At 55.6% G+C, this 114,375-nt stretch carries 109 protein-coding genes, 2 tRNA genes and 1 riboswitch (2 of these 112 running past the window's edge); of the genes, 67 read left to right on the forward strand and 44 right to left on the reverse strand.

The window, feature by feature from the left end; all coding sequences use genetic code 11:
• The 9 genes from dppF to QMZ65_RS13425 form a co-directional block, all read right to left on the reverse strand.
• Positions 1-816 carry the 5' portion of a dipeptide ABC transporter ATP-binding subunit DppF gene (gene dppF, locus QMZ65_RS13385; RefSeq protein WP_160833351.1) on the reverse strand. The gene continues 192 nt to the left of window position 1, outside the view, so 816 of the gene's 1,008 nt are visible here — the first part of the coding sequence; it begins with the start codon at positions 814-816; its stop codon lies beyond the left edge, outside the window.
• Positions 806-1,792 (reverse strand): dipeptide ABC transporter ATP-binding protein, encoded by a 987-nt coding sequence (gene dppD / locus QMZ65_RS13390; RefSeq protein ID WP_038643846.1) that lies wholly within the window; start codon positions 1,790-1,792, stop codon positions 806-808. The genes dppF and dppD overlap by 11 nt, the downstream gene beginning before the upstream one ends.
• Positions 1,793-1,804: 12 nt before the next feature.
• Entirely contained in the window at positions 1,805-2,707 is a 903-nt protein-coding gene (gene dppC / locus QMZ65_RS13395) for a dipeptide ABC transporter permease DppC (protein ID WP_034827779.1), read from the reverse strand.
• 10 nt (positions 2,708-2,717) lie between these two features.
• The gene (dppB, locus tag QMZ65_RS13400) at positions 2,718-3,737 is read right to left on the reverse strand and encodes a dipeptide ABC transporter permease DppB (protein WP_034827777.1); all 1,020 of its coding nucleotides are present in this window, start codon (positions 3,735-3,737) and stop codon (positions 2,718-2,720) included.
• Positions 3,738-3,935: 198 nt separating this feature from the next.
• Positions 3,936-5,546 carry a dipeptide ABC transporter periplasmic-binding protein DppA gene (gene dppA / locus QMZ65_RS13405; protein ID WP_034827775.1) on the reverse strand — a complete coding sequence of 537 codons (1,611 nt, stop codon included), beginning with the start codon at positions 5,544-5,546 and terminating at the stop codon, positions 3,936-3,938.
• Positions 5,547-6,889: 1,343 nt separating this feature from the next.
• A tRNA-Pro gene (locus QMZ65_RS13410) sits at positions 6,890-6,966 on the reverse strand.
• Positions 6,967-7,091: 125 nt separating this feature from the next.
• Positions 7,092-8,783 (reverse strand): kdo(2)-lipid A phosphoethanolamine 7''-transferase, encoded by a 1,692-nt coding sequence (eptB, locus tag QMZ65_RS13415; protein ID WP_097118486.1) that lies wholly within the window; start codon positions 8,781-8,783, stop codon positions 7,092-7,094.
• A gap of 258 nt (positions 8,784-9,041) precedes the next feature.
• Positions 9,042-9,470 (reverse strand): organic hydroperoxide resistance protein, encoded by a 429-nt coding sequence (locus tag QMZ65_RS13420; RefSeq protein WP_034827959.1) that lies wholly within the window; start codon positions 9,468-9,470, stop codon positions 9,042-9,044.
• A gap of 98 nt (positions 9,471-9,568) precedes the next feature.
• Complete coding sequence (locus QMZ65_RS13425; RefSeq protein ID WP_211728857.1) at positions 9,569-10,033, reverse strand: MarR family winged helix-turn-helix transcriptional regulator; 465 nt, start codon at positions 10,031-10,033, stop codon at positions 9,569-9,571.
• A 61-nt stretch (positions 10,034-10,094) separates the two neighbouring features.
• Here QMZ65_RS13425 and QMZ65_RS13430 point away from each other — a divergent pair, with 61 nt between their 5' ends.
• Positions 10,095-10,688 (forward strand): HD domain-containing protein, encoded by a 594-nt coding sequence (locus tag QMZ65_RS13430; RefSeq protein WP_045815024.1) that lies wholly within the window; start codon positions 10,095-10,097, stop codon positions 10,686-10,688.
• Positions 10,689-10,731: 43 nt separating this feature from the next.
• On the opposite strand, the gene QMZ65_RS13435 is transcribed toward QMZ65_RS13430, so the two are convergent.
• From QMZ65_RS13435 to QMZ65_RS13465, 7 genes are all read right to left on the reverse strand, one after another.
• Positions 10,732-11,028 (reverse strand): HTH-type transcriptional regulator, encoded by a 297-nt coding sequence (locus QMZ65_RS13435; protein WP_034827767.1) that lies wholly within the window; start codon positions 11,026-11,028, stop codon positions 10,732-10,734.
• A gap of 250 nt (positions 11,029-11,278) precedes the next feature.
• Positions 11,279-14,878, reverse strand: coding sequence for an urea carboxylase (uca, locus tag QMZ65_RS13440; RefSeq protein ID WP_283216168.1), 3,600 nt, complete (start codon positions 14,876-14,878; stop codon positions 11,279-11,281).
• Positions 14,879-14,959: 81 nt separating this feature from the next.
• Positions 14,960-15,595 carry an urea amidolyase associated protein UAAP2 gene (locus QMZ65_RS13445; RefSeq protein WP_160833348.1) on the reverse strand — a complete coding sequence of 212 codons (636 nt, stop codon included), beginning with the start codon at positions 15,593-15,595 and terminating at the stop codon, positions 14,960-14,962.
• On the reverse strand, positions 15,595-16,302 hold the full coding sequence (locus QMZ65_RS13450) for an urea amidolyase associated protein UAAP1 (RefSeq protein ID WP_283216169.1): 708 nt from the start codon (positions 16,300-16,302) through the stop codon (positions 15,595-15,597). The genes QMZ65_RS13445 and QMZ65_RS13450 overlap by 1 nt, the downstream gene beginning before the upstream one ends.
• 11 nt (positions 16,303-16,313) lie before the next feature.
• Entirely contained in the window at positions 16,314-17,075 is a 762-nt protein-coding gene (locus QMZ65_RS13455; RefSeq protein ID WP_097118480.1) for an ABC transporter ATP-binding protein, read from the reverse strand.
• 14 nt (positions 17,076-17,089) lie between these two features.
• On the reverse strand, positions 17,090-17,902 hold the full coding sequence (locus tag QMZ65_RS13460) for an ABC transporter permease (protein WP_058961099.1): 813 nt from the start codon (positions 17,900-17,902) through the stop codon (positions 17,090-17,092).
• A 14-nt stretch (positions 17,903-17,916) separates the two neighbouring features.
• Positions 17,917-18,975 (reverse strand): putative urea ABC transporter substrate-binding protein, encoded by a 1,059-nt coding sequence (locus QMZ65_RS13465; protein WP_058961101.1) that lies wholly within the window; start codon positions 18,973-18,975, stop codon positions 17,917-17,919.
• A gap of 63 nt (positions 18,976-19,038) precedes the next feature.
• A riboswitch (guanidine-I (ykkC/yxkD leader) is annotated at positions 19,039-19,133 on the reverse strand.
• Between the two features lie 408 nt (positions 19,134-19,541).
• Between QMZ65_RS13465 and QMZ65_RS13470 the strand changes: the two genes are divergently transcribed.
• The 12 genes from QMZ65_RS13470 to QMZ65_RS13525 all read left to right on the forward strand — a co-directional run bounded on the left by QMZ65_RS13470 (position 19,542) and on the right by QMZ65_RS13525 (position 33,006).
• Entirely contained in the window at positions 19,542-20,264 is a 723-nt protein-coding gene (locus tag QMZ65_RS13470) for a FadR/GntR family transcriptional regulator (RefSeq protein ID WP_160833346.1), read from the forward strand.
• Complete coding sequence (locus QMZ65_RS13475) at positions 20,261-21,256, forward strand: ABC transporter ATP-binding protein (protein WP_160833345.1); 996 nt, start codon at positions 20,261-20,263, stop codon at positions 21,254-21,256. Before QMZ65_RS13470 ends, QMZ65_RS13475 begins: the two co-directional genes overlap by 4 nt.
• Positions 21,253-22,314: an ABC transporter ATP-binding protein gene (locus QMZ65_RS13480; protein WP_058961107.1), complete on the forward strand. Its 1,062-nt coding sequence runs from the start codon at positions 21,253-21,255 to the stop codon at positions 22,312-22,314. The genes QMZ65_RS13475 and QMZ65_RS13480 overlap by 4 nt, the downstream gene beginning before the upstream one ends.
• 18 nt (positions 22,315-22,332) lie before the next feature.
• Positions 22,333-23,850 (forward strand): ABC transporter substrate-binding protein, encoded by a 1,518-nt coding sequence (locus QMZ65_RS13485; RefSeq protein WP_283216170.1) that lies wholly within the window; start codon positions 22,333-22,335, stop codon positions 23,848-23,850.
• A gap of 17 nt (positions 23,851-23,867) precedes the next feature.
• On the forward strand, positions 23,868-24,809 hold the full coding sequence (locus QMZ65_RS13490) for an ABC transporter permease (RefSeq protein WP_034827746.1): 942 nt from the start codon (positions 23,868-23,870) through the stop codon (positions 24,807-24,809).
• A 2-nt stretch (positions 24,810-24,811) separates the two neighbouring features.
• Complete coding sequence (locus tag QMZ65_RS13495; RefSeq protein WP_097118476.1) at positions 24,812-25,693, forward strand: ABC transporter permease; 882 nt, start codon at positions 24,812-24,814, stop codon at positions 25,691-25,693.
• 9 nt (positions 25,694-25,702) lie between these two features.
• The gene (locus QMZ65_RS13500) at positions 25,703-27,301 is read left to right on the forward strand and encodes a gamma-glutamyltransferase family protein (RefSeq protein ID WP_097118475.1); all 1,599 of its coding nucleotides are present in this window, start codon (positions 25,703-25,705) and stop codon (positions 27,299-27,301) included.
• A gap of 273 nt (positions 27,302-27,574) precedes the next feature.
• Entirely contained in the window at positions 27,575-28,288 is a 714-nt protein-coding gene (locus QMZ65_RS13505; protein WP_097118474.1) for a DUF3053 domain-containing protein, read from the forward strand.
• A gap of 479 nt (positions 28,289-28,767) precedes the next feature.
• A complete protein-coding gene (locus QMZ65_RS13510) occupies positions 28,768-30,702 on the forward strand; it encodes a PTS mannitol transporter subunit IICBA (RefSeq protein ID WP_034827738.1) in 1,935 nt (644 codons plus the stop codon).
• A gap of 94 nt (positions 30,703-30,796) precedes the next feature.
• Positions 30,797-31,945 carry a mannitol-1-phosphate 5-dehydrogenase gene (mtlD, locus tag QMZ65_RS13515; RefSeq protein ID WP_034827736.1) on the forward strand — a complete coding sequence of 383 codons (1,149 nt, stop codon included), beginning with the start codon at positions 30,797-30,799 and terminating at the stop codon, positions 31,943-31,945.
• Between the two features lie 76 nt (positions 31,946-32,021).
• Positions 32,022-32,555 carry an MltR family transcriptional regulator gene (locus QMZ65_RS13520; protein WP_034827734.1) on the forward strand — a complete coding sequence of 178 codons (534 nt, stop codon included), beginning with the start codon at positions 32,022-32,024 and terminating at the stop codon, positions 32,553-32,555.
• Positions 32,556-32,643: 88 nt separating this feature from the next.
• On the forward strand, positions 32,644-33,006 hold the full coding sequence (locus QMZ65_RS13525) for a YibL family ribosome-associated protein (RefSeq protein ID WP_058961117.1): 363 nt from the start codon (positions 32,644-32,646) through the stop codon (positions 33,004-33,006).
• A 7-nt stretch (positions 33,007-33,013) separates the two neighbouring features.
• Here QMZ65_RS13525 and QMZ65_RS13530 read toward each other — a convergent pair whose 3' ends face one another.
• The 3 genes from QMZ65_RS13530 to QMZ65_RS13540 form a co-directional block, all read right to left on the reverse strand.
• Positions 33,014-34,018, reverse strand: coding sequence for a VirK/YbjX family protein (locus QMZ65_RS13530; protein ID WP_097118471.1), 1,005 nt, complete (start codon positions 34,016-34,018; stop codon positions 33,014-33,016).
• 191 nt (positions 34,019-34,209) lie between these two features.
• On the reverse strand, positions 34,210-34,827 hold the full coding sequence (gene sodA, locus QMZ65_RS13535; RefSeq protein WP_034827730.1) for a superoxide dismutase [Mn]: 618 nt from the start codon (positions 34,825-34,827) through the stop codon (positions 34,210-34,212).
• A gap of 187 nt (positions 34,828-35,014) precedes the next feature.
• On the reverse strand, positions 35,015-36,040 hold the full coding sequence (locus QMZ65_RS13540) for a LacI family DNA-binding transcriptional regulator (RefSeq protein WP_211728865.1): 1,026 nt from the start codon (positions 36,038-36,040) through the stop codon (positions 35,015-35,017).
• 294 nt (positions 36,041-36,334) lie between these two features.
• Here QMZ65_RS13540 and QMZ65_RS13545 point away from each other — a divergent pair, with 294 nt between their 5' ends.
• From QMZ65_RS13545 to alsE, 4 genes are read left to right on the forward strand one after another with little or no spacing between them, the layout of a single operon-like run.
• On the forward strand, positions 36,335-36,775 hold the full coding sequence (locus tag QMZ65_RS13545) for a PTS sugar transporter subunit IIA (RefSeq protein WP_034827726.1): 441 nt from the start codon (positions 36,335-36,337) through the stop codon (positions 36,773-36,775).
• Between the two features lie 18 nt (positions 36,776-36,793).
• On the forward strand, positions 36,794-37,060 hold the full coding sequence (locus tag QMZ65_RS13550; RefSeq protein ID WP_097118469.1) for a PTS sugar transporter subunit IIB: 267 nt from the start codon (positions 36,794-36,796) through the stop codon (positions 37,058-37,060).
• Between the two features lie 29 nt (positions 37,061-37,089).
• On the forward strand, positions 37,090-38,352 hold the full coding sequence (gene ulaA, locus QMZ65_RS13555; protein WP_034827723.1) for a PTS ascorbate transporter subunit IIC: 1,263 nt from the start codon (positions 37,090-37,092) through the stop codon (positions 38,350-38,352).
• Between the two features lie 50 nt (positions 38,353-38,402).
• Complete coding sequence (alsE, locus tag QMZ65_RS13560) at positions 38,403-39,083, forward strand: D-allulose 6-phosphate 3-epimerase (RefSeq protein WP_097118468.1); 681 nt, start codon at positions 38,403-38,405, stop codon at positions 39,081-39,083.
• Positions 39,084-39,202: 119 nt separating this feature from the next.
• Here alsE and QMZ65_RS13565 read toward each other — a convergent pair whose 3' ends face one another.
• Positions 39,203-40,543 carry an aspartate aminotransferase family protein gene (locus QMZ65_RS13565; RefSeq protein ID WP_034827718.1) on the reverse strand — a complete coding sequence of 447 codons (1,341 nt, stop codon included), beginning with the start codon at positions 40,541-40,543 and terminating at the stop codon, positions 39,203-39,205.
• A 172-nt stretch (positions 40,544-40,715) separates the two neighbouring features.
• Here QMZ65_RS13565 and QMZ65_RS13570 point away from each other — a divergent pair, with 172 nt between their 5' ends.
• The gene (locus tag QMZ65_RS13570) at positions 40,716-41,492 is read left to right on the forward strand and encodes a DeoR/GlpR family DNA-binding transcription regulator (RefSeq protein WP_058961122.1); all 777 of its coding nucleotides are present in this window, start codon (positions 40,716-40,718) and stop codon (positions 41,490-41,492) included.
• On the opposite strand, the gene fdhD is transcribed toward QMZ65_RS13570, so the two are convergent.
• Positions 41,489-42,271 carry a formate dehydrogenase accessory sulfurtransferase FdhD gene (gene fdhD / locus QMZ65_RS13575; RefSeq protein ID WP_255253273.1) on the reverse strand — a complete coding sequence of 261 codons (783 nt, stop codon included), beginning with the start codon at positions 42,269-42,271 and terminating at the stop codon, positions 41,489-41,491. The genes QMZ65_RS13570 and fdhD overlap by 4 nt on opposite strands.
• A 303-nt stretch (positions 42,272-42,574) precedes the next feature.
• On the opposite strand from fdhD, the gene fdnG reads away from it, so the two are divergent.
• The 9 genes from fdnG to QMZ65_RS13620 all read left to right on the forward strand — a co-directional run bounded on the left by fdnG (position 42,575) and on the right by QMZ65_RS13620 (position 52,730).
• Positions 42,575-45,622, forward strand: coding sequence for a formate dehydrogenase-N subunit alpha (fdnG, locus tag QMZ65_RS13580; protein ID WP_283216171.1), 3,048 nt, complete (start codon positions 42,575-42,577; stop codon positions 45,620-45,622).
• Positions 45,623-45,632: 10 nt separating this feature from the next.
• Positions 45,633-46,532: a formate dehydrogenase subunit beta gene (fdxH, locus tag QMZ65_RS13585; protein WP_097118464.1), complete on the forward strand. Its 900-nt coding sequence runs from the start codon at positions 45,633-45,635 to the stop codon at positions 46,530-46,532.
• Positions 46,532-47,173 (forward strand): formate dehydrogenase cytochrome b556 subunit, encoded by a 642-nt coding sequence (fdoI, locus tag QMZ65_RS13590; protein WP_097118543.1) that lies wholly within the window; start codon positions 46,532-46,534, stop codon positions 47,171-47,173. Before fdxH ends, fdoI begins: the two co-directional genes overlap by 1 nt.
• Entirely contained in the window at positions 47,173-48,099 is a 927-nt protein-coding gene (fdhE, locus tag QMZ65_RS13595; RefSeq protein WP_034827709.1) for a formate dehydrogenase accessory protein FdhE, read from the forward strand. Before fdoI ends, fdhE begins: the two co-directional genes overlap by 1 nt.
• Positions 48,100-48,228: 129 nt before the next feature.
• The gene (locus tag QMZ65_RS13600; RefSeq protein ID WP_034827706.1) at positions 48,229-48,840 is read left to right on the forward strand and encodes a glutathione S-transferase; all 612 of its coding nucleotides are present in this window, start codon (positions 48,229-48,231) and stop codon (positions 48,838-48,840) included.
• 13 nt (positions 48,841-48,853) lie between these two features.
• Positions 48,854-50,233: an L-seryl-tRNA(Sec) selenium transferase gene (gene selA, locus QMZ65_RS13605; RefSeq protein WP_283216172.1), complete on the forward strand. Its 1,380-nt coding sequence runs from the start codon at positions 48,854-48,856 to the stop codon at positions 50,231-50,233.
• Positions 50,230-52,080, forward strand: coding sequence for a selenocysteine-specific translation elongation factor (gene selB, locus QMZ65_RS13610; RefSeq protein ID WP_283216173.1), 1,851 nt, complete (start codon positions 50,230-50,232; stop codon positions 52,078-52,080). Before selA ends, selB begins: the two co-directional genes overlap by 4 nt.
• 109 nt (positions 52,081-52,189) lie before the next feature.
• The gene (locus QMZ65_RS13615; RefSeq protein ID WP_058961180.1) at positions 52,190-52,474 is read left to right on the forward strand and encodes a type II toxin-antitoxin system ParD family antitoxin; all 285 of its coding nucleotides are present in this window, start codon (positions 52,190-52,192) and stop codon (positions 52,472-52,474) included.
• Positions 52,440-52,730, forward strand: coding sequence for a type II toxin-antitoxin system RelE/ParE family toxin (locus tag QMZ65_RS13620; RefSeq protein WP_160833336.1), 291 nt, complete (start codon positions 52,440-52,442; stop codon positions 52,728-52,730). Before QMZ65_RS13615 ends, QMZ65_RS13620 begins: the two co-directional genes overlap by 35 nt.
• A gap of 50 nt (positions 52,731-52,780) precedes the next feature.
• Here the strand turns inward: QMZ65_RS13620 and glyS are convergent, their stop codons facing one another.
• Both glyS and glyQ read right to left on the reverse strand, forming a co-directional pair.
• Positions 52,781-54,850 (reverse strand): glycine--tRNA ligase subunit beta, encoded by a 2,070-nt coding sequence (glyS, locus tag QMZ65_RS13625; RefSeq protein ID WP_097118460.1) that lies wholly within the window; start codon positions 54,848-54,850, stop codon positions 52,781-52,783.
• Positions 54,851-54,859: 9 nt separating this feature from the next.
• Positions 54,860-55,771, reverse strand: a complete 912-nt coding sequence (gene glyQ, locus QMZ65_RS13630) for a glycine--tRNA ligase subunit alpha (protein WP_034827699.1) — start codon at positions 55,769-55,771, stop codon at positions 54,860-54,862.
• Positions 55,772-56,113: 342 nt separating this feature from the next.
• Between glyQ and QMZ65_RS13635 the strand changes: the two genes are divergently transcribed.
• From QMZ65_RS13635 to QMZ65_RS13675, 9 genes are all read left to right on the forward strand, one after another.
• Entirely contained in the window at positions 56,114-56,506 is a 393-nt protein-coding gene (locus QMZ65_RS13635; protein WP_283216174.1) for a RidA family protein, read from the forward strand.
• On the forward strand, positions 56,506-57,477 hold the full coding sequence (locus QMZ65_RS13640; RefSeq protein ID WP_283216175.1) for a D-2-hydroxyacid dehydrogenase: 972 nt from the start codon (positions 56,506-56,508) through the stop codon (positions 57,475-57,477). Before QMZ65_RS13635 ends, QMZ65_RS13640 begins: the two co-directional genes overlap by 1 nt.
• Before the next feature lie 86 nt (positions 57,478-57,563).
• Positions 57,564-58,460 carry a transporter substrate-binding domain-containing protein gene (locus QMZ65_RS13645; protein ID WP_034827693.1) on the forward strand — a complete coding sequence of 299 codons (897 nt, stop codon included), beginning with the start codon at positions 57,564-57,566 and terminating at the stop codon, positions 58,458-58,460.
• 76 nt (positions 58,461-58,536) lie between these two features.
• Positions 58,537-60,063 carry an amino acid ABC transporter permease/ATP-binding protein gene (locus QMZ65_RS13650; RefSeq protein ID WP_058961135.1) on the forward strand — a complete coding sequence of 509 codons (1,527 nt, stop codon included), beginning with the start codon at positions 58,537-58,539 and terminating at the stop codon, positions 60,061-60,063.
• A complete protein-coding gene (locus tag QMZ65_RS13655) occupies positions 60,050-61,090 on the forward strand; it encodes an alpha-hydroxy acid oxidase (protein ID WP_283216176.1) in 1,041 nt (346 codons plus the stop codon). Before QMZ65_RS13650 ends, QMZ65_RS13655 begins: the two co-directional genes overlap by 14 nt.
• Positions 61,090-62,013 carry an ABC transporter substrate-binding protein gene (locus QMZ65_RS13660; RefSeq protein ID WP_283216177.1) on the forward strand — a complete coding sequence of 308 codons (924 nt, stop codon included), beginning with the start codon at positions 61,090-61,092 and terminating at the stop codon, positions 62,011-62,013. Before QMZ65_RS13655 ends, QMZ65_RS13660 begins: the two co-directional genes overlap by 1 nt.
• Positions 62,013-63,389 (forward strand): dihydroorotase, encoded by a 1,377-nt coding sequence (locus QMZ65_RS13665; protein ID WP_283216178.1) that lies wholly within the window; start codon positions 62,013-62,015, stop codon positions 63,387-63,389. The genes QMZ65_RS13660 and QMZ65_RS13665 overlap by 1 nt, the downstream gene beginning before the upstream one ends.
• Positions 63,390-63,403: 14 nt before the next feature.
• Positions 63,404-64,165, forward strand: a complete 762-nt coding sequence (locus tag QMZ65_RS13670) for a GntR family transcriptional regulator (protein ID WP_283216179.1) — start codon at positions 63,404-63,406, stop codon at positions 64,163-64,165.
• A gap of 36 nt (positions 64,166-64,201) precedes the next feature.
• Positions 64,202-65,317, forward strand: a complete 1,116-nt coding sequence (locus QMZ65_RS13675) for a mandelate racemase/muconate lactonizing enzyme family protein (RefSeq protein ID WP_283216180.1) — start codon at positions 64,202-64,204, stop codon at positions 65,315-65,317.
• 1 nt (position 65,318) lies between these two features.
• Here QMZ65_RS13675 and QMZ65_RS13680 read toward each other — a convergent pair whose 3' ends face one another.
• Positions 65,319-65,453: a hypothetical protein gene (locus QMZ65_RS13680; protein WP_283216181.1), complete on the reverse strand. Its 135-nt coding sequence runs from the start codon at positions 65,451-65,453 to the stop codon at positions 65,319-65,321.
• A gap of 178 nt (positions 65,454-65,631) precedes the next feature.
• On the opposite strand from QMZ65_RS13680, the gene QMZ65_RS13685 reads away from it, so the two are divergent.
• Complete coding sequence (locus QMZ65_RS13685; protein WP_200574062.1) at positions 65,632-66,627, forward strand: acyltransferase; 996 nt, start codon at positions 65,632-65,634, stop codon at positions 66,625-66,627.
• Here QMZ65_RS13685 and QMZ65_RS13690 read toward each other — a convergent pair.
• Together QMZ65_RS13690 and xylB are read right to left on the reverse strand one after the other, a co-directional pair.
• Complete coding sequence (locus tag QMZ65_RS13690) at positions 66,612-67,544, reverse strand: GlxA family transcriptional regulator (protein WP_211728877.1); 933 nt, start codon at positions 67,542-67,544, stop codon at positions 66,612-66,614. The two genes, QMZ65_RS13685 and QMZ65_RS13690, sit on opposite strands and share 16 nt — an antisense overlap.
• A gap of 226 nt (positions 67,545-67,770) precedes the next feature.
• Positions 67,771-69,213 carry a xylulokinase gene (gene xylB, locus QMZ65_RS13695; protein WP_283216182.1) on the reverse strand — a complete coding sequence of 481 codons (1,443 nt, stop codon included), beginning with the start codon at positions 69,211-69,213 and terminating at the stop codon, positions 67,771-67,773.
• Positions 69,214-69,380: 167 nt separating this feature from the next.
• Here xylB and QMZ65_RS13700 point away from each other — a divergent pair.
• The 4 genes from QMZ65_RS13700 (at position 69,381) to QMZ65_RS13715 (ending at position 73,119) form a co-directional block, all read left to right on the forward strand.
• A tRNA-Sec gene (locus tag QMZ65_RS13700) sits at positions 69,381-69,475 on the forward strand.
• Between the two features lie 162 nt (positions 69,476-69,637).
• Positions 69,638-70,810: a tyrosine-type recombinase/integrase gene (locus QMZ65_RS13705; protein WP_283216183.1), complete on the forward strand. Its 1,173-nt coding sequence runs from the start codon at positions 69,638-69,640 to the stop codon at positions 70,808-70,810.
• A gap of 30 nt (positions 70,811-70,840) precedes the next feature.
• Positions 70,841-72,700, forward strand: coding sequence for a DEAD/DEAH box helicase (locus tag QMZ65_RS13710; RefSeq protein ID WP_283216184.1), 1,860 nt, complete (start codon positions 70,841-70,843; stop codon positions 72,698-72,700).
• Positions 72,697-73,119: a hypothetical protein gene (locus tag QMZ65_RS13715; RefSeq protein WP_283216185.1), complete on the forward strand. Its 423-nt coding sequence runs from the start codon at positions 72,697-72,699 to the stop codon at positions 73,117-73,119. The genes QMZ65_RS13710 and QMZ65_RS13715 overlap by 4 nt, the downstream gene beginning before the upstream one ends.
• A 426-nt stretch (positions 73,120-73,545) precedes the next feature.
• On the opposite strand, the gene QMZ65_RS13720 is transcribed toward QMZ65_RS13715, so the two are convergent.
• The gene (locus QMZ65_RS13720; protein ID WP_283216186.1) at positions 73,546-73,797 is read right to left on the reverse strand and encodes an ogr/Delta-like zinc finger family protein; all 252 of its coding nucleotides are present in this window, start codon (positions 73,795-73,797) and stop codon (positions 73,546-73,548) included.
• On the reverse strand, positions 73,794-74,510 hold the full coding sequence (sid, locus tag QMZ65_RS13725) for a capsid size-determining scaffold Sid (RefSeq protein ID WP_283216187.1): 717 nt from the start codon (positions 74,508-74,510) through the stop codon (positions 73,794-73,796). The genes QMZ65_RS13720 and sid overlap by 4 nt, the downstream gene beginning before the upstream one ends.
• 510 nt (positions 74,511-75,020) lie before the next feature.
• Between sid and QMZ65_RS13730 the strand changes: the two genes are divergently transcribed.
• From QMZ65_RS13730 to QMZ65_RS13765, 8 genes are all read left to right on the forward strand, one after another.
• A complete protein-coding gene (locus QMZ65_RS13730) occupies positions 75,021-75,278 on the forward strand; it encodes a helix-turn-helix transcriptional regulator (protein ID WP_085286551.1) in 258 nt (85 codons plus the stop codon).
• Positions 75,275-75,523, forward strand: a complete 249-nt coding sequence (locus tag QMZ65_RS13735; protein ID WP_283216188.1) for a hypothetical protein — start codon at positions 75,275-75,277, stop codon at positions 75,521-75,523. Before QMZ65_RS13730 ends, QMZ65_RS13735 begins: the two co-directional genes overlap by 4 nt.
• A 13-nt stretch (positions 75,524-75,536) precedes the next feature.
• Complete coding sequence (locus QMZ65_RS13740; protein WP_283216189.1) at positions 75,537-76,064, forward strand: host cell division inhibitor Icd-like protein; 528 nt, start codon at positions 75,537-75,539, stop codon at positions 76,062-76,064.
• On the forward strand, positions 76,061-76,327 hold the full coding sequence (locus QMZ65_RS13745) for a hypothetical protein (protein ID WP_283216190.1): 267 nt from the start codon (positions 76,061-76,063) through the stop codon (positions 76,325-76,327). The genes QMZ65_RS13740 and QMZ65_RS13745 overlap by 4 nt, the downstream gene beginning before the upstream one ends.
• On the forward strand, positions 76,314-76,655 hold the full coding sequence (locus QMZ65_RS13750; protein ID WP_283216191.1) for a DUF5375 family protein: 342 nt from the start codon (positions 76,314-76,316) through the stop codon (positions 76,653-76,655). Before QMZ65_RS13745 ends, QMZ65_RS13750 begins: the two co-directional genes overlap by 14 nt.
• 14 nt (positions 76,656-76,669) lie before the next feature.
• On the forward strand, positions 76,670-78,985 hold the full coding sequence (locus QMZ65_RS13755) for a primase-helicase zinc-binding domain-containing protein (protein WP_283216192.1): 2,316 nt from the start codon (positions 76,670-76,672) through the stop codon (positions 78,983-78,985).
• Positions 78,986-79,389: 404 nt separating this feature from the next.
• The gene (locus QMZ65_RS13760) at positions 79,390-80,997 is read left to right on the forward strand and encodes a TIR domain-containing anti-phage reverse transcriptase (RefSeq protein WP_283216193.1); all 1,608 of its coding nucleotides are present in this window, start codon (positions 79,390-79,392) and stop codon (positions 80,995-80,997) included.
• Positions 80,998-81,377: 380 nt separating this feature from the next.
• On the forward strand, positions 81,378-82,229 hold the full coding sequence (locus QMZ65_RS13765; RefSeq protein ID WP_283216194.1) for an AraC family transcriptional regulator: 852 nt from the start codon (positions 81,378-81,380) through the stop codon (positions 82,227-82,229).
• On the opposite strand, the gene QMZ65_RS13770 is transcribed toward QMZ65_RS13765, so the two are convergent.
• Positions 82,183-82,581, reverse strand: coding sequence for a helix-turn-helix domain-containing protein (locus QMZ65_RS13770; protein ID WP_097118450.1), 399 nt, complete (start codon positions 82,579-82,581; stop codon positions 82,183-82,185). The two genes, QMZ65_RS13765 and QMZ65_RS13770, sit on opposite strands and share 47 nt — an antisense overlap.
• 192 nt (positions 82,582-82,773) lie before the next feature.
• On the opposite strand from QMZ65_RS13770, the gene QMZ65_RS13775 reads away from it, so the two are divergent.
• On the forward strand, positions 82,774-83,151 hold the full coding sequence (locus QMZ65_RS13775) for a DUF1360 domain-containing protein (protein WP_176505772.1): 378 nt from the start codon (positions 82,774-82,776) through the stop codon (positions 83,149-83,151).
• A gap of 2 nt (positions 83,152-83,153) precedes the next feature.
• On the opposite strand, the gene QMZ65_RS13780 is transcribed toward QMZ65_RS13775, so the two are convergent.
• On the reverse strand, positions 83,154-83,618 hold the full coding sequence (locus tag QMZ65_RS13780) for an Rrf2 family transcriptional regulator (RefSeq protein WP_034829963.1): 465 nt from the start codon (positions 83,616-83,618) through the stop codon (positions 83,154-83,156).
• A gap of 67 nt (positions 83,619-83,685) precedes the next feature.
• Positions 83,686-84,678 (reverse strand): LacI family DNA-binding transcriptional regulator, encoded by a 993-nt coding sequence (locus QMZ65_RS13785; protein WP_034829964.1) that lies wholly within the window; start codon positions 84,676-84,678, stop codon positions 83,686-83,688.
• Positions 84,679-85,081: 403 nt separating this feature from the next.
• Between QMZ65_RS13785 and QMZ65_RS13790 the strand changes: the two genes are divergently transcribed.
• Positions 85,082-86,545: a sugar porter family MFS transporter gene (locus tag QMZ65_RS13790; protein ID WP_097118449.1), complete on the forward strand. Its 1,464-nt coding sequence runs from the start codon at positions 85,082-85,084 to the stop codon at positions 86,543-86,545.
• 15 nt (positions 86,546-86,560) lie between these two features.
• Here the strand turns inward: QMZ65_RS13790 and QMZ65_RS13795 are convergent, their stop codons facing one another.
• The 4 genes from QMZ65_RS13795 to QMZ65_RS13810 form a co-directional block, all read right to left on the reverse strand.
• Entirely contained in the window at positions 86,561-87,694 is a 1,134-nt protein-coding gene (locus tag QMZ65_RS13795) for an ROK family protein (protein WP_166933326.1), read from the reverse strand.
• Positions 87,695-87,710: 16 nt separating this feature from the next.
• Positions 87,711-88,451, reverse strand: a complete 741-nt coding sequence (dnaC, locus tag QMZ65_RS13800; RefSeq protein WP_034829969.1) for a replicative helicase loader DnaC — start codon at positions 88,449-88,451, stop codon at positions 87,711-87,713.
• On the reverse strand, positions 88,451-88,987 hold the full coding sequence (gene dnaT, locus QMZ65_RS13805; protein WP_283216195.1) for a primosomal protein DnaT: 537 nt from the start codon (positions 88,985-88,987) through the stop codon (positions 88,451-88,453). The genes dnaC and dnaT overlap by 1 nt, the downstream gene beginning before the upstream one ends.
• A gap of 92 nt (positions 88,988-89,079) precedes the next feature.
• A complete protein-coding gene (locus QMZ65_RS13810) occupies positions 89,080-89,772 on the reverse strand; it encodes an autotransporter domain-containing protein (RefSeq protein ID WP_097118446.1) in 693 nt (230 codons plus the stop codon).
• A 142-nt stretch (positions 89,773-89,914) separates the two neighbouring features.
• Between QMZ65_RS13810 and QMZ65_RS13815 the strand changes: the two genes are divergently transcribed.
• The 9 genes from QMZ65_RS13815 to QMZ65_RS13855 all read left to right on the forward strand — a co-directional run bounded on the left by QMZ65_RS13815 (position 89,915) and on the right by QMZ65_RS13855 (position 99,138).
• Complete coding sequence (locus tag QMZ65_RS13815) at positions 89,915-90,475, forward strand: DNA-3-methyladenine glycosylase I (protein WP_211728885.1); 561 nt, start codon at positions 89,915-89,917, stop codon at positions 90,473-90,475.
• Positions 90,476-90,585: 110 nt separating this feature from the next.
• Entirely contained in the window at positions 90,586-91,248 is a 663-nt protein-coding gene (locus tag QMZ65_RS13820) for an OmpA family lipoprotein (RefSeq protein ID WP_045815063.1), read from the forward strand.
• A gap of 161 nt (positions 91,249-91,409) precedes the next feature.
• On the forward strand, positions 91,410-92,414 hold the full coding sequence (locus tag QMZ65_RS13825; protein WP_097118444.1) for a LacI family DNA-binding transcriptional regulator: 1,005 nt from the start codon (positions 91,410-91,412) through the stop codon (positions 92,412-92,414).
• 58 nt (positions 92,415-92,472) lie between these two features.
• Positions 92,473-93,498 (forward strand): LacI family DNA-binding transcriptional regulator, encoded by a 1,026-nt coding sequence (locus tag QMZ65_RS13830; protein WP_097118443.1) that lies wholly within the window; start codon positions 92,473-92,475, stop codon positions 93,496-93,498.
• A gap of 155 nt (positions 93,499-93,653) precedes the next feature.
• Entirely contained in the window at positions 93,654-94,403 is a 750-nt protein-coding gene (locus QMZ65_RS13835; RefSeq protein ID WP_097118442.1) for a sugar phosphate isomerase/epimerase family protein, read from the forward strand.
• Positions 94,404-94,410: 7 nt separating this feature from the next.
• Positions 94,411-95,352: a sugar kinase gene (locus QMZ65_RS13840; protein ID WP_160869098.1), complete on the forward strand. Its 942-nt coding sequence runs from the start codon at positions 94,411-94,413 to the stop codon at positions 95,350-95,352.
• Positions 95,353-95,492: 140 nt separating this feature from the next.
• Positions 95,493-96,773 (forward strand): MFS transporter, encoded by a 1,281-nt coding sequence (locus QMZ65_RS13845; RefSeq protein ID WP_160833316.1) that lies wholly within the window; start codon positions 95,493-95,495, stop codon positions 96,771-96,773.
• A gap of 66 nt (positions 96,774-96,839) precedes the next feature.
• Positions 96,840-97,814 carry a glyoxylate/hydroxypyruvate reductase GhrB gene (gene ghrB / locus QMZ65_RS13850; protein ID WP_160833315.1) on the forward strand — a complete coding sequence of 325 codons (975 nt, stop codon included), beginning with the start codon at positions 96,840-96,842 and terminating at the stop codon, positions 97,812-97,814.
• Positions 97,815-97,896: 82 nt separating this feature from the next.
• Positions 97,897-99,138 (forward strand): valine--pyruvate transaminase, encoded by a 1,242-nt coding sequence (locus QMZ65_RS13855; RefSeq protein ID WP_283216196.1) that lies wholly within the window; start codon positions 97,897-97,899, stop codon positions 99,136-99,138.
• A 49-nt stretch (positions 99,139-99,187) separates the two neighbouring features.
• Here the strand turns inward: QMZ65_RS13855 and QMZ65_RS13860 are convergent, their stop codons facing one another.
• Together QMZ65_RS13860 and QMZ65_RS13865 are read right to left on the reverse strand one after the other, a co-directional pair.
• Positions 99,188-99,403 (reverse strand): hypothetical protein, encoded by a 216-nt coding sequence (locus tag QMZ65_RS13860; protein WP_058961171.1) that lies wholly within the window; start codon positions 99,401-99,403, stop codon positions 99,188-99,190.
• A 143-nt stretch (positions 99,404-99,546) separates the two neighbouring features.
• Positions 99,547-100,998 carry an aminotransferase-like domain-containing protein gene (locus QMZ65_RS13865; RefSeq protein ID WP_058961173.1) on the reverse strand — a complete coding sequence of 484 codons (1,452 nt, stop codon included), beginning with the start codon at positions 100,996-100,998 and terminating at the stop codon, positions 99,547-99,549.
• Positions 100,999-101,180: 182 nt separating this feature from the next.
• Between QMZ65_RS13865 and QMZ65_RS13870 the strand changes: the two genes are divergently transcribed.
• From QMZ65_RS13870 to QMZ65_RS13895, 6 genes are read left to right on the forward strand one after another with little or no spacing between them, the layout of a single operon-like run.
• Positions 101,181-102,647 carry a hypothetical protein gene (locus tag QMZ65_RS13870; protein ID WP_160833313.1) on the forward strand — a complete coding sequence of 489 codons (1,467 nt, stop codon included), beginning with the start codon at positions 101,181-101,183 and terminating at the stop codon, positions 102,645-102,647.
• Between the two features lie 17 nt (positions 102,648-102,664).
• On the forward strand, positions 102,665-103,942 hold the full coding sequence (locus QMZ65_RS13875; protein WP_097118437.1) for an ATP-grasp domain-containing protein: 1,278 nt from the start codon (positions 102,665-102,667) through the stop codon (positions 103,940-103,942).
• Positions 103,930-104,640: a class II glutamine amidotransferase gene (locus QMZ65_RS13880; protein ID WP_097118436.1), complete on the forward strand. Its 711-nt coding sequence runs from the start codon at positions 103,930-103,932 to the stop codon at positions 104,638-104,640. The genes QMZ65_RS13875 and QMZ65_RS13880 overlap by 13 nt, the downstream gene beginning before the upstream one ends.
• Positions 104,641-104,645: 5 nt before the next feature.
• Positions 104,646-105,446 carry a 2OG-Fe(II)-dependent halogenase WelO5 family protein gene (locus QMZ65_RS13885; protein ID WP_283216197.1) on the forward strand — a complete coding sequence of 267 codons (801 nt, stop codon included), beginning with the start codon at positions 104,646-104,648 and terminating at the stop codon, positions 105,444-105,446.
• Positions 105,447-105,473: 27 nt separating this feature from the next.
• A complete protein-coding gene (locus tag QMZ65_RS13890) occupies positions 105,474-105,974 on the forward strand; it encodes a YbaK/EbsC family protein (protein WP_160833310.1) in 501 nt (166 codons plus the stop codon).
• A gap of 23 nt (positions 105,975-105,997) precedes the next feature.
• A complete protein-coding gene (locus QMZ65_RS13895) occupies positions 105,998-106,903 on the forward strand; it encodes an EamA family transporter (RefSeq protein ID WP_097118433.1) in 906 nt (301 codons plus the stop codon).
• 56 nt (positions 106,904-106,959) lie between these two features.
• Here QMZ65_RS13895 and ibpA read toward each other — a convergent pair whose 3' ends face one another.
• Positions 106,960-107,376, reverse strand: coding sequence for a small heat shock chaperone IbpA (ibpA, locus tag QMZ65_RS13900; protein ID WP_034830093.1), 417 nt, complete (start codon positions 107,374-107,376; stop codon positions 106,960-106,962).
• A gap of 277 nt (positions 107,377-107,653) precedes the next feature.
• Between ibpA and QMZ65_RS13905 the strand changes: the two genes are divergently transcribed.
• Positions 107,654-108,001, forward strand: a complete 348-nt coding sequence (locus QMZ65_RS13905; RefSeq protein WP_034829992.1) for a YceK/YidQ family lipoprotein — start codon at positions 107,654-107,656, stop codon at positions 107,999-108,001.
• Here the strand turns inward: QMZ65_RS13905 and QMZ65_RS13910 are convergent.
• From QMZ65_RS13910 to QMZ65_RS13935, 6 genes are all read right to left on the reverse strand, one after another.
• Positions 107,979-109,241, reverse strand: a complete 1,263-nt coding sequence (locus QMZ65_RS13910; RefSeq protein ID WP_283216198.1) for a YidR family protein — start codon at positions 109,239-109,241, stop codon at positions 107,979-107,981. The two genes, QMZ65_RS13905 and QMZ65_RS13910, sit on opposite strands and share 23 nt — an antisense overlap.
• Before the next feature lie 272 nt (positions 109,242-109,513).
• Positions 109,514-110,806, reverse strand: a complete 1,293-nt coding sequence (locus QMZ65_RS13915; RefSeq protein WP_160833308.1) for an MFS transporter — start codon at positions 110,804-110,806, stop codon at positions 109,514-109,516.
• Positions 110,807-111,103: 297 nt separating this feature from the next.
• On the reverse strand, positions 111,104-112,252 hold the full coding sequence (dgoD, locus tag QMZ65_RS13920) for a galactonate dehydratase (protein WP_034829995.1): 1,149 nt from the start codon (positions 112,250-112,252) through the stop codon (positions 111,104-111,106).
• On the reverse strand, positions 112,249-112,866 hold the full coding sequence (locus QMZ65_RS13925) for a 2-dehydro-3-deoxy-6-phosphogalactonate aldolase (RefSeq protein ID WP_160833307.1): 618 nt from the start codon (positions 112,864-112,866) through the stop codon (positions 112,249-112,251). The genes dgoD and QMZ65_RS13925 overlap by 4 nt, the downstream gene beginning before the upstream one ends.
• Positions 112,850-113,725, reverse strand: a complete 876-nt coding sequence (locus QMZ65_RS13930; protein WP_097118429.1) for a 2-dehydro-3-deoxygalactonokinase — start codon at positions 113,723-113,725, stop codon at positions 112,850-112,852. The genes QMZ65_RS13925 and QMZ65_RS13930 overlap by 17 nt, the downstream gene beginning before the upstream one ends.
• Positions 113,722-114,375: the 3' portion of a FadR/GntR family transcriptional regulator gene (locus QMZ65_RS13935; protein ID WP_283216199.1), read on the reverse strand. 45 nt of this gene lie beyond the right edge of the window; the window shows 654 of its 699 coding nt (coding positions 46-699); its start codon lies off the right edge, out of view; it ends in the stop codon at positions 113,722-113,724. Before QMZ65_RS13935 ends, QMZ65_RS13930 begins: the two co-directional genes overlap by 4 nt.

Raw genomic sequence — 114,375 nt, forward strand, 5'->3', positions numbered from 1 at the left:
ACGCTCATCTGGATTCAAACGTGGCGTGGCTGACAACAAGGCCTGCGTATAAGGATGACGCGGATTGCTGAAAATGGCCTCTTTACCGCCGCGCTCAACGCAACGACCTAAATACATCACCATCACTTCGTCAGCGATATGCTCCACCACCGACAAATCATGAGAAATGAACACATACGACAAACCCAAATCCTGCTGCAAATCCATCATCAGGTTCAGCACCTGCGCACGTACGGAAACGTCGAGCGCAGAAACCGGTTCATCGGCAATCAGCACATCGGGATCGAGCATCAAACCACGCGCAATGGCGATACGCTGACGCTGACCACCGGAGAACATATGCGGATAGCGATCGTAGTGCTCGGTTTTCAGGCCCACCTTCGCCATCATCTCCAGCGTCTTCTCACGGCGTTCCGCTTTACTCAGCGAAGTGTTAATCAATAACGGCTCTTCGAGAATCTGGCTGATTTTCTTACGCGGATTGAGTGAGCCATACGGGTTCTGGAACACGATCTGGATTTTCTGACGACGCAGCTTTTGCGCCTGCGGATCGTGCTTCAGCAAATCCTGACCATGCCAGTAGAGCTGGCCCTCGGTTGGCGTTTCAATCATGGTCAGCAAGCGACCAAGTGTGGATTTACCACAGCCCGACTCACCGACCACCGCCAGCGTTTTGCCGCGTTCAAGGTTGAACGAGACGCCATCCAGCGCTTTCACCAGACGCTCCTGGCCAAACAGCCCTTTCTTCACCGGGTAGTGTTTTTTCAGGTCGATCGCCTGCAGCAGGTAATCCTGCTTAGTGTTATCAAGACTCATAAGTCGGTCTCCCGGCATCATCCAGTGGGAAATGGCATTTAGACTGGCGACCCGGAATGTCACGCAGTTCAGGTTCTTCACGACGGCAGCGTTCGGTCACATACGGACAGCGCGGATTGAGCAGACAGCCGGTAGGACGATCATATTTGCCCGGCACCACACCCGGCAGCGAAGCCAGACGCGCTTTATCTGCGGCAAACTCCGGCAACGCGCGCAGCAGCGCTTGGGTGTAGGGATGACGCGGGGCTTTGAAGATATCCACCGCTTTCCCGCTTTCCACCACCTGTCCGGCGTACATCACGATGATGTGCTGCGCGGCTTCTGCCACCAGCGCCAAATCGTGGGTAATCAGGATCAGCGCCATGTTCTCCTGCTTCTGCAACTCCAGCAGCAGTTCGATGATTTGCGCCTGAATGGTCACATCCAGTGCAGTTGTCGGTTCATCAGCAATCAGCAGCTTGGGTTTGCAGGCGATCGCCATCGCGATCATCACGCGCTGGCTCATACCGCCCGACAACTGATGCGGATAAACATCAAGACGAGAGGCCGGATCGGGAATACCGACCTGATCCAGCAGGTCGATAGCACGCTGACGGCGCGTGCTTTTGCTGCCGCCCTGATGCACCTTCAGCGCTTCCATGATCTGGAAGCCCACGGTGTAGCACGGGTTGAGGCTGGTCATCGGGTCCTGGAAGATCATCGCCACTTCTGCGCCCACCAACTGGCGGCGCTCTTTTTCAGAGATCTTCTGCAAGTCGCGCTGGTTGAACTCCAGCTTTTCCGCCATCACACGACCGGGATAATCAATCAGGCCCATAATCGCCAGCGAGCTGACCGACTTACCCGAGCCGGATTCACCCACAATCCCCACCACCTGGCCTTGTTCAACCTGGTAGCTGATACGGTCTACTGCACGGAACGGTGTTTTTTCGTCGCCGAAGTGCACCGACAGTTTTTCTACATTTAATAGTGCCATCTCGGTGCCTCTTTACTGCTTGAGTTTCGGGTCGAGTGCATCACGCAAACCATCGCCCATGAGGTTGAATGCCAGCACGGTGAGCAGGATGACGACACCAGGGAACGTCACCACCCACCAGGCACTTTGCGCATACTGCAACACGTCGGAGAGCATGGTGCCCCACTCCGGCGTTGGCGGTTGCGCCCCCATTCCGAGAAAGCCCAACGCCGCCATATCGAGGATGGCGTTGGAGAAACCTAATGACGCCTGCACGATCAGCGGTGCCAGGCAGTTAGGCAGAATATTGACGAACATCTGGCGCAGCGTACCGGCACCCGCCACGCTGGAGGCGGTGACGTAATCGCGATTCACTTCCACCAGCACCGCAGCACGCGTAAGACGGATATAGTGCGGCAGCGCGACGAAGGTGATCGCCAGCGAGGCGTTGACAATCGACGGACCAAAAATCGCCACCAGCACCAATGCCAGCAGCAGGCTTGGCAGCGCCAGCATGATATCCACCAGACGCATGATCACCGCGTCGACGACGCCGCCGAGGTAACCTGCCATCAGACCAAACACCACGCCAAGGATCAGCGACAGCACTACCACCAGACAGCCAACCAGCAGCGATAAACGTGCGCCGAACATCAGGCGTGACAGCACATCACGGCCCACGTCATCGGTGCCAAAGATAAATTTCCAGCTGCCGCCTTCCTGCCACACCGGCGGATGCAGCAGCGCATCACGGAACTGCTCTGACGGCGCATGCGGCGCCAGCACATCGGCGAAGATGGCGATCAGCAGCATCAGAATGATGTAAACCAGGCCAATCACCGCGCCTTTATTGCGTTTGAAGTAGTGCCAGAATTCCTGAATCGGGGTCATCGGCTTGGGTGCAGCGCTTACGCTTGCGGGATCAACAGTTGTCATGATGCCCCCCTTATTTCTTATGTCGAATGCGCGGATTGACCACGCCGTACAACAGATCAACCAGCAGGTTGACCACGATGATCAGAATTGCCACCAGCAACACGCCGCCCTGCACCACCGGATAGTCACGGCGCTGCAATGCTTCGATTAGCCAGCGACCCAGTCCCGGCCACGAGAAGATGGTTTCTGTCAGAATCGCACCGGCCAGCAGGGTGCCGACCTGTAAACCGATAACCGTTACCACCGGCAGCATCGCGTTGCGCAGTGCATGCACTACGATGACGCGCATACGCGTCAGGCCTTTAGCGCGCGCAGTGCGGATATAATCTTCACCCAGCACTTCCAGCATTGAAGAACGCGTCATACGCACGATCACCGCCAGCGGGATAGTGCCCAGCACAATGGCCGGCAAAATCATGTGCATCACCGCATCTTTGAAATCGCCCTCTTCACCCCACAGCAGCGTATCAATCAGCATAAAACCGGTGAGTGGGTGGCTGTCATCAAGGAAAATCGTGTCACTGACACGCCCGGATACCGGTGTCAGGTTGAGCTGCACCGATACCAGCATGATCAGCATGATGCCCCACCAGAAAATCGGCATGGAGTAACCGGTCAGGGAGATGCCCACTGCAGTGTGGTCAAACACCGAACCGCGTTTTACCGCCGCCAGCACGCCAACCGGAATGCCCACCGCAATCGCGAAGAGCATCGCGCAGATGCCGAGTTCCAGCGTGGCTTTGAAACGAGGGACGAACTCATCCCATACCGGGATGCGGCTTTTCAGCGAGATGCCGAGATCGCCGTGCAGCACACCATTAATGTAGGTGATGTACTGTTTCCACATCGGCTGGTCGAGGCCAAATTGGGCCATCAGCTGGGCGTGACGCTCGGGAGAGATACCGCGTTCGCCAGCCATGATCAGCACCGGGTCACCGGGGATCAGATGGACAAACGCAAAGGTCAGTAAGGTAATACCGATGAACGTTGGGATGACAAGGCCCAGACGTCGGAGTATGAATTGCAGCATAAGCCGGATTCTCAGTCATTTCCCGTGGCGTTGCCGCCAGGGACTACATTGCTCACAACACGCAGCCGACAATGCCGGACGCGACGCAAGAAGCGCTTCAATATAAGAAATTAGCCGGAAAAAAAGTGCGGAGACCGGGCGGCAAAGGTGCCGCCCGAGGGCCAGCAGCGCTGGCCCAGACCGCGATAATCCGAAAGGTTATTCCTGGATATCGACGTTTTCGAAGTGATGTTTACCTAATGGATCAACCACATAGCCAGTCACTTTCTTGCTCACCGGCTCATACACGGTGGAGTGAGCAATAATCAGCGCCGGAGCCTGGTCATGCATCACTACCTGAGCCTGTTTGTAGAGCTCAATACGTTTGTTGTGATCGGCTTCAGCACGTGCAGGCTGAATCAGATCTTCAAACGGCTTGTAGCACCAGCGTGAGTAGTTAGAGCCGTCTTTGGCGGCGGCACAGCTAAACAGGGTGGCGAAGAAGTTGTCCGGATCCCCATTGTCACCGGTCCAGCCCATCATGACAGTCTGGTGTTCACCGGCTTTGGCGCGTTTCAGGTACTCGCCCCACTCGAAGGTGACGATCTTGGCTTTCACGCCAATTTTCGCCCAGTCAGCCTGAACCATTTCCGCCATACGACGGGCGTTCGGGTTGTAAGGACGCTGTACCGGCATCGCCCACAGGTCGATAGAGAAACCATCCGGCATGCCGGCTTCTTTCAGCAGCTCTTTCGCTTTGGCAGGATCGTAAGCGTAATCTTTCACATCGTCGTTGTAGCCCCACATTGTTGGTGGGATCAGGTTTTTCGCGGCCTGGCCAGCGCCCTGATACACAGCGTCGATGATGGCTTGTTTGTTCACCGCCATGGTCAGTGCCTGACGCACTTTCACGTTATCCAGCGGTTTTTTCTCGGTGTTGAATGACAGGTAACCGACGTTCAGACCAGGCTGCTCCATCAGGTTAATTTTGTCATCTTTCTTCATGCTGGCGATGTCAGCCGGGTTCGGGTACGGCATCACCTGGCACTCACCCTTCTGCAGTTTGGCGTAACGCACAGACGCATCAGGCGTGATAGAGAACACCAGACGATCAATCTTCGGCTTGGTGCCCCAGAAGTCCGGGTTGGCTTTATACAGAATGCGTGAATCTTTCTGATACTGCTGCAGCACGAATGGACCGGTGCCCACTGGATTGAGGTCCAGCTTCTCTGGCGTGCCGGCTTTCAGCATGTTGTCCGCATACTCTTTTGACAGGATCGAGGCGAAGTCCATGCCGAGGTCAGCAATGAACGGTGCTTCAGGACGGCTCAGGGTGAAGCGTACGGTGTAGTCGTCAACTTTCTCGATTTTCTCGATCAGCTTCGGCATATCCATACCTTCAAAGTATTCGTAGCTGCCGCCCGATACACCGTGGTACTTGTTGTTTTTGTCGAGCTGGCGCTCGAAGGAGAACACGACGTCGTCAGCGTTGAAGGTACGCGTTGGCTTAAAGTCTTTGGTGGTTTGCCACTTCACGCCTTTACGCAGATGGAAGGTATAGGTTTTACCATCTTCGCTAACGTCCCATTTTTCAGCCAGGCCAGGCTGCAGCTCGGTAGTACCGGTTTTGAACTCAACCAGACGGTTGTAGATCGGCACGGAGCTGGCATCGTAAGTGGTACCCGATGTGAAGAGCTGTGGGTTGAAGCCTTCCGGCGAACCTTCTGAACAATATACGAGGGTTTTCGCCTGGACACCCGCGGCAACAGTCATAGCAATCAGGCTAAGACCGACCTTCAGCATCCTGGATTTAGCCAGGGAGTTGATCATGTTTTGCTCCATTGTGATGTGATGTTGTGTGCGTCGCCCGACCTCTGAATTTTTTTATGCGGTTCGGGCAGCATGCGAGTGGTTTTTTTTGTCATCCGATAGCCAATGGCTCCTCAGAATCGCCCTACTCTGCATGTTATTGACGCATCAATTTGTCAACAGTTGCAAAGAACGTCAATACAAGGTGGGGTTATTTACACAGAGTGTGAGTAAGTGCAAGCAACGATAAAAAACAGGGTTATTGCGCTGAGCCAAAATTTAAAAAGGTGATAAAGCGCGCAATGCCGCGTGATTGTCTGGCTATACAGTCAAATGACAGTGATTATCACCGCTAAAAAACACACAAAAGTTATTGGTAAATGTCGAATAACTGAACGATTCGCCGTGCGTTATGACGTTCAGGCAGCGAAATATGCTGGTGTAATGGCATAAGAAATCAGCAAAAAGCATTAATCGGTCATAAGAAGAATGTGTCGCGAATTAAGCGTGCAGGGTTGATTGCGTGAGGGGTCGAGTCGGTAAAGTGGGAATAATGGCGGGTAAATGTGATTTGTCGGATGGGATGGGTGAATTCTAAGGTTAGGTGCAAACAGCATCGCTTTTAAATGGTGCGCTGCTCAGGGAAGGCGGCTCGATCGCAAAGACGGCGTAAATACATCCCTGTAGCCTCGGTCGCCGCATCCCTGCGGCGAACGCTTTGCTCCCCGAGCCGCCTTCCCATCGCTCATCAGCAATGATGCCGCTGTTTTGAAAAACAGCACGCATCTAAGCAACAGCATGTTTTCTTTATGACAGCACGCACAAAGCCAAATGTTCACTTCCAAAAGCGCGCACAGAATCAGATGAAGGAGGGAATGCGGGGCCGCGGAGTAAAGCGTTACACGCCAGGGATGGCGTGTGTCGAGCGATCAGGGACGAGACAGCGACTTTACGCAGCGGCCCCGTATTTGCTCCTGACTGCACCGGTTCCGCTTTTAAAACCCCGCACAAACTTAACAACTCCGCCCCTGGCAACAAACACAAAGCCGAATGTTCGCTTCCTAAAGCAAGCACAGAATCAAACGAAGGAGGGAATGCGGGGCCGCGGAGTAAAGCGTTACACGCCAGGGATGGCGTGTGTCGAGCGATCAGGGACGAGACAGCGACTTTACGCAGCGGCCCCGTATTCACTCCTGGCTGCACCGGTTTCGCTTTTGAAACCCCGCACAAGAGCGTATTCACTCCTGACTGCACCGGTTCCGCTTTTGAAGCCCCGCACAAGAGCGTGTTCCACCGTGACTGCACAGATTCCACGATCGACAGACGAAAAAAAACCTGCTTTTTCAAGCAGGTTTCTTCAAATATGGTCGGCGAGAGAGGATTCGAACCTCCGACCCACTGGTCCCAAACCAGTTGCGCTACCAAGCTGCGCTACTCGCCGATGGGGGCGAATATTACTGCTCCCCCTTGGGAGCGTCAATCCCTTTTCCGTAAAATCCGCCCGATCGCCTGGAAAGCAAACAGCGCCGCAAAAAGCCCAGCCGCTCAACACCTTCCAGAAAACCCTTACAACGCTTTAGCAGGCGTCGCCGCTGGTGCCTGACACCAGTTATTCGCCGCTTTAATCCCGCCATCCGGCGAACTGTAGCCCAGGCAGCCTAAAATGGTATCGAACAACTCAACATGACGATGGGTTTTCCCTACGCGCTGCTGCGCCTGCAAACGCTCGAAGTTACTGCGGTTGGTGGGATCTTCGAGATATTTATCAGAGGCCCAAACCATCATCGGCACGCGGAACTGCTCCGGCGGCGCCATCTCACGCGGCGTGCCGTGTAAGTGCATATTATCGCTGATCGACTCACCATGATCGGCGGCATAAAACACAATCGCCTTCTTATCACGCAACTGATCGAGCACGCTATCCAGCATGGTATCGACGTAAAGAATCGAGTTGTCATAAGCATTGATCAACTGCGCTTTACTACAGGTCTCATCCACGCCCATACATTCCGGCTGATAACGGGCGAAGCTGCGCGGATAGCGCTGTGAATACAGATAATGCGAACCCTTAGTGTGCAACACCACCAGATGCTTACCTTTCGGGAAACGTTGCAGCGAGGCCTGCAGTTCTGGCACCAGCAGCATGTCATCCACCGCTTTACCCTGATTACGCTTCTCAGAACCAATCTGCTCACGGAACGAGAAATTATTCACATCGGCGTTATCGTAGAACCACACTTCACTCTGCATGGCGAACAGCTCAGAGGTAAAGCCCAGCTCCTTCATCACCGCAAAAACGTTCTGCTCTTTCAGCGTGCGGCCAGGATTATCCATGGTGCCGCCCTCGCGCACGAACATGCAGCGCAGCGACAGCTTAGTGGCGGTATCGCAAGACTCACCGCGGAACGCCACCAGGTTTTTCTCTTTAGAAAGCTTCGGCGTGGTATCGCGGTCATAGCCCAGCAAACCCATGTGGTCCCAGCGCGTGGTCTCGCCAATCACAAACACCACATAGGTATCATCAATGCCCGGCGGTGCCACGTAAGTAAACTTCTTCGCTGGATCGAGCAGTTCCGCCCCATCCATCTCTTCATCGACTTTGGTCCAGGCAAACAGACCTAGCGCCGCAATCCAGTTAGAAGGCAAATACGAGTGCGCCACCACCCCGCCGTAACTTGGCAGGTCGATATTGGTGATCTCTTCATTCACTTTTTGCAGTTTGTCGAAGTAGCGAATCGGCAACCACACCAGCGCTACGCTCAACAGCATGATCAGCGCAGGCTTCAGACGCTGGCCCGGCGTTTTCAATTGCTCAATCAAGGTCTGGCTAAGGTTATTACGCCAAATCAGCAGCAGCGGCAGCGCGCTGACCAGCACCATCCACAGCACAAAGCGCATGCCGACCACTTCTTTAGAGAGATCGACATCAGTGGTCATCACTGAGGCCACGATGCCGTAGCCGATCACCACATTAAAGAAAGCCATGTAATAGGCGGCAGCCACGGAAATTACCACGGTTAACGTGGCAAGGATGCGATAAACCCACTTACCGCCCAGCGATAGCAGACGCATCAGGAAAAACGTCAGCAGCACCGCAGCGGTCACTTCTGCGACCGCAGAAAGCCAGTTAGAGAGGGTGGATTTCGTTAGGAAGCCGTCAAATCGGCGATAAAAAATTGGCAAATTCAACAAGATGCCGAGATAGAGCGCAAGCAACAGCGACAGCTTTTGCTGCGTTAACGTTTTGATATAATTCATTTACTTATTCATTCCTGACCCGGTGTCAATAAACCAACCTTAAATGGGACTATTTAAAGTCAATAGAGTTCGTCCGTGAGCGAGAAAAGCGCAAGCAACGAGCAGGAACGGGACGAATCTGAACCGGAACGGCAATGAAGGCGCATGCAGCGCAGCAGTAGAACATTTAACCAATGGTAAGACCAGACAATAATTGATCTGACCCCATAAAATGATAAAAGGCCCCTGATGGAGCCTCTCTTTGGACTGGCAGCGACCTTAGTTGATGATATTCAGAGTCACATCAATGTTGCCGCGCGTGGCGTTAGAGTACGGGCAAACAATGTGTGCCGCATCCACCAGTTTCTGCGCTTCGGCTGCATCCATCTCTGGCAGGTGGATGTTCAGTTTAGCTTCGATACCAAAACCGGTTGGAATTGGGCCGATACCGACTTCGCCTTCAATCCACGCATCTTTTGGCATGGTGATTTTGTCACGGCCAGCCACAAACTTCATCGCACCGAGGAAGCACGCTGAGTAACCCGCGGCGAACAGCTGCTCTGGGTTAGTGACTTCGCCGCCTGCGCCGCCCATCTCTTTTGGCACGCCCAGTTTCACATCCAGCACGTTGTCAGACGAAGTCGCACGACCATCACGGCCGCCGGTGGCTTTGGCTTTTGCGGTATAAACAACTTTATCTAAAGACATATTAACCTCACTATTCGCTATATAATCGCGCACTATATATCTATGCGCAGTTTTGACGTTGATATCCAGGATGCCGCGTTGGCGACATCCAAAATGCTTTATTTGGCGCGGTTAAGATTGGTGCGCAAATCGTCCAGCTGATTTTTCAAAGCAATCAAGGTGTCATCGTCACAGGCGGTGGCACAGCGTACCGCCTCGGGAATGTTTTGTGCTCGTTCACGCAGCGCACGACCTTCATCTGTCAGGGTCACCACCACCTGGCGCTCATCGCGACGCGAACGCTGACGGCGTAACAAACCAGCGGCTTCTAAGCGTTTCAGCAGCGGCGTCAGCGTGGCTGAATCAAGGAAAAGCTGCTCGCCAATCTCCGTTACGGTCACATCATCCTGATTCCACAGCACCAGCATCACCAGGTATTGCGGATAGGTAATCTCCAGCTCAGCCAGCAGCTGGCGATAGACTTTGTGCATCGCCAGATTCGCCGAATAGAGCGCGAAGCAGAGGTGTTGATCAACCTGGAGTGGCGTCTGCTGCACTTTTTTGTCATCTTGATTACTGTTCATGCGATTCAATATAGATAGCGCGCTAGATAATTGCAAGCAACTTTATTCCGGAGTGTTAAAGATGCGTGATTCACTGGAAGAGCAAGCGCGCCGTTATGCCACGCAGGCACATGCTGCTGCGGGTCAGCGTCGCAAATACACCGATGAGCCTTACATAGTGCACCCAGCTGCGGTGGCCGAACTGGTGCGCAGCGTCACCGATGATGAACAGATGATTGCCGCCGCCTGGCTGCATGACACCGTGGAAGATACCCCGAGCACGTTACAGGACATTGAAAGCCATTTTGGACAGCGCGTCGCGCAGTTGGTCGACATGCTGACTGACAGCGCGCAGCCCGAGGCGAAAAACCGCGCCGCCCGCAAACTGGCGCACTTCCGCCATACCGCCGAAGCCTGTCCCGATGCGCAAACCATCAAGCTGGCCGATATCATCGACAACACCCGCGCCATTGTGCATTTCGATCCCGACTTTGCACGTATCTACCTGATTGAAAAACAGATCCAGATTCAGTTGTTGAATCAAGGCGATCCGCAATTGTGGCAGCAGGCAGAGCAGATCATTCAGCAAGGCATTGATCAGTTGGCGCAGCCACCACACAGCGTGCCAGAGAGTTGGTTTGTGAAACAGGCGGCGAAATACGGCGGATTGAGCTAAAAAAAACCCGCCGTGCAGGCGGGTCAGAGAACCGATAGTCTTTTTACTCGAGCAACTGCCGCCCCAGGTAGGGATTCGCTTGCAGCAGTTTCATCAGTTTACGTGCCGTAGCGGATGGGCGCGTGCGTTGCGCCTCCCAACTTTTTACAGATGAAACGCTCACCCCCATCACGCGGGCGAACTCATCCACCTGCATGCCGGTCATTTCGCGTAAACGCTGTGGCTCGGGAACGGATACTGCGTTGAGTGTAATTTCTGATACGGAAGGCTGTGCATCACGTGTCAAAACAATCTGCTCAAGGCTACTCAATAACTCGACCATTGGATCTTTTATTTCCATAGAGAACTCCTTAAAAACTCACTATGAAGCACGTGAAAGTAGAGAGGTAAGCGCCACCAGGCGCTGAAACCCGGCCAAGTCAGGCTGTATCCCGCAGCGGTCTTTTCGATTTTTTATTAAACCGTTACGGGACACAGCCTGTTGCACACTGCGAAAAGATGTCATGGCAATGCAACAATCAGCCGGGTTACTAATTATGGGTCAAATCCCCGGCTTTGCTGCCTGATTACTGATTATTTTTTATTCTTACTTATGCCGCAGAAGGATCGATCACCATAAGTAACTGACCCGCCTGCACTTGCTGCCCAGCCTGCCGATAGAAACTATGGATTTTTCCACTGACTGGCGCCACGATCGGGATTTCCATCTTCATAGATTCGAGAATGCCTACCGTGGCACCCGCTTCAATCTCACTGCCTTCGTCAACCAACCATTGCCACACGCTGCCCGCCACCAGGCTCTCTACCGGGCTACACCCTGCAGGCACCGTAATCTCTTCAATACTCTGTTCCTGCAGCTGACTGTCGAAGGTGAATTGCCCTTCTGCTCGCCAGCACGCCAGTTCACAGTCAAAAGCCTGCTGACGTTGCTGCTGGAAGGCGTCGATTTCCTCCGCCTGCTCCACCAGCATCGCCTGATAATCTGCAAGGCGGAATTCGCCCTCTTCGCTCCGCAGCGGATAGTCACCCCACGGGAAACGCTCGCGAATGCTGAGCAATTCCTCGGCGCTGACCGGATAAAAACGGATTTGATCAAAGAAGCGCAGCAGCCACGGCTGTGTGAAGGCCGAGGTTTGTCGATCGCGGTTCCACATCTGCATGGTGCGCCCGACAAACTGATAACCGCCCGGCCCTTCCATGCCATAGACGCACATGTAAGCGCCGCCAATACCTACCGAGTTTTCTGCTGTCCAGGTGCGCGCCGGATTGTACTTCGTGGTCACCAGGCGATGACGCGGGTCGAGCGGCGTCGCCACGGGCGCACCGAGATAGACATCGCCCAGCCCCATCACCAGATAGGCGGCGCTGAACACGATCTCCTTCACCTCATCAATGCTGGCCAGACCATTGATGCGGCGGATAAATTCTATATTGCTAGGGCACCACGGCGCATTGGGGCGTACCGACTGACTGTAGCGGGTTATCGCCTCACGGCAGGCCGCATCGTCCCAGCTGAGCGGTAACCACACAGTACGCGAGGGCACAGCGGCCTCGCTGAGGTCGCCCAGCGCATGATCAATGTGCAAAATTTGCGCCAACAGCTCACTTCTCACACAGTGTTGTGCGTCGTAATGCACCTGTAGCGAACGGATGCCCGGCGTTAATTCCAGCTGACCCGGCAGAGAATGGGCTTCCAGCTGTTGCATCAGCGCGTGCACGCGGAAACGCAGGGCGATATCCAGCATCAAATCGCCATACTCTACCAGCAGAAAACGGTCACCTGCTGCACGCACACTGAGCGATGGGCGGCCATTTTCTGCCGCCTGATGGTGCAATAGTGGATCAATAAGGGGCAGCGCAGCGTTCACTGTAAGCGGTACGGATTGCAGTTTGATGATCGCTTCACGCTCTGCCTGCGCCAGTTGATCCGCACTGCTGAGATCGATCGGCAGGAAGCGCACGCGATCCCCTGCTTTGAGCTGTCCCAGCTTCCACAGATCGGCTTCGATCACCGTGGCCGGGCAGACAAAGCCACCGAGCGAAGGACCGTCCGGGCCGAGGATCACCGGCATATCGCCGGTAAAATCCACCGTGCCAAAGGCATAGGCGTTGTCGTGAATATTGGAAGGATGCATGCCCGCTTCACCGCCGTCGCTGCGCGCCCAGGTCGGTTTCGGTCCGATCAGGCGAATGCCGGTACGGCTGGAGTTATAATGCACCTGCCACTCGGCGGCAAAGAACGCCTCGATGTCATCATCGGTAAAGAAGGTCGGTGCGCCGTGCGGGCCGTAAATCACCCGCAGCTGCCATTCGCCGTTGAGTTCCGGCACCAACTCGCGAGGCAAGTCTGCCGTTGCCAGCACCTGCGGTTCGGCAAGATGCAATACATCGCCCGCCCGCAAAGCCCGCCCGGCGTGACCGCCAAACTTGCCGAGCGTAAAGGTGCTGCGGCTGCCAAGATAGCGCGGCGTATTCAAGCCGCCCGCCAGCAGCAGATAGCTGCGGCACCCTTCTCTCACATCGCCCAGCGTCAGGGTTTGCCCGGCCTGCGCGGTGACAATCTGATGCATCGTTAACGGCTGCAGATCCAGCTGCGCGGCAATCGGTGCGCCGGTCAGAACAAAACTGCACGCCTGATTAAAACGCAGCGTGGGACCGCGTAAGGTAATCTCCAGCCCCGCCGCCTGCGCGTCGTTATTCAATAAGCGATTACCCAATTGGAACGCGCGGCTGTCAAACGGGCCAGACGGCGGCACACCGACATGCCAGTAACCGACACGGCCAGGCGCATCCTGCACCGTGGTCAAGGTGCCGCCGCTGAGGATATCCAGCGTGGGCGGTTGCCACTGCACGCCGCCCAACGTGGCGGTGATGATGCGGCCCTGCTGCACTTCCGGCAGGGAACAGAGATGGCGCAACCACAGCAGATTGGTTTCGATACCGTACAGCTCGGTGGCGTCCAGCACCTGTGCCAGACTGCGCAATGCCACCTCACGGCTGGCCGCATGCACAATCACTTTCGCCAGCATCGGATCGTAGAACGGCGATACTTCCATGCCGGTTTCCACGCTGCTGTCAATGCGCAGCGTGGCGTCCTCACTTTCCGTCGGGAACTGGACGTGACTGAGCAAACCGGCACTGGGCTGGAACTGTTTGGCCGGATCTTCAGCGTACAGGCGCACCTGAATCGCATGGCCTTGCGCTTCGGTCGATAAGGTGTGCAGCGGCGGCAACGTTTGTTGCGCCAGCTCCACCATCCAGCGTACCAAATCCACGCCATACACCATTTCAGTGACGCCGTGCTCCACCTGCAAACGGGTGTTCACTTCAAGAAACCAGAACTGCTGGCTGGCATCATCGTAGACATACTCCACGGTGCCCGCGCTGCGGTAGTTGACCGCACGCACCAGTCGCACCGCAGTTGCTTGTAGCTCGGCGCGCACTGCCTCGCTCAACCCCGGCGCGGGCGTCTCTTCCAGCACTTTTTGGTTGCGGCGCTGAGCAGAGCAGTCACGCTCGCCAAGGGCAATCACGTTGCCAGCCCCATCGCCAAAAATCTGCACTTCGATGTGGCGCGCACGGGCGATAAACTTCTCTAAAAATACGCCATCGTCGGCGAAATTATTGCCTGCCAGTCGTTTAACACGCGTAAACGCCGCATTGAGCTGTTCGGCATCATCACAGCGCTGCATGCCAATACCGCCGCCACCGGCGGTGCTTTTCAGCATCACCGGATAGCCAATCTCCTCTGCCATCATTCGCGCTTCGTCCAGCGAAGTCAGCAAACCACTGCCCGGCAGCAGCGGCACCTGATTCTCCTGTGCCAGCGCACGCGCACGATGTTTTAAACCGAACGCGCCCATCTGCCCGGCACTCGGCCCGAGGAACTGCACGCCGGCCGCTTCACAGCGCGTCACAAACTCGGGATTTTCGCTGAGGAAACCGTAACCGGGATGCACTGCCTGCGCCCCGCTCTGTGCGGCAATTTCCAGTATTTTTTGCTGATTGAGATAAGTGTCTCGCACCTGCCCCTCGCCCAGCGACCAGGCTTCATCGGCCAGTCGCACATGGCGCGCGTGGCGATCGGCTTCGGCATACACCGCAATCGCGCGGATGTTCATCGCTTGCAGGGTACGGATGATGCGCACAGCAATCGCGCCACGGTTGGCAATCAATACGCGATCAATCATGAGTGAAATCTCTTATTACGGCAGGTCGTCCTGCAGGGACAATGACGGCTTAAAAACGGGTCGTCCCGTTGCGTCAAAGATTCACCACACGCTGACTAAGATCGGCGTCGGGTTGTAACCGTTACAGGGGTTGTTGAGCTGCGGGCAGTTGGAGATCAGCACCAGGATATTCATCTCCGCCACCATCTCGACGTATTTACCCGGTGCAGAAATGCCATCGGCGAAGGTCAAACCACCGTCGTGCGTCACCGGCACGTTCATAAAGAAGTTGATGTTGTGGGTGATATCGCGACGCGTCAGGCCAAATTCTGGCTTCTCGGCCACCGCCAGCATCCAGCTGTCACGGCAGGAATGCATATGGCGCTTCTCCAGATCGTAACGCACGGTGTTGCTCTCACAGGAACAGGCCCCGCCCAGCGTATCGTGGCGACCACAGGTATCAGCGGTAATCGTCAGCATCGGGCGATCGGCGTTGGAGCGCAGCACGCTGCCCGCACTGAGGAACACATTCTTTTGCCCGCGCAGCGTATCGCTCATGCTGTAGCGCTCGGCAGTGTCGTCGCCGTTGAAGAACAGGGTATCGGCAGCCTGATTCCCTTCCAGATCGGTGATACGCAAGGTCTGGCCCGCTTCGATGCGCTGCAGCCAGTAATCACCGGCGTTCACCTGCTGCTGGAATGGCGCTTCGGCGGAATTGAGTAAGCTTTCAGTGATCATCAGATTTCTCCTTGCAGCTGATAGAGTGTGTTGTTGCGCAGTCCGCGCTGGTTTTCGGCACGCGCCAGGCAAATGTCCGGCAGCGGCGCGCGCTGGGCGTCCAGTGCGATCTGCACCGGCTGGCGCGGATATTCGCTGCTTACATTCAGCGGATGCGGGCAGGTGTGTAGGATCACCAGCGTGTCCATGGCGAAGCGCAGCCGCACCTGTGCGCCAGGTGCACCCTGCTGCTCCAGTTGCAGCGTGCCGTTATCATCGGCGCGCACCCTGGCAAACAGGTTGAGGCAGGAGGCAACATCTCGCTGGCCGAGGCCGTATTTCGCCAGCTCGACGAGGAAACTGTCGTAGCCGTTTTGATGGCGCAGATTGCGCGCCTGCTGATAGTCGCTGGCGCCGAAGCGTGCGGCAGTGTGCTCAGCATTCAAGGTGCCGCAAACGCTCTCATGCCAGCCGAAGCTGTCTTCTTCGATGCCGCAAAAAATGCGCCCCATATCGGAATAAAGGCAGTGCCCGGCCGTCAGGCGGAAAGTGTGCTGGCACTTCAGCGTATCGGGCGCGTTGTAGCGCTCCAGCAGATTTTCCGGGTTGTAGAACAGCATGCCGACGTTGGCACCGCCTTCAATATCGGTCAGTGTCAGCGCCGTACCGCTGCGCATCACCAGCGACCAGTGCGATCCCGCCGGTAACAGGGTTTGATAAGCATTCATGTGGTGCTCCTTTAAGCCACCTGCGGCTCAGATGGCAGCGCAACATCAGGCTGTGTGCGATCCAGCGGCAGGTCGTAAGTGATAGTCGCGCCCCAGGCTTGCGGCGCGTGCGGGTCATGACGCAGTTTGTCGAACACCAGCAGGCGCGAAGCCAGGCTGAAGCCCTCTTTCAGGTCATGCGTGATCATAAAAATGGTCAGGTTGTGCTGCTGCCACAGGCGGGTAATCAGCTGGTGCATTTCACTGCGGATACCGGGATCGAGCGCACCAAACGGCTCATCAAGCAGCAGGATACGCGGCTGTTTCATCAGCGCCTGTGCCAGCGCCAGGCGTTGCTGCATGCCGCCCGAGAGCTGGTGCGGGTATTTGTTTTGCGCATGCTCCAGGCCAACCTGCGCCAGCATTGCCTGCGCACGCTGACGAATCGCCTGCCGCTTTTTTCCCCACACACGTCCCAGCCAGCGGGCGCTGCTGAACTCTTCCGCCAGCATCACGTTGCCGAGCACCGTCAGATGGGGAAACACCGAATAGCGCTGGAATACCACGCCGCGATGGGCATCCGGTTCGTCGGGGATGGGTTCGCCATCCAGCAGCAATTGGCCTTTGGTCGGCGATTCGGTGCCGAGCAGCATGTTGAGGAAGGTGGTTTTGCCACAGCCGGATGCCCCGACAATCGCCACAAACTCGCCCTGCTCGACGTTGATGTTGAGACGTTCCAGCACCACCTGATCGCCGTAATGTTTTTCGAGGTTTTTCAGTTGCAGTAATGGCATGGTTCGCTCCTGAATCATTTCGCGTGATACCACGGCCAGCAGCGACGGCTGATCAGCCGCAGCAGCAGGTCGAGCACAAAGGCCAGCAGCGCGATCCACGCCACGTAAGGCAAAATCACATCCATCGCCAGATAACGGCGCATCAGGAAGATGCGATACCCCAGCCCTTCGGTGGCGGCGATCGCTTCAGCAGCAATCAGGAACAACCACGCTGACGCCAGCGACAGACGCACCGCATCCAGCAGACGCGGCATCATCTGCGGCAGGATCACGCGCCACAAAATCTGCGCGCTGTGCCCACCGAGCGTCTGCGCTTTCACCAGCTGCTCGCGCGGGATTTTCTCCACCTGCAACTGCAAATCGCGCGCAATCAGCGGGGTAATACCAATCACGATCAGCACCACTTTCGACACTTCGCCGAGGCCAAAGCAGATAAACAGAATCGGCAGAATCGCCAGCGGCGGCACCAGCGCGACTACCGTCACCAGCGGTGCCAGCACTGCCCGCACCACCGGCAGCGCGCCGGTGAACAGGCCAATCGCCAGCGCCAGCAGTGCGCTGATCGCCACCCCGCTCAGCAGGCGCATCAGGCTGGCGGCGGTGTCGGTCCACAGCAGGTATTCCCCGGTGCGCGGGCTGGGCTGAAACGCCATGCGACTGATGGCGTCCCCCATCGCGTTAAACCCTGGCAACAGTTTGTCTGCGGCGTTCAGGCTGAGACGCGCATCCGACGCGAACAGATAGACCAGCAGCAGCGCCAGCAGCGGCAGGATGCCTAGCAGCAGGCGACCGAGCGGCAGCGGTTGGTAGTTGATCAATTTACGCATCGGCATCGTCTCGCTTAAAGCTGACCCGCAGCGGCCAGTTTGGTGAACTCATCGGTGAAGCGCAGTTTCAGGTTGTTGGTATCGCCCCAATTGCCTGCTGGCGTTTCCACGCCCACCACATCAGCACTCGGTGCGCCTTCACCCAGTAAACCGTGCTTGAAGGAGAACTCTGCGACCAGCTGCATGGTGGCTTTCAACTGCGGGCTGTCGACAAAATCGAGGGTGGTTTTGGCATCGCTGAACAAGTGAGTGGCGGCCAGCTGCTGATCGAAGCCCGCCAGATCGGTGCCGGAAGCCTGCGCCATTTGCGTGCGCGCAGCTTTGGCGCTGTCACTCGCGCCGGACATGGTTTTCAGCGTTTCATACCAGGCACCGGTCAGCGCCTTGCCCAACTGCGGATACTTTTTCAGCGTGGCGGTATTCACCACCAGCAGATCAAGGATTTCGCCGGGGATTTGTGCTGAAGAGAAGATTAAATGACTGTCTGGCTGCTTTTCCGCTTCGGCCAGCAGCGGGTTCCACGTGACGATGGAATGCACGTCAGACGTGCCAAACGCCGCCACCAGATCGGCATCGGCGGTGTTGACCACTTTGACATCTTTCTCGCTCATGCCCGATTTCTCCAGCGCACGCGCCAGCAGATAGTGAGAGACCGAGAGTTCGACCAGATTGATCGGCTTGCCTTTGAGCGAGGCAATGTTGCCTTTGCCCTTCAGCAAAATACCGTCATTGCCGTTGGAGTAGTCGCCGACGATCAGCGCCGTGCTGTCCACGCCGCCGGTGGCAGGAATGGTCAGGGCATCCATGTTGGTCATGGTGCAGCCGTCAAAGCCGCCGGCGGTGTACTGATTCACCGATTCGATGTAGTCGTTGACCTGCACAAACTGAATGTCGATGCCGTATTTATCGGCCCATTTTTTCACGATGCCGCTCTGCTGGGCGAAATCCCATGGCATCCAGCCCGCGTAAATGGACCAACAGATCTTGAAGGAGGGTTTGTCGGCGGCCAGCGTATTGACGCTGAACAGTGCGACGGTGCAAAGCAACAGCAAGCGAAGGCAGGCTTTGATCATGATGGTTCCTCTGGCGTTAACGGGCGAAATAAAAGCAGGAGGCGGCGAGCAACGATCTCGCTTTCCTCCCGGGCTTTTGTCCCGCCGTGTAACCGTCAGAGGACGGTCGGTCACTCTCGGACCAGCATCTTTCGACCGGAACCCTAGTGACCCATTGCAAATTGTCTGGCGACATCGGTTGCCCGCTATCGCTCCTGCATCTGCATAAACACATTCAAAAAAAGTGCCAATATTTCAATTCATTGAAAAACAACATCATTCACGTTATTTCCAGTTCGAACGGTTCGCCTCGTGCACAGCAATGCAGCGTGAGCGCACCAACATGAAGCGCAACTTCCACCATGAATATTGATGCACCTCGCAGTTTTAAACGAAGCCCGAAAAAACTTTTACTTACTGTTCAAAGGGTTATTCCTGTCACGTACCTGTCATTTTTGAACCAATCCAATATTGGTTCGCTTCTTGCCTAAGCTGATAAATCCGATTGCTCAGCCTTTCATCAGTAAAAGTGCTGGTTAATCCGGGATTACCGATCTTTTTCTGATGCTTAAACAGGCGAACCAATCATGAGTCACACGTCAGATAGCGCCCGCAACTCCAGTTCTGCTCTGGAGCAACTGCGTCAACTGATCCAGCAACAGGAGCAGCAGCCCGACCGCGCGCTGCCCACGGAACGTGAACTGGCAGAGCGTTTTGGCGTCGGACGCCGTGAGATCCGCCGTGCTCTAGATGTGCTGGAAGAGGAGGGACGCATCTGGCGCAAACAGGGTAAAGGCACCTTTGTTGGTCCTGCTGCACCGGTGCAGCCGCTGGCACTGCACGACCTACCGCAGCAGTCGAATCTGCTGGAAGTGATGGAAGCGCGCTTGCAACTGGAGCCAGGGTTAGCGCGACTGGCCGCCCTGCGCGCCAGTAAAGAGCAGATTGCACTGATGAAGCGCCTGCTGGAACGCATGAATGGCATCACGGCACCGGAGGATGGCGACCAGCACGAACTGTGGGACAGCGCCTTTCATCGCGCTATCGCGGAAGCCGCCGGTAATCGCTTGATGCTGGGCCTGTTCGACGCCGTGGATGCCGTGCGCCGCGATCCAGGTTGGCAGCATCTGCGCGTACAGGCACGCACCCCCGCCCGCCTCAACAACTATGACGACCATCATCAGCGCCTGGTGAATCACATCGCGCAACGCCAGCCGCATGAAGCCGCTGCCGCGATGCGCGAACACTTACTGGCACTGCAACAGGCGCTGCTTGAAGCGCTTTACAACCATCAGGAGGAGACGCCATGAACGATCACCCGGTGCTTAGCGTTCGCAACCTGCGCGTGCAGTTTCGCGGTTCGCCCGTTACGGTATTGGACGATATCTCTCTGACGCTGCACGCGGGTGAAACGCTGGCACTGGTTGGGGAATCGGGCTGCGGCAAAAGCATCACCTCACTCACATTGATGGGCCTGCAACCCGCCAGTGCTGAGATTTTACAAGGCGAGATGCAGTTCGACGGGCGCAGCCTGCGCGATCTTAGTGCCAGCGATTACGCCAGCCTGCGCGGCAATCAGCTGGCGATGATTTTCCAGGAGCCGATGACCTCGCTCAATCCGGCCTTCACCCTCGGCGATCAGCTCAGTGAAGCGGTGATGCGTCATCGCCGCGTCAATCGCCGCACGGCGATGGAAGCCGCGCTGACCATCCTGCAAAAAGTGCAGATTCCCGCCCCGGAAATGCGGCTCAAAGCCTATCCCCATCAGCTCTCTGGCGGCATGCGTCAGCGTGTGATGATCGCCATGGCATTGATTAACAATCCAAAGCTGCTGATTGCCGATGAGCCAACCACCGCACTCGATGTCACCATTCAGGCACAGATTCTGGCGCTGCTGAATACCCTGAAGCAGGAAACCGGCACCGCCGTATTGATGATTACTCATGACCTGGGCGTGGTGGCGGAAGTCGCGCAGCGTGTGGCGGTGATGTACGCCGGTCAGGTGGTAGAAACCGGCAGCGTGGAAGCGATTTTTAACGATCCCCAGCATCCGTACACCATTGGCCTGATGGGATCGATTCCCAGCCTGAGCGCACGCAGCGGCACACTGGCCACCATTCCTGGCCAGGTTCCATTACCGGAAAACATGCCCGCAGGGTGTCGTTTTGCCAACCGTTGCCCCTTTGCCGAACTCCGCTGCCAGCATAACCGCCCGACGCTGCGTGCGCTGGCTACCGATCATCAGGTCGCCTGTTTCCGCGCGCCGCTGGAACAGTACGTCTCGTTGGGAGAGATCGCATGAAGCCGATTTTAGAGTGCCGCGATTTAAGCAAAACCTTTGCCGGACCCAACCGCCTGTTCAAACGCAATCGCGGCGTCACCGCGGTTGATCGCGTGTCGTTACAGGTGATGCCGGGTGAGACGCTGGCGATTGTCGGCGAATCGGGGTCGGGTAAATCGACCCTCGGTCGTTTGCTGCTACGTCTGCTGGCGGCCAGTACCGGAGACGTGTTTTATCAGGGCGAAAGCATTACCGATGCCAGCGGCGCACGCCTGAATCAACTGCGCCGCGAACTGCAAATCATCTTTCAGGACCCCTTTGCCTCACTAAATCCGCGTATGACGGTGCAACAGATTGTCGGCGAGCCGCTGTGGCTGCATGAAAAACTGAGCCGAGAGGCGCGCCATGCGCGCGTCGCTGAGTTACTGCGCACCGTGGGTTTACCGGCTGCCTGGGCAGAGCGTTATCCGCACGAATTTTCCGGCGGTCAGCGTCAGCGTATCGGCATCGCCCGTGCCCTCGCCTCCCAACCCAAATTGCTGCTGGGCGATGAGCCGGTTTCCGCCTTAGACGTTTCCGTGCAGGCGCAGGTGGTGAATCTGCTGGAAAGCCTGAAACAGCAGTTTGGCCTGACGATGATCATCGTGGCGCACGGTCTGGCGGTGATTCGCCACATGAGCGATCGCGTGGCGGTGATGTATCTCGGCCAGATTGTTGAAGTCGCCACCGTGGACGAGATTTTTGACGCGCCGCTGCACCCCTATACCCAGGCGCTGATCGCCTCCGCGCCGCAGATGCAACCGGGTGTCAGCCGCCAGATTCCGATGTTGCAGGGCGATCTGCCCAATCCAGCCAATCCGCCCAGTGGCTGTCGTTTTCACACACGCTGCCCATGGGCGACATCGGATTGCCGTCAGTTTGAACCGATTAACCAGGTGCTGAGCGGTGGCCGCCAGATTGCCTGTCATCGCTGGCAGGAGATTAACCGCGATCGCAGCGTCATCGTGATTGCCCCCCCTTCTGCCGCCTTTTTACGTCGCCGCGCGCTGTTTGAGCAGGCGGCCAAGCAACAAGCCTAACCCTCTGGAGATTCGCCTGTGAAGAAAGCTCGTATAACGTTACTCACGGCCTTAAGCGGCCTGCTCTTGCTCGGTGCCAGTGCACACAGCCAGGCGGAAAGTGTGATTCGCATTGGTCTGGGTGCCGACCCAGACATGCTCGATCCGCATCTGGCGCGCACCTATTACGGACGTTTCGTGTTTGCGGCTATGTGCGACCGCTTGGTGGATGTGGATGAGAACCTGAAAGTGGTGCCCGGCCTGGCAACCGATTGGGCGTGGAGTGATGACGGCAAAACCCTGACTATGAACCTGCGCGAGGGCGTGACCTTCCAGGATGGCGAGAAGTTTGATGCTAATGCGGTGAAGTTCAATATTGAGCGTGCGCTGACGCTGCCGGGTTCGCTGCGTAAAAGCGAAATCTCTTCCATCGACAGCGTGGAAGTGAGCGGGCCGATGCAGGTGAAATTCCACCTGAAAACACCGGATGCGGCGCTGCTCAGCCAGCTCACCGACCGCGCTGGCGCGATGCTGGCACCGGAAGCCGCTAAAAAACCGGACTTCGCGACCCATCCAGTCTGCTCCGGCCCGTATCAGTTTGCCAGCCGCGTGCAGCAGGACCGTATCGTGTTGACGCGCTTTGAAAACTACTGGAACAAAAGCGCATACCACTTCGATAAAGTGATTTTCCTGCCGATCCCGGATGCCTCAGTGCGTCTCGCCAACCTGCGCGCAGGCGATCTCGACCTGACAGAAGGCGTGGCGGCCAGCGATGTGAAAACGGTTGAAGGCGACAGCAAGCTGGCGCTGGCCAAAGTCACCGGCCTCGGTTATCAGGGCATTACCTTCAACATCAATAACGGCAAGGTTGACGCCAACAGCCCTCTAAAAGATCCGCGCGTACGTGAGGCCTTCTCGCTGGCGATCGATCGCGATGCGCTGAATCAGGTGGCGTTTGAAGGCTTATATACCCCATCCAACCAAGCCTTCTCGCCGGTCAGTGCCTATCACGTCAACACCCCAATCAGTACACGCGATGTGGAGAAAGCCAAAGCGTTGCTGAAGGCGGCGGGTGTCACCACGCCGCTCAATCTGACGCTGCTGGTCACCAACAATCCAACCGCACAGCAGGTCGGCCAGGTGATTCAGGCGATGGTCGGTGAAGCGGGCATTAACCTCAACTTGCAGATGAGTGAGTTCGCCAGCTTGTTGGATCGTCAGCAGCGCGGCGATTACCAGCTCAGCTTATCTGGCTGGTCAGGCCGTCCCGATCCCGATGGCAGCATCTACTCGTTTATCAACAGCAAAGGCACGCTCAACGACGGCCGCTACAGCAATCCCCAGGTTGATGAGTGGCTGAACGCCGCACGTCTTACCAACGATCAGGCGCAGCGCCAGGCGTTGTACACCAAGGTGGTGAATAAGCTGCAAACCGATATGCCAATCGCCTATCTCTATTTCGAGCCGCGCATCTTCGGCATGACAAAAAAACTGCAGGGCTTTAAAGCCTGGCCTGATGGCTTAGTACGCCTCGCGGGTGTGAGCATGGCGCAGTAAACCGCTGAGGAGCGATGATGCTGGAACTGATAGTTAAACGCTTACTGCTGGCGATCCCCACGCTGCTGCTGGTGAGCATCATGGTGTTTGCGCTGCAAAAGCTGCTGCCGGGCGATCCGGTGCTGGCGATGGCGGGTGAGGAGCGCGATCCTGCGGTCATCGCACAGCTGCGGGCGGAATATCACCTGGATGATCCGATTCCCACGCAGTATTTCTCGTGGATCGGCAATGCGCTGAAGGGTGACTTAGGCATGTCACTGCGCACCAAAGAGCCAGTGACCTCGCTGATCGCCAGTAAGTTGCCGGTAACGCTGGAGCTGTCGCTGCTGGCGATGGTGATTGCGCTAGGTATTGGCATCAGCATGGGCATTATCGCGGCGGTGCGCAAAGACACCTGGGTCGATCACACCACCAATTTTGTCGCGCTCTCCGGCATATCGGTGCCGCATTTCTGGCTGGGGATTCTGCTGATCCTGCTGTTTTCCGTGCATCTGCAATGGCTGCCAGCCTCAGGCTTTGTCCCCATCAGTGAAGATGTGGCGCAGAACCTGAAAACGCTGCTGCTGCCGGCGTTGGTGCTGGGTACCGGCCTCGCCGCCACGCTGATGCGCCATACGCGGGCGTCAATGATCAGCGTGCTAAAGGCCGATTACATCCGTACCGCGCGCGCCAAAGGTCTGCTGGCCCCGAAAGTGGTACTGAAGCACGCCTTTCGTAACGCACTGATGCCGATCGTCACGCTCACCACCTTGCTGTTTGGTGAGCTGCTGGGCGGTGCGGTGTTAACCGAGCAGGTTTTCACCCTACCCGGTTTCGGCAAGATGATTGTCGATGCGGTGTTTAACCGTGATTACGCGGTGGTACAAGGTGTGGTGCTGGTGGTGGCGATCGGCTTTCTGCTGCTGAATCTGCTGGCCGATGTGCTCTATCTGTTAATCAACCCGAAAATGCGAGGCTAACCATGAGCGAGGTGTTAACAGCAGGCGCAGTGCCTGCGGTTGCAAAGCCCAACCGCCGGGTGCTGAAGAAATTTCTGCGTAATAAGAGTGCGCTGATCGGCGCGGTGATCGTGCTGCTGTTTGTAGCCGTGGCGCTGCTGGCGCCCTGGCTGGCTCCAGCCGATCCGATTAAAGCGAACTTCCTTGCCGTTCGCAAAGCCCCTTCCGCGCTGTTCTGGTTGGGCACGGATGAACTGGGCCGCGATATTCTGTCACGTTTGATTTGGGGCGCGCGCACCTCACTGCTGGCGGGCTGCATCTCCGTGATGATCGCCATTTTGATTGGCGTGCCGCTGGGCTTAATTGCCGGTTACTGGCGGGGGTGGTGCGATGGCATTATCTCGCGCTTTATCGAAGCGCTGCTTGCCTGCCCGTTTCTGATTCTGGCGATTGCGTTGGGTGCTTTTCTTGGGCCGAGTTTATCCAATGCGATGATCGCCATTGGGCTTTCCGCCATGCCGATCTTTGCCCGTTTGACGCGCGGCCAGGTGATTGCCATCCGCCATGAAGAGTATATCGACGGGGCGCGCGCCATCGGTTTACCGGACCGCTGGATCATCCTGCGTTATGTGCTGCCCAACGTGCTGTCGCCGATTCTGGTACAGGCCACGCTGGCGATTGCCTCGGCGATCATCACGGAAGCCAGCTTGTCATTTCTCGGCCTTGGCCAGCAGCCGCCGTCACCTTCCTGGGGCGCGATGCTGAACACCGCAAAAGGCTATCTTGAGCAGGCACCCTGGATGTCGATTTTCCCTGGATTGGCCATTTTTCTCACTGTGCAGGGCTTCAATCTGCTGGGTGACGGACTGCGCGACGCACTTGATCCGCGCAATGACTCACATTAAGGAACCGTTATGAGCGATTTGGATTTCAACGTTAGTTATGTCTCGCACCGCGCCCCAATGATGGGCCGCAATGCAGTCGCCACCTCACAGCCGCTGGCGGCACAGGCGGGGATGCGCATGTTGCAACAGGGCGGTAATGCGGTAGATGCGGCGATTGCCAGCGCGATGGCGCTCACCGTACTGGAACCCACCGGCAACGGCATTGGCAGCGATGCGTTTGCCATTATCTGGGATGGGAAAGCGCTGCATGGCTTAAATGCCTCCGGTCGCTCCCCCGCCAGCTGGAATGCAGAACGCTTTGCCGGACAGAGCACCATGCCGGAAACCGGTTGGGAAGCCGTGACCGTACCGGGCGCGGTTTCTGCCTGGGTCACGCTGGCCGAGCGCTTTGCCACGCTGCCGCTGACCACACTGGCACAACCGGCGATCGAGTACGCCCGCGACGGCTTCCCGGTTTCGCCGCTGATCGCCCATCTGTGGCAGCGTGGCTACAACAAACTGAAGTCTCAGCCGGGTTTTGTTGAGTGTTTTGCGCCAGATGGCCGACCGCCGCGTGCTGGTGAGCTTTTCCGTAACCCGGCGCAGGCCGCCACACTGCAGAAAATCGCCGAAACCAGGGGGGAAGCCTTCTATCGGGGCGATCTGGCGGAAAAAATGGTGGCATTTGCCGGGCAGCACGGCGCGGCACTGAGCATGGCCGATCTCAACAACCATCGCGCCGATTGGGTGGATCTGTTGTCACGCCCGTTTGCCGATGGCTCGGTGCAGGAATTACCGCCCAACGGTCAGGGCATCGCCACTCTAATTGCGCTCGGCATTCTGGAGCAGTGGGACATCGGCAGCTACACGCCTGATTCCGTGCCGTGGCTGCACTTGTCGATTGAAGCGATGAAGCTGGCGCTGGTCGATCTGGATCGTTACGTCACCGATTACGACCATCTGGAATTCCCGGCAGAGTTGCTGCTGAGTGACAGCTACCTCAAGCAGCGCGCTCAGCTCATCAATCCTGACCAGGCCGGGGATTTTACCTTCGGCTCCCCGCAGCAGAGCGGCACCGTGTATCTCTCGACTGCCGATGCTAGCGGCATGATGGTGTCCTTTATTCAGTCCAACTATATGGGCTTTGGTTCAGGCGTGGTGGTGCCGGGCACCGGCATCAGCTTGCAGAATCGCGGTTGCGGCTTCTCGCTCGATCCGCAGCATCCGAACGTAGTGGCCGGTAGCAAACGTCCTTTCCACACTATTATTCCGGCGTTTGCGCTGGATGCGGCGGGACAGCCATTGATGTCGTTTGGCGTGATGGGCGGCCCGATGCAGGCGCAGGGGCACTTACAGCTGGCGTTGCGCATCATGCAGCACAAGCAAAACCCGCAGGCAGCGATTGATGCGCCGCGCTGGCGTGTTGAGCAAGGCCGTGCGGTGGTGGTGGAACCGGGTATCGACCGTAATGTGCTGGCGAAACTGCGCGAAATGGGTCACCAGATTACGGTGGAGGATCCATTACAGAGCTACAACTTTGGCGGTGCGCAGGCGATTGTGCGTGACCCGCAGGGCTTCTACATTGCCGCCACTGAAAGCCGGAAGGATGGGCAGGCGCTGGTGTTTTAAATCACAATCTGGCGGCATCAGTGCGGACTGCCAGATGCCGCCAGGTGATTTCAGCCTTTGGGTTCGGTTTTTGCCTGCTTTCGTTGGTGTCGATGGAGTACAACCTCCAGGGTCGACCACCCGCACATTTCTTTCATGACCTTAATCCGGCGCGCCAGAGTGCGCCTTTTCCCACAGTTTGCCGCGCCTCAACCCGTTGTACACGCCAGGCCATTGCACTATCCTTTAGGACCATTCCCACCGAATCGAAATTAGCCATAACAGGAGTTCAACATGGCGTCAGGATTATCCCGCATCTGGATGCGTACCGGCATGCTTATGATCAGCGCACTGGTTGTGCTGCAACTTACCGCCTGTGGCGATAAAGAAGGCGATCAACGTAAAGCCTTCACAGACTTCCTGCAGAACACCGCAATGCGCAGCGGCGAGCATCTGCCCAGCCTGAGCGAAAACCAGAAGCAGACTTTTGGCAACTACGCGGGCGACTACGCCATTTTGTATGGCTTCTCACAGCAGGCCAATCAGGCGGTTGAGCAAGGCATGCGCCCTGTGGTTGATGAACTGGCTGCGATTCGTGTGCCACAAGATTATCTGACCCGTCGCGATAGTCTGCGTCAGGCGAGCGGCAACCTCAGTGTGCTGTCACAGCAGATTCAGAGTGCCAAAATGCAGGCCGACAGCAGCAAAGCCACGCTGAAGCAGCCTGACGATCTGAAGAAAGTGTATGACAGCGTCTACGCCAAAGTGGTGACGCAGCCAGCGGGTACACTGATTCCGCTACTGCCTCAGCTTCAGGCGTTGAGCCAGGCGGCGGTGCAAACCGGTGATTATCTGCAGTCGCAGGGCACGCGTGTGACCTTCAATGACGGTGGCGTTCAGTTCCCAACGCAGGATCAGGCCACGCAGTACAATACCCTGATGAGCAACCTTTCCAGCAATGCTCAAGCCCTGACTCAGGCACAGAATGCTGTGCAGGGTGGTTTGTAACCTCGCTTTGAATGCGTTCAGGGGCGACTAACAGGTCGCCCTTTTCCTGACATACTTTTCATTGCATCTTTCAGATTTTTCGTCACTTCCTTACACCTTACTTATCAGCATCGCTATTGTGTGATCTGACGCATTTTCAACCAAAAATAGTTTGTGATCTCAATCACACTTATGAAACAAACCTGAGAGCTGCAAAGGTGACTTAAGTCACATTTATCCCGTTGTTTTGCTTAAAATTTCGCCTTCGTACTTTTCTTACACTCTATTTATGTGATCTTCATCACCTTATAGCACCCTGACCACCCCAATTTTGAGTGATCTGCATCACACTTATCCCGGATGCTACGCAGCGTAATAAACTAGTGCTAGAGTCCGCGTGCATACAGTGATGCCACGGCCCGCGCCGGAACGGCTCAATAAAAGTCTTAACAAAAACAACCGCGCTCTTATTGCAGCGCGTCTCAATAAGGGGTGGGTTTATGTCCTCATCAGCGAAGGTCAAGGTCCAGAGCTTTGGTCGCTTTCTGAGTAACATGGTGATGCCAAACATCGGTGCGTTTATCGCCTGGGGTATCATCACAGCACTGTTCATCCCAACCGGATGGATTCCAAACGCAACGCTGGCGAAACTCGTCGGCCCAATGATCACTTACCTGCTGCCATTGTTGATCGGTTTCACCGGTGGACGTCTGGTGGGCGGCGATCGCGGTGGCGTGGTCGGTGCCATTACCACCATGGGTGTGATTGTCGGTGCAGATATGCCGATGTTCCTCGGCGCGATGATTGCCGGTCCACTGGGCGGCTGGGCGATCAAAACCTTTGACCGTATGGTTGATGGTAAAATCAAAAGCGGCTTTGAGATGCTGGTTAACAACTTCTCAGCCGGTATCATCGGTATGCTGTTGGCGCTGCTGGCGTTCATCGGCATCGGTCCATTGGTCGAAGGTCTGTCACACATCCTTGCGGCGGGCGTAAACCTGATGGTGCAGAACAACCTGCTGCCACTGACTTCTATCTTTGTTGAACCGGCGAAAATCCTGTTCCTCAACAACGCCATCAACCACGGTATCTTCTCGCCACTGGGTATCCAGCAGGCTAGCGAAGCCGGTAAATCCATCTTCTTCCTGATTGAAGCGAACCCAGGCCCAGGTATGGGTGTACTGGTTGCCTACATGATTTTTGGTCGCGGTAGCGCTAAGCAGTCTGCAGGCGGTGCGGCAATCATCCACTTCCTCGGTGGTATCCACGAAATTTACTTCCCGTACGTGCTGATGGCGCCACGTCTGCTGCTGGCAGTGATCCTCGGTGGTATGACAGGCGTGTTTACCCTGACCGTACTGAATGGCGGTCTGGTCTCTCCAGCGTCTCCGGGTTCTATTCTCGCAGTACTGGCGATGACGCCAAAAGGCGCATACTTCGCCAACATCGCGGCCATCATCGCGGCGTTTGCCGTCTCCTTCGTGGTCTCTTCTATCCTGCTGAAAACCAGCAAAGTAAAAGAAGATGACGATATCGAAGCTGCGACTCAGCGTATGCGTGATATGAAAGCGCAGTCTAAAGGTCAGGCCGTTGCCGGTTCTCCGGTTATCGCCGATGCCAACAGCGTTGATGTGAGCCACGTGCGTAAAATCATCGTCGCCTGTGACGCCGGTATGGGTTCCAGCGCCATGGGTGCAGGTGTGCTGCGTAAGAAAGTGCAGGATGCCGGCCTGAGCAATATCTCGGTGACCAACAGCGCGATTAACTCACTGCCGGGCGATGTGGATCTGGTGATTACTCACCGCGATCTGACCGAGCGTGCGATGCGCCAGGCACCGCAGGCGCAGCATATTTCGCTGAACAACTTCCTCGATAGCGCGCTGTACAGCAATCTGACTGAACGTCTGATCGCCGCTAACCGCAGTGAAGCACATCGTGAAACCGTGCAGACCACGCTGGCAGACAGCTACGACGATGGCAGTGCTAACTTGTTTAAATTGGGCGCGGACAACGTGTTCCTGGGCTTGAGCGCCAGCAACAAAGAGCAGGCGATTCGCTTTGCTGGTGAGCAGTTGGTGAAAGGCGGTTATGTCCAGCCAGAGTACGTTGAAGCGATGCTGGAACGTGAAAAGCTGACCCCGACCTATCTCGGTGAGTCTATCGCCGTGCCACACGGCACCGTGGAAGCCAAAGATCGCGTGCTGAAAACTGGCGTGGTGTTCTGCCAGTACCCTGCGGGCGTATTGTTTGGCGAAGAAGCCGATGACGTGGCGCGCCTGGTGATTGGTATTGCGGCTCGCAATAACGAACACATTCAGGTGATTACCAGCCTGACCAACGCGCTGGATGATGACAGCGTGATTGAGAAGCTGGCGAACACCACCAGCGTTCAGGATGTGCTGGATCTGCTGTCAGGTAACACCGCGAAAGCGTAATACCACGTTTTAACTTCCCTGGGGCGGGCAAGCCCGTCCCACATTTCCGGGGCGGATTTGCCCGCCCTTTCGTCATTTGATATGGGTCAAATTTATGAAAGCGTTACATTTTGGAGCAGGTAACATCGGTCGCGGTTTTATCGGTAAGTTGCTGGCTGATGCCGGTATCGAACTGGTCTTCGCGGATGTGAATCAGGTAGTTCTGGATGCCCTTAACGCCCGTCATGAATATCCGGTTCATGTGGTTGGCGAGCAGGCAAAAGTCGAAATCGTTACCGGCGTTAGCGCAGTGAACAGCACCAGCGACGACATCGTCACGCTGATTGCTGAGGTTGATATCGTTACCACGGCGGTTGGTCCGCAGATTCTGGAGCGCATCGCGGGCGGTGTGGCGAAGGGGCTGGCCAAACGCAGCGACAACGGTAATGTCCGTCCGCTGAATATCATCGCCTGTGAAAACATGGTGCGCGGCACCAGTCAGTTGAAGCAGCACGTTCTGAAAGCGCTGCCAGAACAGTATCACGCGTGGGTTGAAGAGCACGTTGGCTTCGTCGACTCCGCCGTTGACCGCATCGTGCCGCCATCTGAGGCCGGCAGCAACGATCCGCTGGAAGTGACAGTAGAAACCTTCAGCGAATGGATTGTCGATAAAACGCAGTTCAAAGGTGAATTGCCAAACATTCCTGGCATGGAGCTGACTGATAACCTGATGGCATTTGTCGAGCGCAAACTCTTCACGCTGAATACCGGCCATGCCATCACCGCGTATCTTGGCCAGTTAGCTGGCCACGCCACCATCCGCGATGCGATTCTGGATGAAAAAGTGCGTGCCGTGGTGCAGGGTGCGATGCAGGAGAGCGGCGAGGTGCTGATCAAGCGCTATGGCTTTGATGCCGACAAGCACGCCGCTTACATCCAGAAAATCCTCACTCGTTTCGAAAATCCGTACCTGAAAGATGATGTTGAACGTGTTGGCCGCCAGCCGCTGCGTAAACTCAGCGCGGGCGATCGTCTGATCAAACCCACGCTCGGCACCCTTGAGTACCACCTGCCACACGCCAACCTGGTGCAGGGTATTGCTGCCGCGATGCACTACCGCAGCGAAGCCGATCCGCAGGCGCAGGAACTGGCTGCCCTGCTGGCTGAAAAAGGCCCGCAGGCAACGCTGGCCGAGATCTCTGGACTGGAAGCCAATAGCGAAGTGGTCACCTCAGTGGTGAGTGCTTACAACGCTATGGCATAATGCGCGCCTTTTAATAGCTCACTCGGGCGCGGTGCCAACCGTGCCCGTCGGCGGTAGCGGAACGATGCAGGCAATAATGGAAGAGAAGCAAGCTTTTGAAAACCGGGTGCTTGAGCGCCTGAACGCCGGTCGATCGGTGAGAAGCTTCCTGATCGCCGCCGTTGAGCTATTGGCTGAAGCGGTCAACCTGCTTGTGTTGCAGGTTTTCCGTAAAGACGATTATGCCGTAAAGTACGCGGTTGAACCGCTGCTGCTCGGTGACGGTCCGCTGGGCGAGCTATCGGTGCGTTTGAAACTGATTTACGGTTTGGGCGTGATTAATCGCCATGAATATGAAGATTGTGAGCTGCTGCTGGCGCTGCGTGAAGAACTCAATCACGACACCAGCGACTACCGCTTTACTGACGATGAGATTCTGGGGCCATTTGGTGAACTGCACTGCGTTGTAGCGTGGCCGCCACAACCTGACTTCACCCGGGATGACGAAGCATTACGCAGTATGCAGCAGCAGCGCTATCTGCAAATGGTGCGATCCACCATGGTGCTGTCGCTCACCGAGCTGATATCGCGCATCTCCCACAAGCAAGCCTTCAAGAAGCCGGCCGTTTAGGGGCACTGTCGCGGTCGAATCCGCCCCGCTGCAAAATCGCCCCGTTTTGATGTATCCTTTGCCTGTTTTCCTTAACGAGTTTCCCCTGATGAAAGAACAAGAAAAAGCCGAGATCAAACTGCTCAGTGATCAACTGGACGCATTGAATCGCAAAGAACCCCAGCTGCTGGAATCTGGCGATGCCGAAAAACTCGGCGAGCTGCTGCGTGAAAAAGAGAAGCTGGTGCAGGAAATTGAACGTCTGCGCAGTGTTCGCGATGAGAAACTGAGTAAAGAAGCGCAACAGCTGCAGAAGCTGGGTTTCAGCCGTGAGATCACCAGGAAAGAACAAGCCAACATGGGCGCATTTAAGAAGAGCGTGCGCGGCCTGGTGGTGGTGCATCCAATGACCGCGCTGGGACGTGAGATGGGGCTGAAGGTGATGACCGGCTACGCGAAGCAGCCGTTCTGATACCCGATTACGCGGCGTGTGATACGTCGCGTTCCACGCTCTGTTCCTGCACTGCTTCAACCCCTGCCACGGGTTCAACCCCTGCTGCCAGCAATACCTGGGTGTTTAACGCATCCAACAGTGCATAGCGACGACGATACTCCGCACGTTTCTTACTGGCGATCTCTTCCAGTGCTTTCCTTTCCATCTGCAGCGGCAACGTAAACAGGTCGTCGGCACGGGCTTCACCGCCCAGTGACAGCCAGAACTCGCTGTAGCTGGCAAAGAACTTATCACCTTTACTGTGGCGATAACGCATGCTGCGGAACACATGCGTGGTATCTCCTACTGCGCAAATCGCTTGCACGCCACATTGTTGCGCCAGAATAAATACCGCTTCCATTAACAGACGTTTCGGGAATACGCCATGTGCGGCTTTGGTTGCATCGCGGATAACATCATTTGAGATGTGTTTGCGCGGCCCCTGCAATCCACCAATCAATAATGTGCGCTTGCCCTTTTCCTGAATAATGGAAAAAGAGAGCGAGGCAATATTCATGGTTTGATAATGCAGTGTCAGAGTTATTTCACCTTCACGGTCAAAATGTCCTGGGCAGCAATTAATAGCAAACACCTCATCATTTTTTCCGTTAAAAGTGGCAATCACATTTAACACCGGACTCAGCAGTAACTGGCGCAGTTTGGCATTATCCAGTTGATCCATCAGCGTGTAATGGTCAAGCAGTGCCTGCGCACGTTGTGCCACGCTAAAGCCTGCGCGCAGGTAAGGGCGATGCGGTTTAGCCGGCAGCAAACCCTGCATTTTCAGCAGTTGCGGCAGAAACGGCAGTTTCGCTAATGCGTTAAGGTAATTAAATGTCGTAACCGGAAAGATGAAAGACCTTAAAGCAAATTTAAAGCGGAACATACTACTATTCCATAACTTATCAGGTCTGACGTTGCCGCTAATTAACGGCAAAAACAGAGATGCCGACGAATCTTTATTCGCCACAGGGGTAGTGATAGTAGACATAGTTATTTTACTTTCGTGTGATCAACTGCGGCTACTGTATGCCCCAAATTATCAACGGCAGGTTAATAACGAACGTAACGGTATTGTCAGCAGAGGTAATCTCGAAGTGGTTTAAGAAGTGTTTAGCTTTCGTAAAGAAAAAAACCGGTGAAGCAGCTTCACCGGTTCTGTGCGTTGGCTATCGCCTGAACTTACTTAGCAGCAGCGAAACGCGCAGCCGCTTCATCCCAGTTCACCACGTTCCAGAACGCTTTGATGTAGTCAGGACGTTTGTTCTGATACTTCAGGTAGTAAGCGTGTTCCCACACATCCAGACCAATGATTGGCTCACCGGATGCGCCAGAGATGGCTTCACCCATCAGCGGGCTATCCTGGTTAGCGGTTGAAACCACAGCCAGCTTGTCGCCTTTTTTCACCAGCCACGCCCAGCCTGAACCGAAACGGGTGGTAGCGGCTTTCTCGAACTCAGCCTGGAAAGCTTCAACGCTGCCGAAATCTTTTTCGATAGCGGCTTTCAGTTCGCCTTGCAGGCTGGTGCCCAGTTTCAGGCCTTTCCAGAAGAAGCTGTGGTTAGCGTGGCCGCCTGCGTTGTTACGCAGTGGACCTTTTTTATCTGCTGGCAGCTGATCCAGTTTAGCGATCAATTCTTCAACCGGCAGGTTAGCGAATTCGGTACCTTCCAGCGCTGCATTCGCGTTGTTAACGTAAGCCTGGTGGTGTTTAGAGTGATGGATTTCCATCGTCTGCTTGTCGAAGTGTGGTTCCAGTGCGTCGTACGCGTAAGGCAGGGATGGCAGTGAATAACTCATGTTCTTCCTCTCCATTTAGTGTTTTGCAGCATCACCTTAGCAGGGTGCCGCGTAAGCAGTCGGATCATTATAGTTAAAATCATGATCGGTAAAAGGGTTATCAATGCCTTAGTAATGATAAGGATTTGATGAATCTGGGAAAAGCACCGCACGCAGAGTCACATCTCATGCACGCGATGCCGCAGGATTACATCTTGTGGGTGCTGGCACGCAGCTTGAGCTGTACCGGCAGTTCGTTGATGGCAGGTGGTTCATCGCCCTTCAATGCGGAGAGTAAGCGCTTGCCCGCCGTGCGCCCCATCTCTTCATAAGGCAGGACCACGCTGGTGAGCGGCGGTGAGCAGACTGCTGCCAATGGGCCGCCACCGATGCTGGCAATCGCCAGCTGGCTGGGAATTGAGATGCCTGCGGCGTGGCAAGCCATGATGGCACCACAGGCCACTTCATCGCTGGTACAAATCAGCACATCCAGTTCCGGCCAGGTCAGCCGGATCTCCGCCAGCAGGCTATGTCCCGCGGCAAAGGTCGGCATTTTCGGCGAGGTCACCACGCGGTGCGGCGCCTGATTTGATGCCAGCATGCCACTGTGCCAGCCATTCAGCAGTTGGCGGAAAATCGTGGTATTGGTTTGCGTACACAACAAGCCGAGATGGCGATAGCCACGTTCCACCAAACTCTGCACCAGCTGGCGAATCGCTTTAGCGTAATCGACACCAATGCTAATACCCGCAGATTCCTGATGCACCCCGCCGATATCCATCACCGGCAGGCCGGAATTACTCAGCAAACGATGAGCTTCAGCGACATTGTCGAAGTTGAAATGCACCATCGCCGCCGGATTGTACGAGAGCAACATCTCAATTAATTCGCTCTCTTCCGCCGCCGAGTGGTTGGCTTCCGCCAGCATCATGTTGTAACCCTGCGGACGCAGAATCTCTTGCAGCGCTTCCGACACAATCGCGCTGCCCGGCGTGGCGAAAGAAGGCACCACCATGGTGACTAGCTTCGACGATGCCGACGCCAGATTACGCGCCTGGATGTTCGGCACATAGGCCAACTCGGTGACGGCCGCATCAATTTTGGTGCGAATTTCAGGTGAGACTTTCTCCGGCATGCGCAACGCACGTGATGCCGTCATGGTGCTCACGCCGACCAAACGGGCAACATCGGCCAGTGTGCTTTTGCCGGTACCGCGCCGTTTTTTTTCTGCCATGCCTTCTCCTAACTGACTCGCTACAAATGCCCGCACGCAGCTTAAAACCAAATGCGTCAACGTGCCACGTTAATCACCACAGATTCGGGCACACCTCACCTGCTGAAGATTTTCAGATTCTCGGAGCATGTCAGGTGCTTGCAACGATGACAAACGGACTGCACAAAAATGTTAGCGATAACACAGTTTTTAACAACACCCGTGTTAGCGCTAACTTTTGCGACAATCATCACAGAAAAGCGTTGAGAAAATCACCTAAAGTGCACTCCATCGACGAATAACCAGGAATTACTGATGCTCACTCAATGGCTGACACCGCAACATATCCGCATCGTAGAACAGGTCAGCGACTGGCAGGACGCGGTACGTTTATCCGCTGAGCCGCTGCTGGCCGAAGGGGCGATCACCCCGGCTTACCTCGATGCCATCTTTACTTCGCATGCCGAACTGGGACCTTACTACGTACTGGCACCCGGCCTGGCGATGCCGCATGCCCGTCCGGAACAGGGTGCGCGTAAGAATGGCTTGTCGTTGCTGCATGTGAAGAACGGTGTGAGCTTTGCAGCGGATGAAAACGATCCGGTGCATGTGGTGATTATGCTGTGCGCCGTTTCCGGCGACGATCATATCCAGATGATCACAGCATTAGCCGAAGTATTCAGTGACGAATCTCGCCTGCAGCAATTGCTGACGGCGGCAACCCTACCAGCGATTGAAGCTGTTATTACAAATTAACCACCAGAGAATCCTATTATGAAAAAAGTCCTGATTGTGTGCGGTAATGGTTTAGGCAGCAGCTTTATTGTGGAAATGAACGTGAAGAAAATTGTGGTGGAATTAGGGAAAGAGGCCGAAGTGGGCCATACCGATTTAACCACGGCGAAATCTGAACAGGCCGACCTTATTATCAGCGCCAAAGATATTGCCGATCAGTTATCCGGGCATAGCGCGCAGGTATTTGGTCTGACGAATTTATTAGATAACGCCAAAATTAAAGAAATCCTGGCGGAAAATCTGTAATAGCCCGATTTTACTCACATGGAGTAATTATGCTGCAATTTATCATCAAGGATGTTCTCGGAACACCCGCAATACTTGTCGGCCTTTTTTCCCTGATTGGTTTATTACTGCAAAAGAAACCGGTGTCGGATGTGATTTCTGGCACGCTGAAAACCATCATGGGCTTTGTGATTCTCATCGCAGGGGCCAACCTGATTGCGGCAACACTGACCATTTTCAGCCAGCTGTTTGAGCACTCGTTTAATATTCAGGGTGTCGTGCCAAATACTGATGCGATGGCCGCGCTGGCGCAGAAGAGTTACGGTACTGAAACCGCGATGATCATGGTGTTCGGTATGCTGGTGAACATCCTGCTGGCGCGTATCACCCCGCTGAAGTACATCTTCCTGACCGGTCATCACACGCTGTATATGTCGGCGATGCTGGCGGTGATTCTTTCCGTCGGCGGCGTACATGGCTTCTGGCTGGTGCTAATCGGTTCACTGATTCTCGGCACCATGATGGTGGTGTGCCCGGCGATTCTGCAGCCGTTCACACGTAAAATCACCAATTCGGACGATCTGGCGCTCGGCCACTTTGGCTCAACCGGTTATCTGCTGTCTGCGCTGGTCGGTAAAGCAGTGGGCAAAGGCAGTCCATCCACCGAAGAGTTGAAGGTGCCGAAAACCCTCAACTTCCTGCGTGATTCCTCGGTCGCGATTTCGCTGACCATGATGATTCTGTTTATCGCGCTGGTGTTGGTGGCGGGTAAAGAGTTCACCGAAAGCCAGGTGAGCGGCGGTCAGAACTTCATCGTGTTCGCGATTATTCAGTCCATCACCTTTGCGGCGGGCGTTTATATCATCCTCGCCGGTGTGCGTATGGTGATTGCCGAGATCGTGCCGGCCTTTAAAGGCATCGCAGATAAGTTAGTACCGAACGCCAAACCGGCGCTGGACTGCCCAACCGTGTTCCCGTTCGCGCCGAATGCCGTGATCATCGGCTTCCTGTGCAGTTTCTCCGCCGGTCTGATCAGCATGTTCCTGTGCCCATTGTTTGGTCTGAGCGTGATTGTTCCTGGTCTGGTGCCCCACTTCTTCTGCGGTGCCACCGCGGGTGTATACGGCAACATCACGGGTGGACGTCGTGGCGCGGTAGTCGGCTCCTTTGTACAAGGGCTGCTGATCTCCTTCCTGCCGGCGATTCTGCTGCCGCTGATGGGCGACCTGGGCTTTGCCTCGACCACCTTCGGCGACGCGGACTTCGGTATTGTCGGCATCGTACTCGGCCACATTATTTCGTTCTTCCATTGATGTCATAACACAGCGCCTGCGGGCGCTGTTTATGTAATGAGGAAAAAACAATGAACGCTCAATTTTCACCGTCATTAATGTGTATGGATCTCACCCGCTTTCGTGAACAGATCGAAGCGATGAATAGTACTGCGGCTTTTTATCATGTCGATATTATGGATGGCAGCTACGTTAAAAATATTACGTTATCGCCGTTCTTTATTGAGAACCTGCGTAAAATCACCGATGTGCCAATTGATGTGCATTTAATGGTCAATCACCCGGAAGATATTATTCCAATGTGCATTGAGGCGGGGGCGGATATTATTAGCTTCCATCCCGAAACCGCAAATAACAAAATATTCCGCCTGCTGACTCAAATCAAAGAAGCGGGCCGTCGCTGCGGCGTGGTATTAAACCCGGCGACACCTGCCGAGAGCATTCGTGAGTATGCACATCTGCTGGATAAGGTTACGGTGATGTCGGTGGATCCTGGCTTTGCGGGGCAGAAATTTATTCCGGAGACGCTGAACAAGATTCGCCAGCTGATTGCCATGCGCGAAGAGCACGGTTATCACTATCTGACCGAGATTGATGGTTCCTGCAATGCGCGCACCTTTAAGCAGATTGCGGCTTCTGGTGTGGATGTGTTTATCGTTGGCACGTCAGGTTTGTTCAATCTGGATGACGATGTGGCGCAGGCGTGGCAGAAGATGGAAAGTATTTTTGCCGAGGAAACGGCAGCCGCGTAATCCTTTCCAGGTGCGCATCCACGTGCACATTGAGTGAAACGTGCAGATTCTCAGCCGGGTCGCCAGGAATGGCGACCCGCTTCATCTTCCTGATACTGCTTTGGGGCAACCTTAGCCTTTTACCGACCCAGCTCGGTCAGTGACTTATCCAGCGCACCCACCAGCCAATCAATATCCGATTCCTGGAACGCCAATGGTGGACGCAGCTTCAGCACGTTGCCGTACGGACCGGCCACCGACGTCAGCACATGGTGATCGCGCAGCTTCTCGGTGAGATCCAGCGCCAGCGCTTTATCCGGCGTTTTGCTGGTGCGGTCCTGCACCAGTTCGAAGCCGATAAACAGCCCCGCTCCGCGCACATCGCCAATGCTTTCATGGCGATCCATTAACTTCTGCAACTCGGCGAGCAGTTTGGCACCCACCACGCGGCTGTGCTCTTGCAAGCCCTCTTCTTTAATCACCGTCAGGACCGCCTGCGCCGCCGCCATAGCAACCGGGTTACCGCCAAAGGTGTTGAAGTAAGGGATATCGTCACTAAACGCCGCCAGCACATCACTCTTCGCCAGCAGGCCGGAAACCGGAATGCCGTTACCCATCGGCTTACCCGTGGTCACCACATCCGGCACCACGCCGTGACGGGCGAAGCCCCAGAATGCATCGCCGGTACGACCGAAGCCAGGCTGTACTTCATCAGCAATGAAGATACCGCCATTAGCGTGCACCACATCCACCGCTTTCTGCAGGAAGCCGCGTGGATTCGGTAACACACCATCGGAAGAGAAGATCGAATCCGCGAGGAAGCCAGCAAATTTAATGCCGTGTGCTTTCATGTCATCGATCTGTTTCTGAATTTCGTTGGCAAACCATTCGCCGAGATCCGGTGCGTTGACGCGGTAAGCATCGGGTGGCGAAACCAAACGCGTGGTGGCCGCCAGTGGCTGACCGCTGCCCAGTGCCGGGGAGACGCCAGACGTGAGATCGCTGGTGCCGTGATAGGCCTCCTGCGACACGATAATGCCCGTGCCGCCGCTGAAAGCACGCGCCACACGGATCGCCAAATCGTTAGCTTCCGACCCGGTGCACATATACATGGCACGGTCGATGGCGTCTGGCGTGGTTGCCAGCAGCTCTTCGGTGTAATCGAGAATGCGTTCGTGCAGATAACGGGTGTGGGTGTTCAGCATCTTCATCTGCTGATTCACCGCTTCGATCACCGCCGGATGGCAGTGGCCAATACTGGCCACATTGTTGTACACATCGAGATATTTGTTACCTGCAGCATCCCACAGATACTGCCCTTCACCGCGTACCAGATGCACCGGCTTACGATAAAACAGGCGATACGACTCGCCCAACACTTTGCTGCGCTTGTCCGTCAGCTGGCGGGTTGCTGCATCCAGACCGTCGGCGTGCTCAGCACGAAAACTGTTGGTGTCCATGATGGTGGAACGTGTAGCCATGGTAACTCCCGTTGCGAAGGTGAAAGGGGTGCATGATGTGTGACCGTTGTCACCATCATGCCTGCTTTAACGAGAAATGCAACCAAATACACAAATACAACCAAATACACATGACGCCATAATGACACTCAGGTAAGCTTAGGCCCAGATTATTACGCTACAGGGAAAAGTCATGCTGCAGGAAACCCGCTTACACCGCATTCGAGCCCTGCTGACCACGCAGCATCAGGTCAGCACCGAGCGCATTATCAATGAGCTGGGTATTTCACGGGAAACGGCACGGCGAGACATTATTGAGCTGGAAGCGCAGGGTTTAGCACGACGGGTGCACGGCGGTTTAGTCGCGGTAGATAGCCAGCCGGAAGCACCGCTGCAAGTGCGCCGTAGTGCTCAAGCCAAAGAGAAACGTGCGATTGCCGTGGCGGCCGCACAGCACTTGCAGCCGGGCCAGACGCTGTTTCTGGATGCCGGCACCACCACCACCATGCTGGCGGAGCAGCTGCGCAGCATGGCCGGCTTAACCATTATCACTAACAGTTTGCAGGCTGCACTGGCGCTAAGCGCCGCCGAAGAACATGAAACGCTGAATAATCAGGTGATTTTGCTCGGTGGGATGATGATGGCAGGTGCACAGCAGACGCGCGGCGAAATCACGGTCAGCGAGATTTACCGCTATCGCGCCGACGTTGCCCTGCTGTCGCCGGTTGGCATTGATGCTAAAAACGGTGCCAGCAGTTTCCATCCTCATGAAGCGGCGATTGCTCGCGCCATGGTGCAGCAGGCTGCGCGCACCTTTTTACTGGCGGATCACAGCAAGCTGGGGGTGATCAGCCGCACGGTGTACGCGCCGATTGGAGAAGTGGATTTGCTTATTTGCGACAGCGGCCCCGCCAAAGCAGGCGCATTAGCTGCGCTCCAGCAGGCGCTGCCACAGGTACAGGTGGTTTAAACCAGGCGCTGCGGATGGCTGTACACCGTGGCGCGTCCCGGCTTACTAAACCCTATCAGCGTTAAATGACAACGCTCGGCGACCTCAACGGCGAGCTGGGTCGCAGCGGATACCGCAAATAAAATCTCCACGCCGCACATCGCGGACTTTTGCACCATCTCATAGCTGGCGCGACTGGAGACCAGCACCGCGCCCTGCTGCCACGGCTGCTGGCTACGATGCCCCAGCAGTTTATCCAGCGCCACATGGCGACCCACGTCTTCGCAGCCACCGAGCAATTCCCCCTGCGGCGACATCCATGCCGCCGCGTGCGTGCATCCGGTGAGATTGCCGATGGGTTGGTAATTGCGCAGTTGCGCCAGCCCGCTATCGAGGTTTGCCAGATCGAAGGTTTGGGTAAACGGCAACGGCTGCAGCGGTTTACCAATCTGGTCGAGTTGTTCCACGCCGCACACGCCACAGCCGGTTCTGCCCGCCATGGCACGGCGCTGCTCTTTTAGCGCCATAAAGCGTCGGCTGGAGAGTTCGATCTGCACTTCAATACCGTTGCAGCCGGGCACCACATCCATGCCGAAAATCTCATCAGGCTTCTCAATAATGCCTTCTGAGAGTGAGAAACCGAGCGCAAACGCCTCAAGATCGTTGGGCGTCGCCATCATCACCACATGGGAAATGCCGTTATACACCAGCGCGATCGGCACCTCTTGTGCCAGCCAGTCGGTTTCAGACGTGCTGATATCACGCCGCTGACGTACCGGCGCCTGCACTGCGCCTGAGATCTCAATCACACTCTGATGACTTTCCTGTGCTTTAACTTTCACTTTGCTCGCCTCGGACAACAACCACATTAAAGCAGTGGTAATATTTCGCTGCTATTCTCACACTATTAGTTGGGTCATTGTGAGCCTCGGCCCAACGCATCACAAAAAATTTTGCCCGTCATGCGGATTGTGGCAAGGCAGTAAACCCATTCAAGCCGGGAGCTTACACCAGTAAGCGACGGGAACGAATGGGCGCAGGCCACGCAGCGACAATACGCACGACGCAGGCAAATTGTAGCAATGTCGACTCAAGGATTAACCATGAACGTCAGCCGAAGAAAATTCTTCAAAATCTGTGCTGGCGGTATGGCAGGGACATCGGCAGCACTCCTCGGCTTCACGCCAGAGGTAGCGCTGGCGGAAACGCGACAGTATAAGCTGCTGCGTGCCCGCGAAACCCGTAACACCTGCACCTACTGCTCAGTGGGCTGTGGCTTGTTAATGTACAGCCTCGGTGACGGCGCGAAAAACGCCAAAGAGACCATTTTTCACATTGAAGGCGATCCGGATCATCCGGTGAGTCGTGGTGCATTGTGCCCCAAAGGCGCTGGCCTGCTGGATTTTGTCCACAGTGAAAGCCGCCTGCACTACCCCGAATACCGCGCGCCAGGCTCCGATAAATGGCAGCGCATCAGCTGGGACGATGCCTTTGACCGTATCGCGAAACTGCTGAAAGCCGACCGCGACGCCAACTTTATCGCGCAAAACGCCGCAGGTGTTACCGTCAACCGCTGGCTCTCATCAGGCATGCTGTGTGCATCCGCATCCAGCAATGAAACTGGCTATTTAACCCAAAAATTTACCCGATCGCTCGGCATGTTAGCGGTCGACAACCAGGCACGCGTTTGACACGGACCAACGGTAGCAAGTCTTGCTCCAACATTTGGTCGCGGTGCGATGACCAACCACTGGGTCGACATCCGTAATGCCAATCTGATCGTTGTGATGGGTGGCAACGCCGCTGAAGCGCATCCTGTGGGATTCCGCTGGGCGATGGAAGCCAAGATTCACAACAAAGCCAAATTGATTGTTATCGATCCTCGCTTCACGCGTACGGCATCGGTGGCAGACTTTTACACGCCGATTCGTTCCGGCACCGACATTGCTTTCCTGTCGGGCGTGCTGCTGTGGCTGCTGCAAAATGACAAAATCCAGCATGAATATGTGCAGGCGTACACCAACGCCAGCCTGATAGTGCGCGAAGACTATCATTTTGATGACGGCCTGTTCAGCGGCTACGACGAAGCCAATCGCAAGTATGACAAAACCAGCTGGAACTATGAGCTGGGCGATGACGGCTTTGCCAAACGTGATGACAGCCTGCAACATCCACGCTGTGTGTGGAATCTGCTGAAACAGCACGTCAGCCGCTACACACCAGAAATGGTGTCACGCATCTGCGGCACGCCGAAAGAGGACTTCCTGCACGTCTGCGAGCTGATCGGTGAGACCAGCGCGCGCGATCGCACCACCTCATTCCTGTATGCGCTGGGCTGGACGCAACACTCGGTCGGTGCGCAAAACATCCGCACCATGGCGATTATCCAGCTGCTGCTCGGCAACATGGGCATGGCCGGCGGCGGCGTCAACGCCCTGCGCGGTCACTCCAACATTCAGGGGCTCACCGATCTCGGCCTGCTGTCGCAAAGTTTGCCAGGTTATATGACATTGCCGTCGGAGAAACAGACCGATCTGCAAAGCTATCTCGCGGCCAACACGCCGAAACCGACGCTACCCGGCCAGGTGAACTACTGGGGTAACTACCCGAAATTCTTTGTCAGCATGATGAAGGCCTTTTTTGGAGACAAAGCGCAAGCAGAGAACAGCTGGGGATTCGACTGGTTGCCGAAGTGGGACAAAGGCTACGACGTTTTGCAGTACTTCGAGATGATGTCGCAGGGCAAAGTGAATGGCTATCTTTGCCAGGGCTTTAACCCGGTGGCCTCATTCCCAAACAAACGCAAAGTGATCGATTCACTGTCGAAGCTGAAGTTCCTGGTGACCATCGACCCGCTCAACACCGAAACCTCGACCTTCTGGCAAAACCACGGGGAGTTTAACGATGTCGATCCGGCGAAGATTCAGACCGAAGTGTTCCGCCTGCCCTCCACCTGCTTCGCGGAAGAGAATGGCTCCATCGTCAACTCCGGACGCTGGCTGCAGTGGCACTTCAAAGGTCAGGATGCGCCGGGCGAAGCGCTGAACGATGGCGAAATTCTCTCCGGCATTTACAGCCGTCTGCGCAAAATGTACGCCAGTGAGGGCGGTGCCTTGCCCGAACAGGTGCTGAACATGACGTGGAACTACCAGACGCCTGATAACCCGGCTTCGGAAGAAGTGGCGATGGAGAGCAACGGCAAAGCGCTGGCGGATGTGTTCGATGACAAAGGCACGTTGCTGGTGAAAAAAGGCCAGCAGCTCAGTAGCTTTGCGCAGTTGAAAGATGACGGCAGCACCAGCAGCGGCTGCTGGATTTTTGCGGGCAGCTGGACGCCAGATGGCAACCAGATGGCGCGGCGTGATAACACCGATCCGAGTGGATTGGGCAATACGCTGAACTGGAGTTGGGCATGGCCGCTCAACCGACGCATCCTCTACAACCGCGCATCGGCCGACCCGCAAGGGAATCCGTGGGATCCGAAACGGCAGATCCTCAAGTGGGATGGCAGTAAATGGGGCGGCATGGATATTCCGGATTACAGCACCGCCGCACCGGGGAGCAATGTGGGGCCGTTTATCATGCAGCCAGAAGGCATGGGCCGCCTGTTCGCGCTCGACAAAATGGCTGAAGGTCCTTTCCCGGAACACTACGAGCCGTTTGAAACGCCACTCGGCACGAATCCACTGCATCCGAACGTCATTTCGAACCCGGCAGCACGCGTGTTCAAAGACGATCTGGCGGCGATGGGTAAAGCCGAGCACTTCCCGTATGTCGGCACCACGTATCGTCTCACCGAGCATTTCCACTACTGGACCAAACACGCGTTACTCAATGCCATCGCGCAGCCGGAGCAGTTTGTGGAGATTGGTGAGAAGTTGGCCAACAAGCTGGGCATCGTGCAGGGCGATACGGTGAAAGTGAGCTCCAATCGCGGTTACATCAAAGCCAAAGCGGTGGTCACCAAACGCCTGCGCCCACTTGATGTGGATGGCAAAACCGTCGATACCGTCGGCATTCCGATTCACTGGGGCTATCAAGGCATTGCGAAGAAAGGCTTTATCGCCAATACCCTGACGCCGTTTGTCGGTGATGCCAACACGCAAACGCCCGAGTTTAAGGCGTTCCTGGTTAACGTTGAGAAGGTGTAGGAGAACGTAGATGGCTTATCAATCACAAGACATTATCCGCCGCTCCGCCACCAATGGTTTCACGCCTGCCCCGCAGGCGCGTAATCATCAGCAGGAGGTGGCGAAGCTGATCGACGTGACCACCTGCATCGGTTGCAAAGCCTGCCAGGTGGCGTGTTCAGAGTGGAACGACATCCGCGATGAGGTTGGGCATAACGTTGGGGTGTATGACAACCCAGCGGATCTGACCGCCAAATCCTGGACGGTGATGCGCTTCTCAGAAGTGGAGGAGAATGGCAAGTTAGAGTGGCTTATCCGCAAGGATGGGTGCATGCACTGCGCCGATCCCGGCTGCCTAAAAGCCTGTCCGTCCGAAGGTGCGATTATTCAGTACGCCAACGGCATCGTCGATTTTCAGTCCGAGCAGTGCATTGGCTGCGGCTACTGCATTGCCGGCTGTCCGTTCGACGTGCCGCGCCTGAATAAAGACGACAACCGCGTGTATAAATGCACGCTGTGTGTCGATCGTGTCAATGTTGGCCAGGAACCGGCGTGCGTCAAAACCTGCCCGACCGGCGCGATTCATTTCGGCAGTAAAACCGATATGCAGGCGCTGGCGGCAGAACGCGTGGCGGAGCTGAATACGCGCGGCTATGACAATGCGGGCTTGTACGATCCGGAAGGCGTCGGCGGCACGCATGTCATGTACGTGCTGCATCATGCTGATAAACCCCAGCTGTATCACGGTTTGCCAGAAAACCCGAGCATCAGTCCGGCGGTCACCTTCTGGAAAGGTATCTGGAAACCGCTGGCGGCCATCGGTTTCGCCGCCACCTTCGCTGCCTCGGTATTCCACTATGTCGGCGTCGGGCCGAACCGGGTGGAAGAGGATGAGGACGAGAACCTGCACGAAAAAGAGGAGCGCGAATGATGAAAAAGCGCGATCGTCTGGTGCGCTACAGCGCACCGGAACGCATCAATCACTGGATTGTAGCGTTCTGTTTTGTTCTGGCAGCCCTGAGCGGGCTGGGTTTCTTCTTTCCCTCCTTTAACTGGCTGATGCACGTTTTGGGCACGCCACAACTGGCGCGCATCCTGCATCCCTTTGTCGGCGTGGTGATGTTTGCTGCTTTTCTGATCATGTTTTTGCGCTACTGGAAACAGAATCTGATCAATCGCGAAGACCTGCTCTGGGCGAAAAACATCAATAAGATCGTACGCAATGAAGAGGTGGGTGATACCGGCAAATACAACTTCGGGCAGAAGTGTGTGTTCTGGGCTGCTATCATCAGCTTAGTCTTGCTGCTGGCGAGCGGAGTGGTTATCTGGCGTCCTTACTTTGCAGGCGCCTTTGCGATTCCGCTGATTCGCGCCGCTTTGGTGGTGCATTCGGTCTCAGCTGTGGCATTGATCGTGGTGATTATGGTGCACATTTATGCGGCCCTGTGGGTCAAAGGTACCATTACCGCCATGGTTGAGGGCTGGGTGCCGGCCGCGTGGGCGAAGAAACATCATCCACGCTGGTATCGTGAGCAGCGCCAACGCCAAACACAACAGGAAAAACGTCCCTGATGAGTATTCGCATTATCCCGCAGGACCAGCTGGAGAAAGGCGAAAAAAACACGGCGGAACAGGTTCCGCCGCTGCTTTTTCCTCGGCTGAAAAATCTGTACAGCCGCCGTGCAGCGCGTTTACGTGAGCTGGCAGCGAAGAATCCGCTGGGCGATTATCTGCGCTTTGCTGCCGTGATCGCGCAGGCGCAAGACATCGTGCTGTACGATCATCCGCTGCAACTCGATTTGCGCCAGCGTTTGGCCGAAAGCGCCGAACAGGGCAAGCCGCCGCTCGATATTCACACCTATCCCCGCGATGCCCACTGGCAGCGTCTGCTGCATTCGCTGATTGCCGAGCTGAAGCCCGAGATGAGCGGCCAGGCATTGGCGGTGCTGGAGAACCTGGAAAAAGCCTCCTCTTCCGAGCTGGAAGGCCTGGCCAGTGCGCTACTGGAGGGTGATTTTGCGCAGGTCAGCAGCGATAAAGCCCCGTTTATTTGGGCTGCGCTTTCGATCTATTGGGCGCAGATGGCAGCGCTGATCCCAGGCAAAGCCCGCGCAGAATACGGCGAGCATCGCCAGTTCTGCCCGGTGTGCGCCAGCGTGCCGGTGACCAGCGTGGTGCATATGGATGTGGGCCAGCAGGGGCTACGTTATCTACACTGTAATCTGTGTGAAAGTGAATGGTATGTGGTGCGCAGTAAGTGCTCCAACTGCGAGCAAACGCGCGACCTGCACTATTGGTCACTCGACAGCGAAAGAGCCGCAGTGAAAGCCGAAAGCTGTGGTGACTGCGGCACCTATCTGAAGATGTTGTATCAGGAGAAGGATCCGGCGGTGGAACCGGTGGCCGATGACCTGGCCTCACTGGTGCTGGATGCGCGTATGGAGCAGGAAGGCTTTGCGCGCAGCAGCCTGAATCCATTTATGTTTCCTGGGGATTGAGCAAATTGCCGCTTTCCTACGAACTGTCGCGGCACGATTTATCGCGCTGTTTTTGAGCCAGACAACAACGTGCAATAAATCGCGCCGCTACAATTTGTGTACCTATCTCTGTCGCAAAGGAAACACCTGATGAAACTGATTGGCAGCTACACCAGCCCTTTTGTCCGCAAAATTTCAGTGATCCTGTTGGAAAAAGGCCTGGTGTTCGAATTTGTTAACCAGTCGCCTTGGGTGGAAGACAGCCACGTGCCGCACTATAACCCGCTGGGCAAAGTGCCTGCACTGGTAGACGATAACCATCTCACCTGGTTTGATTCTTCGATTATCGCCCAGGTCATTGAGCTACGCGGTGACGCCCCTGCTCTGTTGCCGGATGACGCCCTGCTCGCTCTGCAGGTACGTCAGCTGGAAAAGCTCGCCGATGGCATCAACGATGCCGCCGTGATGATTGTGCGCGAACAGATGCGCCCCGGCGATCAACAATCCGAAGAAGTGCTAATGCGTAATCGCGAGAAAATTTTGCGTGGGTTGGATGCGCTGGAAACGGCGGCGGCCCAGGGTGAACTCTTGAACAGCGGTACGCTCAATCTGGCCGACATCGCCACTGGCTGCATGATTGGTTATCTCAACTTCCGCCGGGTGCTGCCTAACTGGTGCGTGAACCGCCCGGCATTGATCAAGCTGGCCGATACGTTGTTTGCGCGGGAGAGTTTTGCCCGCACCGTTCCGCCTTCCAGCTAAGCTAAGCCACCCGATGAAAACACTGTATTCACAACTGCCTGCGATCGACAGCCTGCTGCGCGATCCCGCGATGCAGCCGCTGCTGCTGCAGACGGGCACCGCGTTTACCACCCGCCAGCTGCGCGCCATGCAGCAAGAAGCACGCACGCATATTCAACAGCATCAAACTTTACCCGGCTGGCATCTTAACTGGCCAGAGGAAGCGCAGCGCCGCGCGCAACAGCAGCAACAAAGCGCGCTGCGTCCGGTGTTCAATCTCACCGGCACGGTGCTGCACACCAACCTGGGCCGTGCGCAGTTAAGCACGCGCGCGATTGAGGCGGTCACTGCCTGCTTGCGCCAGCCGGTCACGCTGGAATATGCGCTGGATGATGCGTCACGTGGCCATCGCGATCGTGCGGTGAGTGCGCTGCTGTGTGAACTGACGGGGGCTGAAGCGGCCTGTATCGTGAATAACAATGCCGCCGCCGTGTTGCTGATGCTGGCAGCACTGGCGCCAGGTCGCGAAGTGATTGTCTCACGCGGTGAGCTGGTCGAAATCGGCGGCGCATTCCGCATCCCCGATGTGATGCGCCAGGCGGGCTGCCAGCTGGTTGAAGTCGGCACCACTAATCGTACCCATCTGAAAGATTATCGTGCTGGCATCAGCGACAACACCGGTTTGTTGATGAAGGTGCATACCAGCAACTACCAGATTCAGGGCTTCACCCTTGCGGTAGCGGAAGCCGAGCTGGTGGCGTTGGCGGCGCAACATCAGCTGCCGGTGATCACTGATTTAGGCAGCGGTTCGCTCATCGACATGACCGCTTTTAATTTGCCCGCCGAGCCGATGCCGCAACAGCTGATTGCCGCCGGTGTGGATCTGGTGAGTTTTTCCGGCGATAAACTGCTGGGCGGCCCGCAAGCGGGGATTATCGTCGGCAAACAGGCGCTTATCGATCGGCTGCAACAGCATCCGCTCAAGCGTGCTTTGCGCGTGGATAAAATGACGCTGGCTGCGCTGGAAGCCACTTTGCAGCTTTATCGCCAGCCGGAAACATTGCGCGAAGCGCTGCCCACCCTGCGCTTGTTGACGCGATCGTCACACGAGATTTTGCAGCAGGCCGAACGGCTGATGCCTGCGCTGGAACACGCCTATGGCGCTGATTTTTCCCTTAATATCGCCGCCTGCTCGTCGCAAATCGGCAGCGGTTCATTACCCGTTGAACGCTTACCGAGTTTTGCCATCACGTTTAGCCCACGTGAATCTCACGGCAGCTCGCTGGATGCACTGGCGCAGCGCTGGCGTGCATTATCACAACCGGTGATTGGCCGCATCCAGGAAGGAAGACTGTGGCTGGATTTACGCTGCCTTGAAGATGAAGCGGCGCTGATACGGACCTTAACCACATGATTATCGCCACCGCTGGACACGTCGATCACGGTAAAACCGCACTGCTACAGGCGTTAACCGGTGTCGATGCCGATCGCCTGCCTGAGGAGAAACGGCGCGGCATGACCATCGATCTTGGCTATGCCTACTGGCCGCAACCGGATGGCCGCGTTGTGGGCTTTATCGATGTGCCAGGACACGAGAAATTCCTCGCCAATATGCTGGCGGGCATCGGCGGTATTCATCATGCACTGCTGGTGGTAGCGTGCGACGACGGTGTGATGCCGCAAACGCGTGAGCATCTGCAACTGCTAAGCCTGGTCGGGCAACCCCCGCTTAGCGTGGCGTTGACCAAAGCGGATCGCGTCGACGCCGTCCGTATCGCTGAAGTGCAGCATCAGGTGGCGGAGTTGACGCAGCAACTGGGCTGGCTGGCAGTACCGCAATTTGTCACCAGCAGTACCACCCAGCAAGGCATCGACGCGCTGCGCCAGCACTTGAGTGAACTACGCGCACCGGATGTCGATATGGGTCGCCGCTTCCGCCTCGCCATTGACCGCGCGTTTACCCTCAAAGGCAGCGGATTAGTGGTCACCGGCACCGCCCTGGCGGGTGAAGTCAGCGTGGGTGATACGTTGTGGCTCAGCCGCCTCAATTTGCCCGTGCGCGTGCGTTCGCTGCATGCGCAGAATCAGTCGGTAACGCGTGCGCAGGCTGGAGAACGTATCGCGCTGAATATCGTCGGCGATGTGGAGAAAGACCAGATTGCGCGCGGTGACTGGCTGCTGGCACAACCGCAACCTTCGGGCACCCAGCGACTGATCGTGGCGCTGCGTTTGCTACAGCCGTTAAGAAATCCCTCGCAGCCGGTACATCTTCACCATGCCGCCAGTCATGTGACTGGCCGACTTAACCTGATTGCGGGCGAACTGGCGGAGCTGGTGCTCAACGAGCCGCTGTGGCTGGCGGAAAACGATCGGCTGATTATCCGCGACAGCAATGCACAACTCACGCTCGGTGGCGGACGAGTGCTGCTGCTGAACAGCAAGAAACGCGGCAAGCGCCATCCTGATTATCTTGACTGGCTGCAACAGCTGGCGGCGGCGGAAGCCGATGAAGAGAGTCTGCAGTCGCACCTGGCTCAGCAACCCATCGACATGGCCGAGCTGAGTTGGGCACGCCAGCTGAGTGACGATGCACTCAACAACCTGCTGGACAAGGTGGCGCCCGTGCGACTCGGCAGCGCCATCATGGCTGTGGAACAGGCCAATGACTGGCAGCAGCGACTGCTGGAAGCGCTCACCGCGTTTCATCAGCAGCACCCTGAAGTGCCGGGCATTGGTCGCGATCGCTTGCGTCGCGTGGCTCTCCCCCACCAGCCGCCGGAACAGGTTATCGCATTGATCGATCGGCTGCTTTCACAAGGCCAGTTGCAGCACCGGCAAGGCTGGTTGCATTTGCCGGATTTCGAACCGCGCTTCAATCCCCAGGAGGAAGCACTGTGGCAGCAGGTTGGTCCGCTGTTTGGTGACCAGCCGCTATGGGTGCGCGATATCGCACTGGCCACCCAGCAAGATGAAGAAACCATTCGCAGCCTGCTGCTCTCCGCCGCGCGTCTCGGTCATATCACGGCGATCGTGCGCGATCGCTATTACCGCAGCGACCAGATCCAGATCTTCGCCGATCTGATTCGCCAGCGTGACGCCAACGGTGGCAGCACCAGCGCCGCCGATTTCCGCAATCAGCTCGGTACCGGGCGTAAAATCGCGGTACAGATTCTGGAATTCTTCGACCGCAGCGGTTTCACCCGCCGTCGTGGCAACGATCACCTGCTGCGCGATGCCCGCCTGTTCGACACCAGCGCTTAATCCTTCGCGTTGCTTCGCAGTTGTCGCTGTAACTGCGCTGCAACGCCGATTCCGCATTGCTCAAAAATGTGCCAGGATGTAAGAATATTTCTTACATTGGGGCACGATGATGGCACGTACCATGACAATCGATTTAGGTGATGAACTGCGCGAGTTTGTTGAATCTCTGGTGGCTTCCGGTGATTACCGTACTCAAAGCGAGGTGGTGCGCGACTCGCTGCGTTTACTGCGTGAGAAGCAGGCGGCGTCGAAGCTGGAGGCGCTAAAAGAATTGGTAAGACAAGGATTCGAGAGCGGTCCTGGTAAAGAGTGGGACCATGAAGATTTTCTGAGACGAGCAAAAGCCAGGGTGGGCATTTATGAAAAGGAAGATCACGATAAAACCGGAAGCTGATGCCGATTTGATGAAAATCTGGATTTACGGATACTGGAATTTTGGGGAGCAACTCGCAGACGCTTACAACCTTAAATTTTCCCAGCTCTTCGATAAAATTGCCCTGTTCGATTTAGGGCGAAAACGGCCTGATTTAGGTTATCAAATCTATTCACTTTCCTTCGGTCAGCACATTGTGATTTACCGTGCTGAGGTTGATGAGATCTTTATTGGGCGCATCTTGCACCACTCCCAGGAAGTCAGCGCCGAATTTTAAAAACAAAAAGGGACGATTTCTCGTCCCTTCGGTTCACTTCAACACATCGCTTACTGCAGCAGAGAGATATCCGCGACCTGCAGGAACAGTGCGCGCAGTTGCGCCAGCAGTGTCAGGCGGTTAATACGCACTTCCGCTTCATCGGCGTTAACCATCACGTTGTCGAAGAAGTTATCGACCGCTTCGCGCAGCTGCGCCAGCTCCACCAGCGCATCCTGATAGCGGCCTTCCGCGAAGTACGGCTGCAGCTTGTCACCCAACGCCGTCACGAAAGTCGCCAGCTGGATCTCGGCGTTCTCTTTCAGCAACGATGCCTGCACGCTGTCGTTGAGGGTTTCGGTGGCTTTCGCCAGGATGTTGGACACACGCTTGTTGGCCGCAGCCAGCGACGATGCCGCTTCCAGCGTACGGAAGTGGGAAACCGCTTTCATGCGCGCATCGAAGTCCGCCGGGCGGGTTGGACGACGTGCCAGCACGGCCTGAATGGTGTCGACGCTGTGGCCCTCTTCCTGATACCAGGTACGGAAACGACCCAGCATGAAGTCGATCACTTCATCCACCACTTTGCCGTTGCTCAGCTTGCTGCCGTAGAGACGCACCGCTTCTTCGGTCAGCGTTTGCAGATCGAGTGGCAGGTTCTTCTCAACGATAATACGCAGCACGCCCAGCGCAGCACGGCGCAGTGCGAACGGGTCTTTATCGCCTTTTGGATGCTGACCAATGCCGAAGATGCCCGCAAGGGTATCCATCTTGTCGGCAATCGCGACAGCACAAGCCACGAGGTTCGATGGCAGTGCATCACCGGCAAAGCGCGGCTGATACTGCTCGTTCAGCGCCACCGCGACATCTTCGGCTTCGCCATCATGACGTGCATAGTGCATGCCCATCACGCCCTGAGTATCGGTGAACTCGAAGACCATGTTGGTCATCAGGTCACACTTCGACAGCAGGCCCGCGCGGGTGGCGTGGTTCACATCGGCACCAATCTGAGCGGCGATCCAGCCCGCCAGCGCCTGAATGCGGTCCGTTTTATCACGCAGCGTACCCAGCTCTTTCTGGAACAGTACGGTCTCGAGACGCGGCAGGTTATCTTCAAGACGCTTTTTACGGTCAGTGTTGAAGAAGAACTCGGCATCGGCCAGACGCGGGCGCACGACCTTTTCGTTACCGGAGATGATTTGCTGCGGGTCTTTAGATTCGATGTTGGTGACGAAGATAAAGTTTGGCAGCAATTTACCGTCAGCGGAGTACACCGGGAAGTACTTCTGGTCACCCTTCATGGTGTAAACCAGCGCTTCAGCAGGCACCGCGAGGAACTTCTCTTCGAATTTCGCGGTGAGCACCACTGGCCACTCCACCAGCGAGGCCACTTCTTCCAGCAAGCTGTCGCTCAGATCGGCGATACCGCCCAACTGCTGCGCCGCCGCTTCCGCATCCGCTTTGATTTTGGCTTTACGGGTCGCAAAATCAGCCACCACTTTGCCGCGCTCCAGCAGCAATTGCGGATACTGATCGGCGTTGTCGAGTGTGAACTCTGACTCGCCCATAAAGCGGTGGCCGCGAATCACGCGATCGGACTGAATACCGAGAATCGTCGCCGGGATCAGCTCATCGCCCAACAGCAGCGTCACAGTATGTACCGGACGGACAAACTGCACGTCGCTTGCGCCCCAGCGCATCAGTTTTGGAATCGGCAGCTTGCTTAGTGCGGTTGCCACCATCGCGGGCAGCAGTGCCTGAGCACTCTCGCCTTTCACTGAAGCGCGATGCACCAGCCATTCGCCTTTATCCGTGCTCAGACGCTCAGCCTGATCCACGGTGATGCCGTTACCGCGCGCCCAACCTTCGGCTGCTTTGGTGGCATTGCCATCGGCATCAAACGCAGCAGCAATCGCTGGGCCACGTTTTTCCACTTCACGATCGGCCTGCGCTGTGGCCAATTGGGCCACCTTCAGCGCCAGACGGCGTGGAGAGGCAAACCAGCTCACCTCGCCATGTGCTAAACCGGCGCTGTCCAGTTCTGCGGTAAAGTGCGCAGCAAAGGCTTCTGCCAGGCTACGCAGGGCTTTCGGAGGCAACTCTTCGGTGCCAATTTCCACCAGGAAAGTTTTATCGGTCATGGCTGCCTCTTACTTGTTTTTATTGCACATGGGGAAACCGAGCGCCTCACGAGACGCGTAATAGGCTTCCGCCACGGCTTTCGTCAGGGTGCGGATACGCAGGATATAGCGCTGACGCTCGGTTACCGAGATCGCCTTGCGTGCATCCAGCAGGTTAAAGCTGTGTGCCGCTTTCAGGATGCGCTCATAAGCTGGCAACGGCAGGGGTTTTTCCAGCGCCAGCAGCTGTTGCGCTTCTTTCTCATACTGCTCGAAGCAGGAGAACAGGAAGTCCACATCCGCGTACTCAAAGTTGTAGGTCGACTGTTCCACTTCGTTCTGGTGGAACACTTCACCGTAGGTGGTTTGGCCAAATGGGCCGTCGCTCCACACCAGATCGTAAACACTGTCGACGCCCTGGATATACATCGCCAGGCGCTCAAGTCCGTAAGTGATCTCACCCGTCACTGGCTTACACTCCATGCCGCCCACCTGCTGGAAGTAAGTGAACTGCGTCACTTCCATGCCGTTGAGCCACACTTCCCAACCCAGCCCCCAGGCACCCAGCGTAGGGTTTTCCCAGTTATCTTCCACGAAGCGAATATCGTGTACGGTCGGATCCAGGCCCAGCTCTTGCAGTGAACCCAGGTACAGCTCCTGCAGATTGTCCGGGTTAGGTTTGATCATCACCTGGAACTGATAGTAGTGCTGTAAACGGTTCGGGTTTTCACCGTAGCGACCATCGGTAGGACGGCGTGAAGGCTGCACATAGGCGGTAGCCATCGGCTCTGGGCCAATGGCGCGCAGGCAGGTCATTGGGTGTGAAGTGCCAGCGCCCACTTCCATGTCCAGCGGCTGGACGATGGTGCAGCCCTGACGCGCCCAGTAATCCTGCAAGGTCAGGATCAGGCCCTGAAAGGTCTTGGTATCAAACTTTTGCATGTTGAGTACGCGATAAGGGTCGATTAAAAAAGAGTGCGACAGTATACCCTTTGACCGCGGATTGTGCAGCCGGAAATCCTGGCGCGCCGGGGAGTGGTTTTGCCACGGTTTAACCGGCTAAAACCTTGAGATAAGAAAATCGTATACGATTCAATCCAACACCTCCGCGAGCGCGTCACACCCTCACTTAACCCTTATTTTTCATAAAATTAACCACGCTATAATCAAATCCTATTACGTGACAGGCATCACCTTTTCGACCCGATGGTCAAAAATCGCGCATTGACACTTGTATAATCGTATACGAAATTGCGGTGAAACAGTTTTGCTTGGAATTTCACCATGAAGACCGCGATTGCTTATCCAGGAATGAACGCCAGTGACCGCCCAATGGGCCCGGCTCCGCTTTCCGCCGCCGTACTGCACGAACCGATGCTGTTTATCTCCGGCCAGGTGGCGATTGACCCCTACAGCGGTGAGATCAAGGGCAATGACATCGCCAACCAGACGCGCCAGGTATTGAAAAACGTCGGCGATCTATTGAGCGAAGCGCAGATGACCTTCGATAACGTGGTGCGCGTGACGATCTATCTCACCGACCTCAGCACCTTCAGTGAGATGAACGCGGCGTATAGCGAGTTCTTCCAGTTTCCCTTCCCGGCGCGCGCCACCGTCGGTATTCAACTCAACCATCCTGACCTGCTGGTCGAGATGGAAGTCACGGCGATGCGCTGATGCATATTCATATCGAAAACGACGCCAGCGCCCCGCAGGCATTACATCTGACCCCGCAGCACCTGCAACAGCTGTTGGATGCCCATCCGCAACTGCGCGGTCACTTTACCCTGAGCGAAAACAGCCAGGCCGCGCATACCGCAGATTTCCTCGCCACCAGCGACATTTTGTGGAGCGGACGCAAGCTGGCGCTCGATACCTTCAGCGCACCACGTCTCGGCTGGGTGCAGGTGATGTCCGCCGGCGTTGAGCAGTGGCTGGCACATCTGCCGGAGGGCGTGACGCTGACCAATGCGTCCGGCGTGCACGGCGATAAAGGCGCCGAGTTCATTCTGATGGCGGCGTTGATGTTCAACTTTGGCATTCCGGGTTTTCTGCAGGATCAGGCTCAGCGCCTGTGGCGCCCCACCTTCGGCGGCTGCGCGCGTGGCAAAACGGTCTTGCTGCTCGGCGTCGGCGGTATCGGTGCCGCAGCGGCGAAACGGCTGACCGCGCAGGGCTACCGTGTGATTGGTGTGACGCGCAGCGGCCAGTGTGATGCCGACGTAGCGCGTTGTATTCGCATTGATGCGATGGACGATGTTCTGCCGCAGGTGGATGTCCTGGTCTCAACGCTGCCGCTCACGCCCCAGACAGACAAGTTGTTTGACCGTCGCCGTCTCGATCTGCTGCCTGCCCGCGCCGGCATCGTGATTGTCGGCCGTGCCGCCGTGTTCGACTACACCGCGATGCGCGAAAAACTGTGCGCCGGTGAACTGGCCGGTGCGGTTCTGGATGTTTATCCGCAAGAGCCGCTGCCAGTAGACGATGCGCTGTGGAGCACGCCGGGCGTGGTGATGACACCGCACTGCAGTCTGGACGATCACAGTGCCTACCTTGAGGGCTGCCTTGAGGTGTTTATCGATAACCTGATGCGTTTCCGCAGTGGCCATCCGCTGCGCAACCAGGTTGATGTTGCAAGAGGTTATTGAAGTCGCAGTACCGATAAAAGCCGTAAGACGTTCATAAAACACAAGGTCATCGCTTACACATTCACCAGCACCAGGGGAACCTTATTATGAAATTTGCACGCATCGCATTACTGATCTCTGGCATCACCGGCACGCTGTTAGCAGGCCTTTCCAGCGCCCATGCCGCCAGCACCGACCCGATTACGCCAACCGCCAGCGATTTTGCGGCGATGGCGCAGTGCAAGGCGCTGCAGACCAAATACCCGTCACTCAAAGGCAAAGATCTGGTGGTAGGCCTGGGTGGCTACACCAAAGGCTTCGAAGCCCCTTCCGAAAAAGACCCAAGCATTATTGAAGGTCTCGATCCTTCGCTGTTCGAACGTATCAGCAGCTGCCTTGGGGCAAAACACAGTTATCAGACCGGTTCGTTCAACGTGCTGCTGACCTCCATCTCCAGCGGTCGTGCCGATATCGGTCCGATGCTGTATGTCACCGATGAACGTCTGAAGCAGATCGCTTTTGTCGCCTCCATGCAGGTGCAGGATGGCTCGATTCTGGCGAAGGGCAATCCAAAGAAAATCACCACCGTGGATGACCTGTGCGGCAAAACCGTGGCCGCCGCTGCCGGTTCTTACGAAGCCAACAAGTTGGTGCCCGAGCAGAGCGCCAAATGCACCGCCGCGGGTAAGCCAGAAGTCAGCATGCTGATGGTGCAGAACACTGACAACAGTATTCAGGCGGTGAAAAGCGGTCGCGCCGACATCTATCTGACTGAAGCCGGATCCGCCATCGCCATCGCCAAAGCTGACAAAACGCTGGAAAGCGGCTTTACCGTTGACCTGCCGATCATGGTTGGCTTCCCCATCGCCAAAGACAACACCACGCTGCGCAGTGCAGTGATGGATGCGATGAAGGTGATTCAGGAGAGCGGTGCGCAGAAGAAATTGCTGGATTACTGGGGTCAGGGCAGCGCGGCTGAACGCCCGGTTGTTGCACGTGGTTAATGCATAAACTCAGTCGGATCAATTGGGTTGCTGCTTCACGGGCAACCCAAGCGATCGCATTGAGGGAGATAACGCCTTGGATGATTTTCTTAAGTACCTGACCTTCCCTTACCTGTGGGAAGGGGCCGTCATCGCTGTTCAGCTGCTGGTAGGCGCATTAGCGGGCGGCATCCTGATTGGCTTTTTCCTGGCGTTGGCCAGCACCTCAAAGCACTGGTTTATCCGTGTGCCGGTGAAAACGTACATCTATCTGCTGCGCGGCACGCCGGTGCTGCTGCAACTGATTCTGCTCTACAACGTACTGCCAGAGTTCGGCCTGCGTTTCAGCCCGTTCACCAGTGCTCTGCTGGCGTTGATGATCAACGAAACCGCCTTCTGCGCCGAGATTATTCGCGGCGGCATTATGGCCACCGATCGCGATCAGAGCATGGCAGCGCAGGCCTTTGGCTATTCGCGCACCAAAGAGATGATCCACGTGGTGATTCCGCAAGCACTGCGCGCCATTCTGCCGACCATGGGCAATGAAACCGTCGGCCTGCTGAAATCTACCTCGCTGGCATCGGTCGTAGGCGTGAATGAGCTAACAATGCGCGGCCAGGCCATCGTGTCGCAGAACTTCCTGTTCATTCCGGTACTGGTGGCCTCGGGCGGTATTTACCTGATTCTCTCTACGCTGCTGGCGGGTGGTCAGTGGTGGCTGGAGAAGTTCTATAATCTCGACGAACGTGCCCGCCGTGCCCGTGCGCGCCTGGCAAAACTGCCGCCAGAAGCGGACGTGATGTCGATGCAGTTGCCGAAACGTCGCTGGGATACGCAAACGGCCGCGCCGGTGCTGGAAGTGGACAACCTGTGCGTCGAATACGCCGGTAAAGCGGTACTGAAATCCCTGTCGCTGACTGTACGCCGTGGCGAAGTCGTGGTGCTGCTCGGTCGTTCCGGCTCCGGTAAAAGTACCCTGTTGAAATCGATTCTGGCGCTGACGCCACGCAGCAGCGGCACCATTCAGACCGAAGGCCACTTTATGGGCAGCGATGAAAACGGCCGCCCACTGGCTGCCCGCCATCTGCCGGCTAACCGCGCCAAATCCGGCATCGGTATCGTGTTCCAGCACTTCGCGCTGTTCGATCACCTCACCGCGCTGGAAAACGTGATGAGTATTCTGCTACGGGTGCAGGGTGCCCAACCCGAAATCGCCCGCGCTAAAGCAATGCGTGCCCTGAAGATGGTGGGATTACAGGATTTCGCCGCCTCGCTGCCGCATGAGCTATCAGGCGGGCAGAAACAGCGTGTCGGCATCGCCCGTGCGCTGGCAGCAGAACCGCAAATCCTGCTGTTCGATGAGCCGACCTCAGCGCTCGACCCTGAGCTGGTGCGTGAAGTGAACCAGACCATGCGCAGCCTGGCGCAAACCGGCATTACCATGATTATCAGTACCCATGACATTGCCTTCGCGGCGGGCGTGGCCGATCGCGTGGTGTTCCTGCAGAACGGGGCGCTGATTGAAGAAGGGCCACCGGCGATTTTGCAGAATCCCAAAACGCCGGCTTTTGCCACCTTCCTCGAACATGAAAATGCCACGGAGGCCCAGCATGCCAATGCATGATCTTGCGGCGCGTGAACGTCTTGGCGATGCGCTGTTCCGCTATATGCAGGGGCAGCCCGCCGATGCGCTCGCTGACGAACCGGATGCTAACCAGCAGGCGCTGCGCCGTTTTCGCTTGCTGCCGCGTGTACTGCAGGGCAATGAGGCGATCAGCACCCAGACCACCATCCTCAATCAAAGCTGGTCTGCTCCGCTCGGCGTCGGTGCCTTTGCGGGTGATCGCATCTTTCATGAAGAGGGATTGCTGCCGATTGCCCGCGCCTGCAAACGTCTGCAACTGCCGCTGGTGATCTCCGAAGAGACGGTCACGCCGCTGGAACAGATTGGCGCGGAGTACGACCGCTGCTGGCTTCAGCTACGCGCGGCAGGTGATGTTGGGCGTATCAAAGATTTGATCGATCAGGCTGCACAAGCCGGATTCAAAAATATCGTTCTCACCGTGCTGGCACCGGTGCATCCGGTGCCGGGATTACAGCCAGTCGGCTTCTCAATTGGTGAAGCGCTCAAACAGCGCGGCTGGCACACCGTCGGCGGCACGCAACCGGGCGTTGAGCCCTTGCCGGCCTTTCCGGTGTGGCGCTGGCAGGAAATTGACGAGGTGGCCGCACACTGCGCTGCGCGTCAACTGCCGCTGTGGCTAAAAGGCATTTTGCATCATGACGATGCGGCACCGGCGGCACTGCACGGTGTGAACGGCATCATCGCCTCGAATATTGGCTTGCGCCAAAGCGCGCGCTGGGCCACACCGGTCGATCAGCTCGCCGATTTACAGGCGGTCACTCGTCTGCCGCTGCTGCTGGATGGCGGCGTGCGCTGCGGCAGCGATGCTGTGGTGGCACGTTGCCTCGGCGCCTCGCTGTCACTCAGCGTGCGACCGATCATCAGCGCCCTGGTAGCAGGTGGCGAAAGCGCGGTGTTCGATCTGCTCTCCGGCTGGATCAATGAAATCACCGCCATTAGCCACTGGTGCGGCGTCAGCGACATGGCTGCGCTCAACGGCAGTTTTGTCACGGAGGTGCGCGGCTGATGCAGACGTTAATCTTCAATCAGGGTGATGCCAGCGAATCACGCATCTATTACTGCGCCCATTATCTGGCCGACAGCCTCGGCTTGTTTGCGGCAGAGCAGTTGCAGGTCACCTTCACCACCAGCGCATCGGGCGGGCATACCGTGCAGGGCGGACAAGTGCCGGCTGTGTTGAGCCGCGAAGCGGACCTCACGCTGGGCGGACCGATGGTGGTGATGAAGCATTACCAGCAGCACGGCGCTGAGTTGCAGTGCTTTTGCGCCTCGGTCGCCGCTAATCCGTGGTTTCTGGCGGCAGTGCAGGCTCAGCCCGATTTTCAGCTCAGTGATTTGCGCGGTAAACGCGTGTTGGATGTCGGTAATGTCGGCACCGCTACGCTGACCTTCCGCTGGCTACTGTCCCAGCATGGTTTATTGGATCAGGTGGAGCTGATTGCCGGTAGTGGCGATCAGGCCCGCGATTTCGCGGCTGTGGCTAGCGGTGAAGCTGATTACGCGCTGCACGCCATGCATATGCTGGCACCAGCGATTGCCGCCGGGCAATTAAGCAGCATCAGCAGCCTCTCCTCACTGTGTGGCAAGGTGCCGTGGAGCGCCTATATTGCACGCGCCGATGTCCTCACGGAGAAAGCCGCTGCGTTTGCTGCCTTCTCACGCGCCATCAAACAGGCACTGGCGTGGATCGCCACGCATGATGCCGAAACACTGGCGGCGAGCGTGCAACGCTATTACCCCGATTATCCGCTTGATGCGCTGATCACCGGTTTAGCCGCGTATCAGCAAGCCCACGTCTTCGCACCCAACGGCCTGATTCCAGCCGATGAATTTAACCACTTCAGCCAACTGCTGGGCGACATCGGCTGGCTGGATCCTTCTCAACCCGTGCCCTATGGCGCACTGGTGACGCAAGCAGGAGCAGAGTGATGAAACAATTAATTATCAACGGCCTGGTGGTGACAGAAACCCGCGCCGCGCCCGCCGATGTGCTGATTGAGAATGGCAAAATCAGCGGCCTGCTGATGCCGGGTGCCCTCGCTGACGGCGTCGATGAGATCATTGATGCGCAGGGGCTAATCATCGTACCCGGCGCGATTGATGTGCATACCCATTTCACCGGCTCGCACGATTTCCCTGCACAGGAGCTGCGCGAAGGCACGCGTGGTGCGGCTGCGCACGGCGTCACCACCATCGTTGAGATGCCGCACTCACTGCCACCCGCCACCAGCCTCGCTAACTTCACCGCCAAGCAGCGCTGGCTGGCGGACAACTGCTCGGTGGATTACGCCATGTGGGCCGGACTGGATGGCCGCAATGTGCACGAGTTAGCGGCGCTGGATCAGGCGGGCGCACTGGCGTTCAAAGCGTTCCTGTGTAGCGGCGCGCCCAATGGTGAAGCCACTGACGAGAAAGGCTTACCGCGCCTCGACGATGATGGCTTGCTGCGTGCGATGCGTGAACTGGCCACCTTTGACGGTTTGATTGGCGTCCACGCTGAGAACCACGACATTCTGATCGGTGCCGGCAGCGAACTGCGCCGCGCTGGACGCAAAGATACCCGCGCGCATGCGCTGGCCGGGCCAGAAATCGCCGAAATCGAAGCCGTGGGTCGCGTTTTGGCTGTGGCGGAAGAGACCGGCGCGCGCTGCCACATCGTGCACGTCAGCTCCGCGCGTGCCGCCGAAACCATCGTCGCCGCCAAAAGTAAGGTGCGCGCCAGTTTCGAAACCTGTCCGCACTATCTGATTCTGGATGAAGACGATCTGGTGCGCATTGGACCGAATGCGCGCTGTGGCCCGCCAATCCGTCCACGCCCGGTGGTGGATGCGCTGTGGCAGGTGCTGCTGCGCGGCGATGTCGATATGATCGCCTCTGACCACTGCCCCTATACCCCGGCACAGAAACAAGCCGGTGTAGCCAGCATCTGGGACGCCGGTATGGGGCTAACCGGTGTTGAGACTTTAAGTCCGATGTTCTTCAGCGCGGCGCATATCGATCGTGGTCTGGCCCTTACGGAATTTGTCCGCATGACCGCCAGCGGCCCGGCTAAAGCCTTCCAGCTGTGGGGCAAAAAAGGCGCTATTGCACCCGGCTTCGATGCCGATTTGGTGTTTATCGATGCGCAGCAGAGCTGGATCGTGGAGGGGGAAAAATTCCAGGGACTCGGCAAGTGGAGCGCATTTGAAGGCATGCGCTGTCAGGGTAAAGTGGTGCGCACATTGATTCGTGGTGTCACGGTATTCCAGGATGACCAGATGCAGGTTGAACCCGGCTTTGGTCAGTTCGTGACCCGGCAGGTATAAACAGGACAATCACCATGGCAGGAAAATCATCCACACCAAGCCTTAAAAACAGCGCACCGCTGGCGCAGGAAGCCGCTTCAGACGGCCACTGGCAAGCTGCGCGTCCGCGCACGCTGGTCGATCACGCCGTCGATGCGATTCTCAGCGCCGCCTCGCGCGGATTGATTTTACCCGGCGACCGTGTTGCCGAACCGGATCTGGTGGCAAAACTCGGCATGAGCCGCGTGCCGATCCGTGAAGCGCTGCGCATTCTTGAAAGTCAGGGCATCGTCACCAGCGAGCCGTATAAAGGCATCCGTTTGATGGAGATTTCCCATCAGCGGCTGGAGCAGATTATTGATGTGCGCATCCCACTGGAAACATTGGCCTGTCGCCGTGCGATTGAAGCCGGACGCAACGGCGCTGAACAGCTCACTCTGCTGTATCAGGGCGTGGCACAGATGCAAACCATGATGCAAAACGATGATGTGTATGGCTTTGCCTCGGCGGACACCGATTTCCATCGCACGCTGTGCAGCTTCGCCCACAACCCGGTATTGAGCAATTTGTGGGAGTCAATTGCGCGCCAGCTGACGGTGATTTTTGGCCTCTCCACCATGGGCAAATCGATGAGCGACATCATTGAAGAGCACCAGCGACTGATCAACGTGTTCGCCGAGGGCGATATCGCGCAGATGACCGATGAAATTGAAAACCACATCCGCATTCAGGCACTGGATGTGGATTACGAGACCTTGATTACGCAGCGCCGGCAGCAGCGTTCCGCTGTGGGCTGATGCTTTATTGATTGCCTTTACACCAGGAAAACCACGATGAAGATCACCAACGTTGAAGCGTTTTATCTGCGTCTGCCGGTTATTGAGCAGCGTACCGATAGCTCGCAGGATGCACTGCTTATCAAAATCACCACCGATGCGGGCATCACCGGTTGGGGTGAAGTGGATGGCAGCCCGTATGTCACCAAAGCCATTATCGAAGCACCCTATTCGCACACCATGGTCACCGGACTGAAATCGCTGCTGATCGGCGAGAACCCGCTGGAGACCGGCCGTTTGTGGAAGAAGATGCACAAAGCCACCATCTATTATGGACGCAGCGGTGCCGTGCTGCAGGCGATGGCGGGCATTGATATCGCCCTGTGGGACATCAAAGGCAAAGCGCTGGGCAAACCGATTGTTGAACTGCTGGGCGGTGCGATGCGCGACAAGATGCGCGTTTACTCCTCCAACATGTTCCAGTACAGCGTCGAAGAGACGGTGGCGCGCGCACAGCACGCCATCGATACTGGCCACACTGGCGTGAAGTTTGGCTGGGAGCCGTTTGGCACCGATGAAGCGCTGGATCTGCGCTATCTGGAAGCGCTGCGCACCGCGATGGGCGACAGCGTGGATCTGATGCTGGATGTCGGCCACGTCTGGGATGCGAAGACCACCGTGCGCCGCAGCCAGCATTATGAACATCTCAACCTGTTCTGGATCGAAGAGCCGCTGCACCCGGATAACTACGCCGGTTACGGCCAGGTGTCTGCCGCCTGCCAGCAGCACATCGCCGCCGGTGAGCAAGAGTGTTCGGTGGTTGGCTTCCAGCGCCTGATTGATGAAGGCGGTATCGACATCGTGCAGATCGATCTGACACGCACCGGCTTTACTCAGGCGATGGAGATCGCCAGCTACGCGCACAGCCGTGGCCGTAAAGTGTGTAACCATAACTTCACCACCGACATCAACACCGCCGCCTCGCTGCATTTCCTGTGTGCGATTGAGAACGCGCTGGTGATGGAGTATTGCGTGGAGCCAGGTGAGATCAGTCGCTCGCTGGCGAAAAACCCGGTGCGCATCGCCGACGGTTACGCCTGGTTGCCGAGTGAGCCTGGTCTGGGCGTTGAGCCGAACGAAGCGGTGATCGAGAAGTTCCTCGTCCGCGATTAAGTCACCGCCAGGCAAACACCGGATGCGTGATTAATCCATTGTTCAGCACACTCTTGGTCGCGACGCGATTTATCGCCTGAGGCTCATCCGTTTTATTCGCCAAAGCGGCCACGGTTAAACGTGGTCGCTTTTTCATTTGAGTGAGCATGCTGGCGTGCAGGCCAAAGCACCACGACTATTGCCGGGCTGTTCTCACGCTGCGACCAGGCAGTGTCACCCGTAACAGAGTGATCCGAATTTCAGTCCCAAAGGTTGTTGACGCATCACGCTGTGACTACCCTTCTTCGCACGGACGTATTGCCGACGAGGAAGCCATGTCGCAAAAAATACACTGGATCGACAACTTACGTGCGGTTGCCTGCCTGATGGTGATCGTTATTCACACCACCACCTGGTATATCACCGGCCCGATGGCCGTCACAGGTATTAGCTGGGATGTGGCGAATCTGCTCAACTCCGCATCGCGCGTCTGTGTGCCGCTGTTCTTTATGATTTCGGGCTATCTGTTCTTTGGCGAACGCAGCGCGCAAGGGCGACATCTGCTGCGCATCGTACTGTGTTTATTGTTCTACAGCGCGGTGGCGCTGGCCTACATCACCTGGCTGACGCCGATCAGCGAAGGCCGTTCGCTGCTGAAGCTGCTGCAAAAACCGGTGTTCTATCACCTGTGGTTTTTCTTCGCCATTATCGGCATCTACCTGCTGTCGCCATTGATTCAGGTGAAAAGCGTGCAGCCGCGCTACGTTGCATTGCTGGTCGTGGTGCTGGCGGTGCTGGCCAATCCCAACACCGTGAGCCAGTCGCTGGGGCCGTTTCATTGGTTGCCGGTGAATCTTTACGTCAGCGGCGACAGCATTTACTACCTGCTGTACGCGCTGCTGGGGCGGGCGATTGGTTGCATGGACACCGATAAGCGCGGCATCAGCTGGCTGGCGGGATTGGGCTTTATCGCCTGCTGGATTGGCATTACGCTCGGCACCAAACAGATGCTAAAAATCAACGGCGCATTCAACGACACCTGGTATCTTTACTGCGGTCCGCTGGTGTTTATCGCCGCCATCAGCTTGCTGGTGCTGTTCAAGAATGTGCTGAACAGCCGCACACTGCCGATGCTGGCGACGATTTCGCGCTATTCACTGCCGATATATGGCTTTCACGCGCTGTTTATCCACTATCTGCGCACCAACCATTACGACGATATGTCACGTCCGTGGCTCGATCTGCCGTGGGTATTTGGCATTACGCTGATCGGCAGTTTGCTGCTAGCGATGCTGCTCAAACGCGTAGATAAACATCATCTGGTGAGCTGATCGTCCCAGCGCTGATGCGCGCGACGCAACTGGCGTGCCGAGGAGAACCCGGCCGCCAGAGCAGCTTTCTCCGCCGCTTCGCCCTGCTGCTGGCGCTGGCGCGCAATCACCAAACGCAGCTGTTCATGGTATTCGCGCACGCTGATGCCGAGATGCTGGCGGAACAGGCGCGTGAGATGACGCTCACTGACATGCGCGCGCTCGGCCAGCGCGGTCAGTGACCAGTCATGCTCGGGATGGGCGATCATCACGTCCTGCGCCCGGTGAATCGCCGGATGCAGGTGATTGCGATAGCGCAGCCACGGCGAGAGCTGGGGATCGTCACCCGAACGCCGGAACCACACCACCATTTCCCGCGCCACCTTCAGCGCCTGCGGTGCGCCGCAAAGCCGGTTGATCATATGCAGCGCCAGATCGATGCCCGCCGTGATACCCGCGCTGGTCCAGATGCCATGATCTTCCACAAACACGCGGTTATCCTTCACTAACGCTTCCGGTGCGGCGGCTTTCAGGCGCGGTAACACATCGTGGTGAGTGGTGCATTGCACACCATTTAGCAATCCGGCCTGCGCCGAGAGCAGTGCACCGGAACAGATGCAGACTAATGTGATGCGTTTAGACTGGATGGCGGACTGCTGCGAGCGGAGCCAGTCGCGCGCGGCGGCGGCAGGTGCCGTATCGAACCAGACTTTGGAGTCATACACGCCGGGCACCACCAGCAGGCTGTTATCGGGTAGCTGCTCGGGAAGTGGCGCAATATCCGCGATCGTCATGCCGGTGGAGCAGCGCACGCTGGCTTGCGGGCCAATGTAGTGCAGAGCAAAAAAGCCATCCGCCAGTTGCAGCGTTTCCGCCGGACCAGTGAGATCGAGCGCCATCACGCCAGGAAGAACCAGAAAATAGACGGGCTGCGGCATTAAAGGCTCCAGGGTAGGTGATGTGTTTCCCTCAGCCTCTGCGTTGCAGAGAACTGTTCGAGGGTTAACGTAACATTGCTGCTGCCTCAGCCTCTCTGGATGTCTTTCCCTCCGGTGAAGGGAGCGTGCTAAGGACAATTCAGGCCATAAGGAACTAACCTGATTTGCCTATCATAGCGGAATAAATATAAAAACCACGCCCCAATCCGGCCATCACATAACCGAATCAGGACATCAGCGGTTTGAGATGCTGATACAACTGCGCAAACTTCTCACGTTGCGGCTGATAAGCCTGATGATGAGACGCATCAGGCTGATGCCGCTGCACCAACTCTGGCGCGGGCCACTCGCTCTGCGGATCAATCGCCCATTGCGCCAGACGTGCAGCACCAAGAGCTGGCCCTACCTCACCGCCGTGGCAATAATCCAGCGTTAATCCACTGATATCCGCCAGCATTTGCCGCCAGTGCGCACTGCGCGCGCCGCCGCCGATCAGCATCACGGTTTGCGGCTGCACCCCGCACTCATGCACCGCGTCCATGCCTTCTGCCAGCGCAAAGCCCACGCCTTCCAGCACTGCGCGCGCCAGTTCAGGACGACCATGCTGATGGGTCAAACCAAAAAATACGCCTTGTGCCTGTGGATTGTTGTGCGGGGTGCGCTCACCGGACAGATATGGCAAAAATAAAATCGGTGCGGCTTCACCGCTGGCTTTTTCCGCTTCCGCCAGCAGCTCAGGCACGTCTTTACAGCCAGTTAAGGTGGCTGCCCAGTCAAGGCAGGATGCGGCACTCAGCATCACCGACATCAAATGCCAGCGATTGGGCAGCGCATGGCAAAAACTGTGTACCGCTTGCTGCGGGTTGCTGAGATAGCCGTCGCTGACCAGGAAGTAGACGCCAGAAGTGCCGAGCGACAGCATGCCCTGACCCGGCGCCACCATGCCGACACCCACCGCGCCCGCCGCGTTATCTCCGCCGCCCGCCACGATCGGCACCGCGTTCATCTTCCAGCGTGCGGCAACGTCAGGCGACAAAGTGCCAGTGATCTGATCGCCTTCATAAAGCGCAGGCATCTGGCTGCGGTTGAGATCGCAGGCGCTGAGCAGGGCATCACTCCAGTCACGCTGTGCCACATCCAGCCACATCGTGCCGGCTGCATCGGACATGTCGCTGGCGAAGTCACCGCTCATCCGCCAGCGCAGGTAATCTTTGGGCAGCAGAACTTTCGCCACTCGTTTAAACACACCGGGTTCGTGCTGCTGCACCCATAACAGCTTGGGCGCGGTGAAGCCCGGCATCATCAGGTTGCCGGTGATCTGACGCGAAGCCGGCACGCGCTGCTTCAGTTCCCGACACTGCTCGCTGCTGCGCCCATCGTTCCAAAGAATTGCCGGGCGCAAAACCTGATTATCGGCATCCAGCAAGGTGGCGCCGTGCATCTGACCGCTCAGACCAATGGCCTCCACGCCGCTGAGATCGTGCTGCTGCGCCAGCGCCTGCATCGCCTTGTCCGTGGCACTCCACCAGCTTTCGGGATCCTGCTCACTCCACAACGGCTGCGGACGCGATACCTGCAATGGCGCGCTCTCCACTGCGACAACCTGCCCTTGCGCATCCAGCAACACCACTTTGACGCCAGAGGTGCCTAAATCAATCCCGATAACCATGTTCAGCTCCTGATGCAGTGAGAAATCATAACTGTAGCCTTAGGTGGAGAATTTAATCACCTCTGCGCGGCGACGCTTCATATCAGAGCGTGAGAACGTGCTGTAGCGCACGGCTAAGATCAAGATTTCGCGCTGGGTTGTCGCTATAATTGCGCGGCATCTTCAAAGGAAGATCGTCGTCTCCGGTGAGGCGGCCGGATTTCAAATCCGGTTGGGGCCGCCAGCGGTCCCGGGCAGGTTCGACTCCTGTGATCTTCCGCCACTACACTTCCGAAACCATCTTGGATAATTTTAAATTTCCTTTAAAAACATAACAATAAACACATCCTTTATCCGTATAAGTCCTACAGCATCTGCCAGAATCCATGAAAAATATGTATAGTGATGCGTATAGATTTTTTATACACACTTTAGACTTATACACATGGCACTTACAGACATACAAATTCGACGCGCAAAACCCCAAGAAAAGCCTTACACCCTTAGCGACGGCCTCGGCCTGGCTTTACTCATTAACCCTGATGGCAGCAAAGGCTGGCGCTTCCGTTACCGATTCAACGGGAAGGCTAAGTTGATGTCGTTTGGCTCCTATAGCCTCGTTTCACTCGCTGAGGCACGCGAGAAACGTGATATCGCGCGCAAGCAGGTAGCTAATGACATTGATCCAGTTGAGGAACGTAAGGCCCAAAAACTGGCAAAACAGCTTTCGGCAGAAAACTCTTTCGAGGCCATCAGCCGGGAATGGCACACAAACAAGGCGGATCGTTGGACCGTTGCTTACCGGGACGAAATAATTAAAACCTTTGAGCAGGATGTTTTCCCGTTCATTGGCAATCGTCCAATCTCAGAGATTAAGCCGCTTGAGCTTCTTGAGGTGCTGCGTCGTATTGAAAAGCGAGGGGCATTAGAGAAGACGCGGAAGGTGCGCCAGCGCTGCGGTGAGGTGTTCCGATATGCAATTATTACCGGCCGAGCTGAGTACAATCCTGCTCCTGATTTATCTATTGCGCTGGCCGTTCCCAAACAAAAGAATCACCCATTTTTATCTGCGGAAGAGCTGCCTTATTTTGTACGAGACTTGGAAGCGTATACGGGTAGCGTTATTACTAAAAATGCGACAAAAATTGTTATGCTTACAGGTGTAAGGACGCAGGAGATGCGTTTTGCCACATGGGATGAGATTGACCTTGAAAAAGGTATCTGGGAAATTCCAGCAGAACGAATGAAGATGCGCAGACCTCATTTAGTACCTCTTTCGACACATGTAATCGATTTGTTTCACCAACTAAAACCCATCACTGGTCACTATCCCTACATTTTTATTGGACGTAATAACCGTAAAAAGCCTATAAGTAAGGAAAGTGTAAACCAAGTGATTGAGTTGTTGGGTTATAAAGGGAGGGCTACTGGACATGGTTTCAGGCACACAATGTCAACGATATTGCATGAAGAAGGTTTCGATAGTGCATGGATCGAGACACAGCTTGCCCATGTGGATAAGAACAGCATCCGTGGTGTTTATAACCATGCTCAGTATCTTGATGGCAGGGCTCGCATGCTTCAATTTTATGCAAACCAACTATACCCCCAAAAGTAATTATTAATTAACTAATGAAGGACTATTAAAATGTCTTACTTTTTTGACACAGCAGTAAACATCGAAGGTAATACTAAACTTAGAGCTCCACAGATCGAAGCATATATAAAAATAAAAGATTTCTTCAGTGATGAGGAAAATAAAGAGGCTCTAGTAGTTTTACCTACGGGTACAGGCAAGAGTGGTCTTATATCAATAGCTCCTTTTGGTGTTGCACATAAAAAAGTTCTAATTATCACACCTGGGCTCATTACAAAAGATAGCATAAGAAAAACTCAAGAGGTTCTAGATGATAATTTTTGGGTTAACTTCGACATTGTATTTAGCAGCAAAGACATACCCGTTGTTAATGAATATTCTACCGAATTGTCAGACGAACACCTCTTAAGTAGCCATATTGTCTATTCTAATATACAAAAAGTTGCGTCAACACGAGATAACGCATTAATTAATAGAGTTCCTTCTGATTTCTTTGATTTAATTATCATCGATGAGGCTCATCATGCACCTGCTCAAAGCTGGCGTGACACGCTCCGTTACTTCTCAAATGCAAAAATACTTCATGTAACAGGAACGCCCTACCGGGGAGATAACCAAGAAATTCCGGGTGTAAGAATCCATGAAACACCTTTATCTGAAGTTATGAGAGATAAGTATGTAAAATGGTTAAGAAAAGAAACAGTCAACGCGCACGAGTTGTTTTTTTCAACTCCAGAGCAACCCGGATTAAAACTATCTAAAGAGCAAATCCTAATGCTCAAAGATAAAGAATGGATTGAAAAAAGTATCGCATTATCGAAAGAGTGCTCTTTAGATGTTATCGACCATAGCATTGGAAAACTTCAAGAACTCAAAGATACCTCTCCCAACGTTCCTCACAAAATTTTAGCTGTGGGTTGCAGTATCGCTCATGCTGAAGACTTACTTACTTGGTATAAAGACAGAGGTATGACTTCTGTAATAGTACATAGTGAAATGGAACAAAGTGAATTGGCTGAAGCATTAATGAAAGTTGAACATCATCAGTGTGATGTTGTAATTTCCGTTAATATGTTGATGGAAGGCTACGACCATAAATACTTAACTGTTCTTGCGATATTTAGACCATATAGAAGCCTTAATGCTTTTGCTCAAGTTGTCGGTCGTATTTTACGAGTAATTCCTGAATCTGAAATCACACATTTTGAAATTGATAATAATGGCATAGTAATTTTTCATGAGGAAATCGGCTTAAATGTCATGTGGGAAAACTTCCAGAAAGAGGTAGAAAAAGCTCGTAGAGCAACTGTACGCGAGTATACGTTTACTGACAGAGACTATGTCGAAAGAGGCAGCGAATTAGCAGGAGTCGAAAGTGAAAGTGCTTATGTCAGCGATAAAGATTCTTACTTAAATGACATTGACTTCAATGCATTATTCGAACAAAAACGCCATGAGATAAGCGATTCGGTAAATCAGCAAATAGAAAAGATCAGACTGGCTGGCCTAGACCTTCCAGAAGATACATTAGAAGAGTTACGCCAGAAATTAGCTGAAAAAGAAGTTCAGAAAGCTGCTGAATACATTGATCCTGAGTTAATTGAGAAAAGACCTCACCAAGCAAGAAAATTAATGAGGGATATTCTTAAAACACGCACTCAAGATGCGGTATCTAATCTACTGATTGATAATGGTATTGGTGAGAAAAGCTCAGAGCTTTATGCGATTTTTAGCCGTTACATGCCATATTTAAAGACAACTGAGGCTAATGATGCTATATTAGTGAGATATGTTTTTATAAAGCTAGCCAAAGCTTATGGCCCAGTTGATAAGCGAGATAACAAAGCCCTTCTCCAGTCGATTAATGATTTAGATAAGGTTCTCGCAGAAGTTGAGAGGATGATTAAATGACAAACTATACTCAAATCATGAAAGAGATTAATAAAATAATTTCTTTTTGCATGGTAAAAGGGGTGCAGCCTAATGAGTTAGTTACATCTATTTTTGAGCGCGAATATCAACACATCGAAACTTATAAGAAAGGTGAGCTAATTCATTTCATTTTAACTTATTCAGACATTCATGATGATGGTGTCAATTTAATTAAAATGAAATATGTCTATAACGATAGACAACAATTACTATCGATTGCTCAAAAAATTGATTCCTCAAGCTATAAGATCCAATGGGATCGCAGTGAAAAGCTTGATGCGCTGCTTAGTAACTTGTCATCGCAGTTGCCTAAGAACAGTTCGATTATCAGTCAACTTAGAGAGGCGATTCCTGATGATTTTAAAACTATTTTTTATCCAATTTTAAAAGTTGCCTGATAGTCCAGTTCCTTCAAATCAAAGCCGCCAGCAGGCGGCTTTTTCATTCCTCGCCACCATCGCACCTCAGACGCACCACGCGCACATGATTACAACCAACCACTAACGAACCAACACCAACCACGCCCGCGCCGTTACGACGCGCTCAAACAATAATTATTAATACTAAACACCACCGCTGGCGCGCAATGCTATCCCCGCCACGCCTGCCCGCTTTATGCATCGCTTTTCATGCATGTGCATGAAGCGGGTCGGGCCGCACCCGGTATGGCCTGAACGGAGGAATGCGGTGCATGGTTTTGCATGCAGATCCATGCACGCTATGCATGCATCACTTTTTACAAAGCGGCTGGCCAGAAAAAGGGCTTCGGAAAGGCAAAGGACAGGCACAAAAAAAGCCGCTGATCGGGCAGCGGCTGTGCGGGGTTAATGAACCTGGCGGAATGCAGAACCGTAACGGCCCAGCGTCTGACGTTCTCTTACCGGTTCCGGTGGTGCTTCCGGTTTTGTTTCCGGCTGTGGCGGTGCGGTGATGACCTTGGTGATGCTCTCATTCGTCTTGAAGGTGCAGGAACAGTCCAGGTTAGTGCACTGGTGATAACGCTCTTTCACCTGTTCGGACATATAGCGGCTCGATTTGGTGTGTGCCGCGCTTTTGCAGTAAGGACAGTGCATCATTTCTGGCTGTCCTCCTGCAATGCCGCACGTTCCTGCTGTAATGCCTTTACAAACTTCATGCGGTAAGCAGGGTTGCCATACAGCTTCATATCAATCCCCGTCAGCGCCGGACGATGCAGGCCGATAATCTCCAGCAGCGGAGCCTCTTTCAATACACTGTCCGGCAGAGCCGCCGCTGCCCGCGTCAGCGCATCACCGACCAGACCGGCCACGTCCTTAATCCGGTCCCGGTCATCACCGGCAAACGTCGGGGAAAGTTCTTCACGACGGAGACGCAGCTTAATGGCCCACAGCAGCGACGGACTCACGTTACGCAGGGCTGACTGCCAGTGTGCATCCGCGAACCCGGTAAAAGCCTCCTGGTGTGATTCAACGTACTCTTTACCACTGTCGCAGCATTTCAGCATCGACTCCTGCTTATCCAGCGCCAGCTCTTTAAGCAGCCCGCCAAACTCATCGGCCAGTTCACGGCTGGCGATGCGCTGGGAATGCTCAGCGCGCAGTTCGTCAGTCAGACTACCGCGCAGGCTGCGGAAGCGCGTGCGCCAGTTGCTCTCGGCCTCTTTCCCGGCTTCGATGGCCGCCTGCTGCTCTTTTTCACAGCGGGCGATATCGGCGCAGATACCGTTATAGGTCTTCATTCTTTCCGTATGTTCAGCGCGGGCTTTCTCAAAGCGCACTAGTGAGGCAGGTTTCTGTTCCGGGGTGGTCATGGTGGTCTCTCATCGTCTGTAAAGGATGAGGCCATTCTGTCGTGTACCACAGGACAGCGCATTTCATTGCTTTCCGCCTGTCGATGAGCAGACAAAGGCAGAACAGGTGCGGGATACCCCCTTAACAGATTATATTTCTTATATAACTGTTCACTGGTATTCACTGAGATAAAAAAGGTAATAAATACAGCAAGTAAAGCAGTGAATACTTTAATTTAAAGTCTTCACTGAGTGTTCACCGGTGTTCACACCTTTCAGAAACAGGCCTTTTTCTGGCGAGCGAACCTTCATTGTTTTTAGCTATTAATTAACAATTATTAATTGATACTTAAATCAAATGTCCCTTTAAAGGCTAACAGAGGCTAATAGAGGCCAATAGAAAACGAAGTGCTTGCTTTTTGACCAATCTCATCTTGTTTACATGAGTAAAAATATTCTCACAATAGCGGGTTACCTGAAGACACCACCGTAACCGGACAGCACCGGCCGGACCCAGAAAGAGGTAACACCATGCACGCAGTTTCATCCGTACCGGCCCCCGCCATCCCCGTAACCCGCGATGCCGTTTTCCCGCGCGACCGCTTCATGCGCCTGCCGGAAGTCATCAGCACCTGCGGCCTGTCACGTTCGACCATTTACGACTTAATCAGCCGGGAGCAGTTCCCCTCACAAATTTCCCTCGGCGGTAAAAACGTCGCCTGGCTGGCGTCAGAGATTGACGGCTGGATGCAGGCCCGCATCGCCCAGCGCGCCGGAGGTGCAGCGTGATTACGCTGAATTTCGGCACGAAAACCTACCCCCTCACCCGCGAAGAGGCCGCCTTCGTCGCGGAAAGCCTGACGGCAGCCGTCAGCGGCAAACCCGCCACGGCACCGGCCTTCACCAGCGGGATGCACGGCCATATTTCCGTGTTGAGTCAGAAAGCGAAGCCTGCAAAGCGAAGCGCAAAGAAAGAGGACGGTGAATTCCGATCAAATCCGCCGCAATCCGATCACGTCCTGACCGATTGCTGAGGAAAACGCCCCGATGTGTGAAAAAAGGCTTTTCTCTGGCGAGCGGCCGTTATACAGTTTTCGCGCTGCCGCAAAATCGGCAGTCGGGCGTAGGAACCCGTGTAAAACAAAGGCGACACAACACGCGCCATGCGTGTTTTTTTGTGTCATCGCCTCAGTGCACCCATTATCCGGGCAACGGTTCTTGAGCCGTTGCGCCGTCTGCGTAATGGTGGCCCGGGCGGGGCAGCCTTCGGGCTGGCCGGTTTCCTTTGTTACCGGTATTCCTACCCCCGTCCGGGCTACCACCCATGAGCGTAGGAACTCCGGTGGTAGCTCTTTTCAGCTAACAAAGGAGTTATTCATCATGGCAGTGATCCTCAGCACGTCTCATCCCGAATTCACCTTTATTTTTGCCGCCGTGCGCCGCACCGATGCCGCCGCACGTCCCTGTATGCTGCGAACCGTGGCAGGTGATGAGCGCAGCGCACGCGCCAGTCTCGCCCGTGATTACGTCCTGTCCTTTGCCGGTCGCCTGCCGGTTAAGGCGGTGGCCGCATGAACACGCTCGCAAAACGCCTGAATAACAGTGACGCCTACCCCATTCCCCACGCTGACTACCTGCGCCTGCTGCACGCGCACACGGTCGGCGTGACCGTGCTCGATATGTTCGACACGGTGAACTGCCTGAGCGCGCGCGGCTGCGTGCCTGACGGTGCGGCGCTGGCCTCGGTCGTCGCCCTGCTCACCGACCAGCTCGGTAAAGTCGTTGAAACCTGTGAATCCCGGATGTTAGCCACGGAGGCCCGCCATGATGACCGTTAATCACTCCTGCCTGCCCGTTGAGGTACGCACCGCCGTTTACCGCCGCGCGCTGGCGCAGGGCTACCTGAATGCCTGCAAAAGCCTCGGCATTACCGTATCCGCCACGCTCGATGAGTTGCAGATGACCATCGCCCTTGAGCTGGAAGGCTTCTATGTGCGCCGTCACGGCCCCGATGCAGGCATGGAGATGGCCTGCACCATGCTCGGCGATATGGTCGAGCCTGACCTGCTGACCGCGCCGCCGCGCCTTACGCCGCTCGGCGTCACCATGATGGATGAGCTGTTCCGCAGCCAGCTTGCGGCCGCCAGCCGCACGACGCTGCACTGAGGGAGGATGCGCACATGAAACATATTGTCTCTGACACCGTAAAGGCGGCCACCGGACTGTGGCCGCAGCTTCTGCCAGCACTCGGCATCAGCGTGGACACAGGCGGGCGGCACGGAGCCTGCCCGGTCTGTGGCGGCAAAGACCGCTTCCGCTTCGATAATCAGGGTGGGCGCGGAACCTGGCTGTGTAACCAGTGCGGTGCCGGTGACGGCCTGAACCTGGTGGAAAAGGCGCTTGACGTCAGTGCTAAAGAGGCCGCCATGAAGGTGGCCGGGATGCTCGGCACGCCGCCGGAGTCCGCCCCGGCTGTGACGGATGACGCCGCAGACAGAACCCGCGCGCAGGCAGACACCGCCACACGGGCGCAGGCGCTTATCGCCGCCGCTGTCAGCCGCACGGACAACGCCTACCTTTCCGCGAAAGGGCTGCACGGTACCCAGGCGTTGACGCTTGCTGATGCGCTGCGCTGTGGTGGCATCAGTTTTGCCGCCGGGGATGTGCTCATCCCCCTGACCGGTGAAGACGGTACGGCCGTTAACGTGCAGCTCATCAGCGCCGCAGGCGACAAACGCACCCTGCCCGGCGGGCAGGTGAAAGGCACGTACTGGCTGGCAGGCGAGCCGGACGGCAAAATGCTGTGGCTCACTGAGGGCTACGCCACCGGCCTGACCGTGCACCGGCTAACCGGGCAGGCGGTTTACGTGGCGCTGAGTGCCAACAACCTGCCCGCGCTGGCGAAGCGGCTGAGTGAGTCACACCCCGGCGCGATGATGCTGATTGCCGCCGACCGTGACGACAACGGCACCGGCCAGTTAAAGGCAGAGGAAGCGGCGAAAGCCTGCGGCGGGAAAGCCGCCCTGCCGCCGGTGGCGGGTGACTGGAACGACGTGTGGCAGGCGCAGGGGGATATCGCCACCCAGGCGCAGCTCACCGCCTTCACGCAGCCGCAGCCGCTCAGCCCGTTTGAGTCCGTCAGCGAAGCCGACCTGAAGGCCATGAGCGCCAGCCAGAAGGCGGAGCTGCTGGTCGCCCACTACGGGCAGGCGCTGGCCGTGCCGCCGTTCGGGGAAGAAATCTGCCGCTATGAGAACGGCGCATGGCAGGTGATGGAGGCGAAGACGCTGCGCCGGGAAATCGCCGCCCTGTTTCAGAAGGTGCGCGCACCGTTCTCGGCCGCCGGTATCGGCAGCGTGCTGGACACGCTCAAGCTGATGGTGCCGCAGATGGGTGAACCGTCCCGCCGCCTGATTGGCTTCCGTAACGGCGTGTATGACACCACAAAAGGCACCTTCAGCCCGCACCGCCGCGAGCACTGGCTGCGCACGGTGAACAGCGTGGACTACACCGTCCCGCGTCCGGGTGAAAACCTTGCAGACCACGCCCCGGCTTTCTGGCGCTGGTTGACGCGGGCCGCCGGACACAACCATGACAAGCAGGAGCGAATTCTCGCGGCGTTATTTATGGTGCTGGCAAACCGCTATGACTGGCAGATGTTTCTTGAGGTCACCGGCCCCGGCGGCAGCGGCAAGAGCGTGATGGCCTCCATTGCCACGATGCTGGCCGGAAAAGACAACACCACGTCTGCCACCATTGACACGCTGGAATCCTCCCGCGAGCGCGCCAGCGTGGTGGGCTTCTCGCTGATTATCCTGCCTGACCAGGAGAAATGGAGCGGCGACGGCGCGGGCATCAAGGCGATTACCGGCGGTGATGCGGTGGCAATCGACCCGAAATACCGTGACGCCTACTCGGCGCACATTCCGGCGGTGATTCTGGCGGTGAACAACAACCCGATGCGCTTCAGCGACCGCAGCGGCGGCGTGTCGCGCCGCCGGGTAATCCTGACGTTCCCGGAAGTGATACCGGCAAAGGAGCGTGACCCGCAGTTGCTGGACAAAATCAGCACCGAGCTGGCCGTCATCGTGCGTCACCTGATGCAGCGCTTCAGTCAGCCGGAGGAGGCCCGCGCGCTGCTCCAGGCGCAGCAGACGTCCGGCGAGGCGCTGGAAATTAAACGCCAGGCTGACCCGCTGGTCGATTTCTGCGCCTACCTGATGCCGATAAGCACCGCGACCGGCCTGTTTATGGGTAACGCCAATATCCGCCCGCTGAACCCGAAACGCTATCTCTATCATGCCTACCTGTCGTTTATGGAGTCACGCGGCCATCAGCACCCGCTGAGCCTGACGGCATTCGGCCAAGCGGTGCCGCAGACGCTGAAAGAGTATGAGCGCATTCTGCTGAAGCGCCGGACGAATAACGGTGTCCAGACCAACCTCACGCTGCATGAGGACAGCGAAGCCGACTGGCTGCCCGCGTGCAGTCAGTAACCCCCGCAGCAAACGAACCGGCTCAGGCCGGTTTTTTTACGTTTCAGCCCGGAGTGATCACTTCATGTGTACACCCGTGTACATGCAGACCTTAACACTTCACCATCTAACTATTTGATTTAAAATGATTAAAATTGAAGGTGAACAGTGTGAACACTTTCAAATGAAATCTTTTTCACTTCATTTTAATTTATCAATATGGTAGATATCTTGTACGGCTCTGCCTTAAATTTGTGAGGTTGTTTCGCCTCGAAGGAACTAATGTTAGGACACATGCCACCGTTCAGCCGATGGTTATTGTTCGCAACGGGTTGTCAGCTATACGTTGCGCAAAGTGATTGGGCAGAGCCGTAATATTGACTAGATTATAGGGGTTGATTTTGTCACTACATGATAAATTATTAATGCACAGCCTCAACTTAGCAAATAAAGAAAATCAAGAATCCACACCCGAACTTCCTCAAGTTGAACCAGAACCATACAAAGACGGAAGGAACATAAAATGGAGAAACAAAAAGCTCAAAAACGAATCCACTATAGACCAAGAGAGCTTAATAAAAATATGCAAACTAATTGAATCCGGTGACATTGTCGTTACTTCAGCAAACGACATTGCAAATCTTCTTGAAATTCCTGTCGGCCAATTACTCTATATTCTCTATAGTAAGAAAGATAACTACCGAAGTTTTGAGATAGAAAAGAAAAATGGGAACAAAAGAATTATCAATGCTCCCAATGGAGGATTATCAATACTACAAGAAAAAATAAAGCCTATTATTGAATACTTTTACAGACCAAAAAAATCTGCTCACGGCTTCATAAAAGATAAAAGCATCATTACAAATGCAGTCATGCATACTAAGAAAAAGTTTGTCGTAAATATTGATATTGAAAATTATTTTGACTCAATAACATTTGCCAGAGTTTATGGGATATTCAAAAGCAAACCTTTCAATTTTGCTCATCCAGCGGCCACAGTTTTAGCTCAGCTATGCACTCACAATGGTAAGCTGCCTCAAGGCGCATGTACATCCCCTGTATTAGCTAATCTTGCATCTGCCTCGCTTGATAAACAGCTCACTCAACTGGCAGGCAGAAAAAACATATCTTACTCTCGATATGCTGATGATATAACCTTTTCATTTAATCAAAAAAAAGTTATTGATATTATTGAACAAAATGATGATGGAAGTTATGAGATTAGCGAGACTGTTGAAGGAATCATCTCAAGAAATGGTTTCAGAATTAACTATGATAAATTTAGAGTTCAAACAAAAAACACTAGACAAAGTGTTACGGGCTTGGTTGTCAATGAGAAAGTAAATATTGACAGAAAATACATCAGAATTACACGCTCAATGATTCACAGATGGAAAGATGATAAGGTAAAGTATGCACTTCTGTTTACTACAGAAAAAGGATACAAGACAAAAAATAACAAACAAGCCACAGAAATTTTCCGAAATCATATCTATGGAAGACTTAGTTTCATAAAAATGGTAAGAGGAGAAGATTACCCGGGATATTTAAAGCTGATGTCATACATGAGTCATAACGATCCATCAAAAACAAAAGAAGGGCTGAGGGCTATGAAAGAAACAGAAAACTTTGATGTATTCATCTGCCATGCAAGTGAAGACAAGGAAGATATTGCCAACCCCGTATACGATGAATTAACTAAAATTAATATTTCAGCTTTTATCGATCATGTTGAAATAAACTGGGGCGACTCATTAATAGAAAAAATAAATTCAGCCTTAGTTAAATCTAAGTATGTCATTGCCATTTTATCAGCTAGCTCCGTTAATAAAGAATGGCCTCAAAAGGAATTAAGAGCAGTCTTGGCAAGTGAGATATCCGATGGGGACGTCAAGCTTTTAACGCTGGTAAAAAAAGATGATGAGGAAATAGTTAAAACAGCATTACCTTTACTGCGTGATAAACTTTATATGGTATATGAAAAAAATCCTGAAGAGGTCGCTGATAGGGTTAGAACACTTTTACATCGATGAACACCCTTCTAAGATTAATGTGTATATTAATGTGTATAATACATTAATGTACACAAATTAAAATCCTTGTTTATCATTGTCATATACATAAATTCGCACTCCTGTGATCTTCCGCCACCTTCCTCTTACTGTTACTCATTTCTAAATGATTGGCTTAGGCAACCTGTAAGTCATCATTACAAGTTGGAAAATTTCAGCCTGAGGATGTAGAGCAAGGTTGGCACTTTACTTCTGCACTATCCTCCGCCACTTGTTCAAATCTTTTTACCTCGCCTGCACAATGCAGTTATTCGGTAAAACCGAACAACTGAGCTCTGTTTAAAAATCAGCTTGTTCATGATTCTATACTGTCTTTCACGCTGGCTATTGCGGAATCACCCATGCTCATCCATCCCACCGACAACCTCACCTTCTCTGGCGATCCGCGTGCGGATGAGCTGCGCCAAAAACTGCTGCAACCCAATGCACCCAAAGTGATTGCGGCGTCATTATCGAAACAGCTTGATCGAGAAAGCCGCACCCACAGACATGCCGCCGGACAACTTTACTGTCTGAAGCAAGGGATGATGACGGTCAACACGCCCTCGGGCATCTTCGCCAATCCGCCGCGCCTGGTGGGGTGGATTCCGCCACACTTCGAACACGCGATTATCGGGCCAGGTCGCGTGCTCGGCTGGACGGTGTTGGTGGATGAAGCGCTGACGGCACCGCTGCCAAAACACCCGGTGCTACTCTCCTGTCCTTCGGTGCTGGAACCGCTGGCTGAGCGGCTGGCAAATTTGTCGCCGGATAGCTGGGGCAGCGATCGTTACAATCGGTTATGCGATGTGTTTCTTGATGAGCTGTATGAGTCCACCGAGCATGCGCTGACGCTGCCACTCCCCGAAGAGCCGCGTCTGCGGCAGATTGCGCGCTTGTTGATGGATAATCCGGCGGATACCCGCACTGGCCCCGAGCTGGCACAGTGGGCGGGGTTGAGTCCACGTAGCCTTAGCCGTCATTGGGCCAGCGCAGTGGGCATGAGCCTCTCGCGCTATCGCCAGGTGTCGCGACTGTTGAAATCACTGGAAGGACTGGCCGACGGCAAAAGTGTGCAGCAGGTAGCGTGGCAGGTCGGTTTTGATAGCGTGAGCAGTTACATCAGCGCCTTCCGCAGCGCCTTTGGTTCCACGCCCGGCAAATACTTTACGCCGCCTGACGCGTCTGCGGTTGCAGTATCAGAAGACTCATAGGCCCATCGATCGCTGGCAGGCTGTGATGATATTTACGACGAAACGCGCCGGGCGGCAGATCGTACATGCGGCGGAAAGTGCGGCACCATGTCTGCTGCGACTCAAAGCCATACTTAATCGCAATCTCCATCAGCGGCATATGACCGTTCATCAGCGCAATCGCCGATGCCGTGAGTTTACGTTCGCGAATATAGCTGCCTAGCGCGATACCAGTATGGTGGCGGAACATGCGTTGCAGATGCCACTGCGAATAGCCCGCACGACGCGCGACCGTCTCCAGCGTCAGTCGCTGTTCAATATTGTCTTCGATCCAGAGCATCAGTTGATGCATACAAGCTGCCTGAATATCCATCTTTCCTCCTGATGGCGGATTAAAAAGTCAGCAACATTATAAAAAAGCCTCAGCTGGCTATGTTTAGCGTTAAAGCCAATAAATAACGATATCTCGCCAAACTTTAATGGCTGTCGTTCTGACCCGACGCTTGCAGCTTACACTATCATGTAATATTGTAAGTTACATGACAAATGCCTGACAGGAGGATGTATGAATAGTTGGATGACTTCAGACGTGGGAACTTGTGTCGCGATAGCTCTGGCAGCGGCCAGTATCGCGATGACCCTCACGCAAACCGAGTTGTTTGCTGGCTTACGCGCGTGGACCGCCAAAAAGCACGCGCTGCTCGGCCATCTGTTCCACTGCTTTTACTGCATGAGCCATTGGACGGTGCTCGCGGGCATGGTGATTTATCGCCCTGCGCTATTGCACAGCGATATGGCACTCATTGATTGGGTGATGACAGCGTTCATTACCTTAACCCTGACCACCTTTATCAACGGTTTGATGTTCAAAGTGTTCCAGGCAGCAGTCACCACGCATGTGATGAAGCACAATGCGCAGATCACTTTGCAGAAGCAGGATTGAGGTTATTCACTGCACAGCGGATGGGGCTCAGATTCCAGCCCCAGTTTTGCCATTTTCTTGAGGTAATCATCGGCAATATCAGCCACGGTGATGTGGCTAAAGCGTTGAAGCAGCAGCACTTCCGCTTCATGGAGCGCCTGATCCAGACGCTCGTCGACCGCATGTTCAACTAAACACGGCGAAGGATCGGCAGCAGGCCCGATACTGAACAGCGCTGGCGACCCAATCGCCTGATACACATCCAGTAGCGTAATCGCGCTGAGTTCCACCCGCAGCTCCCAACCGCCGCCGTGCCCCTTCTCCGAGACCACATAGCCTTTTTCGCGCAGGCCAGACATCATGCGGCGTACCACCACCGGATTGGTGCCCAACATCTTCGCCATCGCTTCCGAAGTGGCGCGTTTAACGTGCCGATCAAGATGAATTAAGGCGTGCAGTGAGCGGGACATTCGGTTGTCGCGGGGCATGGATCATTCCTCTAAAGTTCACGACACTGTAGCAAAGCCGCCCGATAGCAACAATTTATCCGGTCGTCTAGATAGTCGCTCCCATCGAGAGTCGATAATGCAGATTGACCTGTTCAATAGTCGGCTGCTGGTTAATCTTCTTCAGCACAATCTCGGTGGCGACTTTACCCATCTCAAAACGTGGCGTGATCACGCTGGCTAAACGCGGCGTGGTGGCCTGGCCAATCTCCAGCCCGTGAAAACCGGCAATCGCCATCGTCTGTGGCACGGCAATTCCGGCTGCCTGACACTCCTGCAATACGCCGACAGCTAAATCATCATTGGTGCAGAGAATCGCGTCCATTTCCGGATAGAGCTGGCGTGCCAGCGTCATCATGCCCGTACCAATCGATACTGAAGAGACCTTGTTCGGCACAATTCTTCCCGCCGGGAAGCCCGCCGCTTCTACCGCATCACGATAACCCGCATAGCGCTGCTCATCGCGGCGATCGGACATCGAACCAAAATAGATGACGCGCTGTTTGCCGCTGGCCAGCAGCATCGATGTCATATCGTAACCGGCGCGATAGTTATCAAAACCGACGTTGATCCGCCCGCTGGCTTCCGTCAGCCCCATCACTTCCGCCACCGGAATATTGGCGGCATTGAGGTATTTCTCGGCGCGCACCGTGTGCACGGATTCGGTGAGGATCAGCCCTTTGATGTTAAACGCCAGCACGGTGGCGATCTGCTCCTCTTCACGCTGGGCGTTGTAGTCGTAATTGACCACCAGCGTCTGATAGCCGTGCGCACTGGTGACCGACTCAATGCCCGCCAGCAGATCGGCAAAGATTTGGTTGTTAAACGAAGGAACCAGCACGCCAATACGCGGCTGACTCTGTTTGGTTGCGGTGGTGTTGTCGCTATCGGGGACGTAGCCGATTTCAGCCATGACGCTGGCGATTTTCTCCGCCGTTTCCGTTTTAACCTTTTCCGGGGTACGTAAATAACGGCTTACCGTCATTTTGGTGACGCCCGCCAGGGTAGCAATATCGTCCAGAGTGATGCGCTGCGTTTTCATTGCGACGTCCGCAAAGATGGCCTGTCAATCAACGTATTATGCCCGTTGCCCGGAAAAAAATGAAACCTACGCTTAACCTCCCTCAAGGAGAGAAATCAGCGTCACATTACAGAATAAAAATTTCACACCGTTGCAAGAAAAAACAAGAATAGTCATATCACGCCTCTCGCCTCTGATAAAAAACCTATCATTTCAGCCAAATATGGCCCTACCGTGAATATTGCCATCAGCAATTTTCGCAACGTCGTTCACACTCTCTGGAAAAAATTATCCAAAAACCATCATTTAGAACATATATTCCAACGCGATGACCTTGAGTGAAAAACGCTGAACATCGATAACCTACACCACTCCTCTTTCTGAACACGTAACGTTCAGGCCGTAGAGACAAGGGGCTATAACAATGGATACCAGGCAAAAACGCTACAACATGAAGTACGTCATACTCTGCTGTACCGTCGCGGCATTTGGCGGACTGCTAATGGGCTATGACTCTTCAATTATCTCCGGTGCAATCGAACCTTTAAGTGAATATTTCCAGTTAACCCCCGCAGAAACCGGCTGGGCCGTTTCCAACATTCTGCTGGGAAGCTTAGTGGGCTGCTTTATTGCCCCGCGACTGAGCGACAAACTCGGACGCAAAAAATCGCTCGCCATTACCGCGTTGCTGTTCACCGTTTCGGTGATCGGCACCGCCATCGCCCACAACTTCACGGTGTTTGTGCTGTTCCGCATCATTGGTGGGCTGGCGATTGGCCTCGCCTCGGTGATTTCGCCGATTTACCTCGCGGAACTGTCGCCCTCGAAGTTTCGCGGCCGTACCACTGCACTCTATGCGGTATGCTGTGTCGGTGGACAATCGGTGGTGTTACTGACCAACTACTTCATCACCAAATCGACGCTGCCCGAGGTGATGATTAACATGGGCTGGCGTTATATTCTGGCTACTGCACTGGTGCCTTGTGCACTGTTCATCTTCTTCATCGCCTTTATCCCGGAATCTCCGCGCTGGAATGTGCTCAAGGGCAAATACGATGAAGCGCTGGATACGCTGACCAAAATTTCCAACCGCGAGCATGCCGAGAGCGTGTTCAATGAAATCAAACACTCGTTCTCAGACAAAACCGCTCACCAACATAAATCGCGCCTGCGCCTGGATAAAACCACCATTCCGCTGTTGATCATCGGTATCGGTCTGGCGGTCGGTAACCAGATCAGCGGCATTAACGTCATTCAGTACTTCGGTCCGACATTGCTGAAGAACGTGGCGGGCAGCACCGATTCGGCGTTGCTGCAGACCTTCTGGCTGTCGATTTGTCAGTTTATTGGCGTGCTGGCGGGCATGATGGTGATTGATAAAATTGGCCGCCGTAAGCTGCTGCTGCTGGGGGCCATCACCTCCTGCATCTGCCTCGCTTACTCGTTCATCGCGTTCTATTATCACCTGCCGGGTATGCTGGCGGTGGTGGGTCTGTTTGCCTATATGATTTTCTTTGGCATGACCTGGGGCCAGATTGTCTGGACCGTGCTGGGCGAAATCTTCCCTACCGAAATTCGTTCGATCTGCGTCGGGATTTCCATCTGTGCCATGTCGCTGGCGAACTTTGTGATCAGCAGTACTTTCCCGATCATGAACAGCAGCCCGATGCTGCTGGATCTGTTCCACGGTGGCTTCCCGCTGCTGCTGTTCGCGATTTTCTCTCTGGGAATGTACTTCTTTACCTTCCGCTACCTGCCAGAGACCGCGGGCGTGTCGCTGGAGAAAATTCATGGGCTGGTGCTGGAGAAGTTTAACGTTGAGGCTGATTTGCCACAGAGCACCTCAACGACCAAATCCAGCGAGTCATTTGATATTCCACGGCATTAATGTGATGAAGCGCGCCTAAGAGATGGCGCGCTCATATTGCTCAATCACCGCCAGCGCCAAACCGTTGGCAGGATCAATACGCTGCGGCAGGAAATGCAGCTGCGTGTGGGAGAAGGTAAAGGCCAGCGTGCTGGCCTGCGCCGTTTCTTCAACCGCCTGGATAAAGGCAGGATGCGTATTCCACGGCCCATCAATAATGATGCTCGCCGGGTTCACCAGCTGCATCACATGGCTCAGGGCGTGGCCCAAATGTTGACCGGTTAACGCCATCACTTCACTCACGATCTGCGGTTCACTGGCGGCATTCTGCCAGCGCAGTCCTGTTTTACGCTGCCCCAACTGCTGTTGAATTGCGGGCTGACTGATCAGCGTTTCCAGGCAGCCTGAACGTCCACAGCTACAACGCAGCCCTTTCGGTTGCACCTGCAAATGACCAATCTCCCCGGCGGTCCAGCTGCTGCCGACAAACACTTCGCCCTGTTCCACCAGCGCACCGCCAACCCCTTCACCGATACGCAGATAAAAATGGCTTTGTGCTCTATCCAGATCGAGTTGCTCCACCGAGAGCAGCGCAGCGGCTTTGACGTTATGCATAATGCGCAGCGGCAAACGGCAGGCGCTGACCAGCGGCGTCAAAACATCGACATCCTGCCAGCCAAGATGGGCGGAAAAATGCACCCTGCCGCGCTGTGGATCGATAATGCCGGGAAAGCCTACGGCGATGCCCAGCAGTTCAGGATGCGCGGCGTGCAAGGTCTGGCACACTTCCTCCAGCTCACGCAGCAGCTGCTCAGGATCGGCGGTCGCCGTTTGCCAGGTCTGTTCCGCAATCACCTGCGAGAAATAATCACAGACGCGCCAGTGAATGGCGTTGCGCTCCACCATGATGCCGGCGCTTTTTAGCTTTTCCGCGCGTAGCGAAATTTCGATTTTTGGGCGCCCAGCCGCTGCCACGCTCACCGGGCCGAGTTCGTGAATCAGGCCCTGCGCCAGCAAATCATCCACAATCAGGGATACGGTGTTTTTACTCAGCTGCAGCGCCAGCGCGATATCCTGGCGGGAAGTAATACGTGTGCTACGCAGTTGCGTCATCACGCGCTTAAGGTTGTTTAATCGAAGTAATGCGGGGCCTTTACCGGCTACTTTCATCGCGCGCCCACCTGACTCAATACTCATCACCGCGTACACGGCTGCGATAGCTTTCCCAATCGAAACGCACCCACAAACTGGTGCCGAGACGCATACGATCCATCACGCGCTCACCTAATAAGCCGTTCATTCCCGCCGGGTCCAGATTCGACAACATGCCGGTTGGGCGTTTTGACGATGAGCGACGATCGACAATCTGATTGATGATCACTTTTTCGTAGCGGGATTCGCTCTGCATGCCGATCTCATCGATCACCAGCAGATCCACATGGCTAAGATCCTGCAGCAAGCGCTCTTCGGTGATGTCGCTGCCACCGCTGAAGGTGCCTTTCATGCTCGACATCAAATCGGCCACGGTGACAATCAATACGCTTTTGCCACGCAGAATGAGGTCGTTACCGATGGCGGCGGCCAGATGGTTTTTTCCGGTGCCAGGGCGGCCAGAAAACACGAAGCTGGCGATGCTGTTGTCGAACCCGGCGGCATACTCCCGCGCCAGCGCGAGTGCTTTGCGCTGACCATCATTCTCGACACGATAGTTATCAAACGAGCAGTTCATGTGCAGCTCACGGATACCGGAACGCCCCATGATACGCTGCATTTTCATGGCGCGGTTTTCGCGCACGATGGCTTCGGAGCGCAGACGGCCCTGCTCCTGATTCCACGCCAGCAGCTCTTCACCGTTTTTAAATTTCGGCTGCACATCCGCAGGCATAAATTTTTTCAGGCGACTGAAAAGATCGTTCGGCGTTTTCATCACTCACCTCGGAATCCATCGGGAATATCATATTGAGTATTGCTGATCTGGGTGACATCGCGCTTGGGCTGACCGCCATTAGCAGCGCGGTTCATTTGTACGCTGCGCGCCAGTTTCTGCTGCCACTGCACATGATGGAACAGTCGGCCTTCGGCCTGCCAGTAAGCCACAAAGGTAGCCAGTTCGGCTGCGGTGACCGGTTCATTCAGCGCCACACCCCAGATGGCGGCCTGCCGCTGAAAATCGTGATCCGGCTGCCAGCCCGCGTACATGGCAAACTTGCCTACCGGTGTGGCAATCGGTGCCGCATCGGTATGGAACAGGCTGTCATCCAGCGTGACATCATTTGGCTGCTGCGCTGCGGCTTCCAGCGCCAGCAACTGTGCCAGACGCTGCGGTGTCAGCGCATAAAAAGCGGGCGCATTGTTGTGCAGCACCGCCAGTACGCCGTTATCGGCCTGCTGCAACACGGCAAGCGGATCCTGGCAAAAGCCATCCAGCCCCACCAGCGTTGAAGATAAGATTTTAACTGACATGAAGAAACCTGACGTTGACCAACCCGGAGCGCCGATAGGTTTAGCGCTAAGTGGTCAGTGTACCTGTTTTAACGCGATGGATCGCGCAGGATTTAGAAGCTGGCGCTGACGCCAAGGCTGTAAATAAACTGCTCACCGCTGACCACCGCCCCGGTTTGCGAGAAGGAGGCGAAAGCCGCCATATTTTGCCCAAACGGCACATTGGCCCCCACGCTGACATCCACCCAGTTGCTTTCATGGCCGATCTCCTCGGGGCGATCGCGCAGCGATGACGCATTTTCATCACTCAATTGATGGCTGTAGCTAACCTGTGCCCAGGGTGAAATCCAGTCAAGGGTGGAATCAGCGCGCCAGCCCAGTGAGGCAATATGTCCGGCGTGATTGCCATCGACAAATTCACACTTCGGGCAACTCACTCGCGAATCATCCACCGCGAATTGCGCCACCGGACCGGTGCGCAGCGTCGCACTCATCGGCATCTGCCAGCCTGCCGAATAGCGGTTAGCAAAGGGGGCATTCCCCACGCTGGCTTTTTCACTGTGCAGCACCATCGCGCTCTCATCCGGTGAATTAAGCGCGGCATCCATCAGGCTGGTGTCACGATCTTCTGTCAACATCAGGTGATGACTGGAAATCTTTTCAGCAAGTATCGCATTGTAATCCGGCACATAATCCGCGCCCGATTCATCCCATGCGTAAGCCGGCAGCGCCGCAAATAACAGCCACACACTGCCTAAAGCCAGCATGAGATTGTGCTGGCCTGTCCACTCACTTTTCTGCAACATGAAAGACTCCTGACGAGCCAGAAAGGATACGGGCGTTAAGATTCAGGTTTATTGATTATCGGCACCCATTGATTAACTATTAATCGATTCTGTAATACGTCAAGGGATTAACTGTATTTTCCTCATGCTTAGGGAGAGTAATATGCAACGTTGTGGCTGGGTAACACAGGATCCACTCTATCTGGCGTACCACGATAATGAGTGGGGTGTGCCGCAAACTGATAAGCGGGCCTTATTTGAAATGATCTGCCTTGAGGGACAACAGGCGGGTTTGTCGTGGATCACCGTGCTCAAGAAACGTGAGAACTATCGTCGCGCGTTCCACGAATTTGATCCTCAGGCCGTGGCGTTGATGGATGAGGCAGACATGCTGCGCTTGCTGCAAGACAGCGGATTAATTCGTCATCGCGGCAAGCTGGAGGCGATCATCAATAACGCCAAAGCCATGCTGGCGCTGGAAGCGGAAGGCGAAGACTTTTCACGCTTTATCTGGTCATTCGTCGATAATCAGCCGATTTTGCACCGTTTCGCCGATTACAAGCTGGCGCCCACCACCTCCGAGCCTGCCATTGCGCTCTCTAAGGCGTTAAAGAAGCGTGGTTTTAAATTCGTCGGTCCCACAACCTGCCATTCATTTATACAGGCGTGTGGGCTGATTAACGATCATCAAACCAGCTGTTTCTGCCATCCCGATAATCTTTAACGCAAAACTTTACACTTTAAGACTGACCCTCACGCATTTCCCCATTATTGAACGGCATAATAGTGCCGTTTTGGGGCATTTTCCCCGTGTGACTTTGTGAGGGATTTTCAATGAAAAAGCGTAGTTTGACGCTGGCCTTGTTACTCAGCGGCAGCGTTGTGCTGTCCGGTTGTACCACCAATCCTTATACCGGCGAATCGCAGGCCGGGAAATCCGGCATCGGCGCGGGCTTAGGTGCCGTGCTGGGTGCAGGCGTTGGCGTGTTGTCATCGTCGAAGAAAGATCGCGGCAAAGGCGCGCTGATTGGTGCCGCATCCGGTGCGGCGCTGGGCGGTGGCGTCGGCTATTACATGGATGTGCAGGAAGCGAAGCTGCGCGACAAAATGCGCGGTACTGGCGTCAGCGTGACGCGTCAGGGCGATAACATCGTGCTGAATATGCCGAATAACGTCACCTTTGACTCTAACAGCAGCAACCTGAAACCCGCAGGTGCTAACACCTTAACAGGTGTCGCGATGGTGCTGAAAGAGTATCCTAAAACCGCCGTCAATGTGGTGGGCTTCACCGACAGCACCGGTACGCGCGCGCTGAATATGCGCCTGTCGCAACAGCGTGCGGATAGCGTGGCCAGCGGCCTGATTCTGCAAGGCGTAGCCCAGAACCGTCTGCGCACGCAGGGCATGGGCCCGGATAATCCGGTGGCCAGCAACAGCACCGAAGCGGGTAAAGCACAAAACCGCCGCGTCGAGATCACGCTGAGTCCACTGGGTTAATCCCGCTCGCCGATCTGTTTCTGCAGATCGGCTTTTCCGCACGTTTTTACACCGCAATTGACGCTTTTTGTATCAGATAACGCTCTATAATCGTCAACCAATAGAGCCGTGAAATACTTTATGCTAGCGTGATCAAAATTTGATCGGTGGAAAACGTCATCATGTCGCTCAAAGCCATTGCCGCTGCCCTCGGCCTCTCTGTTACCACCGTGAGTCGTGCGCTAAATGGCTATGACGATGTTGCGGCCGCCACGCGTAAACGTATTGAAGAAGAAGCCACTTCACGCGGCTATCGTCCGAATGATGCCGCGCGCCGTCTGAAGACCGGGCGCGCCAATGCCGTCGGGCTGGTTTTCCCGGTCAGCACCGCCTCTTTGAATGACAGCTATTACAGTGAAATGCTGTTGACGCTGGATCAACGCCTTGCTCAGCATGACATTGATCTGATGATCCTGCCGGATAAACCGCAGGATAAGCACCGCACGCTGATGCGCTTGCTGCGCAGTGGCGCGCTGGATGCGCTGATTCTCACCCATACCCAACCGCATGATATCCGTCTGCAGCGTTTGCAGCAGAAAGGCTATCGCTTTCTCACGCTGGGCCGCAGCCAGCTGCCGCAACCTTATGCCTGGTTTGATTACGATAATCATGCAGGCACCTTGCTGGCCGCTGAACACTGCCTGCAACAAGGGCTGACAAGGCTTGCCTATCTTGGCGGCAGCGAGCCCTGCACGTATATCCTCGATCGTCGCCATGGCTTTATCGATGCCCTCACACAGCATCAACCACCTATCGCGCCAACGATGCTGGCCGCGCTGCCGGTAACACGTCGTGCCGGTTACCAGCAAACACAGCGCTGGCTGGCGCAGGATATCGCGCCTCAAGCCATCATCACGGATTGTGCGCCGCTGGGTGAAGGCGCGGCCATCGCGTTGCAGCAGGCCGACCGTTTAAGCGGCGCGCGGGCGATCCCCCTCTATGTCTACGATGGCTTGCCGCATGACTCCATTATCGATCATCCGGTGAACGCGATTTTGCAGCTATCGCAGCAGCGCATTGGCGAACGCGTGGCCGAAATGGTGCTGCAACTGCTGGAAGGTGCACCGCTTGAGGAGCTCCAGACGCTGTGGCAACCGATGTTGCGCCTCACTTCTGATGCACAATGATTGCGTGCGCGCCGCGCTGTGATAGTCTTCGCCTGATTTTATTATTCAGGTGTACGCGATGAAGACCAGGCCGCCACGAGCCACAATCAGTGACGTTGCCCGCACGGCAAAAACCGGTAAAACCAGCGTTTCCCGCTATCTTAATGGCGAAGTGAATCTGCTCTCGCCCGATCTCAAAGCCCGTATTGAACAGGCGATTGCCGACCTCGATTATCGTCCCAGCCAGATGGCACGCGGCCTGAAGCGTGGCCGCACGCGGCTGATTGGCCTGATTATCGCGGATATTACCAATCCCTATTCCGTGGATGTGCTGAGCGGTATCGAAGCGGCCTGCCGTGCGCAGGGCTTTACGCTGCTGATGTGTAACACCAACAACGAAGTCGATCGCGAGCAGTATTATCTGCAACTGCTGAGCAGCTATCAGGTTGAGGGCATCGTGGTGAACGCGGTCGGGATGCACGAAGAGGTGCTGAAGCGCCTGCAGCAGTCGATGCTGCCGATGGTGCTGATTGACCGTAAAATTCCTGACTTCGCCTGTGATGTGGTTGGCCTGAATAACCCCGAAGCCGCGCAAATTGCCACCCAGCATCTGCTGGACAACGGTTACGATGCCCTGCTGTTCCTCAGCGAACCCTTGGGTAGCGTTAACACCCGCCGTGAACGACTCGGCGCGTTCTATGACACCTGTAAAGCCCACGCCGGCGTGATGGCGGAAAACGCCGAAGTCCCCCTGCATCAGCCAGAACAGTTGGAGCAGGTGCTGCGGACATTCCAGCAACGCCACAGTGACAAACGCTGCGCGGTGATGGCCGCCAACGGAGCCCTGACCTTGCAGGTGGCGCGCGCCTTGCAGCGGCTCGAACAGCGCTGGGGTGAAACCATTGGCCTGCTTGGTTTTGATGAGCTGGAGTGGGCCGCACTGGCGGGCGTGGGCATCACCACCCTGAAACAGCCCACCTGGCAAATTGGCTATGCGGCGCTGGAACAGGTGATCTCACGCATTGACGGTAATGAGCAGCCGATCAATGAGCAGGTTTTCCCCGGTGAGCTCATTGTGCGCGGCTCCAGCCAGCCGCTGCGCTAATCCCCTTTTCTCTGGCTCACTTCGTGAGCAGGATCATAATTCCACACTCTCTTCCTTTCATTTGGAACCGGTTCCATTTAGGTTTTTTTTAAGACATCGATTTAAAACAACGGGCGGCTCAGACCGCATCCTTCCGAGTTCAATGGAGAGACAACATGGCACATCCGGAAATCATCGTGGTCACCGCCGCCTACGGCACGCACAAAGTCGCTGAGTTAGGTGGTCAAACCGCCCTGCTGCCGCTGATCAAAGCCGCTGGCGCGGATGGCGTAGAAATCCGTCGTGAGCTATTCAGCGAAGATGATCTGCTGAGACTGCATTCGCTCAACGAGGCAATTGCTCAACAGCAGCTGAGTGCCAGCTACTCGGTGCCGGAAGCGTTGTGGCTGGAAGATGGCTCGCTCAACCCTCGCCTGGGGCAGTTCCTGCTGGAAGCCGAACAGATTGGCGCTAAGCGTTTGAAAATCGCCCTCGGCCATTTTGTCGATCTCTCCGACGCTGCGCTGGTTGAGGTACTCGCCGCATCGCCAGTAACCGTGGTGGTGGAAAACGATCAAACGCCAGACAGCAAACTGGCCCCGATGCAGACCTTCTTCCATCGTGCCTGCGATGCCGCCCTGCCGCTGGATATGACCTTCGACATGGGCAACTGGCAGTGGACCGGCGAAGACGCTTTGCAGGCCGCAGCGCAGCTCAGCCGTTACGTCAGCTACATTCACGTGAAAGCCGCGGTGCCACATGGCGAGAGCTTCCGTGCGGTGGCGCTGGACGAAACCGACGGCAGCTGGCGCACATTGCTTAACGCACTGCCTGCTGATGCGCCGCGCGGCATCGAGTTCCCACTCGAAGGCGAAGATCTGCTGGCCGTGACACGCCATTACGTTGAATTGCTGCGTGCGCTGTAAGGAGTCGATGATGAAGCAACTGGATGTGGTCACGATTGGCGAAGCGATGGCGATGTTTATCGCTCAGCAAAGCGGGGATCTCGCCGCCGCAGAGGGCTTCGTCAAACGTATTGCCGGTGCCGAACTGAATGTAGCCATCGGCCTGGCGCGCCTTGGTTTACAGGTCGGCTGGGTCAGCCGCGTCGGCGATGACAGTTTCGGCCGTTTTACGCTGCAACAGCTGGCGAAAGAGAAGGTCGATCATCACTGTGTGACCACCGATACCCGCTATCGCACCGGTTTTCAGCTCAAGTCGCGCGTCGATGACGGTTCCGATCCTGAAGTGGAATATTTCCGTGCAGGCTCCGCCGCCAGCCATCTGTCACCAGACGATTTTAATGCGGATTATTTTGGTGGCGCGCGCCACCTGCACCTGAGCGGCGTGGCCGCCGCCCTCTCCGACAGCTCGCTTGAGTTGACCAAACATGCGGCCAAAGAGATGCGTTCGCGCGGCAAAACCATCTCCTTCGATCCGAATTTGCGCCCGGTGTTATGGCGCAGCGAGGAGGAAATGCGTAAGCAACTGAATCTGCTGGCAGAGTATGCAGACTGGGTGCTGCCGGGTGAGAAAGAAGGGTTCATTCTGACCGGCTATCGTCAGCCAGAAGCCATCGCCGATTTCTATCTGGATAAAGGTGTACGGGCTGTGGTGATCAAAACCGGCTGCGACGGCGCCTGGTATAAAACCGCCGATGGTGAAAAGGGCAATGTCGCACCGATTCTCGTCGATAACGTGGTGGATACCGTCGGCGCGGGCGATGGTTTTGCCGTGGGCCTGATCAGCGCACTGCTGGAGGGCAAATCGCTGCCACAGGCGATTCTGCGCGGTAACAAGATTGGTTCGCTGGCGATTCAGGTCGCCGGCGACAGTGAAGGCCTGCCGACGCGCGCGGCGCTGGGCGATTTTTAATTAAGCGGTTGCCTTAATCGGTGACCCTGCAGGAGGGTACGCATTCAGGTGTACCTGGTTAATCCGTCTGTCTCTACACAACCCGATTATTTCGAGGCGCATCCATTGAATGTGCCCGCCTCAAAACAGAGGAGTCACCCATGAAATCGCAGACAATCGCGCCAAAACGCTGGTGGTTTATCATGCCCATCGTGTTTATCACCTACAGTCTGGCGTATCTGGACCGGGCGAACTTTAGCTTCGCCTCTGCCGCAGGGATTAATGACGATCTCGGCATCACCAAAGGCATGTCATCGCTGTTGGGTGCCCTGTTCTTCCTTGGCTATTTCTTCTTCCAGATCCCCGGCGCGGTGTATGCCGAACGCCGCAGCGTGAAGAAGCTGATTTTCTGGTGCCTGATTCTGTGGGGCGGCTGTGCCTCATTAACCGGCGTGGTAAGCAACATTCCGATGCTGGCAGCGATTCGTTTCGTGCTTGGCGTGGTGGAAGCGGCGGTGATGCCGGCGATGCTGATTTACATCAGTAACTGGTTCACTAAGTCGGAACGTTCGCGCGCCAATACTTTCCTGATCCTCGGCAATCCGGTCACGGTGCTGTGGATGTCGGTGGTGTCCGGCTATCTGATTAATGCTTTCGGCTGGCGTGAAATGTTTATCTTCGAAGGCATCCCGGCGGTGATCTGGGCCGTGGCCTGGTGGTTCCTGGTGCAGGACAAGCCAGCACAAGCCAAATGGATGAGCGACGAAGAGAAATCAGCACTGCAGGCGCAGTTGCAGAAAGAGCAGGAAGGCATCAAAGCGGTGCGTAACTATGGCGAAGCCTTCCGAAATCGCAATGTGATCATTCTGTGCATGCAATATTTTGCCTGGAGCATTGGCGTGTACGGTTTCGTACTGTGGCTGCCTTCGATTCTGCGTAACGGCACACAGATGGGTATGGTCGAGGCGGGTTGGCTTTCAGCAGTGCCTTATCTGGTGGCGACCATTGCGATGGTCGTGGTGTCATGGGCGTCTGACAAAAAGCAAAACCGTAAGCTGTTTGTCTGGCCGCTGCTGCTGATTGGGGCGCTGGCGTTCCTTGGCTCCTATCTGGTCGGTTCCAGCCACTTCTGGCTGTCGTATGCGCTGCTGGTGATTGCCGGAGGCGCGATGTATGCCCCTTACGGCCCGTTCTTTGCCCTGATTACTGAGATGCTGCCACGCAACGTTGCTGGCGGTGCCATGGCGCTGATTAACAGCATGGGCGCACTCGGCTCCTTCATCGGATCGTGGATTGTAGGCTATCTTAATGGCGCAACCGGCAGTCCTGCTGCCTCTTATATCTTTATGGGTGCCGCGCTGCTGGTCTCGGTGTGGCTGACGTTAATCGTCAAGCCCGCGGAGAACAAGACAGCACCGATTCATGGGGCGAAGCACGCCTGAAAGCGTAAGAAATGACTTTTCCGGGCGGCTCAGGTCGCCCGTCACACGTTCTACAGGGAGCAAATGATGAAACCTGCTGTGATTCTTTATAAGAGCCTGCCAGACGATCTGCGCGCTAAACTGGATGCCCATTTTACCGTCACCGAAGTGCATGACGTCTCCCCCGAAACCGTGCAACAGCATGCCGCACAGTTTGCGCAAGCCGAGGGTTTGCTCGGCTCAGGCGGTAAAGTAAATGGTGATCTGCTGGCGAAGATGCCCGCCTTACGCGCTTGTTCTACCGTGTCTGTGGGTTACGACAACTTTGATGTCGAAGCCTTAAATCAGCGCAATGTACTGCTGATGCACACGCCAACCGTTTTGACCGAAACCGTGGCCGATACCATGATGGCGCTGGTGCTGAGCACCGCCCGTCGCGTCACCGAGTTGGATCAATGGGTTAAGGCCGGTGAATGGAAGAAAAGCATCGGACCAGAACATTTCGGCATCGACGTGCATCACAAAACCTTGGGGATTCTTGGCATGGGCCGTATCGGCCTGGCGCTGGCGCAGCGTGCGCACTTCGGCTTTGGCATGAACATTCTCTACAACGCACGCCGCCAGCATGAAGAGGCGGAAACCCGCTTCGGTGCACGTGCCTGTGATCTTGAAACGCTGCTGAAAGAGAGTGATTTTGTTTGCATCAGCCTGCCGCTGACCGAGCAGACGCACCATATGATTGGCGCTGCACAGCTCAAGATGATGAAACCCAGCGCCATCCTGATAAATGCAGGTCGCGGCCCGGTGGTTGATGAGCAAGCGCTGACGGCGGCATTGAAGGACGGCACGATTCACGCAGCCGGTCTGGATGTGTTTGAAGTGGAGCCGGTGCCTGCCGATGCGGAGATCCTTAAGTTGCCGAACGTGGTAGCGCTGCCGCACATCGGCTCAGCCACCCATGAAACGCGTTACGGTATGGCACGTGATGCGGTGGATAACCTGATTGCTGCGCTGAGCGGCAAAGTCGAGAAAAACTGCGTTAACCCGCAAATCCAGGCCTAAGCTTGCTGCTTTAGCCATTGCGCCTGCCCGTGGCGGGCGCTAAGGTGGTTGCCCATTCCCGATTACAATGTTTTAACTTCCTATGTCCTTTTCTCAGTTCGGCGACAAATTTACTCAACATTCCGGCATCTCACGTCTGATGGAAGACATGGGTGAAGGCCTGCGCACGCCCGGCACCATTATGCTTGGCGGCGGCAACCCGGCGCAGATCCCGGCCATTAATGACTACTTCAACCAGCTGCTGCTGCAGATGCATCAGGACGGAAAACTGAGCGAAGCGCTGTGCAATTACGACGGTCCGCGTGGTAAAACGCTGCTGCTGGATGCGCTGGCGAACATGCTGCGTGAAGAGCTGGGCTGGCCGATTACCGCACAAAATATTGCGCTGACCAACGGCAGCCAGAGCGCGTTCTTCTATCTGTTTAACCTGTTCGCGGGTCGTCGCGCCGACGGCAGTAAAAAACGCGTGCTGTTCCCGCTGGCACCGGAGTATCTCGGTTACGCCGATGCCGGACTGGAAGAAGATCTGTTTGTTTCCGCCAGGCCGAACATTGAGCTGCTGCCAGAAGGTCAGTTCAAGTATCACGTCGATTTCGACCACCTGCCGCTGAATGAGGACGTGGGCCTGATCTGCGTGTCGCGCCCAACCAACCCGACCGGTAACGTGATCACCGATGACGAGCTGATGCAGCTGGATGCGCTGGCACAGCAGCACGGCGTGCCATTACTGATCGATAACGCCTACGGTGTGCCCTTCCCCGGCATTATCTTCAGCGAAGCCCGTCCGCTGTGGAACCCAAATACCATTCTGTGCATGAGCCTGTCGAAACTCGGCCTGCCGGGTGCACGTTGCGGCATTATCGTCGCCGATGAGAGCACGATTAGCGCGATTGGTAACATGAATGGGATTATCAGCTTAGCGCCAGGCAGTATCGGCCCGGCGATTGCCACTGAGATGATCGTGCGTGGCGATTTGCTGCGTCTGTCGGAAGAGGTGATCAAGCCGTTCTATCAGGACAAGGTGAGCGAGACGATTGCCATTCTGCACCGCTATCTGCCGGAAGATCGCTGCCTGATCCACAAACCCGAAGGGGCAATTTTCCTCTGGCTGTGGTTCCGCGATCTGCCGATCAGCACCGAAGCCTTGTATCAGCGCCTGAAAGCGCGCGGCGTGCTGATGGTGCCGGGCCACTTCTTCTTCCCTGGTCTGGAACAGGAATGGCCGCATACACATCAATGTATGCGCATGAACTATGTACCGGATGCGGAGAAGATTGAACGCGCGGTGCAGATTCTGGCGGAAGAGCTGGAGAAGATTGGCTAAACCAATCTTTTAAAACGCCTCTCGAAATTAATCGGGAGGCGTTGATGCATTATTTATTATTGTACCAGTCGTAAAATCGGAACAGGCTTGAATAAAAAGCATAGGCTCCGATCAGCATAAATAACCATGCTACTACGCCAACCCATCCAGGATTATTCACCGGGACATAGGGTAAGGATTCATGCGATAGGGTAAAGAAAGTCCAAATCCACAATGCGAAAATAATGAATCCACGTGTAGGGATATCCTTTCCAAAAATTTTCATTACTTATCCTTGTCATCTATTTCATATATTTAATGATAAACCAAGCCAGACAAGAATAAATTAGTGATTCCATTAACTGGTAGTGAATAATAAACACAGCAGCCGATGTTTATTTAAATTTGTGAACTACTTCCAAATAATCTCTATTTATCCGCCACCAGCGATAGCTGGCACCATTGCGCCAGCTGCTTGATCGCCTCCTCCACTTCCGCATTCCAGCCAAAACCGGCGTTCAGTCGGAAACAGTGATCGTAACGGTGATCGGTGGCGAAGATATGTCCCGGCGCGATACCGATGCCCGCGTTACGCGCTTTAAGAAACAGCGCGCGCACGTTTAACGACTGAATGGGCATTTCCACCCACAACACATAGCCGCCTTCAGGATCCGATACACGCGTGCCCGCAGGGAAATAACGCAACACCGCCTGGCGCATATGGTGGATTTGATTCTTCAACTCACGACGCAATTTGCGCAGATGCGCATCGTAGCCGCCGCTGCGCAGCAGTTCAGCAATCGCTGCCTGTGACAACACCGAGGTGCCCATGCTGGTGGTGTATTTCAGCGAGGCGATTTTGCGCATGTAATTACTGCTGTGCACCCAGCCAATGCGGATACCGGGCGCCACCGTTTTCGAGAAGCCGCTGCAAAGAATGGCATTCGGGCTAAAGGCGCGCATCGGGAACGGACGGCGATTGCCAAACGCCGTATCACCGAAAATATCATCCTCAATAATCACCACATCATTCTCATCGGCCTGACGCGCAATATAGGCTTTCTGCTCGTTGGGAATGCTTTTCCCCAGCGGATTATTGATGTTGTTGATGGTGAGATAGGCCTGCACCGCTTTACGCTGAAACAGCGCGGTAAGTTTACTGACGTTAACATAACCTTCCGGCCCGGCTTCCACTTCAATCACGCGCAGATTGAGATTATGCAGCATCTGCAACAGCACGAAGTAGCACGGCGATTCCACTGCCACGATATCGCCGGGGCGGGTGGTGGCGCGCAAAGCCAGTGAGATAGCTTCGATACAACCGTTGGTGATCAGGATGTCATCAGCGCTGATATTGCAGCCATAATCCACCGCGCGGCGTGCAATCTCGGCTTTGAGCGGCGCATAGCCGGTGCCCTTCACCGTGTTGCCGAGCAGTGCCGGTTTGCTGTAGCCCATCTGGCGCATCAGCAATCCAATTTTCTTGACCGGATAGAGCGAGATATCGCCATTGGCCAGATCCAGCCGCACACGACAATCGGAGCCCAGCATGGCCAGATGCAGCTCGGTTTGTTCATCCAGCGGGGCGACTTCACGCGGCTGTTCGCTGTGGATGGCAGCGGGTAACCCCCTGGGAACCTGACGGGGCGCCACAAAAAAGCCGGACTTAGGACGCGCAACGGCATAGTGCTCATCCTCCAGCGTGCGTAATGTTTTCAGCGCAGTGGTCATGCTGACGCTGTACTGCGTCGCCAGCGTGCGCACCGACGGTAAACGGCTATCAGGCGGCAGCGATCCGCTGTGAATGGCTTGTTTTATCTGCTCTGCAATCTGACGGTAACGACTACTCTGGCTCTCCTGTTCACCCGTTCCATCCGCCATCTGTTCCACCCTATATCGTGCTGATCTGTGCGTATCCATCAGATTACATTCAAAGTACTTTAGGCTGCATCTGTTAATTCAGCCTCAGACATTCATTCCGTTGCAACTTCGTGGCCCCTTTTCCTGCCCGTTACCGCCAGCACGGTAACGGCGATTTTATTAGCCAAAGGATGAAGTGAAAAATGAATAATCTGTCCACCATGATGAGAGAAATTGAAGGTTATCTCACGCCCGCGATTATCGATTCTGCTCAACGCTGTTCTCAACGCTTACTTGCCGCCCTACCCGATAGCGACAATCCCGCTAACAATCGCGTGCTACTCGCCTATGGCGGCGGGAAAGACAGCAGCTACATGGTGGCGTATGTGCGCTACATTCAGGGGCTGATTTGGCAGCAGCAGGGCAGCACCTTCCAGCTGCGCATCAGCACCAATCGTCATGCGGCGATGAACGACAGCGTGATGGAAAATATCGACCGCGTATATCGTGCATTGCACATTCCGGGTGATGACTTTATCGAATGCCTGGTGACTGATGGCTTGCAAATCCGCCACTTTGAACGTCATCTGCCGATGCCCGACAGCGTGCGCCAGCAGAATCGCAACGATGTGCTGATGAATGGCCATCGCTTTCGTGCCGATGCGCGCTCCACTTTCTGTAACGCCTGCAACCTCAGCATGGTGAACTCGTTTGGCCTTGCCGCGCACTACGAGGGCGGCGTGGATGTGATCATCACCGGTGATTCGCCGCAGGAGCAGACCGCTTACCTCGCCTGGGCTCGTCATCTTTCACGCCTGTTTGATGCGCCCGTTGCCGACAAATCACGCGGCTTTAGCGGCTTCCTGCAAACCCTGGATGGCGTGGCAGAACGCTATTTCGCCGACATTTACGGCGCCGAGCAGGTTACCCCGGCCCATCGCATCACCTGGCAGCTGGCACGCGATCCGCTGTTCTTCAACATCTATCAGGACACCGCCTATGAAGCGGGTGCGCACTGGTCGCTACTCACCGAGTTCATGCACTTCCGCTTTGATGAGCTGATGTTCAGCTTCTCTGAATCGGACTGCGGCAACCCGACGTTAATGGCACATATTCGCGGTCTGCGAGCGGAGACGCTGATGCAGCGTAGCTACGCCGAAGGCATTCGCGAATATGTGCGCTTTGCGCTCGGCCTGATGGAGAAGAAAGATTTCCCGCCGCAACTGATTGCGGAAATGGCGGCGCGTTATCAGGACGATGCGGCGATTGAACGCGCTCGCCAGCGTGCAGCGCAGTTTGCCGAACAGGCGTTTGGCCTCAACGAAACCCAGCTGGTGTGCATGATCTATTCGCCGTTTATCGCGCAAGGCCAACAGCTCAATGTCTGGCTACAACAGCTCGATCAGGCGCCTGATGAACAGGCGGTGCGGGCACTGCTATGCGGCGATAGCGATGATTTGCTGCTGGCACAGCAGCTGGAGCAGCTCTCCGGCCTGACGATTGCACAGATGCGCCAGTGCTGGCGCAGTGCACAGGTCAATACGCTGCTGGATGGCACGCGCGGCGATGCGCTCTCACGCGTGCTGCGTTTCGATCCCCACAAAGCAGTGATTCAGGTCAACAACGGTGCCTTGCAAGACATCGTCACTGAAGTGATCTCCGGGCGTTAACCCGGTAAGGCGACGCGATGAGAAAGATTTTCCTGCAGATTGGCGCCACGCGTGACGGGCAAAATCCGTACTGCGCAGTGGCAAAACGCGAAGGCTATTTTACCGTGCTGGCGGAGATGGGCGACTTTGTCGACTATCAAAGCTTGAGCATTCAGCTGCCGTTCGATCTGATTGTGCGTCTCGATCGCCCGGAAAATCCGTGGGATGTGTTACAGGCCTGTCTGCGCGCGGGCTTACTGGAACATCCTCAGGTAGTGCTGGCAGGCTTTGAAGCCTACAACGCCAGCGCCGGTCGCGTACGCGAACTGCTGGCCGGGCCGGATGCCGGACCTTGCTTTATTCCGCCGGATAAGTACGCACAGCGCATGGCCTTGCGTAAAGCCTGGCCACGCTTTCCACAGCCGGAGTTTCGCTTCTTTGCCTCACCGCTGAGCATTCGTGACGCGCGTGATGCACTGCTGTATCCCTGCGTGATCAAACCGGTGGATGGCGGCGGCGGATTAGGGATCTGGCTGGTGGAAGAGGCCAGCCAGCTCGATGCGGTGATCGGCAAGCTGGTGGAGACCATGAACTACGGCGGGCGCGGCTTTAGCGGCTTTATTGTCGAAAGCTGGCTGCCGGGCGACGAGTATTCACTACAAGGTGTGGTGGATAACGGACACGCGGTGGCGCTGACCTGCTGTCAAAAGGTGATCGAGCACCACATCGATGCAGAAGGCTGTATCAGCTTTTACGAATCCGGCCATGTGGCGATGGCTGCACAACAGCTGCCTGCGGCCTTTGCCAGTTTGATGAGCTTTTGCTGTGAGACCTTTGGCTATCGCCAGGGCGCCTTCCACATCGATTTTATTATGGTGAACGGTGAACCGCACTTCCTCGAAATGGGCTTCCGCTTATCGGGCATGGGCGTGGTGAATCTGGTCGAGGAAGTCACCGGCATTAACTGGGCGGAGGTAGCGTTTCAGATTGAAGCCGGACGGGGTTTGCCGGTGCTGCACTTCCCTAAGCAAGCCCAGGCCATTGGTCGCCTGCGCCTGCGTCAGCGCCTGCAATATGACGCAGCGGAACGCTGGATCGCCCAACATCAGCGCGGTCAACTATTGCCACCGCTCAATCTGCCCGCGCTGGCCGTCTCGCCGCGATCCTCGCTCTACGCCGACCTCACCCGTCATGCTGGTATCCTCGCCACCTTCCGTCTTGCCGCAGACAGCCGTGACGATGTGTTAGCGGTGTTCCAGCAGATTCTCGACGTTCCGTCCTTAGCCCCCCGGAGAGATCTTCTATGTGCAGAATGATTCTGGCAAGCGGTCAGTTTGATGCGGCAGCGGTACTGGACGCCGCACGCGCCATGAGCTGTGGCGAAACCGCCACGCATGACGGCCCGATCAAACAGCACCCTAATGGCTGGGGCTGTTTGTGGCTGGATCAGGGAAAGATTCGCACCCTGCATGGCACTGGCACCTTTGCTGATGCGCTGCCCGGTATTGATGTTGATGCATTGCGTCACAGTCGTTTTCTGGCGGTACATGTACGCCACGCCACGCTGAGCAAAAATCACGGCATCGAGTTTTCCCATCCGCTGTGGCGCACCAGCGGCGCGACACAGTGGTACATGATGCACAACGGCTTTTTACCCACGGTCTATGCGCAACTGGGCATGGCGGAATCGCGCTTTGACTCCGCCGAATACCTTGAATATATCGTCGATCAGGTGACGCCTGCCGATTTTACCTGTGACTACCTGCGCAGCAAGATGGCGCGCGTGTCACCGGGTGGCAGTGCGGCTAATGCGATTTTTGTCACCCGGGATAAAGCCTGGGCGTGGCAGTGGCATCCCGATGACACCCCTTATCCTGACTATTTCACGTTGCATCATTATCAAAATAACAGCACCACTTTTATCTCTTCTGAACCTATTGCTGCACTGGGCACGGCGTCTGACTGGCGTCGCATGAACAACCATGAACTTCATGAATTTCCACTTGGGGAGTGATCAGCATGGCCATTTTCAATCAGATACGCGTTATCCATCCAAAAATGTTCGTCGAAAGCACCTGGCTGGATGACATCGTGACCGCGCGCGTGCCGCTGTTGGTGCTGCGCAATTTCCTGACGCCTGAAGTGCGCGAAGCGGTGGTGGACGATCTGCAACAGTGCCGCGATCAGGTGCGCGTCTCGCGCTATCCAAATGGCGCACTGACCACGCTCGGCCCCTATCTGGCTAAACACACTCGCGCACCCGAAAATTACTTCACCGAGCTGCGCGACATCCAGCCAGCACTGCCAGCGTCACTGCACTGCCTGCGCGATCAGGTTTACAACTGGGTGAAGCACTCATTGCGTCTGGAGAGTCTGCACACTGCCCGCGAGCCGGAGTTGGGCGATTACGCGGGTTCGATTGTGCGCTTTCATGCCAATGGCGTCGCCAATCCACTGCATAACGACAACATCGTACGCGATGCCGCGGGCAGTGGTTTGGCCGTCACCCACATCCTGCATCAACTGAGCTGTGTGGTCTGTTTGCAGGAGTGTCACGCGGGCGGGGAACTGCGGATATTCAACAAGAAGTGGCATCCGGTGGATGAGCGCTTCAAAACGCCAGGTGAACTCGGCTATCAGACTGGCGTGATTGAGCAAAGCGAGGAGTGTGAGTTCTCCCCACGCAGCGGCGACATCTACCTGTTTAATCCGGCTTTTTATCACGAGATTGATCGCGTGGAAGGCGACACGCGCATCACCATGGGCTTTTTCTTTGGCCTGACCGACAAAAAAATGAAGCACGCCATTGCCTGGAGTTAATACCGGGCCTTCGACGAGGAGATGAAGATGAATACCTATGAAAAAATCACCGCCCTGCTGGATCAACACCACGCAGACTATCGCGTGGTGGAGCATGAGGCCATCGGTCAGACCGATGTGATCAGCGGCATTCGCGGCAACGATCTCAATCAGGCGGCCAAAGCGATGGTGCTGGAAGTGACGATGCCTGACGGTGCCGATGCGCGTTACCTGCTGGCGATAGTGCCGGGCGACTGCAAGATCAACTTCAAAAGTGCCGCACGCGCCATTGGTGGCAAGAAGTCGAGCTTTGCCGCGCCAGAGAAAGCACAGGAACTGACGCAGTGTGTGATGGGCGCGGTGCCTCCCTTTAGTTTTGATGACCGACTGGCGCTGCGCGTCGATGCGCGCCTGCGTGATGTCGGCACGCTGTGGTTTAACGCCGGCGCGCTGGAGCGTTCCATGGCGCTGAATGTGGATGATTTTTTTCGTGTTATCGGCGATGACTGTTGTGCAGACATTGCCACTCCGATGACGGCGACTGCCTGAAACGGCTGTAGTAAGGAACGAGTATGTCAGTAAAAGATATGATGTTAGCCCTGTGCGTAGTGGTGGCGTGGGGCGTGAATTTTGTGGTGATCAAACTGGGTATGCACGATATGCCGCCGTTTCTGCTGGCGGGATTGCGTTTTGCACTGGTGGCGTTCCCGGCTATCTTCTTTGTGAAGCGGCCGCAGATCCCTTTGCGCTGGCTGATCGTGTACGGCATGACTATCAGCTTTGGTCAGTTCGCTTTCCTGTTTCTGGCGATCAAACTCGGCATGCCAGCAGGACTGGCCTCACTGGTGTTACAGGCGCAGGCATTCTTTACGCTGCTGCTGGGGGCTTTATTGCTGGCGGAAAAACTGCGCTGGAACCACATCGCCGGAATTTTGGTGGCGACACTTGGCATGTTTATGCTGGCAACGGCGGGCATGCAGGGCCAAACCACCGCTGGGATTACGCTCACCACCATGATGCTGACGCTGGCGGCGGCGCTGTCATGGGGACTGGGCAATATCACCAACAAGATCATTTTGCGTAATCGTAAGGTGCCGGTGATGTCGCTGGTGGTGTGGAGTGCACTGGTGCCGGTAGTGCCGTTTTTCGCCTGCTCATGGTGGTTTGATGGCGAAGCAGCAATCGTCACCAGCCTGCTGAATATCTCGTTGCAGACGGTGCTGGCGCTGATTTACCTCGCGTTTATAGCCACTATTGTCGGCTACGCGATCTGGGGCAATTTGCTCGGACGCTATGAGACCTGGCGCGTGGCGCCGCTGTCACTGCTGGTGCCCGTGGTGGGCATTCTTAGCGCTGCGCTGGTACTCGACGAAACCCTGTCAGCGCAGGAAATTCTCGGTGCGTCAGTGATTATTCTCGGCCTGCTGGTGAACGTGTTCGGCGGGATGGTGAGTCAGCGATTATGGGTGCGCACCTGATCCGCAGAAACAAAAACGCCGCATTTCTGCGGCGTTTTCTTCTCAACACAATATCCTTAATTCAGGATTTCAATGCGGCGCGGTTTCGCTTCTTCAGGAACGATGCGTTCCAGATCGATGCTCAGCAGGCCCAGTTCGAGACGCGCATCGCGCACCACGATGTGATCGGCCAGCTGGAATTTGCGCTCAAAGTTACGTTCGGCGATACCCTGATACAGGTATTTGCGCTCCGGTTGCTCTTCGGGGTGCGCACCGCGAATAATCAGCACATTGTCGTGTGAGGTAATATCTAACTCGCTCTGGGCAAAGCCCGCAACGGCAATGGTGATGCGATAGTGGTTTTCATCCACCAGCTCAACGTTGTACGGAGGATAGCCACCATTGGCCTGGTTCTGATTGGACTCAAGCAGACTAAACAGACGGTCGAAACCAATAGCAGAACGATAAAGCGGAGTGAGATCAAAGTTACGCATAAAAAGACTCCTGAAAATCAGCAAGTTTTGGCAACCTTCCACCATGGACAGGTTGTGCGGCCCGCTGCTGTCCCTGTCGGCAACAGCAACGCGACCGTGAAGTAAAAATGGGTGCGCTTTGATCGCTTTCAAGGGCAATGCGTATTTTTTTACAGCAATTTTGACGAAATAGCATACACTCAGAAATTCTTCGCCTGCATTGCATGACATCGCCACAGAGCTTTGCTGCAGCAGGAGACACACTCCAGCCAGAAGTGATGGCTGTAGGGATGATGAAATGAAAATGATGAAAAGCTTTCCGCTCACCGGCCTGCTGGTCTGCGGCGTTTTGACTACTTCGGGTTGCTCCAGCGTCATGTCTCACACTGGCGCCAGCCAGGGTTATTATCCCGGCACTCGCGCCAGCGCAGATATGATTGCCGATGACAATACCAGCTGGGCGATAAAGCCGCTGGCGGTGATCGATCTGCCCTTCTCCGCCGTACTGGATACGATTCTGTTGCCGTGGGATTACTTCCGCACTGACAAAGATTCGGCGCATGACCGTGTGCTGCAAAGCGAAAAATTGGCTGGCACTGACGCCAGCCTGGCGACTGCCGCCGCTATGCCATCGACGTCGCACTGACGCAAAACAGCTGGCGCCAGCCCTCAATTTCCCGCATATAAGCGATCTGTTTGCCGTCCGGTGACCACACTACCGCATCACCGGAAGGCGGCTGCTCGCTGCGTTTGGTTAAGCGCGTGCAGTGCCCGGTCGCCACATCACAGCGCATCACGCTGTTATCGCAAATAAAGGCGATCGCCTCGCCTGACGGCTGCCAGCTGAATGCCGACTGAATAGTGCTGCTGAGCCGCGTGATTTGACGCGGTGAACCACCGTTGGGCGACACACACCACAGCTGTACAACGCCCTGCTCATCCGCCATCAGGAAGGCGATGGTGCTGCCGTCCGGTGACGCGCGCAGCCAGTGACGTGGCTGCAATGCTAACCCTTTACTGTGCGTGATGCGGCGCTGCTGCACACCGGCAGGCGGTGCAGGCAGTTTATCCGCCGTGCCCTGTAACGGTGATGCACCGGGTTTGGCGTAATCACTCAGCGCCTCGGGCAAATCCACCACAAACACTTCCGGCACTTTATCGCCGTTGGCAGCACGCGTATCACCGATAAACGCCAGCGCCCAACGCTGCCAGCTGCCATCTGGTTTTTGATATCCGCGCTCGCCAATCCAGCCCTCTTCATAAGCGCGGTCAATCTGATCGCTGCCCGGCTGGGGATCGCGCGTGGTTTGGCTCACCAGCACGCAGTAATGGCTGCCATCGTATTCACGGGGATGCTGTTTCGGTGGACACACCGGATGCAGCGGCACAGCCACGCCGACATTACGCAGATCCTCACGCGCATCTTTTTCATGCATCACATGGTCGTTATAGGTATAGCTGAGGCGCGATCCGTCTGGACTGAATACATGCACATGCGAGCCGCCGCGCAATGCGCCGGGCGTATAAGGTGCGGTAATGTCACAGGCATCGAGATTTTCCGCATTGCCCTGCTGCATAATGACGCCGCGACGATGATGGAAATCATAATGCCAGTGTGCATCGGGATGCTCAGGGCCATGAATGCACACATAGCGCGGCGGCAGATCCGGGCTGACGGTCACCACGCCGACATGCGCACCGTCGCGTGCCTGATACAGCACCTCGACCGCACCGCTCGCGACGTTGACGCGTTCGATGGTCAGGCTGGTAAAGGACGCGCCCGACGGACGAACATCAAACGCCAGCCACTGGCTGTCCGCGGTCCAGACGTTGATATTGGTGAGCTGATGATGACGCTGTGCAAAGGTGAGTTGTTTTTCTGACATGAGGCAACCTTACATCCAACAGTTGCCGAACAAAGTACGCGATTATGGGGTGAGGTGCAGCAGTCACAGCGCAATAATTTGCGAACAGTTGGCGCAATTCAATACGAATCGATCACGTCAGGAATGAGTGATAGATTGCGCGATAAATCATGAACAGATCGCGCAATGAATGGCTGACAGATTGCGTGATAAATCGTGAACAGACACGCAATGAATGGCGCCGCTACGCATCGCAGGGCGTTGTAGCGGTGCCATTTATCGCACGTTATCGATCACCCAACCCGCTTCACATCCCCCACCAGCAGGATATAGGAGAGCGCACCAACCAATGCCACGGCGGAGATATACACCAGCGCCGGGGCAAAGCCGTAATCCTGTGCCAGATAGCCCACCACCAGCGGTACCGTGATGCCGCCCAATCCACCGATAAAGTTAAACATTCCACCGGTTAAACCGATCAGGCGAACCGGCGCCAGCGACGACACCAGCGACCAGGTAATAGAGGCGAAGCCGTTGCCGAAGAACGCGATGGCCATCAGCGTCATAATCCACACCGGATCGTTGGTGTAGTTGGCACCCATGATGCAGGTAGAGATCAGCAATCCACAGATAATCGGCGTCTTACGCGCAAAACCAAGGGAACGCCCGCTGCGCACCAGACGATCGGCCACGATGCCAGAAAGAATCACACCAAAGAAGGCGGCGAGGAACGGCACGGTGGTCATAAAGCCTGCTGTCAGCGCGGAGATGTGTTTTTCCTGCGTCAGATAGTTCGGGAACCAGGTCAGGAAGAACCACAGCGTAGAGGTAACAGCGAACTGGCCAAGGTACACGCCGCACAGCTTGCGATGGAACACCAGTTTCCAGTCGGCGGCGGTGAGTTTGATGCGCGTTTTTTTCGCCGCGGGAGCATCGCCGTCCACCATCGCCCCCCCTTCACGGATATAGTCCAGTTCCGCCTGGTTGATACCTTTGCTCTGGCTTGGGGCTTGATAGAACTTGATCCACACCAGCGACCAGATGATGCCGATGCCGCCTGTGATGATGAACACCCAGTGCCAGCTCAACAGTTCCTGAATCCAGATCAGCAACGGTGTGAGAAAAGCGAGACCGACAAACTGACCCGAGGTATAAAAGCCCACGGCAGAGGCACGCTCCTGCTCCGGGAACCAGCTGGTGACCAGACGATTGTTGGTCGGGAACGCGGGTGCTTCAAAGATGCCGGTGATGGCACGCAAGCCTATCAGCGATAATAATCCGCTGGCAAAACCCTGGAATAACGTGGCGACCGACCAGCCGAAGATGGCAATAAAATAGGTTAGGCGGGAACCGACGCGATCGAGGAACCAGCCGCCGGGAATCTGGCATAGCGTATATAACCAGGCAAAGGCAGAGAAGACATATCCCATCTCCGCTTTACTGATGCCGAACTCTTCCTGAATATGCGCAGAGGCCACCGCTAAATTAGCGCGGTCGACATAGCAAATCACCACCGTAATAAAGATCATCAGCAGCGTAATATAACGACGCCGGGTGGGTTTGGCCTGAACAGCAGAGAGATCCATGGTGTGTCTCCGTAATCATATTTGTAGTTGAGGCGCGAAGATGCCCGCCGCTACAAATGCAGGGTAAGGATAGTGAAGGTAAAACCGCACAGGCGGTAAATGTCATTTGCCGGGAAAAAGGCTGAGCGAGGCCCTATGCCTTATTTCACCGGCATATCTTTATCTAAAATGTTTTATAAATTCTTATACCCTAAATAATTCGACGTGCAGAATGGTGGCATGGGAATACACTCCCAAGAGCTTACTTAAGGTGAGTAAGCACAGCCAACGCATCTGTCGCTTAAATTATGACGAGTATTACCACTCAGCGACCGTTCCGTCTGGGAAACGCCATAATGGATTACGCCAGTCTGGTGCATTCTTACTTCTTTCAATCACCAGCTCTTCGTTAATTTCCACGCCGAGACCCGGTTTATTCAGTGGATAGAAGTGACCATCATCCATTTTGAAATCATCTTTATTGATGACGTAATCCAGCAGTTCAGCACCCTGATTATAGTGAATGCCCATGCTCTGCTCCTGGAACACCGCGTTGCGTGAAACGAAATCGACATGCAGGCAGGCAGCCAGCGCGATTGGGCCGAGCGGACAGTGTGGTGCCAGCGCTACATCGTAAGACTCTGCCATCGCGGCAATTTTGTAGCACTCGGTGATACCGCCCGCATGCGACAGATCCGGTTGCAGAATCGCCAGGCCACCCGCTTCCAGCACGCGTTTGAACTCGAAGCGCGAGAACATACGTTCGCCTGCGGCAATCGGAATATGGGTTTGCGCCGCCAGACGCGGATAATATTCCGCCTGTTCCGCCAGCACCGGCTCTTCAATGAACAGCGGACGATAAGGCTCCAGCTCTTTGATCAGCACTTTCGCCATTGGCGCACTGACGCGGCCGTGGAAATCGAGGCCGAACTCAATCTCTTTGCCAAAGGCTTCACGAATCTGTGCCACGGTATTCACCGCTGCATCCACTTTGCGCGAGTTGTCGATAATGCCCATCTCTTCGCATCCATTCAGCTTGAAGGTATCGAAGCCAATCTTGCGCAGTTTCTTGATGCCGTCGACCACTTCTTCCGGACGATCGCCCCCCACCCAGCTGTAAGCCTTGATGCTGTCACGCACCAGACCACCAAGCAGCTGATACACCGGCACACCCAGCGCTTTACCTTTGATATCCCACAATGCCTGATCGATACCGGCGATGGCGCTCATCAAAATCGGACCACCGCGATAGAATCCACCGCGATACATCACCTGCCACAAATCGTTGATGCGTGCCGGGTCCTGACCAATCAGATATTCCGACAGCTCATGCACAGCCGCCTCGACGCTGCGCGCGCGCCCTTCAATCACCGGTTCGCCCCAGCCAACGATGCCTTCGTCGGTTTCGATTTTCAGGAACATCCAGCGCGGCGGCAGGCGATAAGTGGTCAGTTTGGTAATTTTCATCGTACAGCATCCTTATAAGCAGCAATAAATGCGCGAGCTTTCTCCACAGTGCGCGACAGCGGCTGGCCAGCGCGATAGAGATCGCTGCCCAAACCTGCGCCAATGCAGCCCGCGGCCAAAAATTCATGCAGGTTTTCTGGCGTCACGCCGCCCACCGCAAACACCGGCACTTCCGGCGGCAGCACCGCTTTCAAGGCCTTGATGTAGCCCGGACCAAACGCCGACGATGGGAAGATTTTCAGCGCCTGGGCGCCCGCTTGCAGTGCGGTAAAGGCTTCGGTGGCGGTGGCGCAACCCGCTGCAACAATCATCCCTTTCGCCACGGCCTGACGGATGACTGCCGCATCGGTATTCGGCGTCACCACCAGCTTGCTGTTAAGCGTGGCCAGTTCATCGACCTGCGCCGGATGCAACACGGTGCCCGCACCGATCAGCGCTTTATCGCCGAAAGTCTGCACCATCGCGCCGATGCTTTTGGCCCATTTCGGGGAATTCAGCGGGATTTCAATGGCATCGAAACCCGCTTCGATTAGGGCACCCACGTGCGCTTCGGCCTCGTCTGGCGTGATGCCACGCAGGATGGCGATCAATGGCAATTTAGTGTGCCAGGTCATCTGCAATACTCCTTATTCCATGCTGGAACGCGCGGTCGCCTTCCAGGGTGACTGAATCCATGCCGATAAATTGCAGCGCCTGCTGATAACGCTGCGCCAGCGCGTTCCCGGCAATAATGATGATCGGTTGGCGGCGATCCGCGTGTTGCGTCATCAGCGCCACTTCATGACCAATCAGCAGGCCGGATAGGAAATCGCTGATATGGCGGCGATCGCGTGCGCCCAATACATGAGAAGCACGCACTTCGAACAGCCGGGAAAGGATCGATGCGTCGTGGCTGCCGACCGCTAAGCCCTCACGGAAAGCGGCGGCATTCTCTTCCTGTTCGGGTAAACCCGCACCGATTAGCGACTGTTTCAGCAGCAGATGATGCAGTTCGCCCGTCATCACCGTGCGGAAATCCTGCACACGCTGCTGCTCCACCTGCACCCATTTGGCATGCGTGCCAGGCATCACATACTGCATAGCGGGTTGCAGCGCGGAGGCACCTAGCAACTGTGTCTCTTCACCGCGCATCACGTTGTAGTTGTCAGCACGTTCGACGCTCAATCCCGGCACGATCCACGCTTTATCTTCAACGCGGGTCAGGCGGCTGCTGAGTTGATCCAGTGCCACAGGACAGGCCAGATAAGGCACCGTAAGCCAGCCTGCATTGCTACCGACCATGCCCGCCATCACCACCGGCACATCATTCACTGGCCAGCCGTCTGTCACACTGGCAAAGACCTCTGCAGGCGTGCGTCCGCCAAGACGCGTGACGCCCGCTTCTGACCGGCGCTCATCAACGCAGTTACCCTGCTGATAATGCCAGGCACGCAGATTGGTTGAACCCCAATCAATCGCGATATAGCTGGTCACATAATCTCCTTGAGTCGGGCGGTGGAGCTGGCGATCATCGCTTTTGCCGCCTGCTCCGCCGCATCACCATCCTGATGTCGGATGGCATCAAACAGCGCCTTGTGTTCGGCTAAGGTGCGCGGCATGTTGCCGGAATCCGCCATGTAGGTTTTCGCAAACACCGCTTTCTGTAACTGGCTGATCGCCACATTAAGCTGCTGCAATACCGGATTGTGCACCGAAGCCAGCACCGCTTCGTGGTAGCGGATATCCGCCTCATTGAATGCTTCCCGATCGAGATGATGGGCAACCATGTCGTTATAAGCCTGCTCAATCGCCGCCAAATCGTTGGAGGTCGCGCGTTCCGCCGACCAGCGCGCAATCTGCGGCTCCACCAGCACGCGCACTTCACTCATGGCGGCAATCAGCCTGGGATCTTGATCGTGCGCCAGTGCCCATTGCAGGACATCGCTGTCGAGGTAATTCCACTGATTGCGCGGGGTGACAAAGGCGCCACGGTAACGCTTCATTTCAATCAATCGCTTTGCCATCAGCGAGCGAAATACTTCGCGGATGATGTTTCGCGAGGTGCCAAACCGTTCACACAACTCGGCTTCGGCTGGCAACGCGGCGCCCGGCACATACTTCCCTGCTACAATTTCTTCACCCAG

The sequence above is a fragment of the Pantoea sp. EABMAA-21 genome (assembly GCF_030053335.1).
GTDB lineage: Bacteria > Pseudomonadota > Gammaproteobacteria > Enterobacterales > Enterobacteriaceae > Pantoea > Pantoea communis.

What these genes read in the sequence shown, in the direction of transcription:
- QMZ65_RS13875 (WP_097118437.1), top strand. Translation starts at nt 102,665, where the DNA reads ATGAGAAAGATTTTCCTGCAGATTGGCGCCACGCGTGACGGGCAAAAT.
- QMZ65_RS13460 (WP_058961099.1), bottom strand. Translation starts at nt 17,902, where the DNA reads ATGCGTAAATTGATCAACTACCAACCGCTGCCGCTCGGTCGCCTGCTG.
- alsE (WP_097118468.1), top strand. Translation starts at nt 38,403, where the DNA reads ATGAACGCTCAATTTTCACCGTCATTAATGTGTATGGATCTCACCCGC.
- mtlD (WP_034827736.1), top strand. Translation starts at nt 30,797, where the DNA reads ATGAAAGCGTTACATTTTGGAGCAGGTAACATCGGTCGCGGTTTTATC.
- QMZ65_RS13865 (WP_058961173.1), bottom strand. Translation starts at nt 100,998, where the DNA reads ATGGCGGATGGAACGGGTGAACAGGAGAGCCAGAGTAGTCGTTACCGT.
- QMZ65_RS13895 (WP_097118433.1), top strand. Translation starts at nt 105,998, where the DNA reads ATGTCAGTAAAAGATATGATGTTAGCCCTGTGCGTAGTGGTGGCGTGG.
- QMZ65_RS13720 (WP_283216186.1), bottom strand. Translation starts at nt 73,797, where the DNA reads ATGATGCACTGTCCTTACTGCAAAAGCGCGGCACACACCAAATCGAGC.
- QMZ65_RS13675 (WP_283216180.1), top strand. Translation starts at nt 64,202, where the DNA reads ATGAAGATCACCAACGTTGAAGCGTTTTATCTGCGTCTGCCGGTTATT.
- QMZ65_RS13665 (WP_283216178.1), top strand. Translation starts at nt 62,013, where the DNA reads ATGAAACAATTAATTATCAACGGCCTGGTGGTGACAGAAACCCGCGCC.
- QMZ65_RS13500 (WP_097118475.1), top strand. Translation starts at nt 25,703, where the DNA reads ATGAGCGATTTGGATTTCAACGTTAGTTATGTCTCGCACCGCGCCCCA.
- QMZ65_RS13915 (WP_160833308.1), bottom strand. Translation starts at nt 110,806, where the DNA reads ATGGATCTCTCTGCTGTTCAGGCCAAACCCACCCGGCGTCGTTATATT.
- QMZ65_RS13830 (WP_097118443.1), top strand. Translation starts at nt 92,473, where the DNA reads ATGAAGACCAGGCCGCCACGAGCCACAATCAGTGACGTTGCCCGCACG.
- QMZ65_RS13905 (WP_034829992.1), top strand. Translation starts at nt 107,654, where the DNA reads ATGAAAATGATGAAAAGCTTTCCGCTCACCGGCCTGCTGGTCTGCGGC.
- QMZ65_RS13890 (WP_160833310.1), top strand. Translation starts at nt 105,474, where the DNA reads ATGAATACCTATGAAAAAATCACCGCCCTGCTGGATCAACACCACGCA.
- QMZ65_RS13810 (WP_097118446.1), bottom strand. Translation starts at nt 89,772, where the DNA reads ATGTTGCAGAAAAGTGAGTGGACAGGCCAGCACAATCTCATGCTGGCT.
- QMZ65_RS13660 (WP_283216177.1), top strand. Translation starts at nt 61,090, where the DNA reads ATGCAGACGTTAATCTTCAATCAGGGTGATGCCAGCGAATCACGCATC.
- QMZ65_RS13520 (WP_034827734.1), top strand. Translation starts at nt 32,022, where the DNA reads ATGGAAGAGAAGCAAGCTTTTGAAAACCGGGTGCTTGAGCGCCTGAAC.
- QMZ65_RS13835 (WP_097118442.1), top strand. Translation starts at nt 93,654, where the DNA reads ATGGCACATCCGGAAATCATCGTGGTCACCGCCGCCTACGGCACGCAC.
- QMZ65_RS13845 (WP_160833316.1), top strand. Translation starts at nt 95,493, where the DNA reads ATGAAATCGCAGACAATCGCGCCAAAACGCTGGTGGTTTATCATGCCC.
- dnaC (WP_034829969.1), bottom strand. Translation starts at nt 88,451, where the DNA reads ATGAAAACGCCGAACGATCTTTTCAGTCGCCTGAAAAAATTTATGCCT.
- QMZ65_RS13570 (WP_058961122.1), top strand. Translation starts at nt 40,716, where the DNA reads ATGCTGCAGGAAACCCGCTTACACCGCATTCGAGCCCTGCTGACCACG.
- xylB (WP_283216182.1), bottom strand. Translation starts at nt 69,213, where the DNA reads ATGGTTATCGGGATTGATTTAGGCACCTCTGGCGTCAAAGTGGTGTTG.
- dnaT (WP_283216195.1), bottom strand. Translation starts at nt 88,987, where the DNA reads ATGTCAGTTAAAATCTTATCTTCAACGCTGGTGGGGCTGGATGGCTTT.
- sodA (WP_034827730.1), bottom strand. Translation starts at nt 34,827, where the DNA reads ATGAGTTATTCACTGCCATCCCTGCCTTACGCGTACGACGCACTGGAA.
- QMZ65_RS13770 (WP_097118450.1), bottom strand. Translation starts at nt 82,581, where the DNA reads ATGGATATTCAGGCAGCTTGTATGCATCAACTGATGCTCTGGATCGAA.
- QMZ65_RS13885 (WP_283216197.1), top strand. Translation starts at nt 104,646, where the DNA reads ATGGCCATTTTCAATCAGATACGCGTTATCCATCCAAAAATGTTCGTC.
- QMZ65_RS13620 (WP_160833336.1), top strand. Translation starts at nt 52,440, where the DNA reads ATGAAAAGGAAGATCACGATAAAACCGGAAGCTGATGCCGATTTGATG.
- QMZ65_RS13860 (WP_058961171.1), bottom strand. Translation starts at nt 99,403, where the DNA reads ATGAAAATTTTTGGAAAGGATATCCCTACACGTGGATTCATTATTTTC.
- QMZ65_RS13750 (WP_283216191.1), top strand. Translation starts at nt 76,314, where the DNA reads ATGATGACCGTTAATCACTCCTGCCTGCCCGTTGAGGTACGCACCGCC.
- QMZ65_RS13545 (WP_034827726.1), top strand. Translation starts at nt 36,335, where the DNA reads ATGCTCACTCAATGGCTGACACCGCAACATATCCGCATCGTAGAACAG.
- fdhE (WP_034827709.1), top strand. Translation starts at nt 47,173, where the DNA reads ATGAGTATTCGCATTATCCCGCAGGACCAGCTGGAGAAAGGCGAAAAA.
- QMZ65_RS13425 (WP_211728857.1), bottom strand. Translation starts at nt 10,033, where the DNA reads ATGAACAGTAATCAAGATGACAAAAAAGTGCAGCAGACGCCACTCCAG.
- QMZ65_RS13825 (WP_097118444.1), top strand. Translation starts at nt 91,410, where the DNA reads ATGTCGCTCAAAGCCATTGCCGCTGCCCTCGGCCTCTCTGTTACCACC.
- QMZ65_RS13490 (WP_034827746.1), top strand. Translation starts at nt 23,868, where the DNA reads ATGCTGGAACTGATAGTTAAACGCTTACTGCTGGCGATCCCCACGCTG.
- QMZ65_RS13640 (WP_283216175.1), top strand. Translation starts at nt 56,506, where the DNA reads ATGCATATTCATATCGAAAACGACGCCAGCGCCCCGCAGGCATTACAT.
- QMZ65_RS13795 (WP_166933326.1), bottom strand. Translation starts at nt 87,694, where the DNA reads ATGAAAGTAGCCGGTAAAGGCCCCGCATTACTTCGATTAAACAACCTT.
- glyS (WP_097118460.1), bottom strand. Translation starts at nt 54,850, where the DNA reads ATGACCGATAAAACTTTCCTGGTGGAAATTGGCACCGAAGAGTTGCCT.
- QMZ65_RS13670 (WP_283216179.1), top strand. Translation starts at nt 63,404, where the DNA reads ATGGCAGGAAAATCATCCACACCAAGCCTTAAAAACAGCGCACCGCTG.
- ghrB (WP_160833315.1), top strand. Translation starts at nt 96,840, where the DNA reads ATGAAACCTGCTGTGATTCTTTATAAGAGCCTGCCAGACGATCTGCGC.
- QMZ65_RS13730 (WP_085286551.1), top strand. Translation starts at nt 75,021, where the DNA reads ATGCACGCAGTTTCATCCGTACCGGCCCCCGCCATCCCCGTAACCCGC.
- QMZ65_RS13480 (WP_058961107.1), top strand. Translation starts at nt 21,253, where the DNA reads ATGAAGCCGATTTTAGAGTGCCGCGATTTAAGCAAAACCTTTGCCGGA.
- ulaA (WP_034827723.1), top strand. Translation starts at nt 37,090, where the DNA reads ATGCTGCAATTTATCATCAAGGATGTTCTCGGAACACCCGCAATACTT.
- QMZ65_RS13525 (WP_058961117.1), top strand. Translation starts at nt 32,644, where the DNA reads ATGAAAGAACAAGAAAAAGCCGAGATCAAACTGCTCAGTGATCAACTG.
- QMZ65_RS13465 (WP_058961101.1), bottom strand. Translation starts at nt 18,975, where the DNA reads ATGATCAAAGCCTGCCTTCGCTTGCTGTTGCTTTGCACCGTCGCACTG.
- eptB (WP_097118486.1), bottom strand. Translation starts at nt 8,783, where the DNA reads ATGAATTATATCAAAACGTTAACGCAGCAAAAGCTGTCGCTGTTGCTT.
- QMZ65_RS13710 (WP_283216184.1), top strand. Translation starts at nt 70,841, where the DNA reads ATGTCTTACTTTTTTGACACAGCAGTAAACATCGAAGGTAATACTAAA.
- QMZ65_RS13760 (WP_283216193.1), top strand. Translation starts at nt 79,390, where the DNA reads ATGCACAGCCTCAACTTAGCAAATAAAGAAAATCAAGAATCCACACCC.
- QMZ65_RS13855 (WP_283216196.1), top strand. Translation starts at nt 97,897, where the DNA reads ATGTCCTTTTCTCAGTTCGGCGACAAATTTACTCAACATTCCGGCATC.
- QMZ65_RS13600 (WP_034827706.1), top strand. Translation starts at nt 48,229, where the DNA reads ATGAAACTGATTGGCAGCTACACCAGCCCTTTTGTCCGCAAAATTTCA.
- QMZ65_RS13470 (WP_160833346.1), top strand. Translation starts at nt 19,542, where the DNA reads ATGAGTCACACGTCAGATAGCGCCCGCAACTCCAGTTCTGCTCTGGAG.
- QMZ65_RS13450 (WP_283216169.1), bottom strand. Translation starts at nt 16,302, where the DNA reads ATGAATGCTTATCAAACCCTGTTACCGGCGGGATCGCACTGGTCGCTG.
- QMZ65_RS13880 (WP_097118436.1), top strand. Translation starts at nt 103,930, where the DNA reads ATGTGCAGAATGATTCTGGCAAGCGGTCAGTTTGATGCGGCAGCGGTA.
- QMZ65_RS13510 (WP_034827738.1), top strand. Translation starts at nt 28,768, where the DNA reads ATGTCCTCATCAGCGAAGGTCAAGGTCCAGAGCTTTGGTCGCTTTCTG.
- QMZ65_RS13820 (WP_045815063.1), top strand. Translation starts at nt 90,586, where the DNA reads ATGAAAAAGCGTAGTTTGACGCTGGCCTTGTTACTCAGCGGCAGCGTT.
- dppA (WP_034827775.1), bottom strand. Translation starts at nt 5,546, where the DNA reads ATGATCAACTCCCTGGCTAAATCCAGGATGCTGAAGGTCGGTCTTAGC.
- QMZ65_RS13765 (WP_283216194.1), top strand. Translation starts at nt 81,378, where the DNA reads ATGCTCATCCATCCCACCGACAACCTCACCTTCTCTGGCGATCCGCGT.
- QMZ65_RS13550 (WP_097118469.1), top strand. Translation starts at nt 36,794, where the DNA reads ATGAAAAAAGTCCTGATTGTGTGCGGTAATGGTTTAGGCAGCAGCTTT.
- uca (WP_283216168.1), bottom strand. Translation starts at nt 14,878, where the DNA reads ATGATTGATCGCGTATTGATTGCCAACCGTGGCGCGATTGCTGTGCGC.
- QMZ65_RS13435 (WP_034827767.1), bottom strand. Translation starts at nt 11,028, where the DNA reads ATGGAAATAAAAGATCCAATGGTCGAGTTATTGAGTAGCCTTGAGCAG.
- QMZ65_RS13780 (WP_034829963.1), bottom strand. Translation starts at nt 83,618, where the DNA reads ATGCCCCGCGACAACCGAATGTCCCGCTCACTGCACGCCTTAATTCAT.
- QMZ65_RS13495 (WP_097118476.1), top strand. Translation starts at nt 24,812, where the DNA reads ATGAGCGAGGTGTTAACAGCAGGCGCAGTGCCTGCGGTTGCAAAGCCC.
- QMZ65_RS13815 (WP_211728885.1), top strand. Translation starts at nt 89,915, where the DNA reads ATGCAACGTTGTGGCTGGGTAACACAGGATCCACTCTATCTGGCGTAC.
- QMZ65_RS13420 (WP_034827959.1), bottom strand. Translation starts at nt 9,470, where the DNA reads ATGTCTTTAGATAAAGTTGTTTATACCGCAAAAGCCAAAGCCACCGGC.
- dppB (WP_034827777.1), bottom strand. Translation starts at nt 3,737, where the DNA reads ATGCTGCAATTCATACTCCGACGTCTGGGCCTTGTCATCCCAACGTTC.
- QMZ65_RS13840 (WP_160869098.1), top strand. Translation starts at nt 94,411, where the DNA reads ATGATGAAGCAACTGGATGTGGTCACGATTGGCGAAGCGATGGCGATG.
- QMZ65_RS13685 (WP_200574062.1), top strand. Translation starts at nt 65,632, where the DNA reads ATGTCGCAAAAAATACACTGGATCGACAACTTACGTGCGGTTGCCTGC.
- selA (WP_283216172.1), top strand. Translation starts at nt 48,854, where the DNA reads ATGAAAACACTGTATTCACAACTGCCTGCGATCGACAGCCTGCTGCGC.
- ibpA (WP_034830093.1), bottom strand. Translation starts at nt 107,376, where the DNA reads ATGCGTAACTTTGATCTCACTCCGCTTTATCGTTCTGCTATTGGTTTC.
- QMZ65_RS13790 (WP_097118449.1), top strand. Translation starts at nt 85,082, where the DNA reads ATGGATACCAGGCAAAAACGCTACAACATGAAGTACGTCATACTCTGC.
- QMZ65_RS13715 (WP_283216185.1), top strand. Translation starts at nt 72,697, where the DNA reads ATGACAAACTATACTCAAATCATGAAAGAGATTAATAAAATAATTTCT.
- QMZ65_RS13745 (WP_283216190.1), top strand. Translation starts at nt 76,061, where the DNA reads ATGAACACGCTCGCAAAACGCCTGAATAACAGTGACGCCTACCCCATT.
- QMZ65_RS13475 (WP_160833345.1), top strand. Translation starts at nt 20,261, where the DNA reads ATGAACGATCACCCGGTGCTTAGCGTTCGCAACCTGCGCGTGCAGTTT.
- QMZ65_RS13740 (WP_283216189.1), top strand. Translation starts at nt 75,537, where the DNA reads ATGTGTGAAAAAAGGCTTTTCTCTGGCGAGCGGCCGTTATACAGTTTT.
- fdxH (WP_097118464.1), top strand. Translation starts at nt 45,633, where the DNA reads ATGGCTTATCAATCACAAGACATTATCCGCCGCTCCGCCACCAATGGT.
- dppD (WP_038643846.1), bottom strand. Translation starts at nt 1,792, where the DNA reads ATGGCACTATTAAATGTAGAAAAACTGTCGGTGCACTTCGGCGACGAA.
- QMZ65_RS13910 (WP_283216198.1), bottom strand. Translation starts at nt 109,241, where the DNA reads ATGTCAGAAAAACAACTCACCTTTGCACAGCGTCATCATCAGCTCACC.
- QMZ65_RS13775 (WP_176505772.1), top strand. Translation starts at nt 82,774, where the DNA reads ATGAATAGTTGGATGACTTCAGACGTGGGAACTTGTGTCGCGATAGCT.
- QMZ65_RS13870 (WP_160833313.1), top strand. Translation starts at nt 101,181, where the DNA reads ATGAATAATCTGTCCACCATGATGAGAGAAATTGAAGGTTATCTCACG.
- QMZ65_RS13925 (WP_160833307.1), bottom strand. Translation starts at nt 112,866, where the DNA reads ATGACCTGGCACACTAAATTGCCATTGATCGCCATCCTGCGTGGCATC.
- QMZ65_RS13445 (WP_160833348.1), bottom strand. Translation starts at nt 15,595, where the DNA reads ATGATCACTGAAAGCTTACTCAATTCCGCCGAAGCGCCATTCCAGCAG.
- QMZ65_RS13540 (WP_211728865.1), bottom strand. Translation starts at nt 36,040, where the DNA reads ATGGCAGAAAAAAAACGGCGCGGTACCGGCAAAAGCACACTGGCCGAT.
- QMZ65_RS13455 (WP_097118480.1), bottom strand. Translation starts at nt 17,075, where the DNA reads ATGCCATTACTGCAACTGAAAAACCTCGAAAAACATTACGGCGATCAG.
- QMZ65_RS13505 (WP_097118474.1), top strand. Translation starts at nt 27,575, where the DNA reads ATGGCGTCAGGATTATCCCGCATCTGGATGCGTACCGGCATGCTTATG.
- QMZ65_RS13680 (WP_283216181.1), bottom strand. Translation starts at nt 65,453, where the DNA reads ATGAAAAAGCGACCACGTTTAACCGTGGCCGCTTTGGCGAATAAAACG.
- QMZ65_RS13430 (WP_045815024.1), top strand. Translation starts at nt 10,095, where the DNA reads ATGCGTGATTCACTGGAAGAGCAAGCGCGCCGTTATGCCACGCAGGCA.
- selB (WP_283216173.1), top strand. Translation starts at nt 50,230, where the DNA reads ATGATTATCGCCACCGCTGGACACGTCGATCACGGTAAAACCGCACTG.
- QMZ65_RS13615 (WP_058961180.1), top strand. Translation starts at nt 52,190, where the DNA reads ATGGCACGTACCATGACAATCGATTTAGGTGATGAACTGCGCGAGTTT.
- glyQ (WP_034827699.1), bottom strand. Translation starts at nt 55,771, where the DNA reads ATGCAAAAGTTTGATACCAAGACCTTTCAGGGCCTGATCCTGACCTTG.
- QMZ65_RS13565 (WP_034827718.1), bottom strand. Translation starts at nt 40,543, where the DNA reads ATGGCTACACGTTCCACCATCATGGACACCAACAGTTTTCGTGCTGAG.
- QMZ65_RS13635 (WP_283216174.1), top strand. Translation starts at nt 56,114, where the DNA reads ATGAAGACCGCGATTGCTTATCCAGGAATGAACGCCAGTGACCGCCCA.
- dgoD (WP_034829995.1), bottom strand. Translation starts at nt 112,252, where the DNA reads ATGAAAATTACCAAACTGACCACTTATCGCCTGCCGCCGCGCTGGATG.
- QMZ65_RS13705 (WP_283216183.1), top strand. Translation starts at nt 69,638, where the DNA reads ATGGCACTTACAGACATACAAATTCGACGCGCAAAACCCCAAGAAAAG.
- QMZ65_RS13755 (WP_283216192.1), top strand. Translation starts at nt 76,670, where the DNA reads ATGAAACATATTGTCTCTGACACCGTAAAGGCGGCCACCGGACTGTGG.
- QMZ65_RS13655 (WP_283216176.1), top strand. Translation starts at nt 60,050, where the DNA reads ATGCCAATGCATGATCTTGCGGCGCGTGAACGTCTTGGCGATGCGCTG.
- QMZ65_RS13530 (WP_097118471.1), bottom strand. Translation starts at nt 34,018, where the DNA reads ATGTCTACTATCACTACCCCTGTGGCGAATAAAGATTCGTCGGCATCT.
- QMZ65_RS13645 (WP_034827693.1), top strand. Translation starts at nt 57,564, where the DNA reads ATGAAATTTGCACGCATCGCATTACTGATCTCTGGCATCACCGGCACG.
- fdoI (WP_097118543.1), top strand. Translation starts at nt 46,532, where the DNA reads ATGAAAAAGCGCGATCGTCTGGTGCGCTACAGCGCACCGGAACGCATC.
- sid (WP_283216187.1), bottom strand. Translation starts at nt 74,510, where the DNA reads ATGACCACCCCGGAACAGAAACCTGCCTCACTAGTGCGCTTTGAGAAA.
- QMZ65_RS13690 (WP_211728877.1), bottom strand. Translation starts at nt 67,544, where the DNA reads ATGCCGCAGCCCGTCTATTTTCTGGTTCTTCCTGGCGTGATGGCGCTC.
- QMZ65_RS13785 (WP_034829964.1), bottom strand. Translation starts at nt 84,678, where the DNA reads ATGAAAACGCAGCGCATCACTCTGGACGATATTGCTACCCTGGCGGGC.
- dppC (WP_034827779.1), bottom strand. Translation starts at nt 2,707, where the DNA reads ATGACAACTGTTGATCCCGCAAGCGTAAGCGCTGCACCCAAGCCGATG.